104 protein-coding genes and 1 other annotated feature (1 of these 105 running past the window's edge) are annotated in these 115,343 nt (G+C 36.3%); of the genes, 84 read left to right on the forward strand and 20 right to left on the reverse strand.

The genetic code is table 11. From position 1 onward, the window contains the following. Window positions 1-1,344 carry a chromosomal replication initiator protein DnaA gene (gene dnaA / locus IGJ55_RS00005; protein WP_069640138.1) on the forward strand — a complete coding sequence of 448 codons (1,344 nt, stop codon included), beginning with the start codon at window positions 1-3 and terminating at the stop codon, window positions 1,342-1,344. A 200-nt stretch (window positions 1,345-1,544) separates the two neighbouring features. After that, a complete protein-coding gene (gene dnaN / locus IGJ55_RS00010) occupies window positions 1,545-2,675 on the forward strand; it encodes a DNA polymerase III subunit beta (RefSeq protein WP_069640137.1) in 1,131 nt (376 codons plus the stop codon). Here the strand turns inward: dnaN and IGJ55_RS00015 are convergent. Then, a complete protein-coding gene (locus IGJ55_RS00015) occupies window positions 2,672-3,001 on the reverse strand; it encodes a DUF2812 domain-containing protein (protein WP_083244361.1) in 330 nt (109 codons plus the stop codon). The two genes, dnaN and IGJ55_RS00015, sit on opposite strands and share 4 nt — an antisense overlap. Then, window positions 2,995-3,303, reverse strand: a complete 309-nt coding sequence (locus IGJ55_RS00020) for a PadR family transcriptional regulator (RefSeq protein WP_430606983.1) — start codon at window positions 3,301-3,303, stop codon at window positions 2,995-2,997. Before IGJ55_RS00020 ends, IGJ55_RS00015 begins: the two co-directional genes overlap by 7 nt. A 304-nt stretch (window positions 3,304-3,607) precedes the next feature. Here IGJ55_RS00020 and yaaA point away from each other — a divergent pair, with 304 nt between their 5' ends. From yaaA to IGJ55_RS00050, 6 genes are all read left to right on the forward strand, one after another. Then, window positions 3,608-3,850 carry a S4 domain-containing protein YaaA gene (yaaA, locus tag IGJ55_RS00025; protein ID WP_069640135.1) on the forward strand — a complete coding sequence of 81 codons (243 nt, stop codon included), beginning with the start codon at window positions 3,608-3,610 and terminating at the stop codon, window positions 3,848-3,850. Further along, the gene (gene recF / locus IGJ55_RS00030) at window positions 3,837-4,964 is read left to right on the forward strand and encodes a DNA replication/repair protein RecF (RefSeq protein WP_207121522.1); all 1,128 of its coding nucleotides are present in this window, start codon (window positions 3,837-3,839) and stop codon (window positions 4,962-4,964) included. Before yaaA ends, recF begins: the two co-directional genes overlap by 14 nt. Then, the gene (gyrB, locus tag IGJ55_RS00035) at window positions 4,961-6,910 is read left to right on the forward strand and encodes a DNA topoisomerase (ATP-hydrolyzing) subunit B (RefSeq protein WP_069640133.1); all 1,950 of its coding nucleotides are present in this window, start codon (window positions 4,961-4,963) and stop codon (window positions 6,908-6,910) included. Before recF ends, gyrB begins: the two co-directional genes overlap by 4 nt. A gap of 19 nt (window positions 6,911-6,929) precedes the next feature. Beyond that, window positions 6,930-9,449, forward strand: coding sequence for a DNA gyrase subunit A (gyrA, locus tag IGJ55_RS00040; RefSeq protein ID WP_430606984.1), 2,520 nt, complete (start codon window positions 6,930-6,932; stop codon window positions 9,447-9,449). A 145-nt stretch (window positions 9,450-9,594) separates the two neighbouring features. Next, entirely contained in the window at window positions 9,595-10,026 is a 432-nt protein-coding gene (locus IGJ55_RS00045; RefSeq protein WP_430606986.1) for a hypothetical protein, read from the forward strand. A 126-nt stretch (window positions 10,027-10,152) separates the two neighbouring features. After that, the gene (locus IGJ55_RS00050; RefSeq protein WP_157804678.1) at window positions 10,153-10,320 is read left to right on the forward strand and encodes a hypothetical protein; all 168 of its coding nucleotides are present in this window, start codon (window positions 10,153-10,155) and stop codon (window positions 10,318-10,320) included. A 118-nt stretch (window positions 10,321-10,438) separates the two neighbouring features. Here IGJ55_RS00050 and IGJ55_RS00055 read toward each other — a convergent pair whose 3' ends face one another. Beyond that, window positions 10,439-10,810, reverse strand: coding sequence for a PaaI family thioesterase (locus tag IGJ55_RS00055; RefSeq protein ID WP_069640130.1), 372 nt, complete (start codon window positions 10,808-10,810; stop codon window positions 10,439-10,441). A 182-nt stretch (window positions 10,811-10,992) separates the two neighbouring features. On the opposite strand from IGJ55_RS00055, the gene IGJ55_RS00060 reads away from it, so the two are divergent. The 9 genes from IGJ55_RS00060 to menC all read left to right on the forward strand — a co-directional run bounded on the left by IGJ55_RS00060 (window position 10,993) and on the right by menC (window position 21,943). Next, complete coding sequence (locus tag IGJ55_RS00060; protein ID WP_429951476.1) at window positions 10,993-11,376, forward strand: YccF domain-containing protein; 384 nt, start codon at window positions 10,993-10,995, stop codon at window positions 11,374-11,376. 297 nt (window positions 11,377-11,673) lie between these two features. Further along, entirely contained in the window at window positions 11,674-13,191 is a 1,518-nt protein-coding gene (locus IGJ55_RS00065; RefSeq protein ID WP_430606988.1) for a zinc ABC transporter substrate-binding protein AdcA, read from the forward strand. A 66-nt stretch (window positions 13,192-13,257) separates the two neighbouring features. Continuing rightward, the gene (locus IGJ55_RS00070; RefSeq protein WP_430606990.1) at window positions 13,258-13,857 is read left to right on the forward strand and encodes an Abi family protein; all 600 of its coding nucleotides are present in this window, start codon (window positions 13,258-13,260) and stop codon (window positions 13,855-13,857) included. A 724-nt stretch (window positions 13,858-14,581) separates the two neighbouring features. Continuing rightward, the gene (gene menB, locus IGJ55_RS00075; RefSeq protein WP_069640125.1) at window positions 14,582-15,397 is read left to right on the forward strand and encodes a 1,4-dihydroxy-2-naphthoyl-CoA synthase; all 816 of its coding nucleotides are present in this window, start codon (window positions 14,582-14,584) and stop codon (window positions 15,395-15,397) included. 18 nt (window positions 15,398-15,415) lie between these two features. After that, window positions 15,416-16,888 carry an o-succinylbenzoate--CoA ligase gene (locus IGJ55_RS00080; RefSeq protein ID WP_430606992.1) on the forward strand — a complete coding sequence of 491 codons (1,473 nt, stop codon included), beginning with the start codon at window positions 15,416-15,418 and terminating at the stop codon, window positions 16,886-16,888. Next, the gene (locus IGJ55_RS00085; protein WP_430606993.1) at window positions 16,885-18,267 is read left to right on the forward strand and encodes an isochorismate synthase; all 1,383 of its coding nucleotides are present in this window, start codon (window positions 16,885-16,887) and stop codon (window positions 18,265-18,267) included. Before IGJ55_RS00080 ends, IGJ55_RS00085 begins: the two co-directional genes overlap by 4 nt. Continuing rightward, entirely contained in the window at window positions 18,251-19,984 is a 1,734-nt protein-coding gene (gene menD, locus IGJ55_RS00090; protein ID WP_430606994.1) for a 2-succinyl-5-enolpyruvyl-6-hydroxy-3-cyclohexene-1-carboxylic-acid synthase, read from the forward strand. Before IGJ55_RS00085 ends, menD begins: the two co-directional genes overlap by 17 nt. After that, on the forward strand, window positions 19,974-20,795 hold the full coding sequence (gene menH / locus IGJ55_RS00095; protein ID WP_430606996.1) for a 2-succinyl-6-hydroxy-2,4-cyclohexadiene-1-carboxylate synthase: 822 nt from the start codon (window positions 19,974-19,976) through the stop codon (window positions 20,793-20,795). Before menD ends, menH begins: the two co-directional genes overlap by 11 nt. 38 nt (window positions 20,796-20,833) lie before the next feature. Continuing rightward, complete coding sequence (menC, locus tag IGJ55_RS00100; RefSeq protein ID WP_429951466.1) at window positions 20,834-21,943, forward strand: o-succinylbenzoate synthase; 1,110 nt, start codon at window positions 20,834-20,836, stop codon at window positions 21,941-21,943. Between the two features lie 55 nt (window positions 21,944-21,998). On the opposite strand, the gene IGJ55_RS00105 is transcribed toward menC, so the two are convergent. Beyond that, window positions 21,999-23,525 carry an AMP-binding protein gene (locus IGJ55_RS00105; protein WP_430606998.1) on the reverse strand — a complete coding sequence of 509 codons (1,527 nt, stop codon included), beginning with the start codon at window positions 23,523-23,525 and terminating at the stop codon, window positions 21,999-22,001. A gap of 309 nt (window positions 23,526-23,834) precedes the next feature. On the opposite strand from IGJ55_RS00105, the gene rpsF reads away from it, so the two are divergent. From rpsF to dnaB, 6 genes are all read left to right on the forward strand, one after another. After that, window positions 23,835-24,137 (forward strand): 30S ribosomal protein S6, encoded by a 303-nt coding sequence (rpsF, locus tag IGJ55_RS00110; RefSeq protein WP_010762119.1) that lies wholly within the window; start codon window positions 23,835-23,837, stop codon window positions 24,135-24,137. Window positions 24,138-24,185: 48 nt separating this feature from the next. Beyond that, on the forward strand, window positions 24,186-24,737 hold the full coding sequence (gene ssb / locus IGJ55_RS00115; RefSeq protein ID WP_069640118.1) for a single-stranded DNA-binding protein: 552 nt from the start codon (window positions 24,186-24,188) through the stop codon (window positions 24,735-24,737). Window positions 24,738-24,762: 25 nt separating this feature from the next. After that, window positions 24,763-25,002, forward strand: a complete 240-nt coding sequence (gene rpsR / locus IGJ55_RS00120; protein ID WP_010762117.1) for a 30S ribosomal protein S18 — start codon at window positions 24,763-24,765, stop codon at window positions 25,000-25,002. Between the two features lie 187 nt (window positions 25,003-25,189). Continuing rightward, window positions 25,190-27,166 (forward strand): DHH family phosphoesterase, encoded by a 1,977-nt coding sequence (locus IGJ55_RS00125; RefSeq protein WP_430607001.1) that lies wholly within the window; start codon window positions 25,190-25,192, stop codon window positions 27,164-27,166. A gap of 75 nt (window positions 27,167-27,241) precedes the next feature. Beyond that, window positions 27,242-27,694 (forward strand): 50S ribosomal protein L9, encoded by a 453-nt coding sequence (gene rplI / locus IGJ55_RS00130; protein ID WP_069640116.1) that lies wholly within the window; start codon window positions 27,242-27,244, stop codon window positions 27,692-27,694. A gap of 143 nt (window positions 27,695-27,837) precedes the next feature. Then, window positions 27,838-29,208, forward strand: a complete 1,371-nt coding sequence (dnaB, locus tag IGJ55_RS00135) for a replicative DNA helicase (RefSeq protein ID WP_010766608.1) — start codon at window positions 27,838-27,840, stop codon at window positions 29,206-29,208. Between the two features lie 55 nt (window positions 29,209-29,263). Here the strand turns inward: dnaB and IGJ55_RS00140 are convergent, their stop codons facing one another. After that, on the reverse strand, window positions 29,264-29,812 hold the full coding sequence (locus tag IGJ55_RS00140; RefSeq protein WP_069640115.1) for a GNAT family N-acetyltransferase: 549 nt from the start codon (window positions 29,810-29,812) through the stop codon (window positions 29,264-29,266). Window positions 29,813-30,058: 246 nt separating this feature from the next. Here IGJ55_RS00140 and IGJ55_RS00145 point away from each other — a divergent pair, with 246 nt between their 5' ends. The 18 genes from IGJ55_RS00145 to IGJ55_RS00230 all read left to right on the forward strand — a co-directional run bounded on the left by IGJ55_RS00145 (window position 30,059) and on the right by IGJ55_RS00230 (window position 51,442). Beyond that, a complete protein-coding gene (locus IGJ55_RS00145) occupies window positions 30,059-31,351 on the forward strand; it encodes an adenylosuccinate synthase (protein WP_069640114.1) in 1,293 nt (430 codons plus the stop codon). Between the two features lie 156 nt (window positions 31,352-31,507). Beyond that, window positions 31,508-32,374 carry a DegV family protein gene (locus IGJ55_RS00150; protein ID WP_430607003.1) on the forward strand — a complete coding sequence of 289 codons (867 nt, stop codon included), beginning with the start codon at window positions 31,508-31,510 and terminating at the stop codon, window positions 32,372-32,374. Window positions 32,375-32,507: 133 nt separating this feature from the next. Beyond that, on the forward strand, window positions 32,508-32,951 hold the full coding sequence (locus IGJ55_RS00155) for a DUF3290 domain-containing protein (RefSeq protein ID WP_430607005.1): 444 nt from the start codon (window positions 32,508-32,510) through the stop codon (window positions 32,949-32,951). A gap of 23 nt (window positions 32,952-32,974) precedes the next feature. Beyond that, the gene (locus IGJ55_RS00160; RefSeq protein ID WP_069639438.1) at window positions 32,975-33,619 is read left to right on the forward strand and encodes a DUF421 domain-containing protein; all 645 of its coding nucleotides are present in this window, start codon (window positions 32,975-32,977) and stop codon (window positions 33,617-33,619) included. A gap of 164 nt (window positions 33,620-33,783) precedes the next feature. Continuing rightward, window positions 33,784-35,193: an ABC transporter permease gene (locus IGJ55_RS00165; RefSeq protein ID WP_207121790.1), complete on the forward strand. Its 1,410-nt coding sequence runs from the start codon at window positions 33,784-33,786 to the stop codon at window positions 35,191-35,193. An 11-nt stretch (window positions 35,194-35,204) separates the two neighbouring features. Continuing rightward, on the forward strand, window positions 35,205-35,846 hold the full coding sequence (locus IGJ55_RS00170) for an ABC transporter ATP-binding protein (RefSeq protein WP_069639440.1): 642 nt from the start codon (window positions 35,205-35,207) through the stop codon (window positions 35,844-35,846). A 33-nt stretch (window positions 35,847-35,879) separates the two neighbouring features. Then, complete coding sequence (locus IGJ55_RS00175) at window positions 35,880-36,548, forward strand: response regulator transcription factor (protein ID WP_430607007.1); 669 nt, start codon at window positions 35,880-35,882, stop codon at window positions 36,546-36,548. Beyond that, window positions 36,535-37,881 carry a sensor histidine kinase gene (locus IGJ55_RS00180; protein ID WP_207121789.1) on the forward strand — a complete coding sequence of 449 codons (1,347 nt, stop codon included), beginning with the start codon at window positions 36,535-36,537 and terminating at the stop codon, window positions 37,879-37,881. The genes IGJ55_RS00175 and IGJ55_RS00180 overlap by 14 nt, the downstream gene beginning before the upstream one ends. A 498-nt stretch (window positions 37,882-38,379) precedes the next feature. Continuing rightward, on the forward strand, window positions 38,380-39,498 hold the full coding sequence (locus IGJ55_RS00185) for a tyrosine-type recombinase/integrase (protein WP_069639443.1): 1,119 nt from the start codon (window positions 38,380-38,382) through the stop codon (window positions 39,496-39,498). 293 nt (window positions 39,499-39,791) lie between these two features. Continuing rightward, complete coding sequence (locus IGJ55_RS00190) at window positions 39,792-40,502, forward strand: winged helix-turn-helix domain-containing protein (protein ID WP_083244319.1); 711 nt, start codon at window positions 39,792-39,794, stop codon at window positions 40,500-40,502. Window positions 40,503-40,832: 330 nt separating this feature from the next. Beyond that, on the forward strand, window positions 40,833-44,003 hold the full coding sequence (locus IGJ55_RS00195) for a pectate lyase-like adhesive domain-containing protein (protein ID WP_430607010.1): 3,171 nt from the start codon (window positions 40,833-40,835) through the stop codon (window positions 44,001-44,003). A gap of 19 nt (window positions 44,004-44,022) precedes the next feature. Then, window positions 44,023-44,370, forward strand: coding sequence for an LPXTG cell wall anchor domain-containing protein (locus IGJ55_RS00200; protein WP_069639445.1), 348 nt, complete (start codon window positions 44,023-44,025; stop codon window positions 44,368-44,370). A gap of 6 nt (window positions 44,371-44,376) precedes the next feature. After that, on the forward strand, window positions 44,377-45,174 hold the full coding sequence (locus IGJ55_RS00205) for a WxL domain-containing protein (protein ID WP_069639446.1): 798 nt from the start codon (window positions 44,377-44,379) through the stop codon (window positions 45,172-45,174). A gap of 30 nt (window positions 45,175-45,204) precedes the next feature. Then, entirely contained in the window at window positions 45,205-45,972 is a 768-nt protein-coding gene (locus IGJ55_RS00210) for a WxL domain-containing protein (RefSeq protein ID WP_069639447.1), read from the forward strand. Between the two features lie 88 nt (window positions 45,973-46,060). Further along, the gene (locus tag IGJ55_RS00215) at window positions 46,061-47,146 is read left to right on the forward strand and encodes a DUF916 and DUF3324 domain-containing protein (protein WP_430607012.1); all 1,086 of its coding nucleotides are present in this window, start codon (window positions 46,061-46,063) and stop codon (window positions 47,144-47,146) included. A 22-nt stretch (window positions 47,147-47,168) separates the two neighbouring features. Continuing rightward, window positions 47,169-47,834, forward strand: a complete 666-nt coding sequence (locus tag IGJ55_RS00220) for a hypothetical protein (RefSeq protein ID WP_069639449.1) — start codon at window positions 47,169-47,171, stop codon at window positions 47,832-47,834. A gap of 13 nt (window positions 47,835-47,847) precedes the next feature. After that, window positions 47,848-48,534, forward strand: coding sequence for a signal peptidase I (gene lepB, locus IGJ55_RS00225; protein ID WP_069639450.1), 687 nt, complete (start codon window positions 47,848-47,850; stop codon window positions 48,532-48,534). Between the two features lie 289 nt (window positions 48,535-48,823). Continuing rightward, window positions 48,824-51,442 (forward strand): YfhO family protein, encoded by a 2,619-nt coding sequence (locus tag IGJ55_RS00230; protein WP_207121784.1) that lies wholly within the window; start codon window positions 48,824-48,826, stop codon window positions 51,440-51,442. A gap of 168 nt (window positions 51,443-51,610) precedes the next feature. Here IGJ55_RS00230 and IGJ55_RS00235 read toward each other — a convergent pair whose 3' ends face one another. Further along, window positions 51,611-53,242, reverse strand: coding sequence for an ABC-F family ATP-binding cassette domain-containing protein (locus tag IGJ55_RS00235; RefSeq protein ID WP_069639452.1), 1,632 nt, complete (start codon window positions 53,240-53,242; stop codon window positions 51,611-51,613). A 416-nt stretch (window positions 53,243-53,658) separates the two neighbouring features. Here IGJ55_RS00235 and IGJ55_RS00240 point away from each other — a divergent pair, with 416 nt between their 5' ends. From IGJ55_RS00240 to IGJ55_RS00265, 6 genes are all read left to right on the forward strand, one after another. Then, complete coding sequence (locus IGJ55_RS00240) at window positions 53,659-56,556, forward strand: sigma-54-dependent transcriptional regulator (RefSeq protein ID WP_207121783.1); 2,898 nt, start codon at window positions 53,659-53,661, stop codon at window positions 56,554-56,556. A gap of 240 nt (window positions 56,557-56,796) precedes the next feature. Then, window positions 56,797-57,291 (forward strand): mannose/fructose/sorbose PTS transporter subunit IIB, encoded by a 495-nt coding sequence (locus IGJ55_RS00245; RefSeq protein WP_430607014.1) that lies wholly within the window; start codon window positions 56,797-56,799, stop codon window positions 57,289-57,291. Between the two features lie 284 nt (window positions 57,292-57,575). Further along, complete coding sequence (locus IGJ55_RS00250; RefSeq protein WP_207121782.1) at window positions 57,576-58,574, forward strand: mannose/fructose/sorbose PTS transporter subunit IIA; 999 nt, start codon at window positions 57,576-57,578, stop codon at window positions 58,572-58,574. A 33-nt stretch (window positions 58,575-58,607) separates the two neighbouring features. Next, on the forward strand, window positions 58,608-59,414 hold the full coding sequence (locus IGJ55_RS00255) for a PTS mannose/fructose/sorbose transporter subunit IIC (protein WP_010762081.1): 807 nt from the start codon (window positions 58,608-58,610) through the stop codon (window positions 59,412-59,414). 22 nt (window positions 59,415-59,436) lie between these two features. After that, the gene (locus IGJ55_RS00260) at window positions 59,437-60,348 is read left to right on the forward strand and encodes a PTS system mannose/fructose/sorbose family transporter subunit IID (protein ID WP_069639456.1); all 912 of its coding nucleotides are present in this window, start codon (window positions 59,437-59,439) and stop codon (window positions 60,346-60,348) included. Window positions 60,349-60,487: 139 nt separating this feature from the next. Beyond that, a complete protein-coding gene (locus IGJ55_RS00265; RefSeq protein ID WP_430607016.1) occupies window positions 60,488-60,871 on the forward strand; it encodes a DUF956 family protein in 384 nt (127 codons plus the stop codon). A 31-nt stretch (window positions 60,872-60,902) separates the two neighbouring features. Here the strand turns inward: IGJ55_RS00265 and IGJ55_RS00270 are convergent, their stop codons facing one another. Both IGJ55_RS00270 and IGJ55_RS00275 read right to left on the reverse strand, forming a co-directional pair. Then, window positions 60,903-61,706: a hypothetical protein gene (locus IGJ55_RS00270; RefSeq protein ID WP_430607018.1), complete on the reverse strand. Its 804-nt coding sequence runs from the start codon at window positions 61,704-61,706 to the stop codon at window positions 60,903-60,905. Between the two features lie 2 nt (window positions 61,707-61,708). Continuing rightward, on the reverse strand, window positions 61,709-62,038 hold the full coding sequence (locus IGJ55_RS00275; protein ID WP_083244320.1) for a PadR family transcriptional regulator: 330 nt from the start codon (window positions 62,036-62,038) through the stop codon (window positions 61,709-61,711). Window positions 62,039-62,419: 381 nt separating this feature from the next. Between IGJ55_RS00275 and IGJ55_RS00280 the strand changes: the two genes are divergently transcribed. The 4 genes from IGJ55_RS00280 (at window position 62,420) to IGJ55_RS00295 (ending at window position 65,493) form a co-directional block, all read left to right on the forward strand. Further along, window positions 62,420-62,947, forward strand: coding sequence for an HdeD family acid-resistance protein (locus IGJ55_RS00280; protein WP_069639459.1), 528 nt, complete (start codon window positions 62,420-62,422; stop codon window positions 62,945-62,947). An 18-nt stretch (window positions 62,948-62,965) separates the two neighbouring features. Beyond that, entirely contained in the window at window positions 62,966-63,367 is a 402-nt protein-coding gene (locus tag IGJ55_RS00285) for a hypothetical protein (RefSeq protein ID WP_069639460.1), read from the forward strand. A gap of 118 nt (window positions 63,368-63,485) precedes the next feature. Then, window positions 63,486-64,274 carry an HNH endonuclease gene (locus IGJ55_RS00290; RefSeq protein ID WP_207121130.1) on the forward strand — a complete coding sequence of 263 codons (789 nt, stop codon included), beginning with the start codon at window positions 63,486-63,488 and terminating at the stop codon, window positions 64,272-64,274. Window positions 64,275-64,401: 127 nt separating this feature from the next. Beyond that, on the forward strand, window positions 64,402-65,493 hold the full coding sequence (locus IGJ55_RS00295) for a DUF5105 domain-containing protein (protein WP_207121131.1): 1,092 nt from the start codon (window positions 64,402-64,404) through the stop codon (window positions 65,491-65,493). Between the two features lie 86 nt (window positions 65,494-65,579). On the opposite strand, the gene IGJ55_RS00300 is transcribed toward IGJ55_RS00295, so the two are convergent. Beyond that, complete coding sequence (locus IGJ55_RS00300) at window positions 65,580-65,777, reverse strand: hypothetical protein (protein ID WP_083244322.1); 198 nt, start codon at window positions 65,775-65,777, stop codon at window positions 65,580-65,582. Window positions 65,778-65,942: 165 nt separating this feature from the next. Between IGJ55_RS00300 and IGJ55_RS00305 the strand changes: the two genes are divergently transcribed. From IGJ55_RS00305 to dhaS, 5 genes are all read left to right on the forward strand, one after another. Continuing rightward, window positions 65,943-66,521: a TMEM175 family protein gene (locus tag IGJ55_RS00305; RefSeq protein WP_207121132.1), complete on the forward strand. Its 579-nt coding sequence runs from the start codon at window positions 65,943-65,945 to the stop codon at window positions 66,519-66,521. 464 nt (window positions 66,522-66,985) lie between these two features. Beyond that, on the forward strand, window positions 66,986-69,133 hold the full coding sequence (locus tag IGJ55_RS00310) for a hypothetical protein (RefSeq protein ID WP_430607021.1): 2,148 nt from the start codon (window positions 66,986-66,988) through the stop codon (window positions 69,131-69,133). Between the two features lie 255 nt (window positions 69,134-69,388). After that, entirely contained in the window at window positions 69,389-70,255 is an 867-nt protein-coding gene (locus IGJ55_RS00315) for an ATP-binding cassette domain-containing protein (protein WP_429951429.1), read from the forward strand. Between the two features lie 11 nt (window positions 70,256-70,266). Further along, window positions 70,267-71,028, forward strand: coding sequence for a hypothetical protein (locus IGJ55_RS00320; protein WP_430607023.1), 762 nt, complete (start codon window positions 70,267-70,269; stop codon window positions 71,026-71,028). A 133-nt stretch (window positions 71,029-71,161) separates the two neighbouring features. Next, on the forward strand, window positions 71,162-71,710 hold the full coding sequence (gene dhaS, locus IGJ55_RS00325; protein ID WP_430607025.1) for a dihydroxyacetone kinase transcriptional activator DhaS: 549 nt from the start codon (window positions 71,162-71,164) through the stop codon (window positions 71,708-71,710). A 43-nt stretch (window positions 71,711-71,753) separates the two neighbouring features. Here the strand turns inward: dhaS and IGJ55_RS00330 are convergent, their stop codons facing one another. After that, a complete protein-coding gene (locus IGJ55_RS00330) occupies window positions 71,754-72,746 on the reverse strand; it encodes a dihydroxyacetone kinase subunit DhaK (RefSeq protein WP_207121134.1) in 993 nt (330 codons plus the stop codon). A gap of 314 nt (window positions 72,747-73,060) precedes the next feature. Here IGJ55_RS00330 and dhaK point away from each other — a divergent pair, with 314 nt between their 5' ends. From dhaK to rihC, 7 genes are all read left to right on the forward strand, one after another. Further along, window positions 73,061-74,044, forward strand: coding sequence for a dihydroxyacetone kinase subunit DhaK (gene dhaK, locus IGJ55_RS00335; protein WP_429951424.1), 984 nt, complete (start codon window positions 73,061-73,063; stop codon window positions 74,042-74,044). 75 nt (window positions 74,045-74,119) lie between these two features. Then, entirely contained in the window at window positions 74,120-74,707 is a 588-nt protein-coding gene (dhaL, locus tag IGJ55_RS00340; RefSeq protein ID WP_429951422.1) for a dihydroxyacetone kinase subunit DhaL, read from the forward strand. Beyond that, a complete protein-coding gene (gene dhaM, locus IGJ55_RS00345; protein ID WP_429951420.1) occupies window positions 74,700-75,068 on the forward strand; it encodes a dihydroxyacetone kinase phosphoryl donor subunit DhaM in 369 nt (122 codons plus the stop codon). The genes dhaL and dhaM overlap by 8 nt, the downstream gene beginning before the upstream one ends. A 24-nt stretch (window positions 75,069-75,092) precedes the next feature. Beyond that, complete coding sequence (locus IGJ55_RS00350) at window positions 75,093-76,220, forward strand: glycerol dehydrogenase (protein ID WP_069639473.1); 1,128 nt, start codon at window positions 75,093-75,095, stop codon at window positions 76,218-76,220. Between the two features lie 157 nt (window positions 76,221-76,377). After that, complete coding sequence (gene mprF, locus IGJ55_RS00355; protein WP_430607027.1) at window positions 76,378-78,969, forward strand: bifunctional lysylphosphatidylglycerol flippase/synthetase MprF; 2,592 nt, start codon at window positions 76,378-76,380, stop codon at window positions 78,967-78,969. A gap of 131 nt (window positions 78,970-79,100) precedes the next feature. After that, the gene (locus IGJ55_RS00360) at window positions 79,101-79,433 is read left to right on the forward strand and encodes a hypothetical protein (RefSeq protein ID WP_207121137.1); all 333 of its coding nucleotides are present in this window, start codon (window positions 79,101-79,103) and stop codon (window positions 79,431-79,433) included. A gap of 133 nt (window positions 79,434-79,566) precedes the next feature. Continuing rightward, window positions 79,567-80,490 (forward strand): ribonucleoside hydrolase RihC, encoded by a 924-nt coding sequence (rihC, locus tag IGJ55_RS00365; protein WP_429951415.1) that lies wholly within the window; start codon window positions 79,567-79,569, stop codon window positions 80,488-80,490. Between the two features lie 79 nt (window positions 80,491-80,569). On the opposite strand, the gene IGJ55_RS00370 is transcribed toward rihC, so the two are convergent. The 4 genes from IGJ55_RS00370 to hisJ form a co-directional block, all read right to left on the reverse strand. Next, window positions 80,570-81,697: a hypothetical protein gene (locus IGJ55_RS00370; RefSeq protein WP_430607028.1), complete on the reverse strand. Its 1,128-nt coding sequence runs from the start codon at window positions 81,695-81,697 to the stop codon at window positions 80,570-80,572. Beyond that, the gene (locus IGJ55_RS00375) at window positions 81,698-82,207 is read right to left on the reverse strand and encodes an RNA polymerase sigma factor (protein WP_429951411.1); all 510 of its coding nucleotides are present in this window, start codon (window positions 82,205-82,207) and stop codon (window positions 81,698-81,700) included. It lies immediately after the preceding gene. A gap of 150 nt (window positions 82,208-82,357) precedes the next feature. After that, on the reverse strand, window positions 82,358-84,994 hold the full coding sequence (locus IGJ55_RS00380) for a YfhO family protein (RefSeq protein WP_430607029.1): 2,637 nt from the start codon (window positions 84,992-84,994) through the stop codon (window positions 82,358-82,360). 307 nt (window positions 84,995-85,301) lie between these two features. Beyond that, window positions 85,302-86,135, reverse strand: a complete 834-nt coding sequence (gene hisJ, locus IGJ55_RS00385) for a histidinol-phosphatase HisJ (protein WP_429951407.1) — start codon at window positions 86,133-86,135, stop codon at window positions 85,302-85,304. A gap of 1,283 nt (window positions 86,136-87,418) precedes the next feature. Between hisJ and IGJ55_RS00390 the strand changes: the two genes are divergently transcribed. Next, window positions 87,419-89,851, forward strand: coding sequence for a MucBP domain-containing protein (locus tag IGJ55_RS00390; RefSeq protein ID WP_430607030.1), 2,433 nt, complete (start codon window positions 87,419-87,421; stop codon window positions 89,849-89,851). A gap of 302 nt (window positions 89,852-90,153) precedes the next feature. On the opposite strand, the gene IGJ55_RS00395 is transcribed toward IGJ55_RS00390, so the two are convergent. From IGJ55_RS00395 to IGJ55_RS00420, 6 genes are all read right to left on the reverse strand, one after another. Continuing rightward, window positions 90,154-91,401 carry a glutamate-5-semialdehyde dehydrogenase gene (locus IGJ55_RS00395; RefSeq protein WP_069639487.1) on the reverse strand — a complete coding sequence of 416 codons (1,248 nt, stop codon included), beginning with the start codon at window positions 91,399-91,401 and terminating at the stop codon, window positions 90,154-90,156. A gap of 17 nt (window positions 91,402-91,418) precedes the next feature. Continuing rightward, window positions 91,419-92,219 (reverse strand): glutamate 5-kinase, encoded by an 801-nt coding sequence (proB, locus tag IGJ55_RS00400; RefSeq protein ID WP_429951401.1) that lies wholly within the window; start codon window positions 92,217-92,219, stop codon window positions 91,419-91,421. Between the two features lie 149 nt (window positions 92,220-92,368). Then, a complete protein-coding gene (locus IGJ55_RS00405; protein WP_069639489.1) occupies window positions 92,369-93,607 on the reverse strand; it encodes a DUF1015 domain-containing protein in 1,239 nt (412 codons plus the stop codon). Next, window positions 93,607-94,794, reverse strand: a complete 1,188-nt coding sequence (locus IGJ55_RS00410; protein ID WP_069639490.1) for a phosphoglycerate dehydrogenase — start codon at window positions 94,792-94,794, stop codon at window positions 93,607-93,609. The genes IGJ55_RS00405 and IGJ55_RS00410 overlap by 1 nt, the downstream gene beginning before the upstream one ends. Then, complete coding sequence (gene serC / locus IGJ55_RS00415; protein WP_430607033.1) at window positions 94,795-95,886, reverse strand: 3-phosphoserine/phosphohydroxythreonine transaminase; 1,092 nt, start codon at window positions 95,884-95,886, stop codon at window positions 94,795-94,797. Between the two features lie 262 nt (window positions 95,887-96,148). Beyond that, a complete protein-coding gene (locus IGJ55_RS00420) occupies window positions 96,149-96,844 on the reverse strand; it encodes a MurR/RpiR family transcriptional regulator (RefSeq protein WP_430607035.1) in 696 nt (231 codons plus the stop codon). A gap of 42 nt (window positions 96,845-96,886) precedes the next feature. Here IGJ55_RS00420 and IGJ55_RS00425 point away from each other — a divergent pair, with 42 nt between their 5' ends. The 20 genes from IGJ55_RS00425 to IGJ55_RS00520 form a co-directional block, all read left to right on the forward strand. Then, window positions 96,887-97,504, forward strand: a complete 618-nt coding sequence (locus IGJ55_RS00425) for a hypothetical protein (protein WP_069639493.1) — start codon at window positions 96,887-96,889, stop codon at window positions 97,502-97,504. A 13-nt stretch (window positions 97,505-97,517) separates the two neighbouring features. Beyond that, window positions 97,518-98,834 carry a PTS sugar transporter subunit IIC gene (locus tag IGJ55_RS00430; protein ID WP_207121143.1) on the forward strand — a complete coding sequence of 439 codons (1,317 nt, stop codon included), beginning with the start codon at window positions 97,518-97,520 and terminating at the stop codon, window positions 98,832-98,834. Between the two features lie 198 nt (window positions 98,835-99,032). After that, window positions 99,033-100,418, forward strand: coding sequence for a hypothetical protein (locus IGJ55_RS00435; protein ID WP_430607037.1), 1,386 nt, complete (start codon window positions 99,033-99,035; stop codon window positions 100,416-100,418). 111 nt (window positions 100,419-100,529) lie between these two features. Next, window positions 100,530-101,009, forward strand: a complete 480-nt coding sequence (locus IGJ55_RS00440) for a dUTP diphosphatase (protein WP_430607039.1) — start codon at window positions 100,530-100,532, stop codon at window positions 101,007-101,009. 104 nt (window positions 101,010-101,113) lie between these two features. Then, window positions 101,114-102,484, forward strand: a complete 1,371-nt coding sequence (gene radA / locus IGJ55_RS00445) for a DNA repair protein RadA (protein ID WP_430607042.1) — start codon at window positions 101,114-101,116, stop codon at window positions 102,482-102,484. An 88-nt stretch (window positions 102,485-102,572) separates the two neighbouring features. Then, window positions 102,573-103,715: a PIN/TRAM domain-containing protein gene (locus IGJ55_RS00450; protein ID WP_069639498.1), complete on the forward strand. Its 1,143-nt coding sequence runs from the start codon at window positions 102,573-102,575 to the stop codon at window positions 103,713-103,715. After that, window positions 103,702-104,427, forward strand: coding sequence for a 2-C-methyl-D-erythritol 4-phosphate cytidylyltransferase (ispD, locus tag IGJ55_RS00455; protein ID WP_069639499.1), 726 nt, complete (start codon window positions 103,702-103,704; stop codon window positions 104,425-104,427). Before IGJ55_RS00450 ends, ispD begins: the two co-directional genes overlap by 14 nt. A gap of 9 nt (window positions 104,428-104,436) precedes the next feature. Then, on the forward strand, window positions 104,437-104,910 hold the full coding sequence (gene ispF / locus IGJ55_RS00460; RefSeq protein WP_069639500.1) for a 2-C-methyl-D-erythritol 2,4-cyclodiphosphate synthase: 474 nt from the start codon (window positions 104,437-104,439) through the stop codon (window positions 104,908-104,910). Window positions 104,911-104,925: 15 nt separating this feature from the next. Beyond that, on the forward strand, window positions 104,926-106,383 hold the full coding sequence (gene gltX, locus IGJ55_RS00465; RefSeq protein ID WP_430607044.1) for a glutamate--tRNA ligase: 1,458 nt from the start codon (window positions 104,926-104,928) through the stop codon (window positions 106,381-106,383). A 1-nt stretch (window position 106,384) separates the two neighbouring features. Further along, window positions 106,385-106,585 (forward strand) — a binding site (T-box leader). Window positions 106,586-106,672: 87 nt separating this feature from the next. Next, window positions 106,673-107,221 (forward strand): serine O-acetyltransferase EpsC, encoded by a 549-nt coding sequence (gene epsC, locus IGJ55_RS00470; RefSeq protein ID WP_069639502.1) that lies wholly within the window; start codon window positions 106,673-106,675, stop codon window positions 107,219-107,221. Further along, window positions 107,205-108,617 (forward strand): cysteine--tRNA ligase, encoded by a 1,413-nt coding sequence (gene cysS, locus IGJ55_RS00475; RefSeq protein WP_429951385.1) that lies wholly within the window; start codon window positions 107,205-107,207, stop codon window positions 108,615-108,617. The genes epsC and cysS overlap by 17 nt, the downstream gene beginning before the upstream one ends. Beyond that, window positions 108,614-109,012, forward strand: a complete 399-nt coding sequence (locus IGJ55_RS00480; RefSeq protein ID WP_069639504.1) for a Mini-ribonuclease 3 — start codon at window positions 108,614-108,616, stop codon at window positions 109,010-109,012. The genes cysS and IGJ55_RS00480 overlap by 4 nt, the downstream gene beginning before the upstream one ends. Further along, entirely contained in the window at window positions 109,002-109,844 is an 843-nt protein-coding gene (gene rlmB, locus IGJ55_RS00485) for a 23S rRNA (guanosine(2251)-2'-O)-methyltransferase RlmB (protein WP_429951383.1), read from the forward strand. Before IGJ55_RS00480 ends, rlmB begins: the two co-directional genes overlap by 11 nt. Window positions 109,845-109,912: 68 nt before the next feature. Then, on the forward strand, window positions 109,913-110,443 hold the full coding sequence (locus tag IGJ55_RS00490) for an NYN domain-containing protein (protein WP_430607047.1): 531 nt from the start codon (window positions 109,913-109,915) through the stop codon (window positions 110,441-110,443). Between the two features lie 87 nt (window positions 110,444-110,530). Next, complete coding sequence (locus IGJ55_RS00495; RefSeq protein WP_069639507.1) at window positions 110,531-111,091, forward strand: sigma-70 family RNA polymerase sigma factor; 561 nt, start codon at window positions 110,531-110,533, stop codon at window positions 111,089-111,091. Window positions 111,092-111,225: 134 nt separating this feature from the next. Further along, the gene (locus IGJ55_RS00500) at window positions 111,226-111,471 is read left to right on the forward strand and encodes a Veg family protein (protein WP_010761984.1); all 246 of its coding nucleotides are present in this window, start codon (window positions 111,226-111,228) and stop codon (window positions 111,469-111,471) included. Between the two features lie 394 nt (window positions 111,472-111,865). Next, the gene (gene ispE, locus IGJ55_RS00505; protein ID WP_069639508.1) at window positions 111,866-112,717 is read left to right on the forward strand and encodes a 4-(cytidine 5'-diphospho)-2-C-methyl-D-erythritol kinase; all 852 of its coding nucleotides are present in this window, start codon (window positions 111,866-111,868) and stop codon (window positions 112,715-112,717) included. Between the two features lie 255 nt (window positions 112,718-112,972). Then, entirely contained in the window at window positions 112,973-113,929 is a 957-nt protein-coding gene (locus IGJ55_RS00510; protein WP_069639509.1) for a metal ABC transporter substrate-binding protein, read from the forward strand. A gap of 72 nt (window positions 113,930-114,001) precedes the next feature. Beyond that, complete coding sequence (locus tag IGJ55_RS00515; RefSeq protein WP_069639510.1) at window positions 114,002-114,682, forward strand: metal ABC transporter ATP-binding protein; 681 nt, start codon at window positions 114,002-114,004, stop codon at window positions 114,680-114,682. Further along, a protein-coding gene (locus IGJ55_RS00520; RefSeq protein ID WP_429951377.1) for a metal ABC transporter permease crosses the window boundary here: on the forward strand, window positions 114,655-115,343 show its 5' portion. 148 nt of this gene lie beyond the right edge of the window; 689 of the gene's 837 nt are visible here — the first part of the coding sequence; its start codon is at window positions 114,655-114,657; its stop codon lies beyond the right edge, outside the window. Before IGJ55_RS00515 ends, IGJ55_RS00520 begins: the two co-directional genes overlap by 28 nt.

Raw genomic sequence — 115,343 nt, forward strand, 5'->3', positions numbered from 1 at the left:
ATGCCCGATATGGAAAGTTTCTGGAGAGATCTGGAAGATACTTACCAATCTGTTTTGTCTGCGCCAAGTTTCGATGCTTGGATAAAAACGACTAAACCGTTAAAGTTGGAAAATAACCAGTTATGGTTAGAGGTTCCTTCTGCCGTTCATAAAGACTATTGGGAAAAGAATTTAGCCGCAAAAATCGTCGAGACTGGCTTTAAATTAACTGGCGCTGAAGTGATGCCTCATTTTGTTGTCACTGGCGAACAAGAGACGATGACCGTTCAAGAAGAGAAAAAAAGCCCAGTGACACAAGACAAAATTGCTGAACATGGGAAAAAAGCCTTATTAAATCCAAAGTACTCTTTCGATACATTTGTTATCGGAAAAGGCAACCAAATGGCGCATGCTGCGGCTTTAGTTGTGGCAGAAGACCCAGGTTCTATTTATAATCCCTTATTCTTTTATGGTGGTGTTGGACTGGGTAAAACCCATTTGATGCACGCAATTGGTCATCAAATGCTGCAAAATCGCCCTGATGCCAAAGTGAAGTATGTTAGTAGTGAAACATTCACAAATGAATTCATCAATTCGATTCAAACAAAAAATTCAGAGCAATTTAGAAAAGAATATCGAAATGTTGATTTACTTTTAGTCGATGATATTCAATTTTTAGCTGAAAAAGAAGCAACCTTGGAAGAATTTTTCCATACCTTTAATGATTTGTATAATGAGAACAAGCAAATCGTACTAACTAGTGATCGGCCGCCCAATGATATTCCAAAACTACCTGAACGGTTAGTTTCTCGTTTTGCATGGGGACTATCTGTCGATATCACACCACCTGATTTAGAGACTCGAATTGCTATCTTGCGGAAAAAAGCAGATGCAGAACGACTAGAGATCCCAGACGATACGTTAAGTTACATTGCTGGCCAAATTGATTCCAATATTCGTGAACTCGAAGGTGCACTAGTCCGTGTTCAAGCATATGCAACGATCAATGGCGAAGATATCACGACGAGTTTAGCAGCAGATGCATTGAAATCTTTAAAATCGGTGGGGAGTCAAAACCATCTATCGATTTTACAAATTCAAGAAGAAGTGGCAAAGTATTACCATATTCAATTAAAAGATTTAAAAGGCAAGAAACGGGTCAAATCGATTGTTGTGCCTCGACAAATCTCCATGTATCTTTCTCGAGAGATGACAGAGAATTCTCTACCAAAGATCGGTGCCGAGTTTGGTGGAAAAGATCATACAACTGTCATCCATGCCCATGAAAAAATCCAGCAATTAATGGAAAAAGATCCAACGATTCAAAAAGAAGTTGGCGAAATCAAAAACTTACTTAATTCGTAGCCTGTGGATAAAAAAGCGAATAAGTAAAAAGTTTTCCACAAGTTATACACAGGTGGAAAACTTATCTTGTATTTCATTTCCTGACTTTTCCACAGAATTAACAGGACCTACTACTTTTATTATTTATTTATATATAAATACAAAACTAACTTCGCAAAATTTATGCTTTTAAAATCAATTAAAAAAGGAGTTCAATCATTATGAAATTAACTGTAAAGAGAAATATATTTTTACAAGAATTACAAACAGTTCAAAGAGCTATCTCTTCTAAAACGACGATCCCTATTTTAACCGGTGTTAAAATTGTTTTAACAGATGAAGGATTAACCCTTACAGGTAGCAATGCAGATATCTCTATTGAAAGTTTTCTAAGTAAAGAAGACGAAAAAGCCCAAATGACGATTGAATCAACTGGGAGTATTGTTTTACAAGCACGTTTCTTTGGCGAAATCATTCGTAAATTACCAGAGGATATGTTTACTTTAGAAGTCTTGGATAATAATCAAGTCGCCATCACTTCCGGAAAAGCTGATTTTACAGTAAACGGATTAGATGCAGATAATTATCCACACCTGCCTGTGATCGATGCTAAAAATCAAATCCAATTGCCGGTTCACCTGTTGACAAAAATTATCAATGAAACAGGCTTTGCGGTTTCTCTGCACGAGAGTCGTCCGATTTTGACCGGAGTTCATTTTATTTTGGACAATCAAAAATTATTGGCAGTAGCGACAGATTCACATCGTTTAAGTCAACGAATCATTCCAATCGAACAAGCAGCAGAAAATTTCAATATCGTGATTCCTGGGAAAAGTTTAACTGAGCTTTCTCGTTCATTCACAAATGAAGAAGAAATGGTCGAAATCAGTATTATGGAAAACCAAGTATTGTTCAAGACGCAAAATATGTATTTCTATTCTCGTTTACTAGAGGGAAATTATCCTGATACAAATCGTTTGATTCCAACAAGCTTTAATACCGAAATTGATTTTTATGTTCCTGAATTATTATCCGCTATCGATCGTGCCTCATTATTGTCACATGAAGGCCGTAATAATATTGTTCGTTTAGCCATTGCTTCTGATTCGGTGATTCTTTATGGAAACTCTCCTGAAATCGGTAAAGTGGAAGAACCATTAAATTATGAAAAAGTAACGGGCGATCCGTTGGAGATTTCTTTCAATCCAGATTATATGAAAGATGCATTGCGTGCATTCGGGGATATGAGTATTACAGTTAAATTTATTTCAGCGATTCGTCCCTTTACTTTGGAACCGACAGAAACGGATTTAGACTTCATTCAATTGATTACTCCTGTTCGTACAAATTAAAAAACGAAAACTATTAACCATATATGGAAAAAATGTGTGTAAAAAATGGAATTTCCATTTTTTACACACATTTTTTTATAGTTATTGCAGCGAATAGAAAAAATAACATTGGCAGCATCTGTATTATTTAAAAGAAGGTTTCCATAAGAATCATTCCAACAATTACCATTGACGCGATACCAACCACTATCTTCAAAAAAAGTTAAATAAGTAAGATAGTCAGATTTCTTTTCAAATGTTTGATAATCAATCCGATAGTTCAAATTCTTAGGTATTGTCTTTTCAAACGTATAAAGATTCTTCTTTTTTTCATTGGCTCCTATAATAAATCATCAGCAAGCACGACTAATTGTTTCAAGCGTTTTACTTCTAGCTTTAAAACATCTTTTCCTATATCGGTCAAAATATAAACGCGTCGGCGCTTGTCATCGCCAGGTACCTCACGAATCAACCTCTGTTTCAATAAATTTTCTGTGGCTCCATACATAGTACCAGCTGCGATTTGTACTCGACCTCCGCTTAATTCTTCTACTTTTTGCATAATCGCGTATCCATGCGATGGGTTGATTAGTGAAATCATAATGTAAAACGTTGTTTCTGTTAGTGGTAATATCTTATTACGGTTCATAGATGCACACCTTTTTTACAATTTAATTATACAGTTCAACTATACAAGTGAATTATATATCGACGAACTGTATAAGTCAATTATTGATAGTATCAAAATAAAACTAGTAAAAAAAATTTCAAGAACCTCAACTTACAAATTTCTTCTTAAAATGCATTTTAAGCCTTTTTTAATCGTTAGAATATTTTTTGTCGATTGTATTCAAAATTGCTTAGAAACAAAATTAGACGGATAAATTTGTTTTTTGGCTTAAAAAAGAGTATAATATGAGAGTAAAAGTGAAAACAAAAAAGAGGGATGCAGTTTGAAAAAGACGATTGTTTTAGAAACGGATTATATGACACTTGGTCAAGTCTTAAAAGAAGTCGATGTTATCAGTAGCGGCGGTGCTGCCAAGTGGTACTTAGCTGAGAATACTGTTTTCGTAGATGGAGAATTAGAGAATCGCCGTGGTCGTAAATTATATGCTGGTATGATGCTTGAGATACCTGAAGAAGGTACTTTTTTTATGGTAAAAAAAGGCGAACCAATCGATGAGACTGAATGAAATCGAGGTACAGCATTATCGCAATTATGATGGGCTGACGTTAGATTTCCCTAAAACACTAAATATTTTTCTAGGAGAAAATGCGCAAGGCAAGACAAATCTGCTGGAAAGTATTTATGTTTTAGCGATGACCCGCAGTCATAGAACAAGCAACGAAAAAGAGTTGGTTCACTGGGATTCTGATTCTGCAAGAATCAGCGGTGTTATCCAAAAGAAGACAGGAACTGTTCCTTTAGAGATCCTTATTTCTAATAAAGGTCGTAAGACAAAAGTCAATCATATTGAACAAAAGCGCTTAAGTTCATATATCGGTCAGCTAAACGTCATTTTATTTGCGCCGGAGGATTTATCTTTAGTCAAAGGATCGCCACAATTGCGGCGTAAGTTTATCGATATGGAATTAGGTCAAGTCAATCCAATTTATTTGTATGACTTGGTTCAATATCAGTCTGTCTTAAAACAACGCAACCAATATTTAAAACAATTAGCTGAAAAAAAACAATCAGATCTTGTTTATTTAGATATTTTAACGGAGCAATTGGCGGAATTTGGCGGTAAAGTTTTATTTGCTCGTCTAGAATTTATCCAAAAACTAGAACATTGGGCTAATCTACTTCATAAGAAAATCAGCCATGAAAAAGAAGAATTAGCAATCGACTATTTTTCAAGTATCCCATTAGACAAAGAAAATTTTTCACTAGAAGAGATCCAAAAGCAACTATTACAGAGCCTTCTTGACAGCCGAAAACGAGAATTGTTTAAGGCAAATACATTTTTAGGGCCTCATCGAGATGACCTGATTTTTAATGTAAATGGACAAAATGTCCAAACGTATGGTTCACAAGGACAACAACGAACCACGGCTCTTAGCGTAAAGCTTGCGGAAATTGATTTAATGTATTCAGAAACAGGAGAATATCCTGTCTTGTTATTGGATGATGTCATGAGTGAGTTAGATAATGAACGACAATTGCACCTGCTAGAAACGATTGAAGGAAAGGTTCAAACTTTTTTAACAACCACGAGTTTGGATCATTTAAACAATAAATTAACTGTTGAACCAGATATATTTTATGTTCATCAGGGAGAGATAGAGAGGGAAGCATCTATATGACAGAAGAAGAAAAAAACATGAAAGAACGTGCCCAAGAATATGATGCCAGTCAGATCCAGGTATTAGAAGGTCTTGAAGCGGTTCGTAAACGTCCTGGTATGTACATAGGATCGACAAGTTCAGAAGGGTTACATCACTTAGTTTGGGAGATCGTTGATAATTCGATCGATGAAGCTTTGGCTGGCTTTGCATCAAGTATCCAAGTAATTATTGAAGAAGACAATAGTATTACAGTTGTCGATGATGGACGTGGGATCCCTGTCGGTATTCAAGCTAAAACAGGTCGTCCAGCGGTAGAAACAGTCTTTACGGTTCTCCATGCTGGAGGAAAATTCGGCGGTGGCGGCTATAAAGTTTCCGGCGGACTTCACGGGGTAGGTTCCTCTGTTGTTAATGCTCTATCAACAACATTAGACGTAAAAGTCTACAAAGAAGGTAAAATTTATTTCCAAGAGTTCCATCAAGGTGCTGTCAAAGATGATTTGAAAGTAATTGGTGATACAGATCGTCATGGGACGACTGTCCATTTTATTCCAGATCCAGAAATTTTTACAGAAACAATTGTATTCAACTTTGATAAATTAGCGACGCGTGTTAGAGAGCTAGCATTCTTGAATAAAGGGTTAAAAATCTCTATTGAAGATAAACGTGAAGAAAAACCTGTCTTGAAAGAGTATCACTACGAAGGCGGGATCAAGAGTTACGTAGAGCATTTGAATGCGAATAAAGATGTATTGTTCCCAGAACCTGTTTTCATTGAAGGAGAACAACAAGACATCATTGTTGAAGTCTCTATGCAATACACAGATGGTTACCATACTAATTTACTAAGTTTCGCCAACAACATTCATACCTATGAAGGCGGAACCCATGAATCAGGTTTCAAAACGTCATTAACGCGTGTCATCAATGATTACGCTCGTAAACAAAAGATCATGAAAGAAAATGACGAAAATCTAACTGGGGAAGATGTTCGTGAAGGATTGACAGCTGTTATTTCGATCAAACATCCAGAACCTCAATTTGAAGGACAAACGAAAACAAAATTAGGAAATTCAGAAGTTCGGACTGTTACAGATCGTTTATTCTCTGAGTATTTCAATAAATTCTTGATGGAAAACCCAACTGTGGGTAAACAAATCGTTGAAAAAGGTCTACTTGCGTCTAAAGCTCGTATGGCGGCTAAAAGAGCCCGTGAAGTGACTCGTCGTAAAGGCGCTCTTGAAATCAGTAATTTACCCGGTAAACTAGCCGATTGTTCAAGTAAAGATCCTGAAAAATGCGAAATCTTCATCGTCGAAGGAGATTCAGCCGGTGGATCAGCAAAACAAGGTCGCAGCCGCGAATTTCAAGCAATTCTACCAATTCGTGGGAAAATCTTGAACGTTGAAAAAGCCAGCATGGATAAAATTTTAGCGAATGAAGAGATTCGTTCACTATTTACAGCGATGGGGACAGGGTTTGGTGCTGATTTTGATGTATCTAAAGCACGATATCACAAATTAGTAATCATGACCGATGCCGATGTCGATGGCGCACATATCCGTACGCTGTTGTTGACACTGTTCTATCGTTTCATGCGTCCGGTTGTTGAAGCGGGATATGTATATATCGCTCAACCACCGTTATATGGGGTCAAACAAGGGAAAAATATCACCTACGTTCAACCAGGAAAAAATGCTGAGGAAGAACTAGCTCAAGTTTTAGAGAGCCTACCAGCTAGTCCAAAACCGAGCGTTCAACGTTATAAAGGTCTTGGAGAGATGGATGATCATCAATTGTGGGAAACAACCATGGATCCTGAAAAACGTTTGATGTCACGTGTCAGTGTTGATGATGCGATCGAAGCCGATCAAATTTTTGAAATGTTGATGGGGGACCGTGTTGAACCACGCCGAGCATTTATTGAAGAAAATGCCCATTACGTGAAAAATCTAGATATTTAATGAAGAAGGAGATAAATTCATGAGTGAAGAAATCAAAGAGAACATTCAAGACGTCAATCTGACCAGTGAAATGAAAGAATCCTTCATTGATTATGCAATGAGCGTTATTGTGGCGCGTGCGTTGCCGGATGTTCGTGATGGGTTAAAACCAGTTCATCGTCGTATTTTATACGGGATGAATGAATTAGGTGTGACACCTGATAAACCACATAAAAAATCTGCTCGTATCGTTGGGGACGTTATGGGTAAGTACCATCCCCATGGAGATTCATCCATTTATGAAGCAATGGTACGAATGGCTCAACCATTTAGCTATCGCAGTATGCTAGTTGATGGACATGGAAACTTCGGTTCTGTCGATGGCGACGGTGCTGCTGCGATGCGTTATACCGAAGCGAGAATGAGTAAGATCGCATTGGAAATGTTACGTGATATCAATAAAAATACCGTAGATTTTCATGGAAACTATGATGACTCAGAACAAGAACCAGATGTACTGCCAGCACGTTTCCCTAACCTGTTAGTGAATGGTACGACAGGGATCGCTGTTGGGATGGCAACCAATATTCCGCCCCATAATTTAGCTGAAGTAATCGAAGCTGCAAGTTTATTGATGGAAAATCCCGATGCAACAACGAATGAATTGATGGAAGTATTACCTGGACCAGATTTCCCTACAGGTGGTTTAGTTATGGGTAAATCAGGTATTCGCCGTGCCTATGAAACAGGTCGAGGATCGATCACGATTCGTGCCAAAGTTGAGATCGTTGATATGCCAAACGGTAAAGAACGTATCTTAGTTTCTGAGTTGCCATATATGGTCAATAAAGCACGCTTGATCGAACGAATTTCAGAATTGCACCGTGAAAAACGAATCGAAGGAATCACTGATTTACGTGATGAATCTTCTCGTGAAGGTATGCGGATTGTCATTGATGTTCGTCGTGATGTCAGTGCCTCTGTTATCTTGAATAACCTTTATAAAATGACGGCATTGCAAACCTCTTTTGGTTTTAATATGTTGGCAATCGAAAAAGGGATTCCTAAGATTTTGAGCTTGAAAGAAATTCTTGAAAATTATATAGAGCATCAAAAAGAAGTTATTACACGTCGTACAGAATTTGATAAGAAAAAAGCTGAAGCGCGTGCTCATATCTTAGAAGGGTTACGAATTGCGTTAGATCACATTGATGAGATCATCGCAATTATTCGAAACTCAAAAGCAGATGATGAAGCAAAAGCTTCTTTGATTGAACGTTTTGAATTTTCAGATCGTCAAGCACAAGCGATTCTAGATATGCGTTTACGCCGTTTAACAGGTTTAGAACGTGATAAGATTGAAAATGAATACCAAGAATTATTGAAATTTATTGCTGATTTGAATGATATTTTAGCTCGTCCAGAACGTGTTATTGAGATCATCAAAACAGAGCTAGGTGAAATTCATGATAAATACGGCGATGCTCGCCGCACAGAACTATTAGTCGGTGAAGTCCTAAGTTTAGAGGACGAAGACTTGATCGAAGAAGCCGAAGTCGTGATTACTTTGACGAACAATGGCTACATCAAACGAATGGCTAATAGTGAATTTAGAGCACAACGCCGTGGTGGTCGTGGTGTTCAAGGAATGGGTGTTCATGATGACGATTTCGTGAAAAATCTTGTTTCTTGTTCAACCCATGATACGTTATTATTCTTTACGAATAACGGTAAAGTTTACCGTGCCAAAGGCTATGAAATTCCAGAATACGGCAGAACAGCCAAAGGTATTCCTGTGATCAACATGCTAGGTATCGATTCTAGTGAGAAGATCCAAGCGATCATTGCTGTTGAAGGACAAGCTGAAGAGGGTCATTATCTCTTCTTCACGACTCGTAAAGGTACCGTTAAACGTACCGCCGTTAAAGCATTCTCTAACATTAGAAGTAATGGTTTGATTGCAATCGGCCTAAAAGAAGAGGATGAACTAGTTAATGTTGTCTTAACGAATGGGGAGCAAAACATGATCATCGGAACACATAATGGTTATTCTGTGACCTTTGCTGAAACTGCCGTTCGTGACATGGGTCGTACAGCATCAGGTGTGCGTGGTATTCGTCTAAGAGAAGATGATTACGTCGTAGGAGCCTCTCTACTCGACGCTAACACGGAAGTTCTAGTGTTGACGGAAAATGGTTACGGTAAGCGTACAAAAGCCTCTGAGTACCCTGTGAAGGGCCGTGGCGGTAAAGGAATCAAGACCGCCAACATTACAGCGAAAAATGGACCACTAGCAGGACTTACGACTGTTCATGGAGATGAAGATATTCTAGTGATCACCAATAAAGGGGTCATTATTCGTTTCAATGTCGATTCAGTCTCTCAAACAGGGCGTGCTACATTAGGGGTTCGTTTGATGAGAATGGAAGAAGATGCAAAAGTGGTGACGATGGCGGTTGTTGAGCCGGAACCAGATGAAATCGTTGAAGAAATTGAAAGTGTTGAAACAATAGTTATTGAAACAGAAACACCAGATGCAGACACAACAACAGAAGAATAAATACAAAAAGAACGTTTCAGCGCAAGATGCTGAAACGTTCTTTTTGTATACTAAATAAATTCAAAAAAAATACAATATCTTTTTGCTTTGTTTTGAAAAAAATTATGATTATAATGGAGAGTAATAAGAAGTGAGAGGTAAGAATATGACACAAGAAAAATTATTATTATCTAAGACTTTTTCAAAACAATTAAATATTGGAACGGCATTATCTAACTTCATTGATAATATACTTGAAATATTCGGAGAAAAAACGAGTGTTTATGAGCGCAGACCGATTACTTTTTCAGAATATTTATACGTTGAAATGATTACTTTTTCAAATGGTTTTCAGATCAGAACTAGCTTAAAAAGAAATCCAGAAACGTTTGAGATCGAAGCTTTTGCTTATTCTGAACCGAATCATATCTATTTATCAAATTTAACTTCAGAAGAATTATATCTGATGTATTCGCTTGTCAAAAAAGAAAGGGAAAATATGTTAAATCAAAAATATGCAGATGTAGATCAACAAAAATTAGAAGTACTTTCCTCTTTATTGATGAATTTGAAAGTCATAACAGGGGAAATAATCTAGTTTAATGCTAAATTTTATGTTAAAAAAAGGGTGACATTTGTCATGTTGATCCCTGACAAAAGCTTCTATTTTTCTATTGTGGAATCCGTCATAATAAGTTTATCAACTAATTAGGAGCGGATAAATATGACAAACCAAAATGAAAAAATCGAAGCATTAAAAGTAGAAAACGAAAACTTGAGATTACGTTTAGCAACGATGAAAGAGGATAATAAAAATGATCGGAATTCATGGATTTGGGTATTAGTGCCAGTGATGGGAATGCTGATTGGATTAGCAAGAACGATTTTTTAAAAGATAACAAAGAAGGTCTGTGACATGATAACGCTTAGCATTATCATGTCACAAACCTTTGAAAATCGCATAAACGGTGGTTAAAAAGAGACAAGCTTTTATTCCAACCTCGTTGTCATTACTTCTTTATTTTTCGACTCATCAATGTACAACGCCCAACAGCAGTCAATTCCCCAGAAGCATTAAAGATTTTACCTTCCCAAACTTGGAGGGCTTGTCCAATACGATCGGCTGTAGCAACTACAGTCAACGTTCCATCGACAACACTTTTTAGATGGTTGATTTGAAGATCGATACCAGCGGCATATGAATCCTGATCCAGCTGTTCATTGGCACCTAAACTACAAGCTGTTTCAATCAAAATACCATTCATTCCTCCATGCAAAACGCCATAAGGTTGTTTATGATAATCTTCTATTTTCATTGTTAAGACAACTTTTTCTTTTGATAATTCAGTTGTTTCGATTTTTAGATAGTCTAGTAAATGCATGGAAATCCATCCTCTCGCTTGTTTTGAAGGTAAGTAGTTAAAGTATAGCACAGGTCGTGAGTTCATTAGAGTATGTAAGTATAATCTTTAAACTAGTTTTATGCTTCAAGCAAGGGTTTATTTCTTGATTTTGTAGTATAATTTATTTTCATAATGAATTAAGAAGAAAGTAGGAACTAAGAATGGGTTGTTTAGGCAATATTATTTGGTTTATTTTTGGCGGTTTTTTTGGTGGGTTGACTTGGCTGTTAGCTGGGCTTTTATGGTGCGTTACCATTATTGGGATTCCGATCGGGTTACAGTGTTTCAAACTTGCAGGATTGAGTTTTTGGCCATTTGGTAAAAGAGTCGTGTATAGCACAAGTACGACCTCATTTTTAGTGAATATTCTTTGGTTGGTTCTCAGTGGCTTCTGGTTAGCTGTAGGGCATTGTATCAGTGGAATTATTTTATGTGTAACAATTATTGGGATTCCTTTTGGAATGCAGTCTTTTAAACTAGCTAAGCTAGCGTTGATGCCATTTGGTGCACAAGTAGTACCTACAAATAGTACTTATATGGAATAATCTTTAAAAAGTCAGCTGATATAAAGTTAACCATTTCGTTTGCCATCATCTGTATAAAATTGAAAAGCAGAGAAAAAACTTAAATGTTTTTTCTCTGTTTTTTAAATGTTTCTTGACAACAATAAAAAAAATTGTTATATTCTCATGTGATCAAAACGTAACCGTTACGATTTATCCGTGAGAAATCGGAAAGGAGTTCTCAGATGAAAGACTGAGTAATTAAAATTTTTACAAAAAAATCATTCAGATTGGCAATATGCAGAGGAACGAAACTATCAAAATTGAGGGAGCTTAAAAATGAAAAAGAAGTCAAAGATTATTATTACAGCAATATTTTTACTAACGATTATTCTAACGGCATGTACAAGACCCACAAACGAAAAAGAAGTCAATAAAGATAAAAAAAAGCTAACGATCGTCACTTCTTTTTATCCAATGTATGAATTTACAAGAAATATTGTCGGTGATGCTGGCGAGGTTACATTGATGGTGCCAGCAGGAACTGAAGCACATGATTATGAACCTTCTGCAAAGGAAATCGCTAACTTACAAGATGCGGATGCGTTTGTTTACAATAGTGAATATATGGAAACCTGGGTGCCTAAGATGGAAAAATCACTCAAGAATGTGACCAGTATCAAAGCAAGTGAAGGAATGGTTCTTTTACCCGGAAGTGAAGAGCATGACCATTCAGCAGAGGAAAATCATGAAGGGCATTCTCATGACTATGATCCTCATTTATGGTTGAGTCCCTTTCGTGCAATTAAAGAAGTGGAAACAATCAGAGATGGGTTGATCGACCAATTTCCAGAGCAAAAAACGACATTTACTAAAAATGCAGCTGATTACATTGAAGAGTTAAAAGAGCTTAATAAGTTGTATGAAGCAAAGTTGGTGAATGCCAAACAAAAGAATTTTATTACGCAACATACAGCTTTTTCTTATTTAGCCTTAGATTACAACCTAAAACAAGTACCGATCGCAGGGATTTCTCCAGATCAAGAACCAAAACCTTCACGGATTGCGGAATTGAAAGAGCTAGTTGAAGAAACAGGAATCAACTATATCTATTTTGAAGAAAATGCGAATGACCGAGTAGCGAAAACCTTAGCGAGTGAAGCCGGTGTTGAATTACTTGTGTTAAATCCGTTAGAAGGACTTACCAACGATGACATGAAAGCGGGAAAAACGTACATCAGTGTGATGGAAGAGAATTTAGAAGCGCTGATAAAATCAACGGAAGTGACACCTAAAAAAGAAGTAACTGAAACTGCCGTAAATAAGACTGTTTCAAATGGGTACTTTGATGATAAGGATGTTAAAGATCGTGCTCTTTCTGATTATGCAGGTGAGTGGCAATCCGTATTTCCTTATTTAGAAGATGGCACGTTTGACCAAGTATTTGATTATAAAGAGAAATTAACAAAAAAAATGACGGCAGAAGAATACAAAGATTACTATCAAAAAGGGTATCAAACGGATGTTGATCGTATTGATATCAGTAAGGACGCTATGACATTTATAGTGGGGAATAAAAAATACACATCGAAATATAAATACGTAGGAAAAGAAATCTTAACTTACAAAGCTGGAAATCGTGGGGTTCGCTTTTTGTTTGAAGCAACGGAGGATACGCCATATAAGTATGTTCAATTTTCCGATCATGGCATCGCGCCTTCCAAAGCAGCACATTTCCATATCTATTTTGGTAATGAAAGTCAACAAAAATTATTGGAAGAAATGGATAATTGGCCGACTTATTATCCTGTAAGCATGACTGGATTTGAGATTGCACAAGAGATGTTAGCACATTGATAAAGAATAGAAAGAGTTAGAATTAATCCCATAAAAAATCCGTTAGTTGAGATTTTTTATGGGATTATGTTTGAATTAATTCACCTAAATACATGGTGGCTATTTTTATCAATAGTAGGTGGAACGAATCTCCATCGGGAGTATGATGAATACTGCAAAAATAAGATACTTTCAGAAAATCCTTATTTTGATGTAAGTACATATATTTCTGTAGAAAAAAAGATAATGTCTAGGAATAGAAATAGTGAAAGCTACCATTATGATTTATATGTAAAAAGAAAATGCAATCCACCTTTTTGGGTGTTGATTGAGTTAATGTCTTTTGGGGAGCTGATTAGATTTGTCGAATTTTATTATGAAGTTGATAAATCCAATCGTAATATATTTCATGAGGTATATGAATTATTAAAGTATACTAAAAACTTTAGAGATTCTGCGGCACATAGCCGACTTTTACTTTTGAATATAACAAAGAAAAAACAAATTAATCCTACTCAAAAAGTTACAGAATTTGCCGGTAATGCCGGAATTGCAAAACTAGATAGAAAACAAAGAATTTCAAATATGAAAATATATGATTTTATTTGTATTCTGTTACTAAATGAAAAATATATACAAAGCAGTGCAATGAAAGCTAATAGAAAAAAAGAGCTAATGGAGTTGTGAAAAAGGTGTCTAAAACGAAGTAGTTGTTATAATGAGCATGAAGAGTTTAAAAAGATAGTTGAACTTTTCTGTAAAATCGTTGACTATTATTATTCCAATTGATAAATTATATTCAAAGGAAAAAACAGTACGACCGTTTATCGCTTAATCGCTATGCTGTGATTAAGATGGTTATTCTTAAAAAAACTATTTGATACAAGCAATGTTCAGCTGTTTGTATCAAATAGTTTTTTTATTTATAAATAAACTATAGCTAAATTTGCAAAAAAATCAATCGTTTATTTTTGATGAAGTATTACACTTCATTTAAGCGTATCATCATAAAAATATAAATCATTGATGACATTTTTTTCTGACATAAACTTCAAGAAAAGATGTCGTAATAATTAGCTATAAAAAATAGAGGTCCTCCACCTCCTCTTTCATCACACTTTAAACCGTCTATCATTCTAAAAACTACATAATTGTGTATAATAGAAACATTGAAAACAATTTTTTTCTGTCAGAGCTAAGCGGCTTGTTCCGCTTTTATGTTAGCTAGCTACGCAGGCTAGCCTCGACTGGACGAGCCCACTACGCTTTTAAAATTATCTAGCTGCACAAATCAATCCTTAGGAAAATAGATAAATTGTCAGTGAAACAAAGAACGTTTCAATGCCAATTTCCTAATTTTCTACAGGATTAATCGATTTGTTCCGCTTTAAAATTATAAGGAGGTTTCCTCATGAGAAACTGGACAACAATCAAAGAATACGATGAAATTTTATTTGAACAAGAAGGAAAAGTGGCGAAAATTACGATTAATCGCCCTCAAGTACACAATGCCTTTACGCCGAAAACAGTTATGGAAATGATTGATGCATTCAACATTAGCCGTGATAAACAAGATGTCGGCGTGATTATTTTAACGGGTGCAGGAGATAAAGCGTTTTGTTCCGGTGGTGACCAAAAAGTCCGTGGACATGGTGGTTATGTGGGTGAAGATAGTGTTCCTCGCTTAAATGTATTAGATTTACAACGGTTGATTCGTGTAATTCCAAAACCTGTTATTGCGATGGTCAAAGGCTATTCGATCGGTGGCGGAAATGTTCTTCAGCTTGTTTGTGATTTAACGATTGCAGCAGACAATGCAAAATTCGGTCAAACTGGACCGAACGTAGGAAGTTTCGATGGCGGCTATGGTTCTGGCTATTTAGCTCGTGTGGTTGGTCATAAAAAAGCTAAAGAAGTGTGGTTCCTATGCAAACAGTATTCAGCAGAAGAAGCGTTGGATATGGGCTGGATCAATACCGTTGTACCTTTAGCAGATGTTGAAGAAGTTACAATGGAGTGGGCAGAAGAAATGTTGAAGAAAAGTCCGCTTGCTTTACGTATGATCAAGGCATCTTTAAATGCTGATACAGATGGATTGGCTGGAATTCAGCAATTAGCAGGAGATGCAACCTTACTTTATTACACAATGGATGAAGCCAAAGAAGGACGCGATTCATTTAAAGAAAAACGTGATCCTGATTTCGACCAATTCCCTAAATTTCCATAAAATAAAAGGGTGAAGAACATGAGTAGTTGGCTGCAAAAACAAGTGAATGAAAGACCGGATCATCCTGCTTTTTACTGGCAGGATGAAGCATGGTCTTTTGCTGAGGTCGCTCAAGAAGTCAAACGATGGACAGCAGCGTTTTCGCTAAAGATACCAAATAAAGAAAAACGAGTTGCGCTATTTAGCCGTAATTCAAAAGAAATGTATTTTTCAATATTAGCTTTGTGGGAATTAGGTAAAGAGCTAGTTTTATTAAATACACATTTAAGCTTGCAGGAACTCCACTACCAATTGACCGATGCAAAGGTGAAGCTGGTGGTGGTTTCTACTGAAAGCTTGCCATTTTTAATTGAATTGGATCAATTAACGCTAATTGAAATGATAGAGCCAGATGGGACGGGAGCAGCTGTAGAAGCAGAAATAGACTCTATCTGTCAACTTAATGCTACGGCTTCGATCATGTACACTTCAGGTACGACAGGAAATCCTAAAGGCGTCGTGCAATGTTTTAGTAATCATTTGGCTAGTGCTTTGGCAACACAAAAAAATATGAACATTACAAGTGAAGATTGCTGGCTTTGTCCAGTTCCTTTATTTCACATTAGCGGGTTGTCGATCATTATGCGCCAATTAGTGCTGGGTTGTAGTTTCCGTTTATATAGTAAATTTGATGCAAAAATAGTAACAAATGATCTAGCCGATGGTCGGGGGACCGTGATTTCTGTGGTGGCGATTATGCTGCAAGAGTTACTGGAAAATTATCCTAAACAAGGCTATAGCTCAAATTTTAAGGCAATGCTGCTTGGTGGCGGACCAATTTCACCTAAAGCACTAGAAAAATGTGAAAGCTATGGGATTCCGGTGATCCAATCCTATGGTATGACTGAAACCTGTTCCCAAGTGGTTGCTTTGAGTTTTGAAGATGCCACAGCGAAGATTGGTTCTGCAGGCAAGCCACTCTTAGGGATGCAAATCAAAATCGTTGATGACCAAGAGAAACCACTGCAGAAGAATCAAGTGGGAGAAATCTTATTAAAAGGGAAAAATGTCGTTCATAATTATCTAAATGGTACACAATGGCAAGCTGTCAAATGGACGACAGATGATTGGTTTAAAACAGGTGATATGGGGTATTTGGACGAAGAAGGCTATTTATACTTAGTCAGTCGCTTGAGTGAGTTGATTATTTCAGGTGGTGAAAATATTTACCCCACAGAAATCGAACATGTAATTCAAGAGTTTCCTGGGGTAAAAGAAGTTGCCGTCGTTGGTGAAGCCGATGTAAAATGGGGCGCTGTTCCAGTCGCTTATATTGTGGGAGAATCGACAGTCACTTTAGAAAAAATCAATGAATTTGCTAAACACTATTTAGCAAAATACAAACTACCTAAACAGCTCTATTTATGCCATTCACTACCAAAAACAGCTAGCGGTAAATTAGCAAAACATCGCTTAACAACAAGAGAAAGGGAGGCTTTTTTAAGCAAATGAGCATTCCTAAAGAATTAGAACAAGCCTATGAAAAAGGTTATCGTCAATTTAGCTGGGTCAAAGAAATAAATGAAAAGACAGATTCTTTGCGTACTTCTTTTATGAAGGGACAAAATGTATTTAAAGGTGAACGATTTTATTGGCAAACGCCGGAAAAAAACTTTACGCTAGTCGGATTTGGCAAAGAAAAAGAATTAGTGCATGATCTTGCTTCATTTGAACAAGTAGATCGTTTTATTTTAGAAGAAAAAGAAAAAATTTATCAAAACTGTTCTATTACAGGAACGGGGGCTATTTTATTTGGTGGTTTTGCCTTTGACGATAAGCAAACGAAGCAAAATGATTGGGGCAGTTTGGCGCAAGGTTTATTTTATTTACCCGTTTTTTTACTAACAGAAACAGCTGGAAAAGTCTATCTTACAATGAACTTCAGCGCTGAAAATAAAGAAATATTGCACAAAAAATGGCTAGAGCTGACTTCAGAATTTGTTGAAATAATGACGACTACACTAGTAAAAAATCAAGACAGTACACAAATTAAAACAGAGGAAGTCGCTGTAGCTCAATGGTTGACGGTTGTTGACGAAACGGTGAAGAAGCTCAAAGAAGCAGGACCATTAGAGAAGGTTGTTTTAGCACGACGGATGAAGGTAAAAAGTAACAGTCCTTTTCAAGCAGATGTTATTTTAAAAAATCTGCAGCGCCAACAGACAAATACTTATTTTTTTGTTTTGGAATCAAAGGATCATATATTTATCGGAGCTACACCAGAACGCTTACTAAAAGCGTCTAAAACGACCTTTTCAACAGCTAGTATAGCAGGGTCTGTTTCACGTGGAACAACGCAAACTGAGGACGAATCTTTGGGTAATTATTTATTGAATGATAGGAAGAATAAGCAGGAGCATAGGATAGTCGTGGATAGAATTGTCAAAGAATTGGAAGCGATGACTGGAACTTTGATTCAGACACAAAAACCACAGTTATTAAAAAATCGAGATATTCAGCATTTATACTTACCGATTGTAGGGAAAAGACAAAAAGAATATCGCTTCTTGCAAGGAATCAAGCAGTTACATCCAACGCCTGCATTAGGTGGGGAACCTAAAGAATTGGCTATGGAATGGCTCAAAGAACATGAACAGCTAGATCGAGGGTTATATGGCGCGCCAATCGGATGGGTCGCTATTAAAGAGGATATAGGAGAATTTGCCGTGGGAATTCGTTCTGCTGTATTGTCTGGCAATATTGGCTACTTGTATGCGGGGTGTGGCATTGTTAAAGATTCACAAGCAGAACAAGAAAGAATCGAAACAAAAATCAAGTTTCAACCGATGTTAAGAGGAATAGGTGGGGATGAGTATGACAAGTCAAAGTGAAATGACCAACTATTTACACGCTTTTGTTGAAGGAATGATCAGTAATGGCGTAGTACAAGCTGTAATCAGCCCAGGTTCTCGTTCTACTCCATTAGCCTTATTGTTACACCGTCAGGAAAAGATTGAGACCTTTATCGAGGTAGATGAACGCTCGGCTGCTTTTTTTGCCTTAGGATTAAGCAAAACGAGTGGCAAACCTGTTGTTTTATTATGTACATCAGGAACAGCAGCAGCAAATTATTATCCAGCGGTTTGTGAAGCTTACGCTAGTCATATTCCATTGCTCGTTCTTACAACCGATCGACCGCATGAATTAAGACAAGTTGGTGCACCACAAGCCATGGATCAATTTCATTTATTTCAAGGTCATGTAAAACTATTCATAGAAATGGCAATTCCAGAAGGAAGCAAAACAATGTTGGACTATTCCTATTGGCAAGGAATGCGGGCGACAGATACAGCTTGCCAAACACCAAAAGGGCCTATTCATTTGAATTTTCCATTAAGAGAGCCACTATTACCTGATTTGACGCATCCAATGCTTGCTGAAAAAACAACAGAAGTCATTGTAGGAAAAAAACAATTGTCCGAATCACAATTAATGATGTGTGCCAATGCCTGGCAGGGAAAAAAAGGGGTTTTAGTGGTGGGTGGCAGTCATACGCCAGAAGAAGCTGGATTATTTATTGAATTAGCAGAAACATTGAACTGGCCGATCATTAGTGATCCATTAGCCAATATTACATCTAATAGTAAGACTAGTCCGCTGATCATGAGCTGTGCGGATTTATTTATCCAAGAAGTAGACATGAACCACCGACCAGAAGTTGTTGTTCGCTTTGGTATGCTTCCTATTTCAAAAAATACGATGCTTTGGTTACAATCACTGAATGAAGATGAAACAATGATTTATTTTATTGATGAAACAGGTGAGTGGCAAGATCAACTAAAGCAAGTTCAGACGGCAATTCAAGTAGAAGAACAAACTTTTGTTCAAATGCTCCTAAATAAAATCAAAGTACAGACATCTGTTTCTTGGCGAAATCAATGGATCAATTGGCAAAAAGCGACAGAACAATTATTAAAAGAATTTAGTGAAATGAACACATTAAATGAAACATCAGCTAGTGTTCTTGTCCATGAAAAAATGGCGGAAGATGGGCAATTGTTTGTTTCGAATAGCAATGCTATCCGCTTTTTAGATCGATTTGCTAGCGCTGAAAATAATGTCTATCAGTTGTTCGGTAATCGAGGTATAAATGGGATCGATGGTATTGTGTCAACTGCGTTAGGAATGTGTGCGATAAATCCTGATCGCCAGAATATATTATTGATTGGTGATTTGGCTATGTATCATGATATGAATGGTCTGTTACTCGCAAAACGATACAAATTACCCTTAACGATTGTTTTATTGAATAATAATGGCGGTGGTATTTTTTCTTTTCTGTCACAACGTCAGTTGGAGACAGATGATTTTGAGCCCATTTTCGGTACCCCGATTGATTTAGATTTTTCTTTAGTGGCGCAATTATATGATGCGGAATATGTGAAAGCTGTAAGTTTGGAGCAACTGGATTGCTTATTAGAAAAGACGAAGAAACAGCCAAAATTTCAGCTTATTGAAGTAGTTGGTGATCGTCAAGACAACGTGTTGTTGTACGAGAAAGTTGTAAAAAGTTTGAGAGAAATCTTTGGGATAGATTATGAAAAGTAATGTAAACGGCGTAAATTACTATTATGAATGGCTTTCTGGCTATCAAGCAGACCGCTCAACATTGGTTTGCTTCCATGGGTTTACCGGCAGCAGTCAGACATTTGTTTCAGTTTTTCAAGAAATGACCGATTTCAACATTCTAGTGATTGATTTGATTGGGCATGGAAAAACGGATTGTTATGTCCATCCATACCGCTATCAAATAGACTGTTTATGTCAAGATATTGCTTTATTGATTAAACAACTAGGCATCGAATACTTTGTCTTATTGGGCTATTCAATGGGGGCTAGAGCAGCTTTAGTATTTACTTATCTATATCCTCAAAAAGTGCAGCAATTGATCTTAGAAAGCGGTTCTCCTGGGTTAGAAAGTGCGACAGCTCGCTTGAGACGCAAACAATCAGATGAATATTTAGCTAGTTTTATCATGAGTCATCCTATCGACGACTTTGTTAATAAATGGGAGAAACTGCCTCTTTTTGATAGTCAAAAAAGACTAACGCTTCACGTTCAAAAAGCGATTCGGCAAGAGCGATTAGCGCAGCAAAGTTTTGGGCTTGCGTGCAGTTTATGGTTTATGGGGACAGGGGTTCAGCCTTCACTTTGGCAAGAGTTACACAACATACATGTGCCGATATTGCTGATTGTAGGAGCGCTTGATCCAAAGTTTCAACAAATCGCTATAGAGATGAAAGAAAAGCAACCAAATCTAACAATTGAAATCGTAGATGATGTAGGCCACTGTGTTCATTTAGAGAAGCCCTCCACATTTGAAAAAATTATTTATTCTTTTTTAGCTAAATTTGTCTGACATAAACACTACATTTTTAGAATAAGGAGGAGATACTGATGGAAATTCATCGCATTGATCGTTATCGTGTTCGATTACCTTTACGGATTCCCTTTGAAACAAGTTATGGTCAGTTAACAGAAAAAGCGTTTGATATTTTGGTGGTGACGGATGATCAGGGGAATCAAGGGATAGGAGAACTTGTTCCTTTTGAGCAACCAGATTACATAGAAGAGACAATCGAGACTGCACGAATCATGATTGAAAACTATCTGATTCCTTTGTTGAAAGATGTAGATATTCGACATCCTAAAGAAATAGCACTGCTTTTTGATGAAGTAAAAGGCAATTATATGGCTAAATCCAGTCTTGAGACGGCTATCTGGGACTTATACGCCAAACGGGAAGGAAAGAGCCTAAAAACATATTTTGAGGATACTCGAACCCAAATCCCAGTTGGTGTCAGTGTGGGAATTCAAACTGATCTAACCAAATTGGTCACTCAAATTACTCAGTATGTGGCACTTGGTTATCAAAGAATCAAATTGAAAATCCGTCCGGGTTATGATTTAAAACCAATCGAAGCAATTCGTCATAGATTTCCTGACTTAACATTGATGGTAGATGCTAATTCAGCGTATACCATTAATGACATGTCGCATTTGAAGCAATTTGATGATTACGACTTAGCAATGATTGAACAACCTTTTGCTGCAAATGATTTTTTAGACCACGCACAATTGCAAAAAGAAATAAAAACAGATATCTGTTTAGATGAAAATATTCGAACCCTTAAAGATTGCGAATTAGCGTATGCTCTTGGAAGCTGTCGAAGCATCAATTTAAAAATTCCCAGAGTAGGCGGCATAACGGAAGCATTGAAAATAGTCGGTTTCTGTAAAGAAAAAAATCTTCAGGTATGGTTAGGTGGAATGTTTGAATCGGGTGTTGGAAGAGCGTTAAACTTACAGTTTGCCTCACAAAAAGTCTTTACATTTCCAGGAGACATTTCAGCTTCAGATCGTTATTATTATGAGGATATCATTACGAACCCTTTTGTGATTGAAAACGGCGAGATTGCTGTACCTGATGGGCTAGGGATCGGTGTTACTTTATCTAAAGAAGCGTTAGCGAAATATGGACTCTACGAAACAATATCTACTAACTAAAAAGAATCACAGGCAAAAGGAAACATTTGTCTGTGATTCTTTTTAGTTATGAGAGTTATTCTTCCTTCAGAGCTTTTTCAATTTGTAATCGTTGGACTTTCATCGTAGCTGTACGAGGAATTTCGTCCCAATCCATAATAATTGGTTTGTTTAAATGAGGTAAATCAGTGACTTGTTCCCACCAAGCATCCCAGTCCATCCCTTGTTTTGGATCAACAGCCAAGATTGGTTGAGGAGAATTATTTTTTGCTCTGACGATAATCACTTCTTGAAGAAAATCTAGTGCATCCAACAAATGATCTTCAATTGCTAAATTACTATCGACTTTTTCAATCAAATCTACTTGACGGTCTTTCAAGAATAAATGGCTATTTTCATCCATAAAACCATAATCACCACTGTCCCACCAAGGACCGAAAACCGTTGCTTGAAAACGATTATCTTCTTTATAGTATGTTAATGCACGTCCTTTAGATAAAAATTGGATATGACCATCTGTCAAAGCCGGTAAAACATTGCCTTCTTTATCTGCGATTCGAGCTTTGGTCAACCCTTCTAAGCCAACCCCCATATCACGAGCATCAGATATTTTTAGGGATTCTAAGGTATGAGCCTTCAAAATCATTGGACCACATTCACTTTGTCCATAAACTTGAAGAAAAATTGGCTCATTTTTTTTTGAAGCTTTTAAGAAGCTAGTCATCGTGGCATTGTTGATTGCATCAAAAGTAGAATGGTAATAACGAACACTTGCGAAAGCTTCGGGTTGTCTTTTTGCCAAAGAAGTCCACTGAACGAAATTATTTGGGTGAGTCTCAAGAGCAATCGGTTCATGTTTTAAGAGCATTTCCGCAACAGAATCACTATTTGATATCGATAATGGCATCAGTGGGAAACCCATTGCCATCAAAGAAGAGATGCCAATATTAAAACGAGAGTGAACGGGTGAAATATGGAATCCAACCATTTTTTTCTCAGCGATTTTTGTGAAAATTGTTTTTTGCCATTTTGTACGCCACCCCATCGAATTAGCAGAATGACAAATTAGTTTAGGAATGCCAGTTGTCCCAGAAGTATGTGTCATATATGCAATCGTATCTTTAGGTAATTCCACTTGAGAAACTTTGTTCGCAGGAGCCTGCAAAAGTCTAGTAACTGAAATCTGTTTGTCTGGTGTACTATTTTTTACTTTTGCTATTTTTTCTGCGGTTTCATCATCAAATAGGATAAACGGATTTTCCAAACGATCTACAAAAACTTCAATCGTTTCAGTTGGAAAATGATAAGAAATCATTACTGGAACAGCACCTAAATATGAAGCAGCAACGGCTAACAAATACGTATCAAATTTTGAGCTTTTAAAAATAATGATTTTATCTTCTGCTTGGACTCCTAAACTGGCTAATTGATAGGAACGGTTCAAAATCGCCTCGTGACTTAATTGGTAGGTGTAATTTGTTCCAAGTTCAGGAAAAGCTGGCAATGGTTCATCGTGAACAATGGCAGTTTCAGGAGCATTAAGTGCCGCCTCAAGATAGTTTGTGTATAAGTTTAGCGGTTGGTATTCTAACAATTGATTCAAGGTAACAGCATCCTTTCAAACTACATTAAAGTATTTGTGTAATTTCAAACAAGGATAGTATATCATGAAAAATAAATAACCTAAATCAATAGCAAAAAAAAATGAAAAAAGCGAATTTGTACGTATATTTAAAGTAAGACCTGAGAGAAAAAAAGATTGCTAAAAAAATGATCAAAAATTGCTAAGAACACTTGATTTTATCAGCTTTTAGCTGTATAATGAAGCCTTGTGAGTAGTCTATATATTTTAGATAACTCTCCTTGCTCTTAGCAAACTAAGAGCCTAAAGTCCATAGGGAGGTGAAAATCAATGAGTCAAGTTACGAATTATGAAGTTATGTACATCATTCGTCCGAACATTGATGAAGAAGCAAAAACTGCTTTAGTAGAACGTTTCGATACAATCTTGAAAGATAACGGAGCAGAAGTTATCGAATCAAAAGATTGGGAAAAACGCCGCTTAGCATATGAAATGAACGGATTCCGTGAAGGCATCTATCATATCGTTAAAGTATCTTCTCCATCAACTGCAGGAGCAATCAATGAATTTGATCGTCTTGCTAAAATCAATGACGATATTATCCGTCACATGATTATCAAGGAAGAAGCATAACCAATTGTTTCACGTGAAACATTTGGATTGACGAAAGGAGATGTTTAAATGATTAACAACGTTGTATTAGTTGGAAGACTAACAAAAGATCCCGATTTACGATATACATCTAGTGGTTCGGCAGTTGCGACATTTACTCTAGCGGTAAACCGGAACTTTACGAATGCAAATGGAAATCGTGAAGCAGATTTTATTAACTGTGTGATTTGGCGTAAACCTGCTGAAACAATGGCAAACTATGCGCGTAAAGGTACATTATTAGGCGTAACTGGTCGCATTCAAACTAGAAATTACGAGAATCAACAAGGTCAACGTGTTTACGTGACTGAAGTTGTATGTGAGAATTTCCAGTTGTTAGAGTCTCGTTCTGCATCAGAACAAAGACAAACAACAGAAGGATCAGATTCGACACCAAGTTACAATGCTGGTGGCGGAAGTTTCCAACAACCACAGAATAATAATTTTTCAGGACAAAACAATTTTAATCAATCATCCTCTCAGTCTAGTAATAACGGTATGCCTGATTTTGATAGAGATTCTGACCCATTCAGTGGTTCAGGTTCGACTATTGACATTTCAGATGATGATTTACCATTCTAAACGAATTTGATAGGAGGGAATAAGAATGGCACAACAAAGAAGAGGCGGACGTAAACGCCGTAAAGTTGATTATATTGCAGCAAACCATATTGAGTATATTGACTATAAAGATATTGAGTTACTAAAAAAATTCATTTCTGAACGTGGAAAAATTTTGCCACGTCGTGTAACAGGTACAGGTGCTAAGAACCAACGCAAATTAACAATTGCAATCAAACGCGCACGTATCATGGGCCTATTACCATTTGTTGGTGAAGAGCAATAATATAGAATTATGAAGGATCAAAGAACTAGTTCTTTGATCCTTTTTTTATTATTTTTTTTATTATTCTTTATTAGAGTCGTACATAATTTGCCTCGAAATGTTTCACGTGGAACATTTTGAGGTTCGCAGAAATTCCTTTTTTATGCTAAAATAACCTTATCTGCAGAATAATGGGGGAGTCATTATAATGAAAGAAAATAGAGTGAAGCGGATTTTAGGGGTTGTATTCGTTCTCTTTTTATTAGAAGTAATGCTATTGTTCTTCATATCTAATAAATATTTAATTTTAGCTGGATTATTGATACTCAACTTTATACTGATCAATCGAATTTTCTATTTGGTCAAAAAAATTGAAATATCGAATACAGAAAAAATTAGAGAAGCCAGTTCGATTGCAGAAAAGTCGTTGGATTATGCTTTCAACGAAGTATCTGTAGGGATCATAAATTATGATTCTACTACCAAAGAAGCGAAGTGGTTAAATCCTTTTGCAGAAGCTATTTTTCGGAAAGATGGACAAACACTTATTAGTCCAGAATTAATCCAGACATATGTATCACTAGCTGAAAAAGGCAAGGACATATTTAAAGTTGGTGAGCATGTTTATCGCTTTAATATTGACACAAGTCAAAATACAATTACTTTTAAAGATATTACAGAAGAGAGTAACTTGTACCATGAGAAAATAGAAATGCAGACAGCTATTGGGATTGTTTCAGTTGATAATTATGATGATATTACCGATAATATGGACGAAAAAGAGATATCGTACTTAAATAGTTTTATTACTACAATGGTTTCTGATTGGATGGATGAATATCATGTTTTTTATAAACGACTAAATGCTGAACGGTATTTTTTTATTGCACAGTTAGAAGATGTAAAAAAGATGATGGAATCAAAATTTCAAATTTTAGATAATATCAGAAAAGAATCTAGCACAAGAGAAATAGCGATCACACTAAGTATGGGAATCTCCTATGGTGGTGAAACGCTAAGTCAAACAGGAAATACAGCTCAAACGAATTTAGATACAGCTTTAGTCAGAGGTGGAGATCAAGTTGTTGTGAAAGAGGCGAAAGATAATGCTAAACCAATCTTTTATGGTGGACGATCAGCATCTGTAGCTAAGAGAACGCGCGTTCGTTCTCGTGCAATGAGCACCGCGATTCGTGGGATTTTATCTGAATCATCAGATGTTTATATCATGGGGCATCGTTTTCCAGATATGGATGCAATTGGTTCGGCCTTTGGGATGGCTCGATTAGCTAGATTTCACAATAAAGAAGCATGGGTTGTCTTAGATAAAAGGGAAAGTATTCCCGATGTTGAACGAGTGATGACCGAGTTGGAGAAGTATCCCGAACAGGCTAAGCAAATCATTACACCAAAAGAAGCAATGAAAAGAAAAACAGACAGTAGTCTGTTGATCATGGTTGATTACCACAAGCCCTCGCTTTCGATCTCACAAGAGTTATACGAACAATTTGATAAAGTTGTGATCATTGATCACCATCGGCGTGGCGATGAATTCCCAGTGAAACCATTGCTTACGTATATCGAATCATCTGCATCATCTGCATCAGAGCTAGTGACGGAATTGATCGAGTATCAAAGTAACGCACAAAAACGTTTAGACAAACTCGAAGCTACGTTGCTACTAGCTGGTATCGTTGTCGATACCAAGAGTTTCAGTGTTCGGACTACAGCACGTACATTTGACGTGGCTAGCTATTTGAGAACTTGTGGTGCCGATTCATCTTTAGTACAATATCTACTGAGTTCAGATTTAACAAGTTACTTGGAAATGAACAGCTTGATTGCTAAAAGTGAATATGTTACTCCAGATACAGTTATCGTTACAGGTAGTGAAGACAAAGAATACGATAGTGTCACGGCAGCTAAAACTGCAGATACATTGTTATCAATGGTCGGAATCAACGCAGCATTTGTCATAACTAAACGAACAGATAAACAAATTGGGATCAGTGCACGAAGTAATGGGTCAATAAACGTCCAACTAATTATGGAAAATCTTGGTGGAGGTGGTCATTTTACTAATGCTGCGGTACAATTATCTAATGAAACAGTAGCTGAGGTAAAAGAGCAACTGCTGAAAGTGATTCATCAAAATATAGATATAATGTATGATCCAGCTCCATAAGCTAGTCATGTTTTTAATGGTATCTAGCTTCACAGAAAAAGCTCTCTCAGTTTTTAAATAAGGAGGAATAATAGTATGAAAGTTATTTTTTTACAAGATGTCAAAGGCAAAGGAAAAAAAGGTGAAGTGAAGGAAGTACCTGCTGGGTATGCCCAAAACTTCCTAATTAAAAATGGATTTGCTAAAGAGGCAAATAAAGGCAACATCAGTGCTCTTGCTGGTCAAAAAAAAGCACAAGACAAGCATGATGCAGAAGTATTGGCAGAAGCTAAAAAAATGCAAGAGTTTTTAGAAAAAGAAGAGACTGTTGTAGAGCTTAAAGCGAAGGCTGGGGAAGATGGACGTCTCTTTGGGTCTATTCCTTCAAAACAAATTGCCGAGGCCTTAAACAAGCAATATAGCGTTAAATTAGATAAACGCAAGATCGAGCTGTCACAACCAATTCGTGCCTTAGGTTTTACAAAAGTTCCAGTGAAATTACATCACGAAGTGACTGCGACGATCAAAGTTCACGTTGTTGAAGAATAAAGAGTAAAAAACAGGGGTTTTCCTCTGTTTTTTGTTTATCATAATAATAAGAAATGACGCCAGATTGTCATTGTACTTTTTGGCTGTTTCTTGTTAAAATAGAAAGACTGAAAAGCGTAATTTTAGCTATAGGAGAGAAAAAAATGAATGAAGTATGGCAAGATCGAGTACCGCCGCAAAGTATGGAGGCAGAGCAGGCCGTTTTAGGGTCGGTTTTTTTAGATGCTGAGGTCATTATCGATGCTTTAGAATACATAGAACCCAAAGACTTTTATCGCCGTAATCATCAATTGATTTTTCAGACTATGCTTACCTTGAATGATCGAAATGAAGCAATTGATGTGATCACGATCAAAGATCGCTTGGAGCAAGAAAATTTATTAGAAGATGTCGGTGGCCTGAGTTATCTATCAGATTTGGCGTTGGCTGTACCGACGGCTGCGAACATCGTTTACTATGCGAAAATTGTTGAACAAAAATCATTGCTTCGCAATTTGATCCAAACCGCTACAGAGATTGTTACCAAAGGTTTTGAACAAGGTGAAGATGTTGAAACAATACTAGATGATGCAGAGCGTAGCATTTTAGAAGTTTCAGAAAAAAGAAATCGCAGCGGCTTTTTGTCGATCGCAGATGTTTTGAATACATCGATTGCCAATATTGATCAACTGTATCAAAATGATGAAGAAATCACGGGATTACCTACAGGATATCCTGCTTTAGATAAAATGACTGCTGGATTACAAGCAGAAGAATTGATTATTTTAGCTGCCCGGCCAGCAGTAGGGAAAACAGCCTTCGCTTTAAATATAGCGCAAAATATCGGAACTAAAACGGATCGATCGGTTGCTATTTTTAGTTTGGAAATGGGGGCCGAATCATTAGTGAATCGGATGCTTTGTGCAGAAGGTTCGATTGAAGCCGGCCATTTACGTACGGGTCAGTTATCAGAAGAAGAATGGCAAAACCTAATTATTGCAATGGGTAGTTTATCTAGAGCGCAAATCTATATTGATGATACGCCTGGTATTAAAATTACAGAAATTCGAGCAAAATGTCGTAAATTAGCGCAAGAACGCGGTAATTTAGGCTTGATTTTGATCGATTACCTACAATTGATTGAGGGAACCGGTCGTGAAAGTCGTCAACAAGAAGTATCTGAAATCTCTCGTCAATTAAAAAAATTGGCGAAGGAATTAAAAGTTCCTGTTATTGCCTTGTCTCAATTATCTCGTGGAGTGGAGCAACGTCAGGATAAACGTCCTGTTTTGAGTGATATCCGTGAGTCTGGATCTATAGAGCAAGATGCGGATATCGTAGCTTTTCTTTATCGTGATGATTACTATGATCGTGGTGAGGAAGGCGAGGATGGTGCTCGTGAAGAGCCGGAAATCGACAACGTGATTGAGGTTATCATCGAGAAAAACCGTAGTGGTGCCCGTGGAACTGTGGAACTGTTATTCATTAAAGAGTTCAATAAGTTCGCTTCGTTATCGCCTAGAGAAGAGTTTTAATTGTGAAATAATAGCCCGAGTAAGTGTCAACCGACGACTTACTCGGGCTATTATTTCAGCTAAAATCTGTTTTTAAAAGAGAATATTTATTTAAATCTCTAAACTTATCATACATAATAATATCTGATTTATCTGTTCCAACGAAAGAGAAGCCATTTTTTACTGCAACTGCATTACTGGCTTTATTTTCAGTATCAGCTCGGATACTTAATTTGTTTAATCCCATATCTTCAAAAGCGATCGCACAAACTTTTTTCACTACTTTTGACATAATCCCCTTATTGGTTTGAGACGAATGAAGCCAGTAGCCAAGTTCAGCTTTTTTATTATTGGTATCAATAAAATGTAAATCAATACAGCCAATTATATTCTGGTCAAAAGCAATTAGAAATAAACGATCGGTTTCATTGATATAGCCTTCTAATTTCATCTTGATATATTGCTCTTGTTGTTCAAAAGATGTTGTAGTATCAACAAAATCAAGGAATTTTCGTAAGTGTTTCCGATCTGAATCAATCACTTCGAAAAGTTCATGTGCCATAGATAACGTTGGCTGAACTAAAGATAAAGATTCGTCAATCTCTAAATAAAAATAATGTTTCATATCCCGAATAGACCTCCTAGTGAATTCATAATATATTATGGATGATTATAACAAAATGCAAATTCTTTACAAGAGAATAAATAAATTTTCGTTTTTTTATCTACTGTAAAATCATTTTCTGAATAATGTTCGTGTTTTACTCTATTTTCTTATTTCCAAAAAAATAACATTCGATTTTTCCTTGAAAGCGTTGTGTTTTATTGGTACAATGAATCAGGACAAAATAATTTAGAACGAGGTGTTCGAATGTCATCAGTTGTAGTAGTCGGAACGCAGTGGGGCGATGAAGGAAAAGGAAAGATCACGGATTTTTTAAGTGAGAATGCTGAGGTCATCGCACGTTATCAAGGCGGAGATAATGCAGGTCATACCATTAAGTTTGACGGTGTTACTTATAAACTACACTTGATTCCTTCAGGTATCTTTTACAAAGACAAGATCAGTGTGATCGGAAATGGTGTTGTAGTCAACCCGAAATCTCTTGTAAAAGAACTGGCTTATTTAAAAGATAATAATGTCACGACAGATAATTTACGTATTTCTGACCGTGCTCACGTGATTTTACCTTATCACATCCAATTGGATCAATTACAAGAGGATGCCAAAGGTGAAAATAAAATTGGTACTACAATCAAAGGGATCGGTCCTGCATACATGGATAAAGCAGCTCGTGTGGGAATCCGTGTCGCAGATTTATTAGATAAAGAAATTTTTGAAGAACGTTTAAAAATAAATCTAGAAGAAAAAAATCGTCAATTCGTTAAAATGTTCGACAGCGAACCAATTGCTTTTGAAGATATTTTTGAAGAATACTATGAATATGGTCAACAAATCAAACAATACGTAACGGACACTTCTGTTATTTTGAATGATGCATTAGATGCAGGTAAACGCGTATTATTTGAAGGCGCACAAGGCGTTATGCTAGATATCGACCAAGGAACATATCCATTTGTAACCTCATCAAATCCAGTTGCTGGAGGCGTTACGATCGGAAGCGGTGTTGGTCCTTCTAAGATCAATAAAGTCGTGGGTGTTTGTAAGGCGTATACATCTCGTGTTGGTGATGGTCCATTCCCTACAGAATTGTTTGATGAAACAGGAGAAACCATTCGTAAAGTTGGGAAAGAATACGGTACAACTACTGGTCGCCCACGTCGCGTGGGTTGGTTTGATACGGTTGTGATGCGTCATTCTAAACGGGTTTCAGGAATCACAAATCTGTCATTGAACTCAATCGATGTATTAAGTGGTTTAGACACAGTGAAAATCTGTACAGCGTATGAATTAGATGGTGAACTGATTTATCATTATCCAGCAAGCTTGAAAGAGTTAAGCCGCTGTAAGCCAGTCTATGAAGAATTACCAGGTTGGTCAGAAGACATTACTGGTTGCAAAACATTAGCTGATCTACCAGCGAATGCAAGAAATTATGTGCATCGTATCTCTGAATTAGTTGGCGTGCGTATTTCAACATTCTCAGTAGGGCCAGATCGTAATCAAACGAATGTTTTGGAAAGTGTTTGGGCACAAATTTAAATTTTAAAACGAGAGAGGGACAAGGTAAGAATTGTCTCTCTTTTTTTTCATTTTTCTCCAAATAGAAGTCTTTTTTGATTGCTTACGCATTTAATAACACATGAGTATCCATTGATTATGTGTTAAAATAGAGAAGGAATTAGGGAGGATTTAAAAATGACATTCAAATTAATGACAGATTCATGCTGTGATTTACCATATACATATTTAGGCGCCAATGATGTTGAGTTTATCAGTATGACGATTCAGTTGAATGGTAAGGAATTAGTGGATGATTTGGGAGAAACGTTCGACTATGACTGGTTTTTACAAGAAATAAAAACTGGTGGCATGCCAACAACTTCTCAAGTAAATGTAGGTCGTTATATCGAATTTTTTAGACCGTTTGTAGAAAAGCAGGTTCCCATATTGTATTTGGCTTTTTCTTCTGGATTAAGCGGATCATACCAAAGTGCCATGCAAGCTGTTGATATCTTGAAAGAAGAATACCCGGATGCTGTAATTTATGTTGTTGATACGAAAGCTGCTAGCCTTGGAGAAGGCTTGTTAGTCAGCGAAGTAATCGAGTTAAAAGCAACTGGTCATTCTTTAGACGAAATCCTACTATGGTTATCTGACAATACAATGACCGTTCATTCTTGGGTCACAGTGGACGATTTAAAGCATCTAGAGCGTGGAGGTAGGATTTCTAAAGCAGCAGCGGCAATCGGTGGTTTGATGAACGTTAAGCCGATCATTGTGGTAGATGACCAAGGTAAGCTGCAAAATATCGGAAAAGTCCGTGGACGTAGCAAAGCATTGAAGAAACTAGCAGATGAAACAGTCAAAGGGATGGTTGAACCGTTGAAACAAACCGTATTTATTGCTTATGCTGGTGATTTAGAAAGTGCAGAGAAAGTCAAAGTTTTGATCGAGGAGAAAATCCAGGTTAAAGAGATTCGTTTGCATCCACTAGGCCCTACGATCACTAGTCATACTGGGAATGGTTGTATTGCAGTTTTTTCAAGAGGTAAAAAGAGATAAAAATAAAACACCCAGTACATTCTTTGTGACGGGGTGTTTTTTTTATAAGTAAGGATGCTTTTATTTTGAACCAATAAAGCATATTATATTACTATATATTTTAAAGACTAAATTTCTATGGGAGGTATTTTTATTGAATTTCTATGGTATAGACTACTTGGAATCACAATCAAATCTCAATGATTATATCAAATATTTTTTTATTTTTGGTGTATTGATTGTAATGATTATTGCGTTTAGTTTGTATATGCGTCATCGTATTCAAACGAAATATCGAGATTTGAGTATAATCACTTTTTTGCTACTATTGTTTTTACTAGGTGTTCAGTATTCTGACTATACACAAAATCAAAGCAAAAATTCACAATCGTCTCAAATGGTCAATTTTGTGAAGCAGATATCAAAAGAAAAAGGGGTAGACAAAAAAGAGATTCTTGTAAGCTCAACTCAGTTAGTGGATGGAACACTTGTAAAAATCGAAGATAAATACTACAAGACAATATTAAGTACGGATCAAAATTCTTATGTCCTGGAAGAAGCGCACTTGATGAATTCAGATATTATAATTACGAAATAAGTTAAAGTAGAAAGGAAGATATTATGCAACTCTATAGTCCAATTATTATCAAACTTGGCTTGGGAATTATTTGTTTAATCATTCAGATTAATTTAATGGGAAAAGGCAACCTAGCACCTTCCTCAGCAATGGATCAGGTTCAAAATTATGTCCTAGGTGGAATTATAGGCGGGGTAATTTATAACGACTCAATAAGTGTACTACAGTTCGTTTTAGTATTGATTATTTGGACGTTGCTTGTATTGACTGTTAAGTTTGCAAAAGAACATAATCGATATGTAAAATATATTGTAGATGGTAGGCCAATCACTTTGATCAAAGATGGAAAAGTTGATGTGAATGAGTGTCTCAGGTGTGGGATTTCAGCAAATGAATTGATGTTTAAGTTAAGAGCGAATGCTATTTACGAAGTTGAGAATGTCAAAAGAGCTGTCTTAGAGCAAAATGGCCAGTTAACAATGATAGAATTCGGAGATGAAAGCATTCGGTATCCAATTATTGTAGATGGTCAAGCAAACTATGATGTGCTGGAATTAATTAATAAAGATATTGAATGGTTGGCTGAACAGGTTCAAAATGAGGAATATAAAGGAATTAATGAAATATACTTAGGTGAGTACCTTTCAGGTAAGTTGAAATTATATGGATACGAACAAAATAAAGCATAGTTGAATGCACTAAAATGAAATGAGAAGTCGATTATCGATTCTTTTATTTCATTTTATTTTTTTAAAATAAAATTGTGAAAATTTACATTAAATTTACATGCAAAATATATACACTTCATTCTGATAAAGTAAACTAAAAATCAATTCAGCAAGGAGGTAAGTTTTTGAGTATTTTTAAAAGAATTTTTCAAAGTATTATCAATTTAAAAAAGAGAACTATTATTCTAGGTATATTATTTATTATTGTTTCAGTCTTTTTAGTTTCTGGATCTTCTATTCAACACTCATTAAAAAAAATATTGAATGAAACAAAAAATCAAGTGAATCCAATTATATCAGTTGAGCTTGATTTGGACGCATTAATGAAAGAAATGTATGGTGGGGAATCAAGTAGTGATAAGCAAAATATCGATGAGCAATTCGTAAAAAAAATTAGTGAGTCGTCATATGTTAAAGACTTTTCAGTCTATAGTAATACTGTAGTAAGCACACAATTTTCAAGTACCGAATCAACGACTGTCCCAGATCAAGTGCCAGAAGGGTACGTAACACCAACTAATGAACTATCGATTTTAGATAGTACTAACCCAGATTTAGCAAAAACTAGGATAAAAGTAGTTGAGGGTAAATTACCCGATGAGTCTGATTTAGAAAATCCTATAATGATATCGGAAAAGTATGCCAAAGAACATAAACTTAAAGTTGGCGACTCATTGAATTTAGATTTGAGTTCCGGCTTCCAAGAAGACAAAACAAAAAAAGAAATGGACACAAAAATTTCAGGAATTTATACATTAACGGAAGAAAATGATTCGGTTTATCTAAGTAAAGAAAAAGAAACGTTTTATTCTACAAGAAAAGTATTGGATGATGTTAAAAAGATTCAATTTAAAGATGAGGGAATCAGTTCGCCGATCATGAATTACGAAAAGGTGAAAGTTGAACTAAAAAATCCTATGGATACGGATAAATTTATTTCAGAAATTAAATCGGGTGATGGTGATTTTTCATCGATTAAATTTAATAGCACCTACGAGCAATATAAAACAATAAGTAACATGATAGATAAAATCATGAATATTTTCTCTATTTTACAACTGGTGATCTTTATAGTAGCTGCAGTAATTGTTTCATTGATCATGTTACTGTCGTTACGCGAAAGAAAGTATGAAATAGGACTACTTTTAGCTCTAGGTGAAACAAAGTTTAACATACTACTACAAATGTTTTTAGAAGTCACAACAGTTTTAGTCATTAGCTTTATGATTGGATTCGGTATATCGAATTTTGTCGTGAATCCAATTGCAGCTGAAACGATCAACCAAGAAATGCAACAAACAATTTCAGATAGTAAACAAGAGCCAATGGTTCAGCGGGGACCAAATTATGTCGAAGATACAAGTGTAAAATTAGATACAGAAATTCAAATTCAAGAGCAAGATAAAGTACAAAATATTAAGATAGCAGGCTTTATTTTCATGGGGTTACTAGTAATCGTTCTATTTTCAACAACGATTCCAACAATGAGAATTCTCAAGAAAAGTCCAAAATCGATTTTATCAAGTACAGAATAAGGAGGCACAATATGCTTGAGGTCAAAAATTTATCTTATCGTTATAATGATCAAACGATATTGAAAAATATCAATTATTCATTTGAAAAAGGGAAAATATATTCAATTGTTGGAGTATCTGGTGTTGGAAAATCAACGTTTCTTTCTTTAATATCAGGATTGGAATTTCTTCAAGAAGGACAGGTTTTTTACAATCAGAATGAAGTAAGTAATTACGTAAAATATAGAAAGTCGATCAGTTATATTTTTCAATCCTTTAACTTAGTCTCATATTTATCAGCAATTGATAATATCAAGTTGGGTTTAGCGATCCATCAAATAAAAGATAGAAGTGTTCATCCTTTTATCCAATCAATTCTAAATCAGTTAGATATTAAAGGAGAGAATCAAACCAAGAAAAGTGCTCAATTATCAGGTGGTCAGCAACAAAGAGTATCAATTGCTAGAGCTGTTGCTTTAGATTCGGACTTGATTATTGCCGATGAACCAACAGGAAATTTAGATAGAGGCAATGCTAAAGAAGTGATGAATCTATTTAAACAATTAAAAGAAAAGGAAAAATGTATTATTGTTGTGACACATGATCCCATAATAGAACAACAATCTGATGTAGTTCTGACGATCAAGGAAGGGCAATTATTTAAATTAAATTAAATAATTTGCTATCCTTTAATAGAGGTGAATATTATGAAAAAATCAATTCTTCTAATAGAGGATACAGATGAAATCAGGAATGGGTTATGTTTGAGTTTAAAAAAAGAAAACTATGATGTGTCCGCTTTTCCAGATGCAGAAACGGCTTTGGTTTCTTTTGAATCAAAAAAGTATGATTTAATTTTACTCGATTTGATGTTACCTAAAATGAGTGGGGAAGAATTTTTAGACAGATTAGAGCATCATCAAATCCCTATAATTGTCATCAGTGCATTGAATGATGAATTTACGCAAATCAATCTTTATAATCGAAAAATTTATGATTATGTTGTAAAGCCATTTTCTGTAAATATATTACTATTAAAAATTGAGGCTATATTGAGACGTATCGAATCAAATGGCCCAAAATCGGCTAAAAAAATACGTTATAAAAATATTATGATTGAAATAGATAACTATATTGTAGAGAAAAATGGAGAAAGAATCACATTGACTGCAAAGGAATTTGAGATTCTGCAAGCTATGCTACTAAACCAAGGAAAAGTATTTTCTAGAGATGAGTTTTTAACGGCAATTTGGGGATATGATTACTATGTTGATTCCAGAACGATTGATGTTCATATTAAAAATCTTCGCAATAAATTGGGAAAAGATCTGATAGATACTCTCAAAGGAGTTGGCTACCGAATTGAAAAAGAATAAACCAATCCAGTGGCCAACGAAAGTAGTTATCGTTTTGTTTTCAGTAATCATGTCTTTTATCGTATTTTTTATAGTAATTGGTGTCATCACATTGAATCTAGGGAAAGAAATAGAAAAAGAGCAACAAGATATATTCGATAGAACAACTGTAAAAATACGTGAAATCATTGAAAATAATAAGGATTATAGCTATCTAAGGCCTTTCGTCGTTAATGGCTATCGGGTAATCATCACAAACTCAAATGGGAAAATTATTTATCCGCAAAATGATTCAGAACCATTTAACTACGATTTCAATATGTTGTTAGTGCCTATGAGAGGGATTGTTACGCAGTTCAAGGTAAATGATCTAAACGTTTATATAAGTTATCCAATTCAATTAACGCCTCCAGATATCAGCGATATAATATTGGAGTCTGTTCCATATGTCTTATTTTTAGCAGCTTTTAGCATAGCTGTCGTTATAACTATCTATGTTTCTTTATTTAAACGTGAAAGAAAAAAATTGGATGTTTTATTTGATCTAACCAAGAAGAATGTATCAAATGATGAAATAGTTGATCTCAATTTAAATTTGAGATTAGAAGAATATGCAGAAATCGAATTACAAGTAAAAGAGCTTTATTCAGAACTAAAGTTTGCCCAAAATAAGTTAGAAAAAGAAGTTCAACTTGTAAAAAAACTAGAATCGAACAACTCTGCTCTTTTAAAAGGGATGACGCATGAAATGAAAACCCCTCTTATGGCGACTAAATTATTGGTTAATCAATTAGAAAATCTGAATCAAGCAGAAAATACTCGAGATATTTTGATGGAGATCAATAACCAAATCAATAGTTTAGATCAATTAATTAGAGAAATATTATTCATCAGTCAAAAAAGTAACCTTAATCAACAGTCAGAACAGTCGTCAATAGAAATCATCAATGAGGTCATCCATCACTATGATGTACTGCTAAAGGATAAAAAACTAACGATCTGCCGTACGTTTAATCATGATTTTTTTATAAAACTAGACAGAAAAATTATTGAAAAAGTTTTTTCTAATTTAATCAGTAATGCGATTAATTACACGTTAGAAAATAGTACCATATTTATAGAAGTCACTGAAAATAGCCTAACGATTAAAAATAAAATACCAAATCATTATACCATTGACTTGCAATTAATAGGTGAACCCTTCGCAACGTTTAGCTCAACAAGTGGAACTGGGTTAGGTATTTATCTGGTTGAAACAATGCTGGCTACTTCGCCTTATACTTTGACAATCGAAATTCAAGAAGAAGCATTGTTTGTTACAAAAATAAGTATAGCAGAACAGCCTTTTAATTAAAAAACGAAAGGTGACTATTCTAGAGTAAAAAGTAGCTATACAGAATGTTACTTTTTACTCAGTATAAAGAAATAAAAAAAGAAACATATAGCGAATATTGGTATTGAATTAATCAAAAATATCTTGAATAGTCAATTTTAAATAGACAGAATATTCAATCTATTTAGTGTGCACAAAAATAAGTATGCTCTTATACATATGTAATTAACGAAATATAGTTAAAAATTAGGCCCTACTTTCATTTCTTATTTCTACGACAAATAGGAAACAAGAAAGATGATTAATTTGTGAAAAATAACTTAAATTTATCTATTAAATTAAATTTGTATTTATGTTAACTGAGAAATCTCTTAAAGTCAATAATCGTTTTTATCGAATATTTCAAAAAAGATTAAAAAAAATGAGAAAAAACAATTTTTTTGAAATTCTTTTTGAAAAAAACTTGCATTCCACTTTGATAAGCCGTCAAAAAAATCGTCAAGAAAGGATCAATTTACTATGGTAAGAAAAGGTGAAAATATTTATAAAAGAAAAGATGGTCGTTGGGAGGGAAGGTATATTAAACAACGAACGCCAGAAAAAAAAATAATTTACGGTTCTATCTATGGCAAACAGTATTCAGAGGTAAAAGAAAAACTAACATTTATCAAAGCTAGATATCTTACCTCAAATTGTTCTGTTGCTAGTTATAATGAAACATTTGAAGAATTCATTGGAAATTGGATGATGACAACGATGAGATATACTGTTAAACCTACAACGTACTCAAATTATACTAGACTGATCAAACGTCATATTATACCGAAATTAGGTGATAAAAAAGTTCAAAAACTCACACAAGACACAATTCAAGAGTTTGTCTATCATCTTGCTAAGCAAAATTTTGCTTCTGGTACTATCAAAAATATATTCAATATTTTAAAAAAGACCTTAAACTCAGCTGTAAAACAAAGCTATTTACTCCAAAATCCATGTGACAACATCATTCTTCCCAAAACTACAACCAAAAAAATAAATGCACTTACATTAGAAGATCAGAGGAAAATTGAAATGTTGGCTTTAGCAGAAAAGAAATGCTCCCCTGTTTTTTTAGCATTGTATTCAGGTATGAGAATTGGAGAAATTAGTGGACTAAAATGGGAAGATATTGATTTTGATAAAAATTTGATTCAAGTAAGAAGAACGATCACTCGAATAACCAATGAAAGTACAACACTAACAAAAACCAAAGTAATAGCGGGTTCTCCAAAATCGGATCATTCAGCCCGAATAATTCCTATGGCGGAAAACCTCAGAAACTACTTACTAGAAAAACGAAAATATACTTCAGGCTCATATGTGATTTGTTGTAATGGTGGATTAACAGAGCCACGAACAATAAATTATCGATTTAAAAAAATAGTTAATAAACTAGAACTTCCAGACATTCGTTTCCATTCTTTGAGACATACCTTTGCAACGCGTTGCTTGGAACAGGGTGTGGACATAGCAAGCTTAAGCCAAATATTAGGACATCATTCAATTAAGTTGACTCTGGATACATATGCTGATTCATTGCTAGAAAATAGGATAAACGCTATCGCAACAATAGATCATTTATTTTTAAAAGCTCAATAGCAAGTGTTGCCTAAATAATTCCGTCAAAGAAATGGTCAAAAAAAGAGGTAATTACTGTATAGAACAATAATCCGACTTTATTTCTTATTTGTCGTAGAAATAAGAAACGAAAGAATTAAGAAAGCTGCGAATAAAAAGAGAGAATCAGATAGTTTGCACATCGTTCATCATTTTTTATTATAGAGGGTTTGAACCATTAATAACAGTATTTTAACTGTTTACTTATGCACAAATTAAAAAATGTGTTGTAGAAGATAATTTGTTGATTGATATCAGAAAGGAAGAGTTAAAAAATGTACAAAATCGGCTATGTATCTTTGCCCAAAGAAGAGGAAGGTCAACTAATAAAAAGTTTTAAAGACCATGAACTTTCATTAATATCTTTTGAAAAAGAGGACATTATGAATCATTTAAATGAATTAGATGCTATTTTAATAAAAAAAAATGATATCTTGAGCAGTACAACAATATTTAGAATGTTGATAGAGATACGCAAGAAAACGACTAAGTTTTTATGGATTCTTTCTGAAGTAAAAGAAAATAGTGAACGTACACTATTTCTTGAATTGGGAGCTAATATGATATTTGATAGTTCTAACAATTTGGATGAAGTTGCGTTGATTCTTTCAAACAGCTTATGCACTGTGAAAGATGAAATGAGAGAACAAAATCTTCTAAGTAAAAGTTTCTCAAAAAAGAAAAAAAATGGGGCATCCTTTAAATTAATTCCCCAGAATCTTAGTGTACTTTTGGGCAATGGAGAAGAGATTTATTTGACAAAACAGGAATTTAAAACACTAGAAATACTTTACAGACATAGTAAGACGACAGTTACATATGAAGATATCCTAAGCGAAGTATGGAAAACAACAAGTAATGAAAATTACAGAAAATATCGTATAAGTAACTTGATATTCCATTTGCGCCAAAAGTTAGATGAACATAACGACTCACATACCTATATTAAAACAATTCGGTCAAAAGGCTACATGCTAGATATATGATAATGTTAAAAAAGCTGTCTGTCATGGCGGTTGAAATTGTTGAGTGAATGATTATCTCCACAAGAAAAATGACGGTGACGGAAGATTGGCCATAATGCTTTTCATTTTTTTGAGCTAAGAATAATATTTAGCAAATGAGAGAAAATTAACATTTTCAATCATACGTTTTGCTGTTTTAAACATTGAAGCAATGTTTAAAAGGGGATATCTAATTTTCTCATAATTTAAGGTATCAAAAAATAATATTCTTAGTAAGGAAAATGAAAATACATTGTACGTTTCAAAGACAGACGTACAAATAAATTTGAAGGGAGAGGAGTTGAAGAAAAAATGAAAATCGGAAAAAAGTCTTTTTTCTTAGGAATTGTCTTCTTAGGAATGATTGTTCTATTCGGATTTTTAGGTAAACAGTCATTAATCAAAGCAGAAGATGCACAAACTACAGAGGGAAACATAGCGACTGGAGAAGTTGATTTAACGCAATTTACGGGTAATGAAATAAGAGAAGTACAAAGTTGGGAGCAGCTGATTCGCGCTATAGATGATACTAGTGTCAAAGCGATAAGTATTACTAAGTCGTTTGAAACGCCTGATGATCCTAGTATCAGCGGTACATTAAATTCTATCAGTGCTGGTGCAACATCGAATGCCAATGCTACTGCTAATTTTAGGTACCTGACTAGAACAGGAATCGCTAGAAAATTAGTTATAGAGGGGAATAATAATACCATCGATTTCAGGTCATTGATGATTGGTTTTTATAACAATACAGTGACTGGAACAAATGGTTGGGATATTACTTGGCAAAATTTAAACGCTTATCATGGTAACTATTATGGATTTACTAGTTATGTAGATTTAAGTGCAGATAATCAGAGACTATCTAAGCTAACATTCCATAACCTCAAGGATACAGGTTCAGAATTACTCCATTCCCCATACGCACAAGTATATATGTCAGGTACTGTTGAGAATAATATGACACAATACTATACTTCCCCATTTCGAACAAATTGGCAAATTAACGCATTGGGTCAAGCAAATTTAGAAATATCCAATTTGACTTTAATGGAAAATGCCAATTTTAAAAGCAACACGATCAATTCTGGAAATATATGGTTGATGAATGGTGGATCATTAGTCTTGGATAAGAATTCAACAATGACGGTTACAACGGGACCGTCAAATGACTGGGGAGAAGCGTACGGACAAAATTTATATGTCGCAAATGGTAATGTTACGTTGAATGAAGGAGCGACTTTAAATCTAAATTCTCCAAAAGGAAAAACAGATTGGGGTTCATTGGATCTTTATTCAGCTAACTCCAAATTAACGATCGGTAAAAAAGCCGTTCTAAATATTAAATCAGATGGACGTTCTTCTGGTGGGACTGGTGATGCTAGAAGTATTATTTCCATGGGCGGCGGATCTTCTTTGATTGTTGATGAAGAAGGTGCTTTGAATATAGAAGCAACAAATATGGGCAACTCTGAAACGGATATTATCTATGCTAGCGGTGATGCGACGTTCAAAGTAAATAAAAAAGGAACTTTTAACATTTTAAGTGACAGTACCAATCCAGCTCAGAGTCTAATTCGCTTTGCGACTCAAGGATCAACCTTTCAGTTTGCGGATGCTCTAAGAGTTAACTTACAACGAACATCTGTACTGAACTCAGGTGATTCAGGCTTGGTTCGTATCGGAGGGACCCTTGGAAAACTAGATGTCGATATTCAAAAAGTTAATATATGGAATCTAGGAATCCTGGACGGGTTACCTAATAGAAGTTGGACGCCAATGTATGGCATGTTGATCAATTATAGTGACATTAACCCAACCATCACAAAGGCCTCTTCTCTAACAACAGCAAATGAAACGAGTTTTAAAAATCCAACGACTGGATTTACAACTAAAAACGTTCAACGTGTTTTGTATGAGTACATTCCTGATGTTAGTGTAAGTATTTTGAGCAAAGCGACAGATGATATCACTTCAACAGATTCAACAACAATCACTGGAACTACTAATCCAGGAGCATATGTCAGGTTATCAGATAAACCAATTGTTGATAGTGTGGGAGTATTGATCGATCCAGCTAAGAATAGTGTGAAAAGTCCAGTAACAAGTTCAGGACAAGACCCCTTATATACAGATAATTTTACTGTTCAGGCAGATGCTTCTGGGAATTATTCCTATACTTTGCCAGAGGGAAAACATTTTTCAGCAGGAACAACCATTACAGCTTACTCCTTTTTAGATGGTAAAACAGATACTGCAACTCAAGTTGTTTTAGACGTTACACCGCCAAAGGGAGAGCCTAAAGAGTATCATCTTGGAAAAGGTGATGCCAGACCAGATCCAAGTGTATTCGTTCAAAATCCCACAGATAGTAATCCAGTGCCACAAAATTTCACCTATAAATATACTGCAGAAACACTTGGTGAAATTGATACGCTTGTGGGTACTGTCGGTGAACATGAGGTTAAAGTCATTATAATGGATGATGCGAAAAACGAAACAGTTGTCACGTCTAAGCTAATCGTGCATGAAACAACAAATGGTATTGATGCACAAGATATCACGGTTGAGACAAACACAATCAAGGACATGACAGAAGCACAGCTAAAAGCACAAATTTTATCACAGAGCAACGTGTCTGCCCATAAAATAGTAGACGGTGTCTATACGGAGTTAACAGACAATGTTCAAGTCACTGACTTAGCTGGCTTGTCTCCAAGCAAGACGAGCGGGACATATCCAGTCGTTCTTACGGTCAAAGCAGCCGATTCTGGATTAGCAACAGATATCACAAAAGTGATTCAGGTTACAGTCAAACTGTCAGAACAAAACGTCAAAGTCCAGTTTGTTGATGAATCAGGTGTAAGCTTACACGAAAATGTTACTTTAAAAGGAAGTGTAGGTTCCACGATAGATTTAACGAAAGAAAAACAGGTGACAGATGCAATTACCTCGGTTCTTGCAGATCGTTATTTGCTTGAAACTTCTGGACGTCCAACGAATGAAACTGCGGTACCAATTGGGACGGAAGAATCTACAATCACGTATACATTCCAAGGCACATTATCGATTTATTCTGGTCCAACTGAAATTAATTTTGGTAGCCATGAAGTCAGTTGGAAAGGAACAAAAGATAATAACCCATCTTACGATCAACCTTTAGTAATTTGGGATAATAGAAAGAATCTAGATAACTGGAAACTATCTGTAAAACTTGAAGGCGAACTAAGTATGCCAGATAGTCCGACACATGTATTAAGTGGTGTTTTAAGTTATCAAACAGCTTCTGATAAGAAGGTACTATCGACTGATGCACAGGATGTACTTCAAGCAAAACATGATGCTTCTGGACAATATGATATTTCAACAAGAACTTGGGGGCCAGATAAACAAGGCCTTCGACTAGATGTCCCTTCTGGAGCAGTGAAGTTGACTGGAGAATACGAAACTACATTGATTTGGCGAGTAGAAGAAGCATATTAAGCGATGGAGGAAGAAATAAATGAAGAAAATTGCGAAAAAACGTTTCTTATTTGTCTCTATTTTCTGCTTAAGTTTATGCTTAGCTACTTTTTCAACTGTTTATGCTGAAGAAATAGGACAGATACAAACGAAGGCTGGAGTAGGGTTTTATGAATCTAGTAGCTCCGATAGTGGGACCGATACAACAAATACAACAGCAACATCGGCTACATCGGAAGCTGTCACAAAACCAAAAGGCAGATACCCATCAACAGGTGAACTAGTTAAAACTAGTTTAAGCATTAGCGGTTTGATTCTAGTTATCTTGGTTTTAATTCTCTTTTTACGAAAGAAAAAAGAAAAAAACACAGCAAGAAGGGAGCGTTAAAATAAAATGAAAAAAAAGCGCATTTTTATCCTTATTGTTGTAGCTATAGCGGTAACAAGTGTTAAACCATTAAGTGTATCTGCTGAAACAACTAGTCACTCAGGTAGTGGAACAGTGAAGTTCACGGGTGAGTACCCGAAAGAAATTGTTGATCCAGAACATCCTGATAAAGCTGCTGATCCAGGCTCAACGCCAACAACTGATGGACCGCTGAGGTTTGATTTTGTTCCTCATTTAAACTTTTGGAACAATGAAATCTCAGACAAAGACCAAACCTATTTTGCAAATGCACAACTATTTCTTGACGGAACAGGAGCAAGAGGGAATTTTGTTCAAATATCCGATTATCGTGAAAATAAAAGTGGATGGAGCTTACAAGTACGGCAAGAAACACAGTTGAAAAATGAGACAACCAAAAATAAAGAATTAAATGGTGCGGTCATTTCATTTGATCAATCGTGGACAAATTCGATCAATGATAGTATCTTTGCACCGATTGTGTCAAAAGAAGTTATTCGCATTAATAATATTGGCGAAACTTACGACTTAGCACAAGCAAAAGCTGGTACAGGTGAAGGGACGTGGTCTATTATCTTTGGCGCAACCATTGATAATCAACAAGGACGCAAAGACACACTCAGTCCGAGAATTAATCAAAATGGACAGCCAATCCTTGATCCTGATTTTAAGAATCAGCCAGTCTATCAAAACGAGGCAGTATCTTTAACCGTACCTGGGAAAACAAAAAAAGACCCAGTACAATATGAAACGGTGTTAACTTGGGTATTATCCGAGTTGCCATAAATTTAAAACAAATCCTAGGAGGAAACAAGAATGAAATTGACACACAAATTATGCGGAGCAGCATTATTAACAGTAATCGGAGTAGGACTAGCTTTACCATCAGTAGCAAAAGCCGATGGAGGAGATGCAAAAGTAAGCTCTTCAACAGGTAAGATTAAATTCAAACAAGATGGTACTGGAACTGATATTCCAACACCACCTGAAACAGATGGACCTGAAATCACACAACCACCGGTAAATCCAGATAACGGGCCTTTGAAAGTAATAACAATCGCACCTTTAGATTTCGGTACAAACGAAGTGACAACACCAACAGCTAACGGTTGGGAATACTATGCGAGCACATTTAAAACAACTGAGAAAGATAATGCAGATAATACTATAGAAATGCCTAACTTTGTTACTTTTAAAGATGAACGTGCAGATGATCTTCCAAATAAATATAAATTAACTGCAAAAGCAACGACGTTCAAAAATACAGCTGGAAAGGAATTAAAAGCAGCGACACTTACCTACGATAATATTCGCTTAACAACGACAGGTGATGCAGGCCAAATTAATCCTACAGCTGCAGCAAAAACGCAAGTATTAGCAACAGATGGAACGACTCCTACTGAATTTGTAAATCAAGATGCTGATGATAAAGGCTTTGGTCGTTTTGATTTAGTCTTTGGTAAAATGGCAGACGGAAATGCAGATAAATCTGTAAAACTCTCTATCCCAGCTGCAAATAACAAATTATCAACAGCTAGTGAATATACATCAACCATTACATGGACAATTGCTGACGCACGCTAAAAAAATTAGCTCAAAAGTAAGTTTGAACAGGGTCATCAAAGAGTAAGATGGTGATCCTGTTCACTTTGAAAGAAGGAACGTGAAGAGAATGAAGAGAAAATATTTAACGTATATTACTATTATTTTATACATAGCGATTACTCTGATAAGTAGGCCAAATGCTGCTTTTGCAAATGAAAGTAACAAACAAGATGCTAGCAGTGGTTTTAGCTACAAAGTAATCTACCCAGAAAATCAACATAAAGAAGTAAGTTACTTCGACTTAAGAATGACACCGGGTCAAAAACAAACGGTTATAATCCAATTAAGCAATAGCTCTGATAAAGAGATTACCGTAGATGTAGGTCTAAACAGTACAAAAACAAACAGCAATGGTGTATTAGAAAATGGACCATCTAACTTAGAAAAAGATTCCTCTTTAAAATATGATTTTGCAGATATTGTGAAAGGAAAAGAATCAGTAGTGATTCCACCAAAACAAACAATTGATTATCCCATTGATATCACAATGCCTGAAGTTACATATGACGGTGTTATTTCAGGTGGTATTTATATGATTGAACGAGATCAGGAATCTGAAAAGCAAGAAGGCATGATTAAAAATAAATATGCCTATTTAGTTGGCATGTTACTGACTGAAACGGATAATGAAGTCAAACCAGACTTGAAATTAAACAAAGTTTATGCAGATTTAAAAAATTATCGTAATGCGATCATGATTGATTTTTCTAATATACAGTCTGCCTACTTAGATGATATGACGGTAGACGTTCAAGTAATGGGCGCAAAGTCAGATGAAGTTTTGTATGATACAAAACAAACAAAAATGCGTATGGCACCTAATTCTAAAATAAAATTTCCTGTATCGATGAATGGTGAGAAAATGGTACCAGGGGATTATCGAGCACATATTTTGGTTACAGCGAAAACTGGTGAAAAGTGGGAATGGGAACAGAAGTTTACGATCACTAATGAAGAAGCAGATAAGTTTAATCAGGAAGATGTCAGCTTATTGCAAGAAAACCGAATAAATTGGCAACTAATCATACTGATTATTTTTGGTGTATTGATGTTGATTGTGATCATCTATTTCATTGTTCGGACACTTAATAAAAAGAAAAACAAGAAGAAAATCAAAAACAAAAAAAAAGCACCTAAGAGTAAGAAACGTTAAGTGTTCATAGGAGGATAGAAAGATGTTATTACTAGACTGGGTATTTATTGCAACACTATCAAGTGCTATCCTCTTTGCATTGTTTTCTTTATTTTGGTTATTTCGTCTGTTTCAAACTCGACAACACTTAGGAGAGTTATCGCATGTGAAAACAAAAAATGCACGAAAACGAAAAAAAATTAGACGGAAGATAAAAAAAACAACTGTAAAGCGAAAAAAACAACGTCGTAATGTTATTGCTTGTCTTGTTCTGGCTCTTTGTTTATGTGCTACGGCCTTCTATTCTCGATATTATCAAGCAACTAATTTAGGTGAACGAGATTCAGATGGAATCGTTCAGGGCTATTATTTACTTAATGAAACGATCAATCAAATTAATAGGCTAAGTGAAAATAATAATTCTGAGAAAGCTGAAAATAATTTGCGTGAATTAGCAGCAAAATTGTCTAGCTTTGGAATGCGAGGAGCCGATGGAAGATTAACAACGGAAGGGCAGCGATTGTTGTCGAGATACTATAATCAAGTGAAAGAACTTGGCTTAAATTTAAACAATCAAAGCAGCGAAATGATCGAAAATCCACAGACACGTGAAGAATATATTCAAGTAATTCAAAAGACACAAGTAACACAAAAGAAAATTATAGACTACTTTAAAGTCAATGAGCAGGCATTACAGCAAAAAAAGTAAGTGGATGATGAAGATGTCAAACAAAGAAACATTGAAGAAAAAGCCACAAAAAAAGAATGTCACCCAATCAAAGGTTGATTGGGAAAAGCCAGCTAAAGAAAAAAAGGTAAAACTCAAAAAGAAGCGTATTTCTACTAAAAAAAACGCGCCAAAATCAATGAAAGAATTTTGGAAGGAAATCCTTTTAACAATGGTTGTTGTATCGTTTCTTTTCACGATCTGCTCATTCACGATTTTTACCTTACCGAAAGTAGAAGGCTATGGCATGACGCCTGTCTTGAATAACGGTGATCGTGTTTTTGTGAATCGTTTAGGCACGATCCGGCGATTCAAACTTATCTATTTTAGAATACCAAATAGTAAAGAGACATCTATTCGACGAGTGATAGGTCTTCCCAATGAACATATTCAGTATAAAAATGATCAACTATACATCAATCAACAAGAAATTTTTGAACGTTTTTTACAGAATCAGTTGGATCACGCCAAACAAAATGAAGAGTTAGTAACAGATGATTTTCAATTACAACAATTACCAAATGTAAAGTATGACTATATCCCGAAAGGAAAATACTTAATCTTAGGAGATAACCGCCCCTACTCTACTGATTCTCGTTACTATGGTTTAGTAGATGAAAAAGATATCATTGGGACGGTTGAGATGAGAATTTTACCGTTACATAAGCTAGTCAGTTTCTAATTAAGTATGCATATAGGTAAGAAATAATTTTTCTGAAAGTCGTTCATAAGTAAAAACTAAGCGATACTCAATCAAGAGACAACGAGTAAAGTGCTTATAAAATAAATAGTTAAAGAATTCAATGGAGTGTAAAAAATCGGTATAAGTTCTTTAATTTTGTGATAATCGGACTCGTCTTTTATTTCTATGTAATCAGATTGAATGGGTAAAATTTTACTGTTACTATTCGCTGAGTTGCTCAGGTAAGTTGACTAAAAATATATTAGTTAAAGGAGGTGGGCAAAGTATCATGAAACAGTTAAGAGCTAAAGCTTCACTGGGCATAAGTTTTAATAAATATGCACTTGCCAGTTTTATTATGCCCATTTTAATTTTAGGAAGTGTCTACTTTTCAATTGGGATTTATCCAGGCAGCAAATTGAGTATCCTAGCAAGTGATGCTTTTGGTCAATATTCAAATTTTTTTGCAAGTTTTAATACAATGATGAAGAGTGATAAAAGTATTGTATACTCGTGGTCAGGTTCTCTGGGGTTAAATTATCTATCTTTTATCAGTTACTATCTAGGTGGAATTTTTACACCGCTTGTTTATTTTTTTGATAATCAAAATATGCCGGACTTTATTTATTTTTTAACTTTATTGAAAATTGGATGTATCGGCGTATCTTTTTGGTTTTTTTCTTCTCGAACTTTTTGCATTCCTAAATGGGGAGATATGATGCTTAGTATAAGCTATGCATTAATGGGATTTACTATTGCTAATTCTGAAGTCATTATGTGGCTAGATGGTATTCTTTATTTGCCACTGATAGCTTTAGGAATCAATCGATTAATGGACTACCATCGTCCAGCACTATTATTTTTCGGTTATTTTTTCTTATTTATGTCCAATTATTATATTGGTTTCATGGTAGGTATCTATTCATTTATGTACTTTGTAGTACGGTTGTTGACAGATAAAAAGCGATATGCAAAGAAATTTTTCAGTTATTTGCTTACAGCCATACTTGCTGGTGGTGCATCGATGGTATTACTTTTACCGGCAATGATTGATTTGAAAATGAACGGAGAGGCATTAACGGATATCGGCAAGCTAAAAACTGCTGCAACAGGACCATGGGACTTAGTGATAAAAAACATGATTGGTGTTTATGACTCCACTCGCTATGGCTCAATTCCGTTCATTTATGTAGGACTATTGCCAATCATATTTTGTGTATTCTTTTTCTCAACAAAAAAAATACCACGTTTAAGTAAAATTTGTTATGGAAGTCTTTTACTAGTATTGGTCCTTAGTTTTTATATAGAAGGATTAAACTTATTTTGGCATGGGTTTCATGCACCAAATATGTTTTTATTTCGTTTTAGCTTTTTATTTTCTTTTACAATTTTATTATTGGCAGGATTTGGTTGGTCCAACTATAAAAAAGAAGACTTTGAGCGGATTGTTAATATTTTTATAGGGTTACTTATATTTTTCTTGATTGTCCGTATTGTCACAGCAAAAAATGATGGATATGATTACTTGAGTTATACTTCTTTTATCTTGACGGTGTTATTTTTAGCTACTTATTTATCATTGTTCTTTTGGCATCATAAAATGAAAAGTAAAAAGATTCTTTTAATTGGTGTTTTCATAAGCATATTTCTAGTGGAGCTGAGTATCAATACGGCTTATTTAGTTAAGGGAATTGATGATGATTGGGGATATACAAACCGTTCTTTATATAATGAAGATTATTCAACTATTCAAAGCTTAGTCAAACAAGCGGAAAAAGAAAGTAATAATTTCTACCGATTAGAAAACGTGACAGCAATGTCTAATAATGAAAGTTTTCGCTACGGATATAGCGGTATTGGTATGTTTTCGTCAATTAGAAATCGCCACTCATCCTATTACATGAATACAATAGGATTTCGTTCAGCGGGTACAAACTTGCAGATTTATTATCAAAATAACACGTTAATTACAGATGCGTTGATGGGTATAAAATACAATATCGCAAACAAGCCAATATCAAAGGCGGGTTTTGAAAAAATTGGAGAAGAGGGCAAGAACTATTTATATGAAAACCAAAATGTATTACCTATGGGAGTATTAACAGACGGAAGAGTATACCAAAAAGACGTTTCCTCGAATCCAGAACAACTATTATCAGTTCTTTCAGGATTGGATGGAAAATTCTATAGGACGATTTCTCCAAAAATCGTTAAGATAGAGAATGCAGAGTTAACGACAGAAACAAAATATGGAAAAGAGATACTTGTTTTAAACGCAAAAGAAAAAGGGAAACCTATTAAGATTGAATGGAAAATTGAAATAGATGAGGCATCACAAGTCTATTTAGATTTATTACCTGCAAGCTATGAGAATCTTAGTCAAACGAGAGTAGAAATAAATGCAGATAAACAACAATCAAACACATCAATGGTCAAAACGGGACAGTATTATTCTTTAGGAAACTATCAAAATAAACAAGAGATTACTGCAAAAGTAGCCTTTGAATATGTGGATATTTTAGAATTATTTGAACCGAAAGTGTTAAGCTTAAACACAGAAAAATTTGCTGAAGCTGCTAAAAAAGCACAGGAGAACGGTGTAGAATTTAGGGTGTCTGGACGAAAAGCTTCTGCTGAAGTGGTTACTGAAGATGAACAAGTTCTTTTTACAACAATTGCGGCTGATAAAGGCTGGAAGGCTAAAATTGATGGCAAAGAAGTAGCTATCCGTACAATCAATGATGGCGTTTTGAGCATCATGGTTCCTTCAGGAAAACATCAAATAGAATTTGTGTACTTACCACAGGGATTCAAGTTGGGAATGATGCTTTCAATTTGTTGTGTAGTAATTTTTGCTGGATATCAATATTTGTTATTTAGGAATAGCCAAGAGCGAAAGTTCAAATAAAGTCTATTTAGGTAGTTAAGATACTTGCAACTAAAATTATCTGGAATATAGATTTAAAAAAAGGTCATGGAATATGTAATGACCTCAAAAAGTCTAACTTTTTGAGGTCGGTTCATTAATCCAGACCTTTTTTATTTAAAATAAATGCTTATATTTGTTAATTCAGAATTAATACTCGCCAGAAAACAATTCATCCAATTGTTTTTGAACGTCTTTATTTTCTAAGAATTCATCATAAGTTGTATCCGCACGATCAACTACACCTTTATCAGAAACAGCGATGATGCGGTTTGCTAATGTTTGAATAAATTGATGGTCATGTGAGGCAAATAAAATCGCGCCAGTGAAAGCCATCAGTCCATCATTTAAAGCTGTAATCGATTCTAAATCCAAGTGATTTGTCGGATCATCTAAAACAAGTACATTTGATTTAGACAACATTAATTTAGAGAGCATCACACGTACTTTTTCGCCCCCAGATAGGACGTTGACTGATTTCAGTACGTCTTCACCAGAGAATAACATTCTTCCTAAGAATCCACGCAAGAAGGTATTGTCATCTTCTTCTTTGCTTGCAAATTGACGTAACCAATCTAAAATCGTTAAATTGGTATCGAAGTCTTTACTGTTATCTTTTGGTAAATAAGCTTGAGTCGTAGTAACACCCCAGCGTACGCTACCTGTATCAGGCGTGATTTCGCCCATGATCACTTTGAATAAGGTGGTTGTAACGATATCATTGTCAGCAATGAAGGCCACTTTATCAACGTTATTTAAAGAGAATGAGATATTATCTAAAATTTTCTTGCCATCGATCGTTACCGAAACGTTTTCCACATGAAGCAAATCATTTCCGATTTCTCTTTCAGGTGTAAAGCCAACGAATGGATAACGGCGTGAAGACGGTTGAATATCATCTAATGTAATTTTATCCAACATTTTTTTACGAGAAGTTGCTTGTTTTGATTTTGATGCATTGGCACTGAAACGAGCGATAAAGTCTTGCAGCTCTTTGATTTGCTCTTCTTTTTTCGCGTTAGCATTTGATTGTAATTTTGCCGCTAATTGGCTTGATTCCAACCAAAAATCATAGTTACCAACATATAATTTGATCTTTCCAAAATCAAGATCGGCCATGTGTGTACATACTTTGTTTAAAAAGTGACGGTCATGGGAAACGACAATAACAGTATTTTCAAAGTTGATCAAAAATTCTTCTAACCAATTGATCGAACGAGTATCCAAACCATTGGTCGGCTCATCTAATAGTAAAACATCAGGTTTACCGAATAGAGATTGTGCAAGCAAGACTTTGACCTTTTGGCCGGCTGTTAATTCGCTCATTTTTTGGTCATGTAGACTTTCAGGAATATTTAATCCTTGTAGTAAAACAGCTGCCTCTGGTTCAGCTTCCCAACCGTTTAACTCCGCAAATTCACCTTCAAGTTCAGCTGCTTTGATTCCATCTTCATCCGTGAAATCTTCTTTCATATAGACAGCATCTTTTTCTTTCATTACTTCGTACAAACGTTTGTGACCCATGATAACCGTTTCTAGAACAGTGTTGTCTTCAAAGTCAAAGTGGTTTTGTTTCAAGATAGCCAAACGTTCATCAGGACCTAAAGCAACATTTCCAGTTGTTGGCTGAATATCACCAGATAAAATCTTTAAGAATGTTGATTTACCAGCACCATTTGCACCAATCAAGCCATAACAGTTACCAGGTGTGAATTTAATATTTACATCATCAAAAAGTTTGCGGTCTGAAAATAGCAAACTTACATCATTTACAGTAATCAATTGTTTTCCTCACTTCATATAGAATAGTTAAACCTCTCTGCATTATAGCGAGGAAACCCACATTTTTCAAGGAATTTCAGACTTTTTCAGAAATACCTTATAGTTTTCCCAAAAAGAAGCAGCTTAAAAATAATAGTGTTTCATGTGAAACATTTTAATAAAAAGGTTATCAGTGTACTTTTAAAACGATACACTGTATGATACACGTAAAATTAGTGTATCGTTTAATCGATTTAGCATTTGTTATTATGTGGCTCCACAGGCTAGTCTTTCAGAAAAAAGATAAATTAGGAATGAGGCAGAAAACACCTTAGTCATAATTTGCTATTTTCCAATCAAGACTGAACAAGCCTACGACACTTTTATTATCTATTTTCACGAGCTGATTCACATTTAAACGGAAAGGAGAAGTGGTGATGAAGCGTATCGAACGAATCTATCTTTATGTAAAAGAACAGACTGAAAGTTTAACGCCTAACGATGTTTCTTTAGGTGGTGGAGTGACAACAGGTGATGTTTCAGAAGCTCTAGATATCCAAAGAACCAATGCCAGCAAGGATTTAAATCAACTTGTTCGAGAAGGATTATTAGAAAAAACGGATGGACGCCCGGTCAAATATGTTGATAAAGGCATCTTTAAATATCAACCATTATCCAAACCAGTTAAAAGTTACCGGGAACATAGTTTAGTTGAAGCGTCTGCTACGGTCACTGATCCTGTACATAAACCAAATAAGAAATTTGCTGGAGAAGATATATTTAAAGGAATGATTGGTTCTACTGGGAGTATGAGAACGCCTGTTGAGCAAGCTAAGGCTGCGATTTTGTATCCACCAAAAGGGTTGAACTGTTTGATTACAGGACCAACCGGATCAGGTAAAACTTATTTTGCTCATGCGATGTTCCAATTTGCTTTGATGAATCAGGTAATCGATGCGAATAAAAAGCTGATTGTGTTTAATTGTGCCGATTATGCTCATAATCCTGAATTATTGATGTCTCATCTATTTGGTTATGCTGAAGGCGCCTTTACAGGTGCCACAAAAGCCAAAGAAGGGATCATTCATCAAGCTGATGGCAGTATTCTATTTCTTGATGAAGTGCATCGCTTACCGCCAGAAGGACAAGAAATGGTCTTTTACTTTATGGACCATGGTACCTATTCAAGATTAGGAGAAACGGTTAAGAATCGACGAGCAGATGTGCGAATCATCTGTGCTACAACTGAAAACCCAACCTCTTCTTTATTAAATACCTTTGTCCGTAGAATTCCGATTATCATTCAGTTGCCTAATTTTATTGATCGACCAGCAAAAGAAAAAATTGATTTGCTGAGAGTGATGATTTCAATGGAAGCTTCACGCATTCATAGAAAGATATCACTATCAGAAGATGTGGTGAAGGCGTTGATTGGTAGTGTTTCTTATGGAAATGTTGGCCAGTTGAAGTCAAATGTTCAGTTAGTAACGGCTAGAGGCTTTTTAAATCATATTGACCAAGATGAATTGACGATTACAATCGATGAGTTGACGGATAGTATCAAAGAAGGCATGATGCAATTGGCAAGTAATCGCGATGCATTAGCTGAATTATCCAAATATTTGGAGCCGCAAATGATCGTGTCTCCAAACGAGCCTTTAGTAACGATCCAGTCAGATGCTTATGAATTGCCGTATAATTTATATGAGATCATCGGAGATAAAGCTGCTTTATTAAAAGCAGATGGATTAGAGCAAGAAGTAATCAATAATTTCATCACGACAGATATCAATGTTCATCTAAAATCCTTTTATAAAGACCATGGATTTACTTTTGATACAGAAAATAAATTAGCTGAGATCGTAGATCAGCGAATCATTGATGTTACCAAAGAAATTTACAATTTTGCCAAACAAAAATTAAATTATAATTTCCAATCGAATTTTATTTATGCGATGAGTTTACATATCAGCTCGTTTTTAAAACGAATTCAAAATGGTGAGGAACGGCAGCATCAATTAAACGAAAATATTCGAAACATGGTGTTGGATTATCCTGTAGAGTTTGAAACAGCGCAAGAAATCAAACGAATCATTGAAATCAATTATCAAATGAAGATTCCAGAATTTGAAACGTATTATCTAGCGGTCTTATTGATTTCCCTTAGAGAAAATAAAGATGCTGGACGTATTGGAATCGTGGTCGCAGCGCACGGAAAAAGTACAGCTACAAGTATGGTACAAGTCGTATCACAGCTATTGAATGTTGATAATTTAAGAGCAGTCGACATGCCTTTAGAAATGCAGCCAAAAGAAGCTTTGCGTCAAATTGTCAATGTGGTGAAGGAGGTCAATGAAGATAGTGGTGTGATTCTTTTAGTCGACATGGGTTCTTTGGCTACATTTTCAGATGAAATAACCCGGCAGACAGGTATTGATGTACGAACAGTTGATATGGTCACAACCCCAATCGTATTAGAAACTGCGAGAAAAACAACATTGATCGATACACAGTTAGATTCATTATACGATTCTCTAAAGAACTTTCAAGGTTATGCAGGCATCCAGCAGGAAAGAGAAATCGATTCCTTAGCTCCGTGGAAAAAGCGCGTGATTGTCGCAATCTGTGCTTCTGGAGAAGGTACGGCAAAACGGATGAAAGAAATGATCGAAGCTTCTGTTCCACCTCAATTAAACTTAGAACTAGAAGTATTACCTCTTTCTATTATTGATATGAAAGAGCAATTAATCACCATTCAAGAAGAATATCGTGTGATTGCAGCAACAGGGATCACTGATCCTAAAATTGCAGTCCCCTTCATTCCAATGGAAACCTTCTTCTCTGGGGAAGCTGAATCTGTGATCAGTAAGCTATTATTGGATAGCGATATTGATATAGAAGCACAAGAAATGGATGAATTGGCGGCTAAAAAAATCTGTATTGATTATATGGAAGAAAGTTTCACGTTTATCAATCCTAAAAAAGTGATCGATCCTTTATGGGAATTTACAGATATCATCCGAACAAAGCTGGATTTAAAGCTAGACTATTCCTTCTATGTGAATTTGGTCATGCATTTAGCAGGTATGCTTGAAAGAGTACTGCAACACGATACCTTGACCCTTACTGAAGAAGAGTTGAAACAGATTACGTCAGAACCTAGCTATGAGGTTGTAATGAAAGCTGCATTCTATTTAAAACAAACATTTAAGATAGATATGCCGTTGGAAGAAGTTTACTATGTCATTCAATTAATCAAAAATACACAGCTGAACCAAGCACAGAATACAGAGAATACACTAGATGCGATACACAAAGAAGATACACTATTTTAGTGTATCTTCTTTGTGTATTTTCTTAAATAATCCCTTAGTTTTTCATCGATTCTAACAATACACTAGTTTTGGCATGGAAATTGCTTTAAATAAGATGTAGGTGAATTCTATATGTCCTGCAACCATTTTTAGCTGATTTTGTTGGTCGTTATTTTGGCAATAAATGACCGGGCGTAGTATTTTATTAATAAAGTATTAAGAATTGACTGAGCAGACTAATGAGTTGAAGGAGAACCAGAAATGATGGATATTCGCTTAGTTCGAATCGATGATCGACTGATACATGGACAAGTTGCAACGGTTTGGACCAAAAGTACTAATGTAAACCGAATTTTAGTCATTAGTGACGCAGTTGCACATGATACACTGCGAAAAGCGTTACTTGTACAAGCAGCGCCGCCTGGTGTGAAGGTAAATGTCATTACCGTTGAAAAAATGATCGCAGCTTTTGCCGATGAACGTTTTGACAGCTTAAAAGTAATGTTGCTATTTACTAACCCAGAAGATGTCAAACGTGTAGTAGAGGGCAATGTCGTTTTTGATTCAGTCAATATTGGTGGTATGAGTTTTACCAGTGGCAAACGAATGATCACAAATGCCGTGGCTGTTAACAAAGAAGACATTGCAGCATTCAAGTACTTAGATGATCAGGGGATTCAGTTGGAGATCCGAAAAGTAGTTGCGGATAACCAAGTAGATTTGATGGAATTGCTGAAAAAAGAACAGTTAGTGTAATTCTTTTTTTGGATTTCTATATAAATGATGTGCTGCACTGACTCAATGCTAATTGTCGTAGCTTATGCATAGAATTGGGAGGAGTGATCCAATTAGTGAAAGTGGTTGTCAAAGTAGTTTGAGAAATGGGTAATCATTAAGAAGCATCCGCGCTATCGATCATAAGGAATTGAAAACACAAGCAGAGTAACGCATTTTTTCTTTTATATATTTCTAGTAGTGTTTTTATCTGTTGATGATCGACGTGATGTAGTAGTTGAAAAAAATATAGGAGGTATCAAATTATGGTAGGAATTATTATTGCTAGCCATGGGGAGTTTGCTCAAGGCATTTTACAATCCGGTTCCATGATTTTTGGTGAACAGGAAAAAGTACAAGCAGTTGTATTGATGCCTAGCGAAGGCCCAGACGATTTAAAAGCCAAATTAAAAGCAGCAATCGCAACGTTTGATGAAGAAGACGAAGTATTATTTTTAGTCGATCTTTGGGGAGGAACACCGTTTAACCAAGCGAATAGCCTTTTTGAAGAACATAAAGACAAATGGGCAATCGTTAGTGGTTTAAACTTACCAATGTTGATCGAAGCATATTCGTCACGTTTTTCTATGAACTCAGCGCAAGAAATTGCAACGCACATTTTGGAAACTGCTAAAGAAGGCGTAAGAATCAAACCAGAAGAGCTAGAACCCGCTGAAGCACCAAAAGCTGTTGTGGAAGATGCTCAGCCTAAAGGTTCTTTACCTGAAGGAACAGTTGTCGGTGATGGCAAAATCAAATTTGTTTTAACTCGTGTTGATTCACGTTTATTACATGGTCAAGTCGCGACAGCCTGGACAAAGTCAGTTTTACCAAATCGAATCATCGTAGTTTCAGATGCCGTATCGAAAGATGATCTTCGTAAAAAACTGATCGAACAAGCGGCTCCTCCAGGAGTGAAAGCGAACGTTATCCCAATCAGTAAAATGATTGAAATTTCAAAAGATCCACGTTTCGGGAATACCAAAGCATTACTGCTATTTGAAAATCCAGAAGATGTAGTAAAAGTGGTTGAAGCAGGCGTAGACATCAAAGAAGTAAATGTTGGTTCTATGGCACATTCAGTCGGAAAAGTAGTCGTAAGTAAAGTATTATCGATGGGACAAGAAGATGTCGAAGCGTTTGAAAAACTTGAAAATATGGGTGTTAAATTTGATGTCCGTAAAGTTCCAAATGATTCTAGCGCGAATATGGATGAAATCCTTAAAAAAGCAAAACATGAGTTAGCACAAGCACACTCAAAATAATCCAAAAATTCAAATGAAAATAGGAGGCTTATCATGTCTATTATAACAATTATTTTAGTAATTTTAGTTGCCTTTCTAGCTGGTATGGAAGGAATTCTTGATGAATTCCAATTTCACCAACCGTTAGTGGCATGTACCTTGATCGGTTTAGTAACGGGTAACTTAGAAGCTGGGATCGTTCTTGGCGGAACATTACAAATGATCGCACTTGGTTGGGCGAACATCGGAGCCGCAGTAGCACCGGATGCGGCCTTAGCATCTGTTGCATCAGCAATTATTTTAGTATTAGGCGGACAAGGTGTTAAAGGTGTTCCATCAGCAATCGCGATTGCTGTACCACTTGCAGTAGCAGGTCTTTTCTTAACAATGATCGTTCGTACACTTGCTGTGCCGATCGTGCATATGATGGATGCAGCAGCTGAAAAAGGCGATATCAGAAAAATTGAAATGTTGCACATTTTAGCAGTATGTATGCAAGGGATTCGTATTGCGATTCCAGCAGCAGCCCTTTTATTCATTCCGGCAGAAACGGTTCAATCAGCATTAGAATCAATGCCGGCCTGGTTGACTGAAGGTATGGCTATTGGTGGCGGTATGGTCGTGGCTGTAGGTTACGCATTGGTAATCAATATGATGGCAACCAAAGAAGTATGGCCATTCTTTATCATTGGTTTTGTGGTAGCGGCAATTTCTCAATTAACATTGATTGCACTTGGTGCTTTAGGTGTTGCGTTAGCATTGATCTATTTGAACCTTTCTAAAATGGGTGGTTCATCAAATGGTAGCGGTGGCGGAAGCAATACTGGTGATCCGCTTGGCGATATCTTAAACGACTATTAAACTGAAGGAGGAGAGAAGAGACATGGCAGAAAAAATTGAATTATCCAAAAAAGATCGTTTAGCCGTTGCATGGCGCTCTACATTCATTCAAGGCTCTTGGAACTATGAACGTATGCAAAATGGTGGGTGGGCATTCTCAATGATCCCAGCGATCAAGAAATTATATAAAACAAAAGAAGATCGTTCTGCGGCATTAAAACGTCACTTAGAGTTCTTTAACACACACCCATACATTGCGTCACCGATCCTAGGTGTAACATTAGCATTGGAAGAAGAACGTGCCAATGGCGCCCCTGTTGATGATGTAGCAATTCAAGGGGTGAAAGTTGGGATGATGGGCCCTTTAGCAGGTGTTGGTGATCCAGTCTTTTGGTTTACGATTCGTCCGATGCTAGGTGCGTTAGGCGCTTCACTTGCAATTGGTGGAAATATTCTTGGGCCAATCATTTTCTTCGTCGCATGGAATCTTATTCGTTGGGCTTTCATGTGGTATACGCAAGAATTTGGCTATAAAGCAGGTTCTAAAATCACAGAAGACCTTTCAGGTGGATTGTTGCAAGATGTCACCAAAGGAGCTTCGATTCTGGGGATGTTCGTACTGGCAGCCTTAGTACAGCGGTGGGTATCAATCAAATTTATTCCAACTGTTTCTACAGTTAAGCTAGATAAAGGTGCATATGTTGAGTGGGATAAGCTTCCAATCAATGGAGAAGGATTACAAAAGGCCTTTGAAGAAGTCGGTTCAGGTAAAGCACTCTCAGCAATGAAAGTGACAACTTTACAAGATAACCTAGATCAATTGATTCCAGGATTAGCAGCATTATTGCTTACATTCTTTTGTATGTGGTTATTGAAGAAAAAAGTATCACCAATCATTATCATTCTTGGTCTATTTGTAGTCGGTGTCGCTGGTCACGTTATCGGATTACTATAATTAAATCAAGTGTTTAATGAGACATACATTTAGGGCAAAACGGTTGACTAGTTTTGCCCTAAACTCTTTTACACAGCATGATCATCAGAATAAACGTATGCTAAATCGCATAAAGCACTAAAGAAATGGAGCGGATAAAATGGTTCAATCACTGAATACACAAGTAGATTTCATAACGGATGCTACTGCATTTACTGGCCTCACGGACTATGGAAAAATTATGATCGGCGACAAAGGTTTTGAATTTTACAATTCTCGTGATAGCCGTAAATTTATTCAAATTCCATGGGAAGAAGTGGATTATGTGATCGCATCGGTTATGTTTAAAGGCAAATGGATCCCACGATATGCTATCCAAACGAAAAAAAATGGCACTTATACGTTTTCTTCAAAACAGCCTAAAAAAATGCTTAGAGAAATGCAAGATTATGTCGCACCAGATCATATGGTACAATCTTTAGGTTTTTTTGATGTAATCAAACGGGCGTTTCAATCATTAGGAAAGAAAAAAACTAAGCCATAAAATAAAAAGTTAACTCACTTGTGGAAGTGAGTTAACTTTTTATTTTTTCTCTTAGAATCCCAAGAACATTAGCAAGAATAATGACTACCCAAAGCACGATTTGTAAGCCAGATGAAGCTATAACTGGATTGATCAAATTGATCAACACAGCCCCTTCTAATACAGCGAAAAAGGTTGTGATATAAATTCCGGCAGCATTGTTCATTTTGAAGCGGAATTGTAGCACCAATAGACTGATTGAAAGGATGAACAGAAATGCTGCAAACGTCTGATGTGAAAATAATAAATAGCCAACGAGCCCATTCATCTGTCTATCGATAATAGGTAGTAGAATACTACCCATCCAAAACAGCAAAGCAAGAAAAGCGAATAAATAGCATTTTTTTTTATCACTTGCAAAAGTGGAATATTTAATCGAAAAAAGACCTAAGATAGCGGTGACCATTAACAGAATTACAGGAAAAAGCGTATTGAACCAATTAATAGCAACAACAGGCTGTAATAGTAGGTCAAAGAGATTGTACTGTAAAAGAATCAAGAAGAAAATAAAGAAAAGTTTGCTCCAATATTTCTCGGAGTCACTAGGTAGTTCAGTAAGGATTGCATCACTGATTTCTTTTGGATTTTTCCCAAAAAATACTTGAGCAGATGTGCCTTTTTTTTGTGCGTCTAAGATATCTTGCAAAATTTCTAAGAGGATTTCTTCTGTTTGCTGTTCCTCTTTATTTAAATTAACTCGGATATAAACAAGGATATCTTCATAGTATTTTTTATTTTCTGGAGTTAGTTGTTTTCTTAGTTCATTGTTTTGTTTGATTAAATCGGTTTTTTTCATTTTTAGCCCTCATTTTCTTTTTGCATAATAGTTTGCACACCAGTTGAGATCAATGACCACTGTTGTTCAAATTGTTTTAGATAGTCTGCCCCAGTAGCTGTTAGAGAATAATACTTTCGCTTAGGTCCTTCAGAAGAAGGGCGCATTTCTCCGATGATCAGCTGTTTTTTTTGGAGTTTAAGCAAGATAGGATAGATGCTGCCTTCACTGACCATATTTAAACCATATTCAGATAATAAAGTAATCATTTCATAGCCATAGACTGTTTTTTTTTGAATGATTTTTAAAATACATCCTTCGAGTAATCCTTTTAACATCTGAGTAGTATCCAAACGATCTCCTCCTTTTGAATAGAGTCTGGGACATAACTCTACGAGTTATCTCTCAGACTCAAAGAATCCGTATAAACGGTGGGAGCAGAAGCAATCACTACGCTTCGCTTCGATCACATCAAATTCTAAGTGCTAAAGCACTTAGAATTTGAAGGCTTCGGAAATAAACACTCCTGTCCCAACCTCATTAATACGCTATGTTGTAAAACAATATAGCGTATTATAAACTAAATTTTTTCTTACGTTTAATATAAGAAATTAATTTAATAAAAATTTATGAAAACATATATTTTTGTTATTTTTCAGACCTTTTGTTTTGACCCAACCTTTTTTTAGGAGTACCATAAAACTGTAAAAAGAATTAAAAAGGAGCGAGACACTATGAATGAAACAAGCAAGAAGGGTATTGACTGGGGTTCTTTGATTTTAGGGATTCTATTTGTTTTAACAGCATTACTATCTTTCCAAGACCCAGCAGGAAACTTAATTGCAATTGTGATGGTTTTTGCAGTATTTGCAATTGTGAAAGGGATTTTTGAAATATTAGTACGAAATAGAATGAAGGAATTAACAGGATATAAAGCCTATGCGCCAATTATTTTAGGTATCATCGATATTATTATAGGGATATATTTCCTATTTAACTTAAATATCGGTGTTGCAGCATTACCCTTTATTTTTGCGGTTTGGTTTATCTTAGACTCTGTTTTTGGACTTTTCGCTTTGGACTTAGCGAAATCAGTTAGTACTGGCTACTTCTGGTTTACATTAGTCGTTGATGTTTTGGGGATTATTTTAGGGATCATGTTATTAATGAATCCTTTATCTTCAGCATTAACATTAAGTTTTCTAGTTGGATTTTATTTTATGCTTTTTGGTATCACGCAAATTGTTTACGCATTTAGATAAGACGAGGAGGAACAAATAATGACAAATTATGCAGAAAAAGAAGTAAAATTAGTAGAAAAAATCGGTAAAGAAATGGATAAGTTAGACGTGACTCTTGGAAAAATGGAAGATACAGATAGCAAAATCAAACATTTTTATGAACAAGAAAAAGCGTTACATGAAATAAAATCAATTATCCGTAAAGAAAATAAGATCGAAAAAGAAGAGCAAAAAGCTCTTGATAAAGCAGTAGAAAATGCTGAAAACTGGATCGATGATCAAGATTCATTGGTTTATCAAATCAATGCTGAAATTGATAAATTAGACGCAACTTTAGGTAAAATCGATAGTGATGAAAGCAAAGTGAAAAGCTACTTGGAACAAAAGAAAGCCATTCATGAAATCAAAAAAATCATTAAAAAAACAGATGAATTAGGTTGATCGGTAGTATTTAACTGAATAGGAGTAAAAAGTAGGAGATGATCTGGTAAGGATTGTCCCCTACTTTTTTGTAGTATAAAATACGTTATAATAGAAAAAAATATAAGGGAATGACACTATGAACTATCATCGTTTCAAACAACCAAAAGCTTATTGTCCAAAATGTTCTAGAAAAGTAGATTTACTTTGTTCAGAAGAATCGTCAGACATGCCGCAGTTTTATATTTGCTTTAAATGTAAAATGGTTGGGCAATTTAGTGTAGGCGAATTACCAACAAATAAATTTTCTGTCTTCTCTACCGAAAGAAAAAAAGAAATCCAAGAAATGATTGAAGATATTCCTGATAAATATATTTATAAAGCCAAAGGCAGTCAATTACGTTTAGAAGAAAAATCCGATACCTATACAAGGCGTTGGTTAAGTCTTTATGAATATGAAAAAGCATTTGGTGAAGCTTTAGGATATGAAACGATTGATTTTAGAGAAGATACTCATTTGTGTAAATGGTGCAATCAACCGTTAGAAGGTCGCAGAAGATCATTTTGTTCTGATCGCTGCAGCCGTAGTTATGGGAAAGCAACCTTTTTCAAGCGGGGGATCTCAACTTTACCGTATAGAATTGCTAGTAGAGATCAGTTTTACTGTAGAGTAACGGGGGCAGATTTAGCCATTACGAATCGAATGGATGTCAGAATTCCAGCAAGCAATCAGCAAATGGAAATCCATCATTTAATCTTCGTAGCACAAGGCGGTAGCGATCATGAAAGCAATCTGATAACAGTTTCTAAACAAGTTCATAAAGATTATCATAAAGGTGTTTCTTATGCTGTTCAAGCAATTGAAAAAATCAAAAATCAACAAATGTTGTCTTACCGAGATAAGATGTACTCAATCGAAACCAAATAAGACGAGATTCACAAAATCAAGTTAAATTCTCAAAAAATTAGACTAATTCTAAGATTTTTGAGATAAAATGACCTTCTTACTATAGTAAAATGAAATAGATGTAAAATAAATGTTAGAGGGAGAATGCATGAAAAAGTTAGGATTAGTATTTTTGTCAGCGGTTGCTATCATTTCATTAGCGGCGTGTGGGGGAACTGGGTCTGCTAAAAAAGATGGAGACGACAGTAAAACAGAAAAGAAAGCATCAAAATCTAAAATTGCTTCTATTTCAATCGATGAAGGCGAATATGTCGTGCCAAAAGAAGAGGAAGCAGAAGATGGGGAAGGTTTTCTTGCGTTAAAAGTAACGATCAAAAATGAAACAGATAAAAGTTTAGACATGAGCGCAACGGATATTATGCTTTATGACGAAGACGATAGCAAGATCGAAGCATTGAGTCTTTATCTAGATGAAAGTAAAACACCACTTCTTGCTTATGAAAAAATTTCTGGTAAGAAAAGCAAGACAGGTTATATTGTATTTCCTGTAGAAAAAGAAGCAAAATACAAACTACATTTTGAACCTAGAATTTATGAAATCGAGAAAGAATCAAAACCAATTATTCTTGATGTTGATGCCTCTGAATACAAAGATCATAGTGAAGATGCTAAGAAAGCTGCAACAGCTTTTGTTGATGAAGTCTTTTTAGCAACTGAAAACAAGGACTATAACGAACTTGTTGCCAATGATCGTGATGCAGCAGTCAAAACCTTTGATGAAAACTTCAACAAAGCAATCAAGAAAAAATTCTACGATTATAAAGTAACAGACGAAGAAGGCTTAGCGTTAGCTAAAGTCTTTAGAGAAGACAATGCCAAAGTTGCTACTGTTGAATACGAAGTTGCTTCGTACTTCCCTGATGCAGCTGAAGTAACAGTAAACATGGAAGGCTTATCATTCAATGAAATGAAGGATGATATGGAGGCTGTGAATAAAGAGTACTACGATGCGCATATAGATCAAGACTACGATGAAAGAAGTAAAGCGGCTCAAAAAGCTGAGCTTGATAAACTTCCTGAAATCTTCAAAAATACAAAGCCGGTCAGCATTGATGATTATAGCGATGGATTTAAAGTAATCATGAAGAAAAAAGACGACAAATGGGAGATTCAGACAAAAGGTACACTGAACTACTTCGATAGTTTTGAACAAGCTTTCCGTGGCGATATTAGTAAATAAATAGAAAAACCGATTTAGTTCCACTGGGAACTAAATCGGTTTTATTTATTTATCATAAACCTAAAAAGCTGAGTTGTTGATGACGTTTAATAGTACCTACGATGATTTGACGGACCTGAAATCATACGAACTAACCAAACTGCAATTGCGACAGGAATCATAATCTTAATCGCAAGCCATAGTAGACCGCCTAAAAGGCCAAGTACGATGCTTAAAATAATACTCCCTACGAAAAATAACCCAATTACTATTAATATATTCATGACCATTGATTGTTGTCTCATTGTTAAAACCTCCATTTTTTTCTCTCGTTGTCTATGAATAAAGTATAGCAAGAATTTTTGCTCAAGAAATCCACCTTTAGGCTGATTTTCTCTCCATCTTTAGGCGGGCAGAATTATTGCATTTACTTAAAAAGGACGTAAAATGAAAATGGGGAGATGAAGGACATGTCAAAATCAAGACTAGAAGCGTTTACGGATGCCGTTATCGCGATCGTGATGACGATCTTAGTGTTAGAATTACATCAACCGACAACGGATACCTTAGCTGGTTTAGTCGGAATAGAAAAAAAGTTATTTATCTACATTGTCAGCTTCGTGATGCTGGCAATCTATTGGAATAACCATCATCATATGTTTCAGCTTGTAAAAAAAATCGATGGACGCGTTCTTTGGGCAAACAATTTTTTTATTTTTACTTTAACACTAGTTCCATTTGCTACTGCTTGGGCAGGGGATTTTATCGATAGTCTAGTGCCGCAAATAACATACGGACTGATGGTTCTTTTAGCGAATATTTCCTATTTGGTATTAACGAGAGAGCTAATACGAATAAATGGGAGTGACTCGCCATTAGGTGAATTGTTCCAACGCTATAATAAATCCTATATAACAATTTTTCTAAATGTCTTAGGGTTACTCTTAGGTTGGCTGATCCATCCTTATTTTGTATTGATTGTAAATATTGGCATTTTGATTATGTGGATCATTCCAGATCGGCGAATTGAAAAACAATATAAAAAGTAATATTGTTAAAATATTTTTAATTAAAAAAGGTGAGATAAAACTATTTTTAAGTTTTGTCTTATTTTTTTATTTTAAAAAATATATATAAATAGAAAATCATTGTGTTATTCTCATTTATTTCGAATATTAAGACATTTTATGAAAACAAATTCGGTTGTTTTTAGGGTAAAATTAGAAATGATTGTTTAAAAAAGAACGTAATAAACATAGAATTATAAAAAGGATGTAGAGGGGATTGACACATTAGTAGTTTCTGCGTTACTGATGGTATTCAAATCCGAATAAACTGGTGCTGTGGGAATCATTTTGCCAATAAATGACCTATTCAATCTGATCTGCTTTTATGTAAAGTGGATGGTTTTGATTGTCAAAGTGAAACATAGACTCCAGCCTCTTTGATTATGAAAAGGGTATTTTTAAATAAAAAGGCAAGTTACAAGTAAAAAAGGGGCCGGTTAGTACATATGGAAAAGTTGAATCTTACAAAAAATACAACAGGAAATAAGAAGGTTTTTTTACGAAAAGAAATAGAAGACAATCGTTTAGGGGAAGAGCTTTATGCAGATGATGTACTGAGTCAGTATTCTGTTTACCTACTAAGAAAATTTGAAGTATCGACAGATTACGAACAACCAGAGCAATTTGAAGCATTATTAGAAGATTTACCAGAACAGTTTAATCACGAGTTTGAAGATTGTGTTGCAAAAAATCTCTATGTAAGAGTGACGCAAAAGGCTGTCTATGTTACGTTATTACTTGCATTAGCACATCCACTCAGCAAACTGCAAATCAGTGATTTACGTACGTGGATCAGTAGTTTAGAAGTGCCAGAGTTACCTTTAAAGCATCGCTCTGCTTTTTCGGAAGAAGTGCCGATTGAAATGGTCAAAGGATTGCAGGAAACGAATAGTGAAGTCTTACTTTTAACCGAGATGATGAATCAATTTAGTGAGAATTTGAATGATATTTACAAAGAAATCCAGACGGTTAAAGATAAGAGAACACCACCAGTGGTCAAAGTAGTGCAAAGCAAAGTCGCAGCCAAAGAAGCTTTGGAAACAGCCAATGCGAAACAATTAAAAATAGTCGATGAAAAAATTGGACAATTAGCAGAAGAATTTTCGACATTTAGAGCGGCTGTCACTGAAAAGCTGAGATTAATACCAAAATCTAAGACACCACCGAAATTTAAGATTACCTTTGGTCCAGGAGAAGAAGCTGGTCCAACGGTAGAAACACGCTTAGAAGAAGCAATACAAACAATTGAATTGTTAACACAAAGAATAAACAGTTCAGATCAGAAAGTCACAGAACTAAACCAAATCATTGAAAAAAACAAACAAGAAAAAGGCCCTAGGCTAAATTTTTCTATCGCTAAAAAAGCCAGTGATGAGCAGATTAAATTAGTAGATAAAGTAGAAAAAACAGGCGAAAAAGTCACCACTATTGCGCAGCAGCTACAACAAATCAATGATAAATTGAACACGGTGGAGTCAAGCGTTTTAGAGGTCAAGCCAGATGCTGAGGCTTTAGCAAGGATAGAACAAGATCATGGTCAATTACAAGAAACAGCATCCGAAACAATAAAACTAAACCAAGTGATTGATCAGCTAACAAAGAAACTACAAACAGTAGAGACAGAATTGACAACAGTAAAAACAGAAAAGAAAAAAGTTCCTACAGTAAAACTGACAAAAAGTGATTCAGCGAAAAAATTAGCTGAACAACACCAAAAAGATCAGGAGCAATTAAAATCAAATGCGACAGAAATTAAAAAATTAACTCAAACAGTTGGGAAAGTCGATGTCCAATTGATCAAAGCGCATCAAAAAATTGCTGAATTAGAACAAAAAATGCGCCGAACAGCACAAGCGGTAGAGGTACCAGTAGCTAAAAAAGAACCCATTGTAGCCGTTCAAGAGGCTTCTGTACCAAGTTCAGACAAGACAATGATTGGACCACCAGCACCGCCAGTAAAACCTGTGGTGACATCGCCAAAACCTATTGCACAAACAAATAGAAGTTTTCCATCAAAAGAGACTTTCTTACAAGCGAATAGACCAGTGAAACCTGTTGAAGATGTGGTAGAAGAGCGACCGACGGTTACCTTGGCGATTGAAGAAATGCTTGATCGTGTGTCAGAAAAGCATCCCCAAGCAACAGAAACGAAAAGTCCATGGACATTGGAAGAAGGCTATCACAATAGCAATCCTTCTCAAGAGGCGCAAGGGTCGTCTTTACGTCGCTTGAAAAAATTAGAGTGGGATATCCATTCATTTTTCCAACAGGGACGAGGAATGGGACATAAAGGCATGCTACCAAAAGCTGATTTTTATGCGAATATCCGAAAAATCGAAGTTTTACCTTATTTATGGGCGTCTGTATATGAACGAGAGAAGAAAGATATCCTATTAGGAAATGAGTTAAGCAGCCAACAGCTGATTGAGGATTTGAATGAATTTCTAGAAGAGATCGAGGTCTTATCTAAGAAACGAAAAGTTATGGGCAAGTGGATCTATTGTCCAAAAGATGTTGAGCAAAAAATGGAAGGCTACAAACTTTTTAGTGAATATCTGGAAACGTACTTGGCGCGTCAAAATGAAGGACAATAAGTGATAAACCATGAACTGAGGATGACTCCTTTTTAGTCGTTCTCAGTTTTTTCTTAATAAATTAAAGAAAGTCGGATTGTTTTTATGTAAATATAAGTATAAATTCATTTTTATGATAATAGTAAAACGTTTTCACCTATAATTAGTTTCCATAAGGAATAAAAAACATGATAAACTATTATTGTTAGTCTTTTATTATATTTAAGGTGATTATATTAGTAAAAAAGACAACATAAAAAAATAAAGGAGTTTACTATGGAAATTAAAGTAAGGGATTTAGTTATGCGCTATGGTCGTGCAGAAGTTTTGAACATTCGTTCATTGGACTTTGAAAAAGGCACATCCTATGGTTTAGTTGGTCACAATGGTGCGGGTAAAACAACATTATTCAAGTGTATGACCAACATCATCGCCAATTACCAAGGAGATATTTCAATCGACGGTATTACTGTGAAACAACATAATGAAGTGTTGTTAAATGTGGGAATCGTATTAGATGGGATGTCAGTTTATTCAAATCGTTCAGGTTGGTTCAATATCCAATATTTTTCTGGATTACGAGGTAATTTTGACGAAGAGAAAGCCAGAGATTTAGCCAGAGAATTAGATTTGTTCGCTGTGTTGGATCAAAAAGTAAAAAGCTATTCTTACGGTATGCAGAAAAAATTGATTTTATTGATTGCCTTGATGCATACGCCGGAAGTCTTGATTTTAGATGAACCGTTTCGTGGTTTAGATATCGATACCGTTAAATGGTTTAAACAATACTTGAAACACTTGACGGAACAAGGGTTAACTTTGGTGATTTCCAGTCATGTCCAAAATGATTTAGAAGCATTATGCGATATCGTCTATGTGATCGATCGTGGTCGAATTTCAGAAACCATTGATCTTAATGCTGAAAAAGAAAAACAAATTCGTCGTATCGATACAACAAATAATGACCGTTTGAAAGAAATTTTAGATGAAGTGAATTATTACTATCAAGTGGATGAAGAAGGCGGCGTGAAGTTGGATATCTCTGATGAGCGCTGGATTCTTGTGAAGCAACACTTGACGGCAGAATCGATTGAAATTTCCGAATTATCTAAAGTGAAAATTTTAGATGAGAAATTGAATTAGGAGGGGCGATAATGACTGGAAAACTGATTTTTAAAATGGAGGTATTTAAATTTTTACGAGATAAAAGCTTTTTGATTACTGCTGGAGTTATTGGCGTTTTAAATATTGTTTTAACACTCTTTTCATTGAGTATGGCATCGAGCTTCTCAGATACATATTATGAGTCAAGTTCAGCGGCGTCAATGGTAGGGACAATGGCATTTGTTAGTGTGATCGTAGTGTTTGGTAATATTATTTTTGCTTATGTTTACCCATTTCATATGATTTCGATGGATTATAAGAATAATGTGATGGCGATGATGGTAGCATCAGGTGTTAATCGCCGAAAATTATTCTTTGCTAAAGTGGGTGCCATTTTTATCTGTACGCTTGTATTGATGTTGATGATCACACTGATTCCTGCGATTTTATTTTTGATTAAGCTAACTCAACTGGATGGCTGGGATAGTTTTGTAGATGGGTTTAATTCTGTCTTTTACTATACAGACTTGAGCTTTGGGAAATTTATTTTTTCAGGTTTACTTGGCTATTTAAATATGTTGATGGTGATTGCCACTTCTTGTATCATCATGAAAGGCAAAAATCTTTCATTTCTACTGTTTATCGGATTTAATATTCTAAGTAGTTTAGTGACTGGGATTTTAAATACGATTGCGTACTCATTTGATTTTAGTGCAACAGGAAGCTATATTTTCCAATTATTCCTGACAATTATTTCCATTGTTGTATTTGGCTATATTTCTTTAAGAACGTTAGAAAGACAAAATTTGTAAATATTATTTAAAGCTAAAGCTAGGCATGAAACTCTAGTTTTAGCTTTTTTTATTTGAGGATAGGATGATTGATTTTCTAAATGCAAATTAACTGGTACAATAAAAGGACTAAAGAAACTAAAGGTGCAGATAGATGACAGGATCATTGATCACAAAAAAGAAAATTGCGAAGGTCTTTAAACAACTTGTTGCGGATATCGGTTTTGAAAAAGTGACGATCGCAAAAATCATGAAGGAAAGTAATATGCGTCGCCAGACGTTTTATGATCATTTTCAAGATAAATATGATTTGGCGGACTGGATTTTCCGACAAGAGGCAATCGAGAAAATCGAAGATAATTTAGCTTACGAAGGTTGGCAGTTTATTGTAGAGAATTTATTTGTTTACTTTGAGGAAAATCAGGTTTTTTATCGCAGGATTCTGACTTTTGAAGGACAAAACTCCTTTCAAGAGTATTATACGCAACATTTAAAAGCCTTGATTCGCCAAGTTTTAGTCGTCAAAAAGGAAACAGATGAAGGGCTAGAGGAAGTAGATCGTTTATTTTTGGAAGAATTTTATGCGAATGCATTTGTGTCATTAGCGACTAAATGGATTATTGAAGGTTGTAAGATTGATTCACATCGTTTTGCGAAACAAATGAAAACTGCTTTTTTAATAGGCTTTGAAGAAAGACAATGAATAACAGCATGTAAGTGGAATTATGCCGTTGTTCATTGTCTGTTTATCTCCAACCAAAGGCGTCAGTCGGAATACGTAAATAATCTAGCCATTTATCGTCTTTGATTGCTAATAAAGTTAAAGAAAGACCATTTGTATTATATGCAGTTAAGAAATTGCCCATTCGTTTATAGACTACCTGAATGTCTTCAATGTCCATTAATTGTTGAACATCATTCATAAAAACACCAAGTTCTAGTAAGGGAGTGTTGCCTAGTCCGTTCACTAATACAGCTACTTGGGTCAGGTCTTTTTTTGCGTATTGTTGTTTTAATTTATTGACCAACTCAATAGCGATTCGTTCAGATGATTGCATCGTTTCGATACGGTAACCAGGCTCTCCGTGAATCCCGATACCAAAATACATTTCATCTTCTGCTAACTCATATTGTTGAGGAATGACTCCAATAGGAGAGGCGGGTGAAAAAGCAACACCTAATGTTTTGATCAGCGGTATCAGCTTTTCCCCTAAGGATTGGAGTTCATCTAGAGATTTTCCTTGCGATGCAGCAGCGCCCAAAATCTTATGAACCAAAACAGTTCCAGCTACACCGCGACGTCTTTTTTTTAATGTACCACTTTCGATGGAACAATCATCATCTACTATTACATGAGCGATTGTTAGCCCTTTTGCTTTAGCTAGACGTTCAGCTTCTAGAAAACGTGCTAAATCCTTTTCAAAATTTTTGATGATCAGTAAAGTACCTTGCCCATTGTAGGTTTCTTCGATAGCTTGAAGAATTTCAGAGCTGGCAGGCGGCTCGAAAATAGTCCCCATTACCGCACAATCCAACATATTCTCACCGATGTAGCCAACGTGAGCAGGCTCATGTCCACAACCACCTCCGCTAATCAAAACGACTTTATTTTTAGAGATTGTTTTTTTAGTAACGATGCCAGTTTGTTTGTGCCAAGTTAATGTGTCGTTATATGTATAGGTAAGTCCAGCTAATACTTGCTGACGAATCTGTCCGCTGGAATTAATTAACTGTTTCATTGAGCCTCTGCCCCTTTTCAATAATATCTGTTTTCATTATACGCTGTATTCTATTTGAAAACTACAATCTTTAGGTAGAATAAAATGAAAGCGGACACATTTTGTAGTTTGTCCGTTGCAACATTTTGCATATGCGAGTATTGTAAACGTATACAATAAGTAGAAGCGCAGCAGGCTCGTCTAACTCCGACAGAAAAACAGGAAAATATGAAGGTAGTGATTGTTGGCCACAATATATGATCATCTTTTTCTCGAGAGGCTAATTAAGACGAAATTGGTGTCACTAAAGCATAGGCATAATAGGAGGGAATACCATGAAAAAAATTATTAACCAAGCACAAAATGTCGTGCCAGAAATGGTCCAAGGCTTTATCCGAGCGCATCATGAAATGATCGAGCAAATTCCAGAAACATTTGTATTGAAGCAAAAAGAAATTGGTAAGCAAGTTGCCTTGATCAGCGGTGGTGGCAGTGGACATGAACCAGCTCATGCCGGATTTGTCGGATCAGGTATGCTGCAAGCCGCGGTTTGCGGTCAAGTTTTCACATCCCCAACACCAGACCAGATTCTTGAGGGAATCAAAGCGATTGATCAGGGTGAAGGTGTTGTAATGATCGTCAAAAACTATTCGGGCGATATCATGAATTTTGATATGGCTAAAGATTTAGCAGAAATGGAAGATATCAAAGTAGGCACAGTTGTCGTGGATGATGATATCGCAGTTGAAGATAGTACGTATACTCAAGGAAAACGTGGGGTAGCTGGAACTATTTTGGTTCATAAAATTCTAGGTGCGGCAGCACGCAAAGGCGCATCTGTAGATGAGTTAGTCGACTTAGGAGAACGTGTTGTCAAGAATATTAAAACGATTGGTGTTGCTTTAACTGGTGCAACAGTACCTGAAGTTGGAAAACCTGGTTTTGTTTTAGGCGATGATGAGATTGAATTTGGGGTTGGAATTCACGGTGAGCCTGGTTATAAACGAGAAAAAATCAAACCTTCTAAGGCGATGGTGGAAGAATTGATTTCAAAATTAGCTGCAGCTTTCCAATGGAAAAAAGGGGAAAAGTTCGCCATTTTAGTGAACGGCTTAGGCGGAACACCATTGATGGAACAATACATTTTTTATAATGATGCGATGCGCTTATTAGACAATGAAGGAATCAAAATTTCTTTTTCAAAGGTTGGGAATTATATGACCTCATTGGAAATGGCAGGGATTTCTATCACGTTATTAAAAATAGAAGCTGATTGGGTAGAAGCTCTGAATGAAGAGGTTAATACAGTAGCATGGTAATGATTTAGCGTTATTTTGTTAAAGCTTATTAGACGGTTCGCTGTATTATTAGTTTGAAAAATAGGAGGAATGACCATGTTTACAATAGATAACTCAAAAAAAGCACTACAATTATTTAAAGAGAAAATCGATCAAAATAAAGATTATTTAAGTGAACTAGATACACCGATCGGAGATGGCGATCATGGAAATAATATGGCTCGTGGGATGGAAGCGGTAAGTGAGAGCTTGCAGAATAAAGAAACTGCAAGTGTTCAAGATGTTTTTAAATTGACTGCGATGGCGTTGATCAGTAAAGTTGGCGGTGCTTCTGGTCCGCTATACGGAACTGCAATGATGGAAATGGCAAAAGCTGCGGCAACAACATCCGATGTGTTGCCGATTTTAGAAGCTGGTTTAGCTGGTATTGAAAAAAGAGGAAATAGTCAGCCCGGTGAAAAGACGATGCTAGACGAATGGGCACCAGCACTTGCAGCAATCAAGGAGAACAAATTAACCGAAGCAACATTGGAATCCGCTGTAGAAGCAACAAAGGATATTGTGGCGACAAAAGGTCGCGCTTCATATGTAGGGGAGCGATCCATCGGCCATATCGATCCAGGAGCGATGTCCAGTATGTATTTCTTTCAATCTTTAATGGAAGCAGGTGTGATTGATGAATAATGGTGTAGTAATTGTGTCACATGTCAAAGAAATCGGCGAAGGAGTCGATCGTTTGATCCAAGAAGTGGCAAAAGATGTGCCAATCACTGTCGCAGCAGGATTAGATCAAGGTGAGGTTGGAACATCATTTGAAAAAATCATGGATGCATTTGAAAAGAATCCTGCGCCAACTCTATTTGCATTTTACGATTTAGGCAGCGCAAAAATGAATTTAGAAATGGCTATCGATATGACAGAAAAAGAAGTGTTATTATTTGATACAGCATTAGTAGAAAGCGCATATACAGCGGCAGCGTTGTTACAAGTAAACACACCGATCGAAGCGATAAAGGAGCAGCTAGCCCCTTTAAAAATAAAATAAGTTAAAGGATAGGAGTTTATACACATGAGAAAAGCGTTTATTAGTCCAGCAAAATACGTTCAAGGTGAAGATGAGTTATTGAATTTAGGTTACTTTGTCACAACTTTTGGGAAAAAAGCTTTACTGATCGCTCATGCAGATGATGTAAATCGTGTAAAAGATAAACTGGATAAAACGGCAGAAACATTTGCTATTTCCTTTGTTGAAAGTAATTTTCATGGAGAAGCTTCAAGGGTAGAAGTTGCTCGTTTGCAAAAAGTAGCTGAGGAGAATGCCTGTGATTGTATAATCGGTCTTGGTGGTGGTAAAGCCATTGATACGGCGAAATGTGTAGCACAAGGGCATAACTTGATCATTGTTCCAACAATTGTAGCAACGGACGCGCCAACGAGTCACTCAGCTGTTCTTTATACCGAAGAAGGTCAATTCGATGACTATGCTTATTTTGTTCAAAGTCCAAGTGTCGTTTTGATAGATACAGTAGTGATTGCGAATGCACCAACACGTTTTCTAGTTTCTGGTATGGGAGATGCCTTATCCACTTATTTTGAAGCAAGAGCAACACATAATTCTTATTCTAATGTAAATGCAGGATTGCCTTGTGGTGCACGTGAAGGGGTCTGTCCCCCAGCTAAAGGAACCAATACAGCCTTGGCATTAGCGAAATTATGTTATGAAACGATTTTAGAGGATGGTTTGAAGGCAAAGGAAGCTTCAGATAATAATGTGGTAACACCTGCCTTAGAAAATATTATTGAAGCAAATATCTTACTTTCAGGTTTAGGGTTTGAAAGTGCAGGACTTGCAGCAATCCATGCGATTCATGATGGCTTGACTGTTTTACATGATGCACATGGCGCAACACATGGCGAAAAAGTAGCGTTCAGCACGATTTGTCAGTTGATTTTAGAAAATGCACCAAAAGCGGAATTATATGAAGTATTGGATTTTGCTTTGTCGATCGGGTTACCAGTTTGCTTAGCCGATTTAGGGGTGAAGGAAATCTCAGATGCTGAGCTAACAGAAGTTGCTGAAAAATCATGTATTCCAGAAGAATCGATTCATTCAATGCCATTTCCGATTACTGTGGATCAAGTGAAAGCAGCAATTATTGTGGCCGATAAGATTGGGCAAGAGTATAAGAACAAATAGGATCACCCGTTTGAAACAGTTGTTAAGCTTGGATAGTGAAGCTTAACAACTGTTTTTGTGTATAAATCAAGGATTTCAAGAGTGAAACTGGAAAAACAATCGGTTATAAGATAACATATAAAAGAAAACTCTTAAATTATATAAAGGTGGTGAGCAGATGAAAAATCGATTGAATCAATTATTTCATTGGATGAAAGAACACAGCTTATTATTAAAGCTGATATTTCTTGGCTCAGTCTTGATTTTCGTAGCCAATCAAGTGACACATATCGTGCAGGGAATGACTTGGCAGGATGTTTTTCAGACAATGGGGCAGCAAAGTCGTTTTCGAATTATCGGAATGATTTTAGCGGGCTTACTTGGGGTTTTACCAATGCTTTTATATGATTTAGTAGTGGTGAAAGTCCTAGAAGAACAAGGGAAGCCGAAAATGAATCGTTGGGAATGGTTTGTCTCTGCCTGGGTCACAAATACGATCAATAATCTTGCCGGTTTTGGCGGTGTCGTTGGTGCGACGTTGCGGGCCAATTTTTATGGCAAGGAAGCGCCACGTAAAAAAGTTGTTGCGACCGTTTCTAAAGTAGCGTTGTTTATGATTTCTGGTCTATCTATCTTAGCCTTTGTAGCATTTATCGATATTTTTTTTATTCGACCAGATAGTCTATTCAGGGAGTATTGGGTTTGGCTACTTGCTGGAAGTTTGATCGCACCAGCATTGTTGCTATTTGCGCAGTTAAAGAAGTATACGTTGTTTAAAGATTTTTTTCCGAAAGGGATTTTTCTTTTGTTCGGGGCTTCCTTTGGGCAATGGCTAGGTGCGATGTTTGTCTTTTTAAGTGTGGGTGCGTTGATGCAAGTGGATGTCTCGTTACTTTCTGTTTACCCAATGTTTGTGATTGCCACGTTGATTGGCATGTTGACCATGGTTCCAGGGGGGATGGGTACGTTTGATGTGTTGATGATTTTAGGTCTTTCACAATTAGGGGTGGGGCAATCAACTGCAGTTGTTTGGTTGATTTATTATCGTTTATTCTATTATGTCCTCCCGTTTATTACTGGAATTATTTTATTTATCCATCAAACAGGCATTAAGATCAATCGTTTTTTTGACAATTTACCACAGATTTTTTCACAGAAAGTAGCCCATTTTATTTTAGTAGCGGCTCTGTATTTTGCGGGAATCATGATGGTTTTATTGTCTACGATCACGAACTTATCCAACGTTAGTCGATTGTTTAAATTTTTATTGCCATTTTCCTTTGACTTTTTAGACCAAACGTTTAATATGTTGATCGGTTTTTTACTTTTAGGTTTAGCGAGAGGGATTTCAATGAAAGTGAAAAAAGCGTACTGGCCAACGATTGGATTATTGATTTTTGGTATTATCAATACAATTTCTCGGACAGCCTCTTGGCAGTTGATTCTGGTTTATCTCGTGATTCTTTCAGCCGTTTTTTTAGCAAGGAAAGAGTTTTATCGAGAAAAATTTGTTTATTCTTGGGGGGCTCTTGCCGTTGATGGGGTTTTGTTTAGCTTTTTGTTTATCATTTATGCGGTTGCGGGCTATTATAGTTCTCATCCGGATAAAGCAGGACCATTGCCACATATGTTCTTATTATTTCCATCGGATGATGTGTGGTTTTCAGGACTACTAGGGTTAGGGGTCTCAATGATCGGCTTGATCACGCTATATCAATACTTAGCTGAGACTTCAAAGCGGTTAGGGAATTCTTATCAAGGCGAGCGTTTAACAACGTTGATCACTAAATATGGAGGGACACAAGGCAGTCATCCGTTACATTTAAAAAATTATTCCTATTATTATTATCAAGAAAACGGTGAAGATGAAGTCTTATTTGCTTATCAAGTCAAGGCCAACAAATGTTTTGTACTGGCAGATCCGATCGGCAATCAGGAAAAATGGGCACAAGCGACACTAGCGTTTATGGATGCAGCTGATTTGCTTGGCTATCAAGCCGCTTTTTATCGAGTAAGCGAAAAATATACAATGCTTTTACATGATTTAGGCTTTGAATTTATGAAAGTTGGAGAGGAAGGAATCGTTGATTTTGCAAGTATCGAGTCAACACCACTTTCTTTGGCAACAAATAGTATGGAATTACAGCATTTAACTAATTTAGGGTATACATTTACAATGTATCGTGAACCTGTTTCAGATGAGGTGTTTCAAGAACTAGCTCGTGTGTCAGATGACTGGTTAGGGTCACAGCGGGAACGTAATTTTGTCGGCGGTCGTTTTGACAGAGCATATTTAGATTTAAGTGATCTTGGTGTATTGCGAAATGAGGGCCATGAAGTGATCGGCTTTATCACGGCAAAGCCAATCGTTCAGCATCGTAAAATGTCTTATGATTTGTTACGTTATGTTGAAGCGGCGCCAAAGCCTGTGACCGATTATTTATTGACGCATTTTATTGCAGAGTATCAAAAACGCGGCTATGATTCTGTGGATCTAGGTGCAGCTCCGTTATCAAATGTTGGGGAAACAAAATACTCGTTTTTAAATGAGCGATTGATTAACATTTTTTATAAGTATGGGGATCAAATGTACGGCTTCAAAGACACCAGAAAAGAGAAAGAGCAATATGTGACAACGTGGGAATCTAGATATTTTGCTTACTCCAAACAAAGCAATGTGTTATTTGCCATTATCCAGTTGGCTTTGTTGATTGAACGAAGCAAAGGAAAAGTAGTTTCTTTGGTAGAAGAGGTAATGGTCGGATCATAACTATAAAATAGAAAAGCTGAGAACAACGCCAGAGTAGGTTTTGTTCTCAGCTTTTTAAGTCTCAAGTTCCTCTAGTAAAAAAATGTAGATAGCGTATAATAATTAGAAAAGGTATACTGGAGGTTTTTGAGATGACGATTGAACGGGTGAGTGTCAGCACTAAAGCTGAATTAGCTGTAGAATTAGCTAAACAGACAGATGAAATTATCGTTGTAGGGGATTTTAGTCAAAACATCGCAGAAATCAAAAAAGGACAGCTAAATGATACTGAAATGATGGGGTTTGCCATTGGTAGTGGTGGAGTCGGTACTTTAGTAGAGTATGGAGCGAACAAATTGCTGGATGTTTTTGATCCGGCTACAAAAGAAGACAAAAAAATCCGTAAACAAATTGAACGGTTATACACGATTAAGCGTTTAACAACAGATTCATTTTTACTACATTTGAAACAATTAGACTATTAAAAATAGAAGAAGCCAAAGAATCAGTTTTTTGCTGTTTACAGTCTTTTTATATAAAAAGGGTAGCTCTAGTTTAATAAGCTGGTTTGGGAGAAATTTCAGCATAGCTAGAGTTTAAAAGGAAGGATAAAGTAACATGAAAAATACAAGAAGAATCATCATTGACACAGATCCAGGAATTGATGATGCTGCTGCAATTGCTGCTGCGCTATTTGATGAGAGGTTGGATATTCGATTATTTACTACCGTTGCTGGCAATGTTAGCGTGGATAAGGTAACAAAAAATCTGCTGAAACTATTGGCATTTTGGGATAAGACGATTCCTGTAGCGATTGGTTCAGATCGGCCATTACTTCGTGAAGCAATCAATGCCAGTGATGTTCACGGAAATTCAGGAATGGATGGGTATGATTTTCCAGAATCTAAGTATGAATTATTGACAAAAAATCATGCAGTGATCGAGATGTATAAAGTATTGATGGACTCTAAAGTAAAAACAACGATCGTTGGGATTGGTCCATTGACAAATATTGCACTGCTGCTTAGGTTATATCCAGAGTGTGCGGAAAAAATTGAAGAATTGGTGATTATGGGAGGAGCACTAGGTCGAGGCAACCAAGGCGTGTTATCAGAATTCAATATTGCTGCTGATCCTGAAGCGGCAAAGATTGTTTTTGAAAGTAAAATTTCGTTAACCATGGTTGGATTAGATGTTGGGGAGAAGGCACTAGTTCTGCCCAAAGAGCGAGAACAGATTCAGAAAATGAATAAAACTGGGGATATGATCGATCACTTGTTTAGAAAATATCGTGGCGGCAGCTTAGATACTGGTTTGAAGATGTATGATGGCTGCGCGATTGCGTATTTGTTAGCGCCTGAAATGTTTGACGTTAAGCAAGCTTATGTTGCGGTTGAAACACAAGGCATGTTGACAGCGGGGGCTACTTTGGTAGATTTAGATGGCTATTTGGGAAAAGAGGACAACTGTCGAGTCTGTGTCGATCTTGACGAGCAGCTATTTAGACAATGGTTTTTAGAAGCAATTGAGAAGTGTGATTGATGGTATATTAAAGTATAGAATAAAACCGCGATTGGTTTTATTCTATATTTTTTAATTTAGAGGATTCGCTTTTTTCGATTTATTTAGTTTCAGAATGAGGGTAGGGTACTTTTTTATTTTGAATGTCAAAATGACCAATTTCTTCAATCGGTTCACCAGTGAAGTCATCAATTTCGTTTACTTGAACCGTATACACAGAGGACGTATCTAGTGCACTTATACTTAAAGTTAACGCCATTTCACCCGTTTCGTAATTAAATAATTGTGTAAGAATTTGATTTTCCGTTCTTACACCATCTTTGTAAAGCAGAGCTGCTGGATAAACGTCATTTTTAAGAGGCGTAATAAATTTGACTGTTGTTTGCAAGGCATCACTGCTAGCGGTTGGATTTGTGATATTACTTAGGTTACTAAACTGAGTCTCAGCCGTTTGAGTCAAGGGTTTATAAGCAATATCAAAACGCCAATCGCCTTCGTATGTTAAAGCATTATCAACGCCGAAGGGACTATTGGTTTTAGAAGCTTCGGTAAAGGCTTGATCCAGCTCCTCAGCATCCTGCCACATAAGTTTATAAATATGAAGCGTTAATTTAGCGTTGCTAGGTATGTCTTCTTGATTAAGCGTTGCAGTAACAGAACCGTAAAAAGTATCTCCTTCTACATGAAAAGTAGAGTTATACATTCCACCCCCACGGATATCGTCAGTCTGGCCATCAACAAAGAGGCCAATGTCAAAATCTTGAAAATTTGTAGCGAATTTGGTAAATTTTCGATCAGGGGACTGTTGCTTTTCCAGTAACTCCTTTAATTTTTCATCGTCTAATTTAAATTGATAGTCAAAAGCAAATCTTTTCTTAGTTGAAACGAATTTTGTTACGGTGATTTCTCGATTATTATAGGTACTGGTTAAATTAAGTTCTGTTTGGATACCGTGTTCTTCCACAGTTACAACACCGGAATCAGTACTAATGCCTAAAGCATTTTTGATTGCTGTATTCGTTTGTGGATTGATCAGGGCAATTAGAATAAGAGACGCAACTATTGCCAAAGTGATAATGAGTTGTTTTTTGAATTTAATGTTGAATTTCTTTTTTTCCTGCTTTATAGGATTATTTAAAATATTCTCGCGATTTTGAACTAATTTATCCATTACTTCTTTTGGAATTTCCGTTTCTTGTCGGATGATATCATTCTTCTTTTTATCCATTCACTTCTCCTCCAATAATATTTTTAATTTTATTCTGCCACGTGCAAGCCTTGTTTTAACAGTATTTTTAGATAGATTCAGTTGTTCAGCAATCTCGTTAATGTTAAAACCTGCGTAATAATGTAAAATGATCGGGATTCTATACCTATCTGGTAACTGGTTAAATTCTTCTTCTAAGTGAGATCTTTCATAGTTGCTCTCTTTAGTATTCATATAACTTTCCTCAAATTTAACTGTTTCAACTCTTTTTTTTAAAATGTCCTTAGCAATATTGATCATAATTCTAAAAATCCAAGAATTAAACGCTGCGTCATTTTTGATATTCGTAATTTTTTGCCACGCGCGAATTTCAGTTTCTTGCAGACAGTCTGCAACATCTTCATTATTTAAAAGTAATTTATAAGCTGAATTGTATAGTACGATTTGATAGGCTTCACAAAGTTTTATAAACGATTGTGCATCGCCTGTTTTTGCTTTTTTAACCAAACTTATTTGTTCCTTTTTTTTCATGGACTTCCCCCTCCTATTTATAACTGTTTAGACTCTAATTTTATCAAAAAGGTTTCATCGAAATTTATTTTTCTTTTTTTGTAGAGATTTATGATGAGCATTACAAAAAAAGAGCTTGGGACGCCAGTCCCAAGCTCACAAATCATCGATTTAACGTTTTCGACGCTTACGCTTATTCGATTTTACTAACGCCAGTTTTGGCTTGTTTGTGAATCGTACATAGACCACAAAGCCACCAATACAAACAATAAACAAAACCACACCAAGCATAAATCCTTCTGGCAGATAAACAAATTCAATTGTATGTTCACCCTGCGTTACGGGAATACTAACAAAGGCTTTTTTAAATGGTTCAACGGGTACTTTTTTTCCATCGACATAGGCTTTCCATCCTTTGTCATAAGGAATCGTTGTTAAAAGGACTTGATCTTTCTCTGCGTTCACAGTTCCAACAGCTTTCCGTCCTTTAGCTGTTAAATCAGCGCCTTTATCTTGAATTGCCTGAATAGAACGTTCAAAGGCTTTTGTATCTAAACCAACCACCTTAGGTTCCATAAAACTAACAGCTGTTGTACCGTAGAAACTAACCGTAAACGTAACCGTGGTAGGTTTGTCATAGTAACCGATATTGTAATATTGTCCTGTAATATTGATCTGAGATTTTTGACTCGTCCCATTCACAGACATTGTAGCAGTCGAACTTTCCAATTGGCCAAAATCGGTTGGAAACAGGCTTAGGTAAGCTTGTGTATAAGCTGGTACATCAACAGTCCAGGTAATATCTTTGGCAATGTTGTTTTGCACTTCTTTATACGTTACATTCCCTGCATTTTGTTCGATTTTGACATTATTTTTATTAATGATCGTTGGTTGATAAAACTTAAAGTACGTTTGTTTTTGATTAGATAAGGCATTGAACAGTGCCGTTTGACTAGTTAAATTATCATTAGTAGGTTGTTTGACTTTGTAGATATCATTATCAGCTAAAAAGCCTAAAGGCAACGCATTGCTGTTTTCGTATAATGAGAATTTCCCAGCTTTATCTATTGGGAAAAAGCCGAATTTCAAGGGATCACTTTCCGAAATATTGTATTTAATTCCAACGAGTGAATCCATCAGTAACGTGTTATTTGGGTAGCGAATATTCAAACCAGTTCCTCTAGACCGAAATCCTAGATCGTTTAAATAAGCAGAAGAATGTCGATTTCTGATGGAAGAAAACAAGCTGACTCCGCTGTAGCCATAGTTGATACTATCATTAGAAGAAACAGGGTTTAAATTTTCTAAGCGGTAAAAAGAATCATTCTCTTTTTTTGTCTTATCGACCAACTGTTTGATTGATGGATATGGTTCTGAGTAAAGACTGCGTGAAGCATAGTTCCAATCTTCTAAAATCCCTTTTAGCATTGAATTGGTATTGATAAACGCCTCTGTTGAAACAAGCAATAACAGTAAGACAATCAGATAATGCATCGGTATTTTTTTTAATTGATAAAAAACAATTCCGGCAAGATACAGGAGTAAAAATAAAGCTGTGATGACAAATGCTGAAATCGGAATATAGTCATAACTTGTCGTACTTTTTGTCCCTTCAGCTAGTGCAAAAATCGCAATCAGCATGATCGTAGAGCCCGCTAGTACCCCTAAATCATCAGTTTTGAATTTCTCAAAGCCATATCCCGCTAGTAGCACCACTAAGAAAGAAAAGAGGAAACTATAACGGAACAAGAACATATTCGGTGCATGCATCCCGTGCCAAAATAAATTTAGTGGTGTGATATAAAAGCTAGCAATTAAAATGATAAACAGACTACCAAATAATAGCTTGTTTTTCCTAGGAATTTCTTTTGTGATAAAGTAGAAAACACAGAATATCAAAGGAAGTAGCCCCACATAGATAAAGGGAATCGAGCCGTACTTCGTCGTGTCATAAACACCGATCATATTTTTCATGACAATATCCCAAAAAGCAGTTGCTTCGGTTTTAAATTGAGTGACTTGTGACAAGGTTTCACCATTTGCTCGTAAATCAAGGACCGCTGGTAATACTAAGATCATCGAAGCGCCACCTGCTAAAAGTGAGGTGATTCCATAAGGTAGGATACGTTTTTTATAACTCTTCCAGTTTGTCAACATTCGGGCGATAAAATATAGGAAAGAGAAGATACCGATCATAAAGCCCATGTAAAAATTTGAGATAAACAATAGTAGATAACTTACAAATAATAGTGTTGGTTTTCGTTCATCCATCAAGCGGTGAATTCCTAAAATAACCAACGGTAGATAAGTAAACGCATCTAACCACATAATAATTTCTGAGTGCGCCGTAGCAAATGACATCAAAGCATATGGCACACTAAGCATCACATGGCCCCATCTTGGTATCTTATAAGTATTTTTAGCAAAGAACCAAAACGCTAAGCCAGCTGAACCGATTTTCAGCAAAGTAATCAAATACAAGGCATCAGGAATATTCTGATTTTTAAAGAAAATGACTAGTGGCGTAAATAGCCCACCAAGATAATAGGAAATCAATGAGAGATAATTTAGTCCTAAGGATGCATTCCAAGTATAAAAAATACTTTGTTTGCCATGCAGCATATTATTGAAACTAGCATGGAAATTGGAAAATTGTGAAAAGGAATCGCTGGCCATCACACTACGGCTACTTCCAGGATAAATTCCGAGACTTAAATAAATAATGACCATCACAAAAAAGGGAATGAAAAAGCTGGCGGTCATATATGGCCAGTTTTCTTTGATAAATGTCTGTATTTTTTTCTTCATAATCAACCTCACAACGTAATAAATAGAATATATATAGTTTAGCATATCCATAGAAAAATTGATCGCCAGAAAGAAAAAATTAATGAAAATCGAAGGGTTTAAGTGGAAAATTATTGTTAAAATAGTTTAATTAGCTATTCTAACAATAATTTTCATGAATAAATAATTCATATAAATATTAATGAGACGACAAGAGGAGCGGGTCAACTAAATGTCTATAAGCCTGTGGCAACATGCAACATGGAAGTGTTGAATTAACCGAAAAACTAAGACTCATGGAAGAAAATATCAGTGAGTCTTAGTTTTTTTAAAGCCAATGCTGAATTTTGTCATATCCTTGACCAACATCGTTTAGTGCGTGAGTGTCTGATCCATAAACCAATGGAATCCCTGATTCAATCGCTTTTTGAGTTATCCACACCTGTGGATAACTCTGTTGATAACCTTGTTTATAAAATCCTGCTGTGTTTAAATCTAAGCTGTATTTTTCTTGTTGAATACGGCTCAATAGGGTGTGGACAAGTATTTTATTTTCTGATGAATAGCTTGTTTCTTCATCAAAAAAACGTTCGAATTTTTGACACAAAGAAATGTGACCTAGACGTTTAGGTTTAAAAGGACCTAGATCAGCTTCTAGAGAGTCTAAAACGCATTGGTAGTAAAGATTTTGGGCTTTTTGAAAGCTGCCTAAATAGTCAATTACCCCACTCTTATATTCTTCAAAAGAATAGTCGATCCCACGCAATCCATCTTGTCCTTCGAGGAAATGGACAGATAAAATGCCATCATCAGTTTGAGGACCATATTCCGCTAAAAAATCTCGAGTCCAACCTACAAAATCTGAAAAATAATCCAATTCAAATCCAATGTGGATAATGATGTCAGAGGCATACTTTTTCCGCAGTTCATTCATCCTTTTAAAATAGTTATCCACATCATTTAAAGCCATGGACGCAGTTGTCCACACGTCAAGATCACCAGCTGCTTTTTTTTCAATCCCTTTAGGTAATGGGGCATGTTCTGTAATACTGTATTCTTTAAATCCGAGGCTGATTGCACGTTTAATTAGCAATTCTGTATCTTCGACTTTTCCATGTGGACAAAATTCTGTGTGGGTGTGACCGTCACGCATGTGAACCATGAGCTCCCTCCTTGTGGTTATCTATTTTTGCATAATTAATTTATATGCTATCGTATAATTTATTTTCTGTCTATCCTCTTTTATTTTCGAACTAAATATTTTTAGCAAAATTATCTGAATTTGGGATTCATTATGCTGATCCAAGGCTGACTGAGCAAGGGTAGCAATTGCTCAATCACTATTATTCATAACTGAAAGAGCAGTGAAGATCATAAATTTTATCGAATCAGTAATTTGTATAAGTGATAGGCACATCGGAAACAATTCAAACAGTACGATCAAAAGGTTGTGTGTTGTATATTGGATGGTAAAGTAAATTTTGTCGTGGAATAATTTTTTTATTTTAAATTATTAAAAAGAATAAAGTTAGAAAGATAAAAAAAGAATATTGAAGAGCTCGTTTATTAGAATCAAGTTCCCTTTTTTTATACGGATACAAAAATTCAATCTGTGATTAATCAACGTAGAATGGATTTTTGTTGCGTGAAGTCACGGTATTTATGAATGAAAATGATAATTGATAAGAAGATAATTACTTAGGAAAATCTGTAGCTATTTCGTCGTAAATAAGAGAATTAAAATAAAGAATTGTTATTTTAAGAATTAGTTTTTTTCCTAGAAATTTGACTCTGTTTTGATAAAGAAGATGTGCTAGTCATTCGAATAATCTGAATCAAATAAGTCACCCTTTAACGAATCAGATTGCTAATACTCCTATTATAATTTTTGTATAGAATGCAATGATAATCGATAAATTCGCTATTTATTGGTAGTTTTATCTTGTGTGTATCACTATTTTAACCTGTTCATGATAGAAGGATTTTTTCTTTGATTTGACGTTTAAATTATGGCTGGAAGCTAGCATAAAATGATATTATTTACTCATTTAAATTTAATTTTATTCTTTAAGTTAAGAAATAAACATAAAAAAAAGACTATTTTTGTGTTATGGAATTTTTTGTTTGTTTATACTAGAATAGTGTAAGGAGGAGTAAGAAGTGGTAATTTTGTAACAGAAAGTTTGGTACGTTCCATTCTGAGAATAAGATGAATTGTTAAAAGGTAATTACAATATAAATTTAACTATTATTTTTCTATATTAAGAAGTTGAGGCGGAAGTACCTGATACTTAAAATTGGTTGAAGTTATGTTGAAGATGCATTCTTATTAACTAGAAGAAATTAAGATAGATACTATTCGTATGAAGTAAGTAAAGATGGAAGGTATCTTTTGGTATCAATCTTTCACTATGATAGGAAGTAAAATTGGAAGGAGAACTTTTTATGAGAAACTTTAAAAATAACGCAATCGTTGGAGCAATCATCAGCTTTCTAGTAGTAATCTGTCTATTCTCACTGTCTATAGAGGCACAGGCTGAAACGATCCCTAAAGGACCTGAGTATGTCTATGGAACAGTTAATAACAATACGGATAGTAACTATCTTTTTTGGTATTCTCTTGACGAGAACGATGTCGTAACTAAAGGGTATACTAGGATAGTAAAAATTAATGGATCAGGTGTTAGCTTTGCTTATATGAACGCTTTAGGTGTAAGAGATGACGGTTTTTATGTTAAATCGAATACCGGAACTACTATGCAGTATATTGACTGGAACGGTGTCGTCCAGCGAGAATGGAACGCAACTGGCTTAGCTGGCTCTGCTAGAGCTGGTGCCTTCACTTCAGATGGTAAATACATTACCACCTCTGATATAGCATCGAGTGAAGGAAAGCTAAATATTTATATTTATGATGTCGATGCTCGTACATTGGTATCAAAGACTCCTATGACCAATTCAACTAGTCTCCCGATATCTGATTTTTATGCTATGGGAGATGCTGTGGCAGATGACAATGGATTTTTGTATGCTGTTGTTTCAAACGATGCTACGACGAATAGAAAAGTACGCATGCTAAAAATAAAAATAGCAACTGGAGAAATAGTGGATGTTCTTCCTATTCCTAAGTTGGATCACTCACCAGCTGTTGCATTTATGTCAGATGGAAGATTACTGGTCAGTGATCAGAATAATTTGGGAGCAATTGTTAGTTTTGAAGAAGGAACGGTTGTTTATACGGATAAGAAGGGCACTAATTTACCAAATATGGGAGGATCAGTAACATTAGTTACAGACTTTGCTTCACTGAACTTTCCAAAATATAATACTGAATTGTCTATAGTTGCACAAGCTCCGCTAACTGCGAATTATCGTGAGACGATTCAGTATAAATTTAGTGTTAGGAATACTGGGAACATCATGTCATTACAGACTAAAGTGAAAGAGACACTTTCACCATATGTAGAGTATGTTCCAAATACAACAGCTGTTAATGGCGTGCCGGTTGCGGATATAAACGGCACAAGTCCAATATTGACAACAAGTGGGCTGACTGTTAACAGTCCTGACAGTGAATCTGCCGTACTCGTATCAAACGAAGAAAATCCTAGTCACAACGATGCGGTAGCTACTTTTAGTGTAAAGGTAAAAGACGAAGGTGATTTGTCCCAAAGCATCCGTATACAAAATCTGGGAATAGTCTACAATCCTGAGGAAATGAAAACTAGTAACATGACGTATACAGATGTTGGGCCTTTTCCTTCTTCTGTGACTGTCAATTTCCTTGATGACGCTAATTTACCAATACAATTAGCAGGAGTAGAGCCGGTAGTCAAAAACTATTTAACTGGTGAGTCAGCTGATTTAACACAAAACGCGGATGTTAAACGTACACTTGACATCATCAAAGCATCAGGGAAATATGAGCCCGAGCTGATCCGTCCGACTAATGAAAATGGTGTGCTTATTACAAAAGATGGAACCCAGGTGTCCTATATCTTTACAAGAATCAAGCGGAATCTTACCGTTAACTTCGTTAATGAAGAGGGTGAACCAGTTGATGATCCGTTTGTTTTAAATCTACCCATCGATACGTCGATTAATGTCGGAGAAAATCCAACGGTCAGACAAAAGCTTGCAACGCTTGAAGCCAATCATTATGAACTCCTCAAACGTCCAGACAATGAGGCTGTAACTATAGGAATGGAAGATAGTAGTGTTGAGTATGTATTTAAAGAAACATTAGGAAGAGTCCAAGTTATATTTGTTAATGAAGAGCAAAAACCGATTAGTGATCCGATTACGATCAAAGGTGTTATTGAAAGTGAAGTAATATTAACAGAAAACGAGGCAATCAAAAAGACTATTGCAGACCTGAAAGAGAAGCATTATGAATTTGTTACTGGACTGGAGAAGGTAACAATAGAAAAAACAGCAAAAACTATTTCGTATGAATTTAAAGGAATGCTGTATATAGAATCCTTCCCTTCAAAAATGAACTTTGGCGATAATTATTTGATTCGTCCGCATATCAAGGCCGAACAACCGAAATATGATGTTCCGCTGATTGTGGGTGATAATCGAGTAACTAAAACACCTTGGACACTAACAGCTACGCTAGAAGATTCATTGAGAAGTGTCGACAGCCCAAGTGAAGACCTTCCAAGAGCGCTTACCTATAAAGTGAGTGATACAGAGAAATTCTACTTAAGAAAAGGAGAAGCCCAACCGATAGAAACAGGATCTGGCGGATACAACGTTAGTGAAAAGTGGATAACGGATCAAACAGGTTTACAAATAGAAGTTTTTTCTAATGAAGTGATTCAAAAAGGAAGCTATAGAACGTCTATATTATGGCAAGTAGGAGTTACACCTTAGGTAAATAGGATTTAAGAAATGGACTGAATGGGAACAACTTATTCGGTGTACTAAAATACTTTGTTCTATAAAAATCATGTAAAATCTGAATAAATGATGTAGGAAAATCAGCTACTTCAAGGTTAGGGCATTTCAAGCAACTTGTTTAATCTGGCAAACTGAAATTTAGCTTCAGTACATTACTCTGCAAGCTTATCCTTTTTATGGAAAGAAGAGCAGTAAAATCTGTTTATAAAATAAAGAAAGACTCCAGAGATAAAGTGATCTAAACAACTTTACCTCTGGAGCATTTTGTGTTGAAGTTATTTCCGATATTGCCCATCTCCATAAACAATATATTTTGTAGAAGTTAGTTCTGCTAAGCCCATCGGACCACGTGCATGTAATTTTTGTGTGCTGATCCCAATTTCGGCACCAAATCCAAAAACAAATCCATCCGTAAATCGTGTGGAGGCATTAGCATAAACTGCAGCAGCATCAACTTGTTGTAAAAATTGTTGTGTCGCAAAATAATTGTCACTAACGATACTTTCAGAATGTTTTGTGTTATAACGGTTGATATGTTGGATCGCTTCTTCTAAAGAATCTACGACTTTAACAGCGAGAATAAAATCGTTGAATTCCGTTTCCCAATCTTCTTCCGTTGCTAGGATCGATTGTTCAAAAATAGTGATTGCCCGTTCATCTGCACGCAATTCTACATTATATTCATTCAAAGCTTTTTCGATAACAGGTAAGAAATCTGCTGCTACGTCTTGATGGATCAACAGTGTTTCTGCTGAGTTACAGACAGAAGGGCGTTGGCATTTTGCATTGACAATGATCGTTGTAGCCATTTCTAGCTGTGCTTCTTTATCGATATAGACATGACAATTGCCCGTTCCTGTTTCGATCACTGGCACAGTCGCTGTCGTTAAGACCGTCTTAATCAAATTTGCACCGCCGCGAGGGATTAGAACATCTAGATAGTCATTGAGTTTCATTAACTGTTGAGCAGTTTCACGAGAGGTATCAGCAATAAACTGGATTGCAAAAGGAGAAGCTCCTTTTTGTTCCAGTGCCTGTTGTAAAACCGATACTAAGACTTGATTGGAATAAAAGGCTTCCTTTCCACCACGTAAAATCACGGCGTTTCCAGTTTTAAAACAAAGACTTGCTGCATCTGTAGTCACATTCGGGCGAGATTCATAGATGATCCCGATCACCCCAAGTGGGACACGTTGCTTGCCGATCATCAAACCATCTTCATTTTTCCACATCTTGTCGACTTCACCAATTGGATCATCTAATGTTGCGACTTGGCGAACACCGTCAGCCATGTCTTTGATTCGCTCATCAGTTAAACGTAAACGATCTAGCATTGTGTCAGTAATGCCATTTTCTTTGGCTGTAGCTAGATCTTTTTGATTTTCAGCTAAGATTTTCTCGGTATTATTTTCTATGGCATCGGCCATATGCAACAACAAATCATTTTTCGTTTTTGTATCCATCAAAGCTAATTGGTAGGCTGTTTCTTTCGCTTGTTTCCCTAGTTGGATTAAATCAGTCATAAAATGTTCCCCCTTTTTTAGAATGAAATGAATAACGTGCCGATCATTTCGCCCGCTAAAATATCAAAAATAATTTTAGGTTGTTGTCCGTTTGCTAAAATCATCGCGCCATTATGCTCTAATACGCGTTCTGCCGCTTTTAATTTGCTATACATACCACCAGTACCAAAACGACTACCTTTGCCTCCTGCAACTTGTAAAAGCTCGTCATTGATAGCGTTGATTTCAGAGAAGAGGGTGGCATCTTTGTTGGTATTGGGATTATCAGAAAAGAAACCATCAATATCCGATAACATGATCAAGGCATCTGCTTGAATGAGTTGGGTAACAATTGCGGATAGTTGATCATTGTCACCAAATTTCGTCAGATGGTCTAATTCATCGATCGCAACCGTATCATTTTCATTGATAACTGGGATGATGCCCATCTGCAGTAATTGTTCTATTGTATTCGTTACGTTTTTACGGCTTTCAGGATATTCGATCACATCTCGAGTCAATAGTAGTTGGGCAATTTGCTGGCTATAAGTCAAAAAGCGCTGATTGTAAATATTCATCAACTCCGCTTGCCCAACTGCCGCCACCGCCTGTTGCTCTGGAATGGTCGGGGGTCGTTTGTCCATGTTTAATTTATTTAAGCCAACACCGATTGCGCCAGACGAGACTAAGATGATCTCTTTGTCTTGGTTACGCAAATCGGATAAGGTAAAAGCTAATTGATCGATGGCGCTTAAATTGATATTGCCATTGGGGTAGATCAATGTACTTGTCCCAACTTTGACGACGATTCGTTTTGCTTCTTTTAATTGTTTTCGCATGGTTGACCTCACTTATATCCTAACATTTCCAGGTTATTTTACTTAAGGCTATTATCTAGCCATTTCCGTTTATTTGCAAGAAAGCTTGGACAAAAAATTCTGCTTTTGTCCAAGCTTAGATTTTATTCTTCTATTTTACAGCTTTCCGTTCAATTTGTCTCTAAGTCATGGACAAATAATCCACTTAACAATTTAGGTTCAAACCAAGTTGATTTTGGCGGCATGATTTTTCCTGCATCTGCAACATTTAGTAGATCATCCATCGTTGTTGGGTAAACGGCAAAAGCAACCGACCATTGTCCGCTATCTACTAATTGTTCTAATTCCTCCATGCCACGAATGCCGCCGACAAAATCGATCCGTTTATCTGTGCGGACATCTTGGATATCAAAAATTTCTGCAAATACATGATTTTGAAGTAAAGAAACATCTAAACCAGCAACAGGATCATCAGATAAAATTCCTTCTTTAGCGGTTAAAGTAAACCACTGTCCTTTTAAATACATCCCAAATGCTTTTGCTTGAGTAGGTTTTCCATTGTCTGTTTTTGTGACTGTGAATGCCTCTGCTAAACGATCAAGGAAATCTGCTTCGATCGGGACATTCAAGACCCGGTTATAATCTAAAATTTCTAACTCTTCTTTTGGAAAAATAACAGATAAGAAGTAGTTAAATTCAGCTGTATCAGTTGCTTCAGGATGTGCTTCTTTTTTCTTTTGTCCAACTTTTACCGCAGATTCGGTCCGATGATGTCCATCTGCAATGTATAAAGCCGGCACATCTTGAGCGAAACGTGTCACTAGTTGTTCGATCACTTCCGGTTGGTCTACAAGCCAAACACGATGTGTAACGTCATGGAAACTTGTAAAATCATAAACGGGAGCATGAGTTGTTTTCCAGTCGTCTGTCACTGTTTGAATCTGTTTGTTTTGGCGATAAGTTAGAAAAATCGGGCTAGTATTGGCATCACAAGCTTCAATATGACGGATGCGGTCGACTTCTTTTTCTGGACGAGTAAATTCATGTTTTTTGATCTTACCTTCTGTGTAATCCGTGATCGAAGTACACGTCACAAGACCAGTTTGAGCGCGGCCATTCATTGTTAATTCGTAAAGATATAAAAGCGGTTGCTCATCTTGGACCAACCATTCTTTTTGTAAAAAGGCTTGTAAATTACTAGCAGCTTTGGCATAAACTTGCTCATCGTAAGGAGAAAGAGTTTCAGGTAAATCGATTTCTGCTTTGTCGATGTGCAGGTAAGAATATGGATTATCGGCACCTAATTCTCGAGCTTCTGCTGAATTTAGAACATCATAAGGCAAGGTAGGGATTTTTTCGCTAAACGCTGCCGCTGGTCGAATACCTTTAAAGGGATGGATCATAACCATTAGTAACTCACCGCCTCAGTATTTTTGATGGTTCTGACACGAATAATATTTTCAGCTGCTTGAATTTTTTCTGCAGCAGCATTGATTTTTTCTTCATCCGTTTCGGCAATATCAACAATTGTATAGGCATAGTCATCACGACTACGGTTGATCATCGTATCAATATTGATTTCTAAATTAGCAATGCCTGTTGAGATTTGTCCTAACATATTGGGAACGTTTCTGTGGATGATCGTGAAACGGAATGGCGAATTGAAGGCCATTTCGACCGTTGGGAAATTGACAGAGCGTTTGATATTCCCTGTTTCTAAGAATTTTTTCAGTGTACGAGCAGCCATCTTGGCGCAGTTGACCTCAGCTTCTTCCGTTGAAGCACCTAAATGAGGTAAAACCAAGATTTTGTCGTTGTGCAATAAGCGTTCATCTGCAAAATCTGTGACAAAATTACTGATTTCTCCTTGAGCAAGGGCTTCGATCACAGCTTGCGTTTCCACTAATTCACCACGAGCAAAGTTAAGTAAAACAGCATTTTTTTTCATTTGTTTCAGTTGTTCTTTGCCAATCAAATGATGGGTATTTTCAGATAAAGGCACATGAACAGTGATAAAATCACAGGTTTTTAATACCTCTTCCATACTTTGCGCTCGTTTGACACGACGTGAAATACTCCAAGCAGTATCAACGGATACAAAAGGATCGAAACCTGTTACTTCCATGCCCAAACGATAAGCATCATTAGCAACCATTGCACCAATTGCACCTAAACCGATCACACCGAGTTTTTTGCCTTCTAATTCCGTTCCAGCAAACTGTTTTTTCTGTGCTTCCGCTTGTTCTTCTGTGTCAGCTCCAGTCAATGTTTGGACCCAGTTGGAACCTTTTAAAATGGGACGTACGGATAGAAGTAAGCAAGCGATCACTAGCTCTTTTACAGCATTTGCGTTGGCACCTGGGGTATTAAAGACCACGATTCCCTCTTCAGTACACTGTTTGACTGGCACATTATTGGTTCCAGCTCCGGCACGTGCGACGGCTAAGACTGACGCAGGAAAGGCATAATCATGGAGTTTTTCACTACGTAAGATGATACCGGCTGGGGCTTCTGTTTTATTGATCGTAAAATTTTCTTCGTTAAAGCGTGCTAAACCAACTGGGGCGATCGCATTGAATGTTTTAATATCATACATCTAGTTCGTTCCTCCGTATTCTGCTTCAAATTTTTTCATTAAGTCGACTAAAGCTGAAACACCAGCTTTAGGGAAGGCATTGTACAAACTAGCACGCATACCGCCGACAGAACGATGCCCTTTCAAGTTTTCAAATCCTGCTGTTAAGGCTTCTTGATTAAATTTTTTATCTAGCTCATCACTTCCAGTAATAAAAGGAATGTTGTTGATTGAACGGTCTTTCGGATTTACAGGTGAAGAAAATAAGTTGGAGGCATCGATTGCATCATATAAAATGGCTGCTTTTTCCTTATTTTGTTGTTCCATTTGACGAACGCCACCTTGTTCTTTGATCCATTCAAAGACAAGTTTAGCCATGTAAATGCTGTAAGTCGGCGGCGTATTGTACATTGAGCCATTTTTTGCATGGATCTCATAATCCAACATAGCGCTGAGAACATCTGCTTGACCAATCAAATCATCACGAACAATCACAACTGTAAGTCCGGCTGGTCCAATATTTTTTTGCGCACCAGCGTAGATCAACCCAAAGTCAGCGACGTTATAGTCAATTGATAAAATATTGGAAGACATATCAGCGACGATCGGCACATCACCTGCATCCGGCAAATTAAAAATCGTGGTGCCTTCGATCGTATTGTTGGTCGTAATATGGAGATAAGCAGCATCTTGCGGAATATCTTGTTTATGGATATCGGGAATATAACTGAAATTTTTATCTTCACTTGATGCAATGACCTGAACATCAACGTTATCGATTTTTTTCGCTTCGCTGATGGCTTTTTTTGCCCAAGAACCAGTATTGACGTATAAGGCTTTTTTATTTTGTGCTAAATTCAAAGGAACCATCGTAAATTGCATACTAGCGCCCCCTTGTAAGAAGAGGACTTTATAGTTATCAGGAATCGTCATCAATTCTCTGAGTAGTGTTTCAGCATTTTCAATGATCGATTCAAAAAGGGAGGACCGGTGACTCAGCTCCATCACGGACATGCCGCTGTTCTCGTAATTCACCAATTCGGATTGTGCTTTTTCCAATACACTTTTAGGTAAAACGGCGGGACCAGCTGAAAAATTGTAAACAGTTTTCATACATCTATCTCTCCTTCGATATGATCATTCATTTACTCAATTTAGTATTAGTAAATGTGAAAACCATTATAACAGAAAGGCTAGATTAAAAAAAGATTAAAAAGGAAGTTTCGTAAAATTTTTCACGGAGTTTTCATTCTGAAGAGCATCGCAAACATGTTTATAAATTGGTAAACATGTTCACATCCGCTTGAAAGCGCTTCTTATTGTGGATTATTTCTACTATAATATGGCGTGAAGAGACATCGGCCGAATCGTTCTTCTATCGTAAGTTTTGAAGGGTATAACTCATTAATAATTCAAATTGAATCAATACAGTACCAAAGAATAATTGCGGATAATAGTCTTGATGAGAGCTTGGTGAATAAGTATTCGTGCTAATAGACAGTGTAGAAGTTTTACTGATAGCTGACTGATCACTGCCTACAAAACAAATACTTTCAAGTTCATTGGTTTGAGCAATTTCTGCTAGTTCAAACATCCTACCAGTGTTGCCGGAATTGCTGATGAAGATCAAAAGTACGTCATCTTTATGACTTTTCCTTAAAAACTCTAAGTGACTATTCGAAGTTGCTCTAAAGCCATAAAGATTGAAGTATTCAGCAAAGTAATTTGCTAAATTTTGTGAAAACCCAGAACCTAAGATCATAATATTCTTCTCTTGATATTTTTTTAGAAGTCCTAAAAAAGATTCTCCGTATGCTGCAACTACATCGTGTTTTTCTAGTCGTTCTTGGTTGAGATTAAATTCACTGATGTAAAAAACGAGTTCGCTATAGCCAGTGAAATTCATTTTTTTCGCCATATTGATGATCGTTGCAGTAGAAACAAAACTTTTTTTCGCAATTTCTCGAATACCTAAGTTTTTTAATTCAACACGATGATCATTCATGTACGCTAAAATTTGGCTTTCCGTTTTATTTAATTGGTATTTTTCTGCAAGACTATCAATATTCACTTGAATCACCCTTAAATTCATTTTAGTTAGGAGTATTATAACATGACAGAACAAGAATATATCCATGATCCGTGGGCAAGAGTTAAAACTAGAAACAATCTAAACGGAGATGAAGTTGTCTCTGCTTTACAAAAGTCGATTCGTCGTGGAAATGAACGCGCAGCCTGCGACTTCGCTTATGAAATGTACATTACTTCCCCTCAATTTGAAGAAAAATTATGGCGTAGGTTGCTGGCAATTTCAGTTGAAGACATTGGCATGGGTAATGAAAATGCTGCAATCATGATTAATAACTTAAATCAAATGCGTAAAGAATTCCAATATAATGAATCTGATCGAGCGATGTTCTTTTTCCATGCGATTCGCTATTTATGTCACTCTGAAAAAGATCGTTCTTCTGATTTATTAAAAAATATCGTGATAAAAAGCTTTGCGATGGGGTACGTTCCTGAAATCCCTGATATTGCTTTGGATAAACATACTACTCGAGGAAAAGAAATGGGACGTGATTCCAAGCACTTTTTAAATGAAGCAAGCATCGTCATTCCCCAAGCTGAAGTGACCAATGATTATAAAGAGGAGTACGCCAAAATCATTGAACGCTATGACCCGAATGAAGTCGTTGAATCGGCTTTTGAATTTAATTCTTGGCAAGTCTAAGGAGGACTTTTTGATGAAAAATTCAGTGAGTACTAAAGGATCTATGGTCAATCGATTAAATGATATTTTAAGTCCGTTTGCAACTAAAATTGGCAATCAGCGACATCTTAAAGCAGTTTCTACCGGAATGATGTTTGGCTTACCGTTTATTGTGATTGGTTCCTTTTTCTTAATTTTTGCCAATCCGCCGATCAATATGGATCAGTATGATCCGACTCATGCTGGACTTTTTATGAAATTTTTAGCGAATTGGAAAGAATTCGCAGTTGCCAATTACGATGTGATCACAGCGCCATACAATCTTACGATGGGTATCATTGGCTTGATCAGTGTTTTTGGGATCGCTTATTCGTTATCAAATGAATACAAATTAAATGCTGCGATGAACGGCATGGTCAGTATGGTGACATATTTATTGGTTTGCACGCCTGTGAAAGAAGGGACGATTTCTCTAAATTATTTAGGGACGAATGGATTGTTTGTGGCAATTATTTTAGGTCTTTTAGTAGTCGAAGTCAGTCGTTTTTTTGAAGTGAAGAATATTAAGATTTCACTGCCAGACACAGTACCGCCAATGGTCGTGACATTTATCAATACCTTGATTCCCTTGTTGACAAACATTGTGCTTTTTTATGGTATGAATCTGGTTTTTCTAGGATTGCTCGATCAAACATTTCCTGACGCAGTCATGTCCGTGTTGACTCCTGCTGTGAATATAGCTGGAAGTTTAGGCGGGCTGTTATTGATCGTGACCTTAGGAAATGTCCTTTGGTTATTTGGCATCAATGGATCATCGATTATTTTTCCCATTGTATTTACATTAGGAGTCGCTCAAACAGGATTAAATGCGGAGCAAGCTGCAAATGGAGAAGTGATGAGTCATTTGATGAACTTGCAGATGTTCCGAATTTCTGTTTTGGGTGGTGCTGGTAATACGTTAGGTTTAGTGATTTTAATGATGTTCAGCAAAGTACCGCAATATCGTACGATTGGGAAATTGTCCTTTGTACCAGGAATTTGTTCTATCAATGAGCCTGTTATTTTCGGCTTACCGATTGTGTTTAATCCGATTTTAGGGATTCCATTCTTACTGATGCCTGTCATTTCGTTGTTTCTAACGTATTTTGCGCAGAAAATAGGCATGATCTCTCTAGGTTTTATCGTGGATCCTTCATTTACACCATTTTTCGCTCAAGCGTATCTAGCTACGATGGATTGGCGTAATATTGTATTCTATGTTTTCTTGGTCGTTTTGAGTATCTTCGTTTATTACCCATTCTTTAAAGTCTTTGAAAAAAATCAAACGAAGTTAGTGGATGAACCAGTGTAGATGAATGCACAAAAAATTAGTGCAACAGACGGAATTGATGTTTGTTGAGGAATAGTTAAGTAATTGTCTCGGTGTTGAGAATTCGGTGATCGACTGAATTCTTTTCATCGAGTTTTTTTTAGTCAGTGATTCATTTCACTTTTTCTGTTAACGTGGTAGACTACCTACATAACAAACTGTATCAAAGGAGAATAATTAATGGCTAAATTAAAAGAACTGGCCCGCAATGCTTTACAAGTTGCGCCGTTTACTTTATCGAATACAATTACTTTTATCCCTTACTTTTTATTTCTAAGTTTAAGCGATGGCAAGACAATGGAGCGGATTTTACCGTTTGTCTTGTTTTATACTTTTCGTATGACAGGTATTTTCCTGTTGAAGAGTTTCAAACTGGCATTGACAAGCTTTAATGTGTTGATCATTTCTATATTGATCGGAGGTGCCGGGTGCTTGCTTGGTGTGATGGGGCAATTTTACTTTCCGGCGTATCTTTTTTCAGCAGTTTTACTAGGGTTAAGCGCCTCGTGGCTGCCAGCTGCCAATACAACTGTCAATTATCATGAAAAAAGACAAGGATATTCTGTATTGACTGCTAGGAAATATCTATTCATTATACTGATTTTAGCTGGAGTGATTTCCTCACTAACACTGACAAAGGAATTGAGAATTCCTTTAATTTTAGGAGAGTACACGTTATTGTATATTGCGGCGTATCATACAGTGACCCATTATCCAGATTATGAAATTGATTTTAATGAAGTCGATCAACAGGTAATAGCGATCAAAGAGTTCTTTTTATTTCTAGTTTTCTTCGCACTCTTGCTATTTATTCGTTCAGCACGTTTATTGTTTGATCCTCAATTGTTGGATGCGGGAATTATTGGATTTTCGGTTTTGTTTTTAATCTCTGCTTGGTATTTGAATCGTCGAAGAAAGACTTGGAAGTTACCATTGTGGCTTAATTTACTAACATTTGGCAATGGGATGTGTATGAATTTTCTCCTGCTTTTTGGCACGTTTTATGTTTCACTACGTTTAGGTGCAAGTCGACTTACAGTCAATTTGTATGTTCCGTATATTTTAGGGATCGTTGCTTCGGCCTTCGTTATTAAATTGTTGTATCGTTTGTTCGCTACACTCGATCCGAAGACTGTCCATGTTGGAGGCTTTATCTTTTCTTTATTTCTACTGTTGTTTCGTCCGCTTTTTCCTATTGGCGTCTTTCTTTTAAGTTGCCTTATCAGCGCTACTGGTAATTTCTTGAACCGAAGCTACTATCAAGAAGAGATTTTGCCGCAGGATCAGCGAATCATTACAAAATATAGTACTCAAACGAAAGGCAGTGTTAGTCATCAATTGTTGTTGATGAGCATTTTGTGGCTGTTGGCTAAGCAAGCGCACTTACCTGTCAAAACTGTGTTGCAGATTACAGCACATCGAACCCAAAATCCTGGCGCGCTCCAGTTAGTGGAGCATATTCACATCATAAGTATCGTTGGATTGATTCTCTTTTTTTCTTTCATCTTATATACGATGATAAAATCGAATATTAAACAGGATTATCAACAAAATCAGCCTAAATGATGTGAAAACACTAAAAAAGCACAGGAGAATATTAAAGAAAGTATAAAAGTAAACTGGGGACCATGGGAATATGTTAAAATAGAAATAGTTTACAAGTAGAGGAGCTTTTTAATGAAACAACGAGGATTTGAAATTATAACAGATTATACAGACAAAGGAATCTCGATTCCGCAGCGTGCGACCAAAGGTGCTGCAGGATATGATTTTGAAGCAGCAGAAACAGTAGTAGTACCAAGCGTTTGGCAATTACAAGCCCAAGGCATCGCACCTAAACCTGTTTTAGTAAAGACAGGGATCAAAGCATATATGGCTGAAAATGAATACTTAGAACTCGTGAGCCGTTCATCGAACCCCTTGAAACGCTTTTTAATGTTAGCGAATGGCGTAGGTGTGATCGATCGCGATTATTATAATAACGAAGGCAATGAAGGACATATCATGTTTCAATTTCTAAATTTCGGGTATGAAGAGATGACCATCGAAAAAGGGGAACGAATCGGACAAGGGATTTTCAAACCGTTTCTTTTAGCGGATGTAGATGACGTAGAAAATGAACGTACAGGTGGTTTTGGTTCATCTGGCAAAAACTAAAATGGAATCGCTTGGAAATTGCGTATCTTAATAGAGGGAAGTCTTAGTCTAAGCTGCTTATATTATGGTAAAATAAAGAATACATCAAAATGAGGAGATAGCATATGGCAAAGAAAGCAAAAGTTCAATTTGAGTGTCAAACGTGCGGATACATCTCCCCTAAATATTTAGGCCGTTGTCCGAACTGTGGTCAGTGGAACACGATGACAGAAGAAATTATTCAAGATACGACCGATCGTCGTGCGAGAGTGAGCCTAACGGGTAAAAAAACACAGCCCCAACGTTTAGCTGAAGTGGTTCCCAAAAAAGAACCTAGAGTTAAGACGAAGTTGGTAGAGTTGAATCGAGTCTTAGGCGGCGGCGTGGTTCCTGGGTCGCTAGTGTTGATTGGCGGGGATCCTGGGATCGGTAAATCAACATTACTTCTACAAGTATCTCAGCAACTAGCTGAAATCGGTGGTAAAGTTCTTTATGTTTCTGGTGAAGAAAGTGCAGAACAAATCAAAATGCGTGCGGAGCGTTTAAGCTCGATCGATACAGAATTTTACTTATATGCAGAAACAGATATGAATGAAATAGCCCGAGCAATCGAAAAACTGGAGCCTGATTATGTCATCATTGATTCGATTCAAACGATGACACAACCCGATGTAACCAGTGTTGCCGGTAGCGTCAGTCAGGTGCGAGAGACGACAGCTGAGTTATTGAAAATCGCAAAAACGAATGGGATCGCCATTTTTATCGTGGGTCATGTGACCAAAGAAGGGTCAATTGCAGGACCTAGAATGTTAGAGCATATGGTGGATACGGTTTTGTATTTTGAAGGAGATAAGCATCATACGTTCAGAATATTAAGAGCAGTAAAAAATCGTTTTGGTTCCACGAATGAGATCGGTATTTTTGAAATGCGGGAGCATGGACTAGAGGAAGTAGCAAATCCTTCTCAAGTATTTTTAGAGGAACGCTTGGCTGATGCCACTGGTTCAGCAATCGTCGTAGCCATGGAAGGCACCCGTCCGATTTTAGTCGAGGTCCAGGCGCTGATCACACCAACGATGTTTGGCAATGCGAAACGGACCACAACGGGTTTAGATTTTAATCGAGTTTCCCTAATTATGGCTGTTTTAGAAAAACGTGCAGGGTTATTGCTGCAAAACCAAGATGCCTACTTAAAAGCGGCAGGCGGTGTCAAAATCAATGAACCGGCAATCGACTTAGCGGTGGCAGTCAGCATTGCTTCCAGTTATAAAGAAAATGGAACAAAACCCACGGAATGTTTTATTGGTGAGATTGGATTGACTGGCGAAATTCGTCGTGTGAATAGTATTGAACAGCGAGTGCGTGAAGCGCAAAAGTTAGGCTTTATCAAGATTTATTTACCGAAAAATAATTTAGGTGGTTGGACACCTCCAGAGGGAATCGAGATTGTTGGCGTGGCGACGATCGGAGAAACACTAAGAAAAGTATTCAAATAGACTGAACGTGAGAATCGTTACAATGACTAACCAACGATTTCTCCTTTCATTCTGTAAAATTAAGTATATTATATTGGAGGATGAATCTATGCAAAAACGTGTCATCACTTTGCTGATGATCGTCGTTGGTGCAAGCTTAGGTATTTCACTATTACCGATGGCTTGGGATATGGCGAAACAGGCAGATAATACATGGCTGAACAATAACTTCACTAACAGTTTGATTGGTGCACTTATTTTCTTTATTTTATCGTTAGGGTTAGCAAAGTATATTGTTTCAGGTGTAAAAAGAGTAGAAGCAGCATTAAATGAAATGAGTTTGACCTATCTATTATTTGGAAGTGTAGGAGTAATCATAGGGTTGATCATAGGTGCGATTATTTCGATTCCAATGTACAACTTGAATATTCAGTTTGTAAACAGTGTTTTACCGATTTTAGTTATGATTATCTTTGGGTACCTTGGCTTTCGTATGGGGACGACTCGAATTGATGAATGGCGTAGAATTTTTACGCCTAAGCAAAAGAAAATTCCAGCTGAAAGCGGTGGAGAAGTTTTAGATCGTAAAGTGGAAGATCATTTTCATAAGTACAAAATTTTAGACACTAGTGTGATCATTGACGGTAGAATTTATGATATTGCCAAAACTGGATTTTTAGAAGGCGTTATTTTGATTCCTAATTTTGTCTTGTATGAGTTGCAATATATCGCGGATTCTGGTGACAGCTTAAAACGTGTTCGTGGTCGCCGTGGCTTAGATATTTTAAATGCCCTACAAAAAGAGGACGGAATTTCTGTAGAAATGTATGAAGGTGATTTCGAAGACATTGCAGAAGTAGACAGCAAATTGATTAAATTAGCCAAACTGTTGGATGGTGTGGTTGTAACGAATGATTATAATTTAAATAAAGTATCTGAATTTCAAAATGTACCTGTGTTGAATATCAATGCCCTGGCTAATGCAGTAAAACCTGTTGTGATTCCAGGTGAGACGATGAATGTCATGGTTGTAAAAGCTGGAACAGAGCGTCAGCAAGGTGTGGCTTACTTGGATGATGGTACGATGGTTGTGGTCGAGGACGGACAGCATTATATGAGTCAGCATATTCAAGTAATTGTTACTAGTGCGTTACAGACGGCTGCTGGACGGATGATTTTTGCGAAACCTGCTCATTCAGGACGCGGCATCGACGATAGTAAAGAAGAACATAAAGCTAATGAGAAGAGCTGACAATCGAAACACAGCACTAGATTATGAAGTTATTTTATTGGCAGCGGGGCAAGGAAAAAGAATGGGTGCTAGCCGTAACAAAATTTTACTACACTTAATCGGTAAACCAGTCATTTCTTATTCGTTGAAGACGTTTTTAAATGACCCTGCCTGTCAGCATATTATCTTAGTCACCCAAGCAGATGAACAAGATTTGTTAGCTGCGATGATCAAGAAAGAAATAAAAAAAAAAAGGTGTCCTATAACGCTGGTATCTGGTGGCAGCGAACGTCAATATAGCGTTTTCAATGGATTGAGTGCCTTATTTGATCTTGAAAATATTGTAATGGTTCACGATGGTGCAAGACCATTTGTTAACCTGGCTCAATTGAAAGCATTACATCGAAAGGTGCAAGAAACGAGAGCTGCAATTTTAGGAGTTCCAGTGAAAGATACGATCAAACGTGTTGTTGAAGGAATCGTTCAAGAAACCGTTCCACGTGAAACATTGTGGCAAATTCAGACCCCACAAGCATTTTATGGAGCCGATTTGCTAGCAGTTCATGAATGTGCGCAGCGACAAGGTTATTTAGGGACAGATGATGCTTCTCTTATTGAAAAATATAGCAATTTGTCAGTCTCAATGGTATTGGGTAGTTATGAAAATATCAAATTGACCACGCCAGAAGATATGCTGATCGGTGAAGCTATCGTGAAACGAAAAAGAAGCTAGGTGAAAAAGATGATACGAATTGGACAAGGATTTGATGTTCATCAATTAGTTGAAGGACGTAAATTGATTATTGGCGGTGTAGAATTACCGTTTGAAAAAGGGTTGCTGGGGCACTCAGATGCGGATGTTTTACTACATGCCATCACAGATGCTTTACTAGGAGCGGCTGGACATGGCGATATTGGACACTTGTTTCCCGATACAGATCCTGCATTTAAAGATGCTGACTCAATAACATTACTATCAGAGGCAAATCAAAAAATATTGGCGGATGGCTTTACTATTGGCAATATTGATTGTACAATTTTAGCTGAACAACCAAAGATGAAACCCTATTTAGAACAAATGAAAAAAAACATCGCCAAGGCCTGTCAAATTGACACAAACCAAATCAATTTGAAAGCAACAACGATGGAGCAAATGGGTTTTATTGGTCAAGAAGAAGGTATGGGAGCGATCGCGGTCGCTTTACTCGATAAATAGAAAGAGGAATGCACAATGACAAAGGTACGTGTACGTTATGCACCAAGTCCAACTGGACACTTGCATATTGGAAATGCAAGAACAGCTTTATTTAATTACTTATTTGCTCGTCACAATGATGGCGAATTTATTATCCGTATCGAAGACACAGATCAAAAAAGAAACATCGAAGACGGTGAAAAAAGCCAATTGGAAAACTTAGCATGGCTAGGGATGGACTGGGATGAATCTCCGGAAAAACCAGGGGAGTACGGTCCATATCGTCAATCAGAACGTGGCGAGATTTATCAACCTCTAATCGATCAATTACTAGTAAGCAATCGTGCATACAAATGTTATTGTACAGAAGAAGAATTGGAAGCTGAAAGAGAAGCACAACGTTCTCGTAGTGAAATGCCTCATTATTCAGGAAAATGTGCAGAATTGACACCATCTGAACAAGCTGAAAAAGAAGCGCAAGGACTTAAATCAGTTATTCGTTTCCGCGTACCAAGAAATACTTCTTATACATTTGAAGATATGGTCAAAGGTGAAATTGTTTTTGAATCAGATAATATCGGTGGTGATTTCGTTATTCAAAAACGTGACGGTATGCCGACTTATAACTTTGCGGTAGCAGTAGATGATCATATGATGAAAATCACTCATGTTTTACGTGGGGATGATCACATTGCCAATACGCCAAAACAATTGATGATTTATGAAGCATTTGGTTGGAAAGCACCTGCGTTTGGTCATATGACGTTGATCATTAATGCTGAAACAGGTAAAAAATTAAGCAAACGCGATGAATCGATCTTACAATTCATCGAACAATATCGTGAACTAGGTTATTTACCAGAAGCAATGTTCAATTTTACTGCTTTACTAGGCTGGTCACCAGTGGGAGAAGATGAGATCTTCTCCCAAGAAGAATTGATCAAAATTTTTGATCCAGAACGTCTAAGCAAATCCCCAGCAGCTTTTGATGGGAAGAAGCTTGAATGGGTCAATAACCAATACATGAAACAATTAGATTTAGATGTTCTAACCGATATGTGTCTTCCTTATTTAATAGCGGAAGGTAAAATCGAAGCTCAACCAAGTACAGAAAAGCTAGAATGGTTGAAAAAAGTCGTTAGCTTATACCAACCACAAATGAGCTATGCAGCGGAGATCGTCGATGTCTCTGAATTGTTCTTCAATGAACATCCAGTCTTAGATGAGGCAGCAAAAGAAGTCTTAGCTGGAGAAACGGTTCCAACTGTTTTAGCCGCTTTCAAAGCTCAGTTAGAAGCAATGGACGTTGTTGATGTACCAAGTATCAAAGCAGGAATCAAGGCTGTTCAAAAAGAAACCGGTGTGAAAGGTAAAAATCTATTCATGCCGATTCGTGTAGCTGTTTCAGGACAGATGCATGGTCCTGAATTAGGCGATACAATCGAACTTTTAGGAAAAGAAAAAGCTTTAAATCATTTAAATAACGTTTTATAATAGAAATATGTAGAGAAGAAGAAGTAAAAAAGCGTGTGTCTTTAGAGAGACTGTGGGTGGTGAAAACAGTTGTCAGCACTTTTTGAAATGCATCTTTGAATAGTTTCAGCGATACGTAGCTGAAAACGGCCAACAACCGTTATCTGTTTTGAGGCAGGGAAACCTGTGAAGAAAAGTGGAACCACGCGTAAGCGTCTTTTAAACGAAGTTATTTCGTTTAAAAGACGCTTTTTTATTTTATTATTCAGCTATGCTCTACTTTTAAGTTTAAAACGAAAGGAGAATAACTATGGGGTGGTTACAAAAAGCTGTAAAAGCGGTCAAAACCAATGATCCAGCCGCGCGTTCGACAGCAGAAGCATTACTTACATACCCTGGTGTACATGCATTGTTTTGGCATCGCTTTTCACATTTTCTTTATCGCCATCGCTTGTTTTTGCTAGCCAAAATTCATGCACAATTTTGGCGTTTTCTAACCGGGATCGAGATCCATCCAGGAGCCAAAATCGCTTCAGGAGTTTTTATCGACCACGGAATGGGGATTGTGATCGGGCAAACGGCGGAAATTGAGGAAGATGTCGTTTTATTTCATGGAGTAACATTAGGTGGAACAGGTAAAGATACAGGAAAACGCCACCCAACAGTTAAAAAAGGGGCAATGATCCATGCACATGCACAAATTCTAGGGCCGGTCACAATCGGCAAACGAGCTAAAATCGGTGCAGCAGCAGTTGTTTTAACAGATATCCCAGACGATGCGACCGCTGTAGGGATTCCAGCAAAAGTGGTCAGAATCAAAGGAGAGAAATTGGAGGAAGCGTATGATTCAAATTTATAATACATTAACGAGAGAAAAAGAAGTTTTTCAACCGATAGAAGCAGGGAAAGTTCGCATGTATGTCTGCGGACCGACTGTGTATAATTATATCCACATCGGCAATGCCCGCAGCTCGATGGCATTTGATACAATCAGACGTTACTTAGAATATCGCGGCTATGAAGTAAACTATGTATCAAATTTTACAGATGTTGATGACAAGATCATTCGAGCAGCGAAAGACTTAGGTATCACGGCACCAGAAGTGGCTGAACGCTTTATCCATGCATTTGAAGAAGACACGAATGTGCTAAATGTAATGCCAGCGACCAGTCATCCTCGCGTAATGGATCATATGCCGGATATCCTGACCTTTATTCAAGCACTAATCGATAAAGACTATGCCTACGAATCACAAGGAGACGTATATTATCGAACACGTAAATTTGAAGGGTATGGCAAACTGAGTCACCAATCGATCGACGAATTAGAAATCGGCGCGAGTCAGCGTACCGGTGTAGAAAAAGCACTGAAAGAAGATCCCTTAGATTTTGCCTTATGGAAAAGCGCAAAAGCAGACGAAATTTCTTGGGACTCTCCTTGGGGAGCTGGGCGTCCGGGTTGGCATATCGAGTGTTCTGTTATGGCAACCAAACATTTAGGTGATACAATTGATATCCATGGTGGCGGACAAGATTTAGAATTTCCTCATCATGAAAATGAAATTGCGCAAAGTGAAGCGAAAACGGGACAAACATTTGCGAATTATTGGATGCATAATGGCTTTGTCACGATTGGTGAAGACGATGAAAAGATGAGTAAATCATTAGGAAACTTTGTAACGGTCCATGAACTAGTGAAACAAGTTGATCCGCAAGTATTACGGTTCTTCATGACAACCACCCAATATCGTCGTCCGATTCGTTATAGTGAAACAACGATGAAAGAAGCGGGAGTCAATTTACAAAAATTGAAAAATGCATTTGAAAACTTGTCTTTTAGAAAGTCTGATGCATTAGCAGAGCTTGACGAGGATCACCAAAAATTACAAGAACTAATCGAATTTGAGACACGTTTCACGACAGAAATGGATGATGATTTTAACACGGCTAATGGCATTACTGTCGTGTATGAATTAGCTAAGTGGTTGAATCAATACAGCGAGCAAGCAAAGGTTTCAATGGGCGTTACAGAAAAGGCGTTGGAGCAATTTACACAGTGGGTAAGTATTTTCGGTATTTTCTTCTTATCAGACGAATTGTTGGATGATGACATTGATCAATTACTCCTAGAACGCAATCAGGCACGTAAAAATCGTGATTTTGCCCGTAGTGATGAAATTCGTGATTTATTGAAAGATAAAGGAATAACCTTGGAAGACACAGCTCAAGGAACTAGATGGAGAAGAAGTGAATGAGAGATTATACACAATTAAATGGTTTGGCTTTAGCTTACGTGGGAGATGCAATCTATGAAATCTATATACGCGATTACTTAGTGGAACAAGGTCAAACAAAGCCCAATACGCTGCATCGTATGGCTACACATTATGTTTCAGCAAAAGCGCAGGCATTTCTAATTCAAGCTTTGATTGAAGAGAAACGACTTACTGAAGATGAAGAACTAATGTACAAACGTGGACGTAACGCTAAAAGCCATACCTCTGCAAAAAATGCAGATATTACTACTTATCGAATTGCAACAGGTTTTGAGTCCTTGATGGGGTATTTACACTTAACGAAACAAACAGAACGCTTGGAAGAATTGATCGATTGGTGTATAAAAAAAGTAGGTGAAAAAAATGAAAAATGACAAAAAACATCCTTTTAAAGGCGAGAAGCCACAAAGAAATCAACCGTTTAAAAAAGAACCAATCAAAAGAGAACGAGAAGTTTCACAAGAAGAAATCGAAGATAACTTTGTTTTTGGCAATCATGCGACGATCGAGGCTATTCAACAAGGACGTGGCAATAAATTATTTTTGCAAGAAGATAGCAAAAGTGAAAAGGTCGAACACTTAAAACAATTAGCCAAAGAAAATGCAGTCCCTGTTAAATGGGTTCCAAAACAAAAGTTAGACACAATGACTAATCATGGGGTTCATCAGGGGATCGTATTAGCGATTACAGCCTATGAATATCTAACGCTAGATGAATTACTTGATCGGACAAAAGACAAGACAGAAGCCCCTTTTTTCTTGATTTTAGACAGCTTAGAAGATCCTCATAACTTTGGTTCGATCTTAAGAACAGCAGACGCTACAGGAGTGGATGGAATCATCATTCCCAAGCACCGTGCAGTTGGAATCACACCAGTTGTAACAAAAGCGTCGACTGGCGCGGTAGAGTACATTCCTGTTGCTCGTGTGACCAATTTAACGCAAAGTATTGCGACCTTGAAAGAAAATAATTTTTGGATTTTCGGAACGGATATGAAAGGGACAGATTATCGTCAGTGGAATACCCAAGGTGCGATTGCATTGATTATTGGAAATGAAGGACGCGGGATGAGCCAAGGTCTTCATAAAGAAGTAGATGAGTTATTGACAATACCAATGACAGGACACGTTCAAAGCTTAAATGCAGGTGTTGCAGCTGGTCTGCTGATGTATGAGGCTTATCGTGGGCGAAATCCTATAAAATAATTAGTTGAATGGCGAGAAAAAAGTTACTTTTTTCTCGATTTCTTATATAAAGAAGGTGGCAAAACAAAATGAAGAAACAGTTACTGATCGTTGATGGTTATAATATGATCGGCTCTTGGCCGGAACTTGTTCAATTGAAGAACCAAAATAAACTTGAAGACGCCAGAGAAGTTTTGTTGCAGCGTTTATCTAATTATGCAAAATATGAGGATCTAGAAGTAATTGTTGTTTTTGATGCACAATTAGTTCCCGGAATTCAGCAAACATATAAAAAATATCATTTAACAGTAGTTTTCACGAAAGAGGATGAAACAGCTGATAGCTATATTGAGCGAATTGCAGGAGATAAAAATGATCGTTTGACTCAAGTGACGGTTGCAACTAGTGACTTAGCAGAACAGTGGTTGGTTTTTTCAAAAGGAGCTTTACGCGCGTCGGCTAACGAGCTGTATAAAAATGTTCAAAAAACAGAACATACGATTACTGTTCATACAAAAGATATCCATTTTCAAGACTTTCGACGAAATTCCCCTTGGAATATTGATCAATTATCAAAGTTGTCTGAAAAACTAGACGAATTGTCTAAAAAGAAAAATTAAATGTCAATTTGTTTATATTTCTATTGAGAATAGTGGTACGATTTTTCCAAGCATTTTGGTAGAATGCTTGGAAGGAGAATGTTGTCAATGAACAAATATGAAGAAATCCTAAAAGGGGACACTGTGTCATTTGATTGTTTGTATCGGAAATATCACCCAATCGTGTACAAGTTTCAAAAAAAGTATTATCTGAGAGACTTTGATCGTGAAGACTGGCTTCAAGAAGGCCGGATCATTTTTTATCGTTCTTTAGAAAAATATGATGAGGTACATAACGTTTCTATTGGGCAATTTTTTAAGTCAAATTTTGAGAATCATATTCGTAGTTTGGTTAGAAGGCAATGTGCAGTTAAGCGGACAATCGACGTCCAGTCCATCTCATTAGATCAGAAGATAGAGAATCAGGGAGAATCTTTTTTTGACTATATTGAGACAGAAGATGCTGACGTGCTAGAGCAAATGATCATCCGAGAGAAGCTGGAGCAGTTGCCGACAGTACTGTCTTCATTTGAACGAGTGACGTTTCAAGAATATATGAATGGTAAAGAATTGAAAGAGATCGCCAAAGATACGGATAGCCGAGAAATTACGGTTAGAAGTGCCTATGATCGAGCTAAAAAGAAATTGAAAGGAATTATTTATGATTAAATGAGAATTTTTAAAATTATTCACATCAAATAATTATCCATTTATCAATTATAAATAGTTGCATTTCATTTTCTGCTATGGTAAACTTGTTATTTTTATTAATATGTGATATACTGGCTCTTGAGGTGAATGCAATGCCAACAACTTTAGCGTCAATTAAAAAAGATCTAGAATGTCGTATCGGCAGCAAAATCACATTAGTTGCTCAGACCGGCAGAAAGCGCCAAACAGAACGTAATGGTATTTTGACAGAAACGTATCCATCTGTCTTCGTTGTAGATTTAGATCCAGATGAAAACTCATTTGAACGAGTTTCTTATAGTTATTCTGATGTGTTGACACGCACAGTAGAGATTGAATTTGTCAGTGAAGCAGTCTAAACATGACTGATTTTAAAAATAGAGCTAAAGCGAGAACGCTTTAGCTCTATTTTTTATACTATAATTGCACATCTATAGCAAAAAAACCTCTAACTATTCAATTTGATTACGAAAGAAACTGGTAAAGACACTAAGCAAGTTAAAAATGATACTGCTAGAGAGTATTAGATGACTGCAGAAGAAGCACTTGATTATGGACTCGTTAATAAAACTATTTAATCCGTCAAAAAGTATGAAAGCCATGAGTCCACAGTGTTGAGTGGGTTCATAATTTTTTAGTCATAACTTGAACTATAAAGCAATTTTTATCCGAATATATACTTCTCTGACAACATATGTTAGAATTTAAAAGATTGTGAAGATGGTTAGGTATTGGATTAGATAGGTGAAAAGAATGGAAATCATAGAAAAAGCGCCCGCAAAAATCAACTTGGGGTTGGATGCGCTCTATAAAAGAAAAGATGGCTATCATGAATTAGAGATGATCATGGCTAGTGTGGATTTAGCCGATCGGCTGACTTTTGAATTATTGCCGAAAGACGAAATACTAATCGAAACAGATAGCTCTTTTTTACCAGTAGATAGAAGAAATCACGTGTACCAAGCAGCAGAATTGCTGAAGAACACGTTTGGCCTTACTCAAGGAGTTAGGATTTATATAGAAAAAAGAATACCTGTTGCAGCGGGATTAGCTGGTGGTAGCAGTGATTGTGCTGCTGCATTGCGAGGTCTGAATCGTTTATGGAACCTTGGACTGTCTTTAGAAGAGCTTGCAGAATTGGGTAGTAAAATTGGTTCGGATGTTCCTTACTGTATTCATGGAGGAACAGCTTTTGTCACAGGGCGTGGTGAAAAAATAAAGTTTTTACCATCGATGCCACAGTGTTGGGTTGTCCTAGTAAAACCTAGAATGAGTGTTTCGACAAGTTCTATTTTTAGTAGTTTGTCCTTTAATAACATTCAGCACCCCGATATTCATGGGTTGAAGCAAGCGATTGAAACGGATGATTATCTATTGATGACAGAAAAAATCGGTAATGCTTTGGAAAGTGTGACGATCAAACGGCATCCTGTGATCCAGCAAATCAAAGATCGGATGATGAAATATGGGGCAGATGCAGCGTTAATGAGCGGTAGTGGTCCAACTGTATTTGCATTATGTGAAAAGAAAACGCGCGCACAACGGATTTACAATGGTTTAAAAGGTTTTTGCGATGAAGTATATATCGTGCGGACGTTAAAATAATCGAAGCAGAACATAGTAGAAACATGAATAGTAATGAAAAACCACTCAATTGAGTGGTTTTTCATTACTTATAAGACGTTTAAAATGTAGCTATTTTTCATCAGTAACATATTTCAAAGTCAGCAAAGCTCTCTGCACTAAAATATTTTTGCTGTTTTCTCTTGACGTTCTCTTTTTCATCTGTTAAATTAGTTCTTGCTAACAAATCGTAAATATTACGATTTGATCAAGGTAAATCGAAATGAGGACAAAAAGATGAGGATAAAAAACTGGAAATATAGTGTTGGATTACTATTAATGACAGTGATTTTTACACTAACTGCTTGCGGACAAACAAAAGAAACAGATAAAGCTAAAAAAAATGGTACAATCAACGTTGTGACTACGTTTTATCCAATGTACGACTTTGCTAAAAATGTGGTAGGTGATGCTGGAGAGGTTCAATTGTTGATTCCAGCAGGAACAGAACCGCATGATTATGAACCTAGTGCCAAGGACATCGCCAAGATAACAGATGCTGATGTATTTGTGTATAATAGTCATGAATTAGAAACGTGGGTCAAAGATGTTTTGGAAAATGTTGATGAGAAAAAAGTTGCTGTGGTAGAAGCGGCAGGTTCAATCGATTTAATGGAAGGCGCTGCTCATGAGGATGAAGAAGATGACCATGATGGACATGACCATAGCCATGAATTAGATCCTCACGTTTGGTTAGATCCTGTTTTAGCTAAAAAAGAAGTGGAAGCAATTCGTGATGTTTTAGTGGAGAAATATCCAGAGCAAAAAGAAACGTTTGAAAAAAATACAACCGCTTATTTAGAAAAACTGCAAGAATTAGACACAGAGTACAAAGAGGCTTTCGCGAAAGCTAAAAACAAAACCTTCGTCACCCAACATGCTGCATTTGGCTATTTAGCGAAACAATACGGATTGACACAAGAATCGATTGCTGGAATTTCACCAGATCAAGAACCTTCACCAAGCCGTTTAGCAGAATTAAAAAAATATATCGAAGAGCATAATGTATCAGTGATCTACTTTGAAACAACAGCTTCATCAAAAGTTGCTGAAACCCTGGCACGCGAAACAGGCGTTGAATTAGCAGTGCTGAATACGCTGGAAAGTGTTACCCAAAAAGAACAAGATCAAGGGGAAGATTATATTTCAGTGATGAAAACCAATCTTGAAGCCTTGAAGAAAAGTGTGAAATAAAAATAAAAATCAAGGGCAAAAGCGATCCTCGTTTTTGTCCCAGATTTTTTTAGATCAAAAAGGAGAATGGACATGCATTATCTTGAAGTCAAAGACCTCACATTCTATTACGATGATGAGCCTGTTTTAGAAGATGTGTCGTATTATGTTGATCCAGGTGAATTTGTGATTCTAACCGGTGAAAATGGCGCAGCAAAATCAACATTAATCAAAAGTACCTTGGGACTATTAAAACCAACGAAAGGCGTCATTACGATTGCCAAGGAGAATTCAGAAGGACAAAAACTTAGTATTGGTTATATTCCTCAGCAAGTAGCGTCATTTAATGCAGGGTTTCCAAGTACCGTGATCGAGTTAGTTCGCTCAGGCCGTTTTCCGCGTAATCGCTGGTTTAAGCCATTAACTAAACGAGACCATCAGCATGTGGAAAAAGCCTTGAAAGCAGTTGGTATGTGGGACATGCGCCATAAACGGATCGGTGAACTTTCTGGTGGACAGAAACAACGTATCAGTTTAGCACGTATTTTTGCGACAGACCCTGATTTATTTATTTTAGATGAACCAACAACGGGAATGGATGAAACGTCTAGAAAAGAATTTTATCGCTTGTTAAGGCATAATGCTCATGATCATGGCAAAGCGATTTTGATGATCACTCATGATCATGAAGATATCAAATCGTATGCTGATCGACAAATTCGTTTAGTTCGGAAGGAGGATTCACAATGGAGATGCTTTCATATGAGTTCATGAGAAAAGCCTTCTTGGCCGCAACCTTTATTTCGGTGATTGCACCGATGCTAGGTGTATTTCTTGTTATCAGAAGACAATCGTTGATGGCAGATACTCTTTCTCATGTATCACTCGCTGGAGTTGCTCTAGGATTTTTCTTAAATTGGAATCCAGATATCATGACGCTTGTTGTCGTGATCATAGCTGCTATTATTTTGGAATACCTACGAATGATTTATAGTACGTACTCGGAAATCTCGATTGCGATTTTGATGTCAGGCGGACTCGCTTTAGCACTGGTGTTGATGAATCTTAGCGGAGGGAATTCAGCAGCTAGTATTCAGTCCTATTTATTTGGCTCGATCGTAACGATCACTTGGCAGCAAGTAGTCATTTTAGCTGTTCTCTTTGTGATCTTAGTCGTTTTATTCCTATTATTCAAACGCCCGATGTACGTTTTGACTTTCGATGAAGATACTGCCCATGTAGATGGATTACCAATTCATTGGATGTCAATGTTGTTTAATGTGATCACAGGTGTGGCAATCGCAGTGATGATCCCGATTGCTGGAGCGTTATTGATCTCAGCGATCATGGTTTTACCAGCTGCAATCGGAATGCGAATTGGAAAAGGATTCAATACAGTTATTATTATTAGTGTCATCATGGGGTTGATCGGCAT

Source organism: Enterococcus sp. AZ170 (genome assembly GCF_050545135.1).
In the GTDB taxonomy this organism is placed as follows: domain Bacteria; phylum Bacillota; class Bacilli; order Lactobacillales; family Enterococcaceae; genus Enterococcus_L; species Enterococcus_L ureilyticus.

Bases quoted from the DNA above. Each gene is read 5' to 3' on its own strand.
- dnaA (WP_069640138.1), top strand. From the start codon at position 1: ATGCCCGATATGGAAAGTTTCTGGAGAGATCTGGAAGATACTTACCAA.
- dnaN (WP_069640137.1), top strand. From the start codon at position 1,545: ATGAAATTAACTGTAAAGAGAAATATATTTTTACAAGAATTACAAACA.
- IGJ55_RS00020 (WP_430606983.1), bottom strand. From the start codon at position 3,303: ATGAACCGTAATAAGATATTACCACTAACAGAAACAACGTTTTACATT.
- recF (WP_207121522.1), top strand. From the start codon at position 3,837: ATGAGACTGAATGAAATCGAGGTACAGCATTATCGCAATTATGATGGG.
- gyrB (WP_069640133.1), top strand. From the start codon at position 4,961: ATGACAGAAGAAGAAAAAAACATGAAAGAACGTGCCCAAGAATATGAT.
- gyrA (WP_430606984.1), top strand. From the start codon at position 6,930: ATGAGTGAAGAAATCAAAGAGAACATTCAAGACGTCAATCTGACCAGT.
- IGJ55_RS00045 (WP_430606986.1), top strand. From the start codon at position 9,595: ATGACACAAGAAAAATTATTATTATCTAAGACTTTTTCAAAACAATTA.
- IGJ55_RS00050 (WP_157804678.1), top strand. From the start codon at position 10,153: ATGACAAACCAAAATGAAAAAATCGAAGCATTAAAAGTAGAAAACGAA.
- IGJ55_RS00055 (WP_069640130.1), bottom strand. From the start codon at position 10,810: ATGCATTTACTAGACTATCTAAAAATCGAAACAACTGAATTATCAAAA.
- IGJ55_RS00060 (WP_429951476.1), top strand. From the start codon at position 10,993: ATGGGTTGTTTAGGCAATATTATTTGGTTTATTTTTGGCGGTTTTTTT.
- IGJ55_RS00065 (WP_430606988.1), top strand. From the start codon at position 11,674: ATGAAAAAGAAGTCAAAGATTATTATTACAGCAATATTTTTACTAACG.
- IGJ55_RS00070 (WP_430606990.1), top strand. From the start codon at position 13,258: ATGTTTGAATTAATTCACCTAAATACATGGTGGCTATTTTTATCAATA.
- menB (WP_069640125.1), top strand. From the start codon at position 14,582: ATGAGAAACTGGACAACAATCAAAGAATACGATGAAATTTTATTTGAA.
- IGJ55_RS00080 (WP_430606992.1), top strand. From the start codon at position 15,416: ATGAGTAGTTGGCTGCAAAAACAAGTGAATGAAAGACCGGATCATCCT.
- IGJ55_RS00085 (WP_430606993.1), top strand. From the start codon at position 16,885: ATGAGCATTCCTAAAGAATTAGAACAAGCCTATGAAAAAGGTTATCGT.
- menD (WP_430606994.1), top strand. From the start codon at position 18,251: ATGACAAGTCAAAGTGAAATGACCAACTATTTACACGCTTTTGTTGAA.
- menH (WP_430606996.1), top strand. From the start codon at position 19,974: ATGAAAAGTAATGTAAACGGCGTAAATTACTATTATGAATGGCTTTCT.
- menC (WP_429951466.1), top strand. From the start codon at position 20,834: ATGGAAATTCATCGCATTGATCGTTATCGTGTTCGATTACCTTTACGG.
- rpsF (WP_010762119.1), top strand. From the start codon at position 23,835: ATGAGTCAAGTTACGAATTATGAAGTTATGTACATCATTCGTCCGAAC.
- ssb (WP_069640118.1), top strand. From the start codon at position 24,186: ATGATTAACAACGTTGTATTAGTTGGAAGACTAACAAAAGATCCCGAT.
- rpsR (WP_010762117.1), top strand. From the start codon at position 24,763: ATGGCACAACAAAGAAGAGGCGGACGTAAACGCCGTAAAGTTGATTAT.
- IGJ55_RS00125 (WP_430607001.1), top strand. From the start codon at position 25,190: ATGAAAGAAAATAGAGTGAAGCGGATTTTAGGGGTTGTATTCGTTCTC.
- rplI (WP_069640116.1), top strand. From the start codon at position 27,242: ATGAAAGTTATTTTTTTACAAGATGTCAAAGGCAAAGGAAAAAAAGGT.
- dnaB (WP_010766608.1), top strand. From the start codon at position 27,838: ATGAATGAAGTATGGCAAGATCGAGTACCGCCGCAAAGTATGGAGGCA.
- IGJ55_RS00140 (WP_069640115.1), bottom strand. From the start codon at position 29,812: ATGAAACATTATTTTTATTTAGAGATTGACGAATCTTTATCTTTAGTT.
- IGJ55_RS00145 (WP_069640114.1), top strand. From the start codon at position 30,059: ATGTCATCAGTTGTAGTAGTCGGAACGCAGTGGGGCGATGAAGGAAAA.
- IGJ55_RS00150 (WP_430607003.1), top strand. From the start codon at position 31,508: ATGACATTCAAATTAATGACAGATTCATGCTGTGATTTACCATATACA.
- IGJ55_RS00160 (WP_069639438.1), top strand. From the start codon at position 32,975: ATGCAACTCTATAGTCCAATTATTATCAAACTTGGCTTGGGAATTATT.
- IGJ55_RS00170 (WP_069639440.1), top strand. From the start codon at position 35,205: ATGCTTGAGGTCAAAAATTTATCTTATCGTTATAATGATCAAACGATA.
- IGJ55_RS00175 (WP_430607007.1), top strand. From the start codon at position 35,880: ATGAAAAAATCAATTCTTCTAATAGAGGATACAGATGAAATCAGGAAT.
- IGJ55_RS00185 (WP_069639443.1), top strand. From the start codon at position 38,380: ATGGTAAGAAAAGGTGAAAATATTTATAAAAGAAAAGATGGTCGTTGG.
- IGJ55_RS00190 (WP_083244319.1), top strand. From the start codon at position 39,792: ATGTACAAAATCGGCTATGTATCTTTGCCCAAAGAAGAGGAAGGTCAA.
- IGJ55_RS00195 (WP_430607010.1), top strand. From the start codon at position 40,833: ATGAAAATCGGAAAAAAGTCTTTTTTCTTAGGAATTGTCTTCTTAGGA.
- IGJ55_RS00200 (WP_069639445.1), top strand. From the start codon at position 44,023: ATGAAGAAAATTGCGAAAAAACGTTTCTTATTTGTCTCTATTTTCTGC.
- IGJ55_RS00205 (WP_069639446.1), top strand. From the start codon at position 44,377: ATGAAAAAAAAGCGCATTTTTATCCTTATTGTTGTAGCTATAGCGGTA.
- IGJ55_RS00210 (WP_069639447.1), top strand. From the start codon at position 45,205: ATGAAATTGACACACAAATTATGCGGAGCAGCATTATTAACAGTAATC.
- IGJ55_RS00215 (WP_430607012.1), top strand. From the start codon at position 46,061: ATGAAGAGAAAATATTTAACGTATATTACTATTATTTTATACATAGCG.
- IGJ55_RS00220 (WP_069639449.1), top strand. From the start codon at position 47,169: ATGTTATTACTAGACTGGGTATTTATTGCAACACTATCAAGTGCTATC.
- lepB (WP_069639450.1), top strand. From the start codon at position 47,848: ATGTCAAACAAAGAAACATTGAAGAAAAAGCCACAAAAAAAGAATGTC.
- IGJ55_RS00230 (WP_207121784.1), top strand. From the start codon at position 48,824: ATGAAACAGTTAAGAGCTAAAGCTTCACTGGGCATAAGTTTTAATAAA.
- IGJ55_RS00240 (WP_207121783.1), top strand. From the start codon at position 53,659: ATGAAGCGTATCGAACGAATCTATCTTTATGTAAAAGAACAGACTGAA.
- IGJ55_RS00245 (WP_430607014.1), top strand. From the start codon at position 56,797: ATGATGGATATTCGCTTAGTTCGAATCGATGATCGACTGATACATGGA.
- IGJ55_RS00250 (WP_207121782.1), top strand. From the start codon at position 57,576: ATGGTAGGAATTATTATTGCTAGCCATGGGGAGTTTGCTCAAGGCATT.
- IGJ55_RS00255 (WP_010762081.1), top strand. From the start codon at position 58,608: ATGTCTATTATAACAATTATTTTAGTAATTTTAGTTGCCTTTCTAGCT.
- IGJ55_RS00260 (WP_069639456.1), top strand. From the start codon at position 59,437: ATGGCAGAAAAAATTGAATTATCCAAAAAAGATCGTTTAGCCGTTGCA.
- IGJ55_RS00265 (WP_430607016.1), top strand. From the start codon at position 60,488: ATGGTTCAATCACTGAATACACAAGTAGATTTCATAACGGATGCTACT.
- IGJ55_RS00270 (WP_430607018.1), bottom strand. From the start codon at position 61,706: ATGAAAAAAACCGATTTAATCAAACAAAACAATGAACTAAGAAAACAA.
- IGJ55_RS00280 (WP_069639459.1), top strand. From the start codon at position 62,420: ATGAATGAAACAAGCAAGAAGGGTATTGACTGGGGTTCTTTGATTTTA.
- IGJ55_RS00285 (WP_069639460.1), top strand. From the start codon at position 62,966: ATGACAAATTATGCAGAAAAAGAAGTAAAATTAGTAGAAAAAATCGGT.
- IGJ55_RS00290 (WP_207121130.1), top strand. From the start codon at position 63,486: ATGAACTATCATCGTTTCAAACAACCAAAAGCTTATTGTCCAAAATGT.
- IGJ55_RS00295 (WP_207121131.1), top strand. From the start codon at position 64,402: ATGAAAAAGTTAGGATTAGTATTTTTGTCAGCGGTTGCTATCATTTCA.
- IGJ55_RS00300 (WP_083244322.1), bottom strand. From the start codon at position 65,777: ATGAGACAACAATCAATGGTCATGAATATATTAATAGTAATTGGGTTA.
- IGJ55_RS00305 (WP_207121132.1), top strand. From the start codon at position 65,943: ATGTCAAAATCAAGACTAGAAGCGTTTACGGATGCCGTTATCGCGATC.
- IGJ55_RS00310 (WP_430607021.1), top strand. From the start codon at position 66,986: ATGGAAAAGTTGAATCTTACAAAAAATACAACAGGAAATAAGAAGGTT.
- IGJ55_RS00315 (WP_429951429.1), top strand. From the start codon at position 69,389: ATGGAAATTAAAGTAAGGGATTTAGTTATGCGCTATGGTCGTGCAGAA.
- IGJ55_RS00320 (WP_430607023.1), top strand. From the start codon at position 70,267: ATGACTGGAAAACTGATTTTTAAAATGGAGGTATTTAAATTTTTACGA.
- dhaS (WP_430607025.1), top strand. From the start codon at position 71,162: ATGACAGGATCATTGATCACAAAAAAGAAAATTGCGAAGGTCTTTAAA.
- IGJ55_RS00330 (WP_207121134.1), bottom strand. From the start codon at position 72,746: ATGAAACAGTTAATTAATTCCAGCGGACAGATTCGTCAGCAAGTATTA.
- dhaK (WP_429951424.1), top strand. From the start codon at position 73,061: ATGAAAAAAATTATTAACCAAGCACAAAATGTCGTGCCAGAAATGGTC.
- dhaL (WP_429951422.1), top strand. From the start codon at position 74,120: ATGTTTACAATAGATAACTCAAAAAAAGCACTACAATTATTTAAAGAG.
- dhaM (WP_429951420.1), top strand. From the start codon at position 74,700: ATGAATAATGGTGTAGTAATTGTGTCACATGTCAAAGAAATCGGCGAA.
- IGJ55_RS00350 (WP_069639473.1), top strand. From the start codon at position 75,093: ATGAGAAAAGCGTTTATTAGTCCAGCAAAATACGTTCAAGGTGAAGAT.
- mprF (WP_430607027.1), top strand. From the start codon at position 76,378: ATGAAAAATCGATTGAATCAATTATTTCATTGGATGAAAGAACACAGC.
- IGJ55_RS00360 (WP_207121137.1), top strand. From the start codon at position 79,101: ATGACGATTGAACGGGTGAGTGTCAGCACTAAAGCTGAATTAGCTGTA.
- rihC (WP_429951415.1), top strand. From the start codon at position 79,567: ATGAAAAATACAAGAAGAATCATCATTGACACAGATCCAGGAATTGAT.
- IGJ55_RS00370 (WP_430607028.1), bottom strand. From the start codon at position 81,697: ATGGATAAAAAGAAGAATGATATCATCCGACAAGAAACGGAAATTCCA.
- IGJ55_RS00375 (WP_429951411.1), bottom strand. From the start codon at position 82,207: ATGAAAAAAAAGGAACAAATAAGTTTGGTTAAAAAAGCAAAAACAGGC.
- IGJ55_RS00380 (WP_430607029.1), bottom strand. From the start codon at position 84,994: ATGAAGAAAAAAATACAGACATTTATCAAAGAAAACTGGCCATATATG.
- hisJ (WP_429951407.1), bottom strand. From the start codon at position 86,135: ATGGTTCACATGCGTGACGGTCACACCCACACAGAATTTTGTCCACAT.
- IGJ55_RS00390 (WP_430607030.1), top strand. From the start codon at position 87,419: ATGAGAAACTTTAAAAATAACGCAATCGTTGGAGCAATCATCAGCTTT.
- IGJ55_RS00395 (WP_069639487.1), bottom strand. From the start codon at position 91,401: ATGACTGATTTAATCCAACTAGGGAAACAAGCGAAAGAAACAGCCTAC.
- proB (WP_429951401.1), bottom strand. From the start codon at position 92,219: ATGCGAAAACAATTAAAAGAAGCAAAACGAATCGTCGTCAAAGTTGGG.
- IGJ55_RS00405 (WP_069639489.1), bottom strand. From the start codon at position 93,607: ATGGTTATGATCCATCCCTTTAAAGGTATTCGACCAGCGGCAGCGTTT.
- IGJ55_RS00410 (WP_069639490.1), bottom strand. From the start codon at position 94,794: ATGTATGATATTAAAACATTCAATGCGATCGCCCCAGTTGGTTTAGCA.
- serC (WP_430607033.1), bottom strand. From the start codon at position 95,886: ATGAAAACTGTTTACAATTTTTCAGCTGGTCCCGCCGTTTTACCTAAA.
- IGJ55_RS00425 (WP_069639493.1), top strand. From the start codon at position 96,887: ATGACAGAACAAGAATATATCCATGATCCGTGGGCAAGAGTTAAAACT.
- IGJ55_RS00430 (WP_207121143.1), top strand. From the start codon at position 97,518: ATGAAAAATTCAGTGAGTACTAAAGGATCTATGGTCAATCGATTAAAT.
- IGJ55_RS00435 (WP_430607037.1), top strand. From the start codon at position 99,033: ATGGCTAAATTAAAAGAACTGGCCCGCAATGCTTTACAAGTTGCGCCG.
- IGJ55_RS00440 (WP_430607039.1), top strand. From the start codon at position 100,530: ATGAAACAACGAGGATTTGAAATTATAACAGATTATACAGACAAAGGA.
- radA (WP_430607042.1), top strand. From the start codon at position 101,114: ATGGCAAAGAAAGCAAAAGTTCAATTTGAGTGTCAAACGTGCGGATAC.
- IGJ55_RS00450 (WP_069639498.1), top strand. From the start codon at position 102,573: ATGCAAAAACGTGTCATCACTTTGCTGATGATCGTCGTTGGTGCAAGC.
- ispD (WP_069639499.1), top strand. From the start codon at position 103,702: ATGAGAAGAGCTGACAATCGAAACACAGCACTAGATTATGAAGTTATT.
- ispF (WP_069639500.1), top strand. From the start codon at position 104,437: ATGATACGAATTGGACAAGGATTTGATGTTCATCAATTAGTTGAAGGA.
- gltX (WP_430607044.1), top strand. From the start codon at position 104,926: ATGACAAAGGTACGTGTACGTTATGCACCAAGTCCAACTGGACACTTG.
- epsC (WP_069639502.1), top strand. From the start codon at position 106,673: ATGGGGTGGTTACAAAAAGCTGTAAAAGCGGTCAAAACCAATGATCCA.
- cysS (WP_429951385.1), top strand. From the start codon at position 107,205: ATGATTCAAATTTATAATACATTAACGAGAGAAAAAGAAGTTTTTCAA.
- IGJ55_RS00480 (WP_069639504.1), top strand. From the start codon at position 108,614: ATGAGAGATTATACACAATTAAATGGTTTGGCTTTAGCTTACGTGGGA.
- rlmB (WP_429951383.1), top strand. From the start codon at position 109,002: ATGAAAAATGACAAAAAACATCCTTTTAAAGGCGAGAAGCCACAAAGA.
- IGJ55_RS00490 (WP_430607047.1), top strand. From the start codon at position 109,913: ATGAAGAAACAGTTACTGATCGTTGATGGTTATAATATGATCGGCTCT.
- IGJ55_RS00495 (WP_069639507.1), top strand. From the start codon at position 110,531: ATGAACAAATATGAAGAAATCCTAAAAGGGGACACTGTGTCATTTGAT.
- IGJ55_RS00500 (WP_010761984.1), top strand. From the start codon at position 111,226: ATGCCAACAACTTTAGCGTCAATTAAAAAAGATCTAGAATGTCGTATC.
- ispE (WP_069639508.1), top strand. From the start codon at position 111,866: ATGGAAATCATAGAAAAAGCGCCCGCAAAAATCAACTTGGGGTTGGAT.
- IGJ55_RS00510 (WP_069639509.1), top strand. From the start codon at position 112,973: ATGAGGATAAAAAACTGGAAATATAGTGTTGGATTACTATTAATGACA.
- IGJ55_RS00515 (WP_069639510.1), top strand. From the start codon at position 114,002: ATGCATTATCTTGAAGTCAAAGACCTCACATTCTATTACGATGATGAG.